This window comes from Halomonas sp. SIMBA_159 (assembly GCF_046536035.1).
GTDB lineage: Bacteria > Pseudomonadota > Gammaproteobacteria > Pseudomonadales > Halomonadaceae > Vreelandella > Vreelandella venusta_A.
In genome coordinates this window covers 112,221-227,563 of sequence record NZ_JAWJBT010000001.1, presented here as the reverse complement: position 1 = coordinate 227,563, position 115,343 = coordinate 112,221, and the positions used below count along the sequence as shown (strand labels likewise).

At 56.9% G+C, this 115,343-nt stretch carries 108 protein-coding genes, 1 tRNA gene and 1 pseudogene (2 of these 110 cut by a window edge); 52 read left to right on the top strand and 58 right to left on the bottom strand.

Annotated elements, in window-relative coordinates:
• Both R0J87_RS01100 and R0J87_RS01095 read right to left on the bottom strand, forming a co-directional pair.
• Nucleotides 1–404, bottom strand: partial view of a 3-hydroxyacyl-CoA dehydrogenase gene (locus tag R0J87_RS01100; RefSeq protein ID WP_498883754.1) — the 5' portion only. 1,126 nt of this gene lie to the left of the window's left edge; 404 of the gene's 1,530 nt are visible here — the first part of the coding sequence; it begins with the start codon at nt 402–404; the stop codon falls past the left edge of the window.
• A complete protein-coding gene (locus R0J87_RS01095) occupies nt 404–1,195 on the bottom strand; it encodes an enoyl-CoA hydratase (RefSeq protein WP_498883752.1) in 792 nt (263 codons plus the stop codon). Before R0J87_RS01095 ends, R0J87_RS01100 begins: the two co-directional genes overlap by 1 nt.
• Before the next feature lie 276 nt (nt 1,196–1,471).
• Here R0J87_RS01095 and R0J87_RS01090 point away from each other — a divergent pair, with 276 nt between their 5' ends.
• Together R0J87_RS01090 and R0J87_RS01085 are read left to right on the top strand one after the other, a co-directional pair.
• Nucleotides 1,472–2,293, top strand: coding sequence for an IclR family transcriptional regulator (locus R0J87_RS01090; RefSeq protein ID WP_197746068.1), 822 nt, complete (start codon nt 1,472–1,474; stop codon nt 2,291–2,293).
• A 48-nt stretch (nt 2,294–2,341) separates the two neighbouring features.
• A complete protein-coding gene (locus R0J87_RS01085) occupies nt 2,342–3,493 on the top strand; it encodes an acyl-CoA dehydrogenase family protein (protein WP_137094765.1) in 1,152 nt (383 codons plus the stop codon).
• Nucleotides 3,494–3,607: 114 nt separating this feature from the next.
• Here R0J87_RS01085 and R0J87_RS01080 read toward each other — a convergent pair whose 3' ends face one another.
• From R0J87_RS01080 to R0J87_RS01055, 6 genes are all read right to left on the bottom strand, one after another.
• A complete protein-coding gene (locus R0J87_RS01080) occupies nt 3,608–5,056 on the bottom strand; it encodes a hypothetical protein (protein ID WP_498883796.1) in 1,449 nt (482 codons plus the stop codon).
• 84 nt (nt 5,057–5,140) lie between these two features.
• Nucleotides 5,141–6,649, bottom strand: coding sequence for a tripartite tricarboxylate transporter permease (locus R0J87_RS01075; protein WP_137094767.1), 1,509 nt, complete (start codon nt 6,647–6,649; stop codon nt 5,141–5,143).
• Nucleotides 6,650–6,681: 32 nt separating this feature from the next.
• The gene (locus R0J87_RS01070; protein ID WP_054641539.1) at nt 6,682–7,182 is read right to left on the bottom strand and encodes a tripartite tricarboxylate transporter TctB family protein; all 501 of its coding nucleotides are present in this window, start codon (nt 7,180–7,182) and stop codon (nt 6,682–6,684) included.
• Between the two features lie 95 nt (nt 7,183–7,277).
• Nucleotides 7,278–8,264 carry a Bug family tripartite tricarboxylate transporter substrate binding protein gene (locus R0J87_RS01065; RefSeq protein WP_498883750.1) on the bottom strand — a complete coding sequence of 329 codons (987 nt, stop codon included), beginning with the start codon at nt 8,262–8,264 and terminating at the stop codon, nt 7,278–7,280.
• Nucleotides 8,265–8,494: 230 nt separating this feature from the next.
• Complete coding sequence (locus R0J87_RS01060; protein WP_498883748.1) at nt 8,495–9,523, bottom strand: cyclase family protein; 1,029 nt, start codon at nt 9,521–9,523, stop codon at nt 8,495–8,497.
• The gene (locus R0J87_RS01055) at nt 9,520–10,425 is read right to left on the bottom strand and encodes a 3-hydroxyacyl-CoA dehydrogenase NAD-binding domain-containing protein (RefSeq protein WP_498883746.1); all 906 of its coding nucleotides are present in this window, start codon (nt 10,423–10,425) and stop codon (nt 9,520–9,522) included. The genes R0J87_RS01060 and R0J87_RS01055 overlap by 4 nt, the downstream gene beginning before the upstream one ends.
• Nucleotides 10,426–10,595: 170 nt before the next feature.
• Here R0J87_RS01055 and R0J87_RS01050 point away from each other — a divergent pair, with 170 nt between their 5' ends.
• From R0J87_RS01050 to R0J87_RS01020, 7 genes are all read left to right on the top strand, one after another.
• Entirely contained in the window at nt 10,596–11,930 is a 1,335-nt protein-coding gene (locus R0J87_RS01050; protein ID WP_074211358.1) for a short-chain fatty acid transporter, read from the top strand.
• Nucleotides 11,931–11,956: 26 nt separating this feature from the next.
• On the top strand, nt 11,957–12,253 hold the full coding sequence (locus tag R0J87_RS01045) for a YciI family protein (protein WP_137094773.1): 297 nt from the start codon (nt 11,957–11,959) through the stop codon (nt 12,251–12,253).
• 42 nt (nt 12,254–12,295) lie between these two features.
• Nucleotides 12,296–12,586 carry a muconolactone Delta-isomerase gene (gene catC / locus R0J87_RS01040; RefSeq protein WP_054641542.1) on the top strand — a complete coding sequence of 97 codons (291 nt, stop codon included), beginning with the start codon at nt 12,296–12,298 and terminating at the stop codon, nt 12,584–12,586.
• Between the two features lie 90 nt (nt 12,587–12,676).
• Nucleotides 12,677–13,420 carry an SDR family NAD(P)-dependent oxidoreductase gene (locus R0J87_RS01035; protein WP_054641543.1) on the top strand — a complete coding sequence of 248 codons (744 nt, stop codon included), beginning with the start codon at nt 12,677–12,679 and terminating at the stop codon, nt 13,418–13,420.
• 893 nt (nt 13,421–14,313) lie between these two features.
• Nucleotides 14,314–14,703, top strand: a complete 390-nt coding sequence (locus R0J87_RS01030) for a hypothetical protein (RefSeq protein ID WP_498883744.1) — start codon at nt 14,314–14,316, stop codon at nt 14,701–14,703.
• Between the two features lie 77 nt (nt 14,704–14,780).
• Nucleotides 14,781–17,117: a hypothetical protein gene (locus R0J87_RS01025; RefSeq protein ID WP_498883743.1), complete on the top strand. Its 2,337-nt coding sequence runs from the start codon at nt 14,781–14,783 to the stop codon at nt 17,115–17,117.
• The gene (locus R0J87_RS01020; RefSeq protein ID WP_498883742.1) at nt 17,114–20,422 is read left to right on the top strand and encodes a site-specific integrase; all 3,309 of its coding nucleotides are present in this window, start codon (nt 17,114–17,116) and stop codon (nt 20,420–20,422) included. Before R0J87_RS01025 ends, R0J87_RS01020 begins: the two co-directional genes overlap by 4 nt.
• 93 nt (nt 20,423–20,515) lie before the next feature.
• Here the strand turns inward: R0J87_RS01020 and R0J87_RS01015 are convergent, their stop codons facing one another.
• From R0J87_RS01015 to R0J87_RS01000, 4 genes are read right to left on the bottom strand one after another with little or no spacing between them, the layout of a single operon-like run.
• A complete protein-coding gene (locus tag R0J87_RS01015; protein WP_498883740.1) occupies nt 20,516–20,800 on the bottom strand; it encodes a hypothetical protein in 285 nt (94 codons plus the stop codon).
• Nucleotides 20,791–21,111 carry a hypothetical protein gene (locus R0J87_RS01010; RefSeq protein WP_498883739.1) on the bottom strand — a complete coding sequence of 107 codons (321 nt, stop codon included), beginning with the start codon at nt 21,109–21,111 and terminating at the stop codon, nt 20,791–20,793. The genes R0J87_RS01015 and R0J87_RS01010 overlap by 10 nt, the downstream gene beginning before the upstream one ends.
• Before the next feature lie 9 nt (nt 21,112–21,120).
• Entirely contained in the window at nt 21,121–22,284 is a 1,164-nt protein-coding gene (locus R0J87_RS01005; protein ID WP_498883738.1) for an Arm DNA-binding domain-containing protein, read from the bottom strand.
• Nucleotides 22,277–22,513 (bottom strand): hypothetical protein, encoded by a 237-nt coding sequence (locus R0J87_RS01000; RefSeq protein ID WP_301583889.1) that lies wholly within the window; start codon nt 22,511–22,513, stop codon nt 22,277–22,279. Before R0J87_RS01000 ends, R0J87_RS01005 begins: the two co-directional genes overlap by 8 nt.
• 147 nt (nt 22,514–22,660) lie before the next feature.
• On the opposite strand from R0J87_RS01000, the gene R0J87_RS00995 reads away from it, so the two are divergent.
• The 3 genes from R0J87_RS00995 to R0J87_RS00985 all read left to right on the top strand — a co-directional run bounded on the left by R0J87_RS00995 (nt 22,661) and on the right by R0J87_RS00985 (nt 25,179).
• Complete coding sequence (locus R0J87_RS00995) at nt 22,661–22,873, top strand: helix-turn-helix domain-containing protein (protein ID WP_273423762.1); 213 nt, start codon at nt 22,661–22,663, stop codon at nt 22,871–22,873.
• Between the two features lie 119 nt (nt 22,874–22,992).
• Nucleotides 22,993–23,319, top strand: a complete 327-nt coding sequence (locus R0J87_RS00990; protein WP_483053103.1) for a hypothetical protein — start codon at nt 22,993–22,995, stop codon at nt 23,317–23,319.
• A gap of 147 nt (nt 23,320–23,466) precedes the next feature.
• On the top strand, nt 23,467–25,179 hold the full coding sequence (locus R0J87_RS00985) for a class I SAM-dependent methyltransferase (protein WP_498883737.1): 1,713 nt from the start codon (nt 23,467–23,469) through the stop codon (nt 25,177–25,179).
• 159 nt (nt 25,180–25,338) lie between these two features.
• Here R0J87_RS00985 and R0J87_RS00980 read toward each other — a convergent pair.
• Nucleotides 25,339–25,415, bottom strand: a tRNA-Arg gene (locus R0J87_RS00980).
• A gap of 155 nt (nt 25,416–25,570) precedes the next feature.
• Here R0J87_RS00980 and R0J87_RS00975 point away from each other — a divergent pair.
• The 3 genes from R0J87_RS00975 to R0J87_RS00965 are packed head-to-tail and all read left to right on the top strand — an operon-like array spanning nt 25,571 to nt 28,349.
• Nucleotides 25,571–26,569, top strand: a complete 999-nt coding sequence (locus R0J87_RS00975) for a TRAP transporter substrate-binding protein (RefSeq protein WP_498883735.1) — start codon at nt 25,571–25,573, stop codon at nt 26,567–26,569.
• Complete coding sequence (locus tag R0J87_RS00970; protein WP_498883733.1) at nt 26,569–27,093, top strand: TRAP transporter small permease; 525 nt, start codon at nt 26,569–26,571, stop codon at nt 27,091–27,093. Before R0J87_RS00975 ends, R0J87_RS00970 begins: the two co-directional genes overlap by 1 nt.
• On the top strand, nt 27,090–28,349 hold the full coding sequence (locus R0J87_RS00965; protein ID WP_253018488.1) for a TRAP transporter large permease: 1,260 nt from the start codon (nt 27,090–27,092) through the stop codon (nt 28,347–28,349). Before R0J87_RS00970 ends, R0J87_RS00965 begins: the two co-directional genes overlap by 4 nt.
• Here R0J87_RS00965 and R0J87_RS00960 read toward each other — a convergent pair.
• The 7 genes from R0J87_RS00960 to R0J87_RS00930 form a co-directional block, all read right to left on the bottom strand.
• Nucleotides 28,316–28,759: a carboxymuconolactone decarboxylase family protein gene (locus R0J87_RS00960; RefSeq protein ID WP_498883731.1), complete on the bottom strand. Its 444-nt coding sequence runs from the start codon at nt 28,757–28,759 to the stop codon at nt 28,316–28,318. The genes R0J87_RS00965 and R0J87_RS00960 overlap by 34 nt on opposite strands.
• A gap of 3 nt (nt 28,760–28,762) precedes the next feature.
• Nucleotides 28,763–29,716, bottom strand: a complete 954-nt coding sequence (locus R0J87_RS00955; RefSeq protein WP_498883729.1) for a D-2-hydroxyacid dehydrogenase family protein — start codon at nt 29,714–29,716, stop codon at nt 28,763–28,765.
• Nucleotides 29,716–31,671 (bottom strand): TRAP transporter permease, encoded by a 1,956-nt coding sequence (locus tag R0J87_RS00950; protein WP_498883727.1) that lies wholly within the window; start codon nt 31,669–31,671, stop codon nt 29,716–29,718. Before R0J87_RS00950 ends, R0J87_RS00955 begins: the two co-directional genes overlap by 1 nt.
• A 99-nt stretch (nt 31,672–31,770) precedes the next feature.
• Nucleotides 31,771–32,748, bottom strand: a complete 978-nt coding sequence (locus tag R0J87_RS00945; protein ID WP_498883725.1) for a TAXI family TRAP transporter solute-binding subunit — start codon at nt 32,746–32,748, stop codon at nt 31,771–31,773.
• A gap of 201 nt (nt 32,749–32,949) precedes the next feature.
• The gene (locus R0J87_RS00940) at nt 32,950–33,858 is read right to left on the bottom strand and encodes a LysR family transcriptional regulator (RefSeq protein ID WP_498883724.1); all 909 of its coding nucleotides are present in this window, start codon (nt 33,856–33,858) and stop codon (nt 32,950–32,952) included.
• Nucleotides 33,855–34,577: a haloacid dehalogenase type II gene (locus R0J87_RS00935; RefSeq protein ID WP_498883722.1), complete on the bottom strand. Its 723-nt coding sequence runs from the start codon at nt 34,575–34,577 to the stop codon at nt 33,855–33,857. Before R0J87_RS00935 ends, R0J87_RS00940 begins: the two co-directional genes overlap by 4 nt.
• The gene (locus R0J87_RS00930; protein ID WP_498883720.1) at nt 34,574–35,485 is read right to left on the bottom strand and encodes a LysR family transcriptional regulator; all 912 of its coding nucleotides are present in this window, start codon (nt 35,483–35,485) and stop codon (nt 34,574–34,576) included. Before R0J87_RS00930 ends, R0J87_RS00935 begins: the two co-directional genes overlap by 4 nt.
• A gap of 150 nt (nt 35,486–35,635) precedes the next feature.
• Between R0J87_RS00930 and R0J87_RS00925 the strand changes: the two genes are divergently transcribed.
• From R0J87_RS00925 to R0J87_RS00915, 3 genes are read left to right on the top strand one after another with little or no spacing between them, the layout of a single operon-like run.
• Nucleotides 35,636–36,832, top strand: coding sequence for a CaiB/BaiF CoA transferase family protein (locus R0J87_RS00925; protein WP_498883718.1), 1,197 nt, complete (start codon nt 35,636–35,638; stop codon nt 36,830–36,832).
• A 12-nt stretch (nt 36,833–36,844) separates the two neighbouring features.
• Complete coding sequence (locus tag R0J87_RS00920; RefSeq protein WP_498883716.1) at nt 36,845–37,753, top strand: hydroxymethylglutaryl-CoA lyase; 909 nt, start codon at nt 36,845–36,847, stop codon at nt 37,751–37,753.
• Between the two features lie 57 nt (nt 37,754–37,810).
• Nucleotides 37,811–39,775 carry an aconitate hydratase gene (locus R0J87_RS00915; protein WP_498883714.1) on the top strand — a complete coding sequence of 655 codons (1,965 nt, stop codon included), beginning with the start codon at nt 37,811–37,813 and terminating at the stop codon, nt 39,773–39,775.
• Here R0J87_RS00915 and R0J87_RS00910 read toward each other — a convergent pair.
• From R0J87_RS00910 to R0J87_RS00875, 8 genes are all read right to left on the bottom strand, one after another.
• Nucleotides 39,772–41,550 carry a methyl-accepting chemotaxis protein gene (locus R0J87_RS00910; protein WP_498883713.1) on the bottom strand — a complete coding sequence of 593 codons (1,779 nt, stop codon included), beginning with the start codon at nt 41,548–41,550 and terminating at the stop codon, nt 39,772–39,774. The two genes, R0J87_RS00915 and R0J87_RS00910, sit on opposite strands and share 4 nt — an antisense overlap.
• A gap of 304 nt (nt 41,551–41,854) precedes the next feature.
• A complete protein-coding gene (ureG, locus tag R0J87_RS00905) occupies nt 41,855–42,487 on the bottom strand; it encodes an urease accessory protein UreG (RefSeq protein ID WP_404344127.1) in 633 nt (210 codons plus the stop codon).
• A gap of 26 nt (nt 42,488–42,513) precedes the next feature.
• Nucleotides 42,514–43,227, bottom strand: coding sequence for an urease accessory protein UreF (locus tag R0J87_RS00900; protein WP_498883794.1), 714 nt, complete (start codon nt 43,225–43,227; stop codon nt 42,514–42,516).
• The gene (gene ureE / locus R0J87_RS00895) at nt 43,217–43,750 is read right to left on the bottom strand and encodes an urease accessory protein UreE (RefSeq protein ID WP_498883712.1); all 534 of its coding nucleotides are present in this window, start codon (nt 43,748–43,750) and stop codon (nt 43,217–43,219) included. The genes R0J87_RS00900 and ureE overlap by 11 nt, the downstream gene beginning before the upstream one ends.
• Before the next feature lie 148 nt (nt 43,751–43,898).
• The gene (gene ureC / locus R0J87_RS00890) at nt 43,899–45,614 is read right to left on the bottom strand and encodes an urease subunit alpha (RefSeq protein ID WP_311064622.1); all 1,716 of its coding nucleotides are present in this window, start codon (nt 45,612–45,614) and stop codon (nt 43,899–43,901) included.
• A gap of 161 nt (nt 45,615–45,775) precedes the next feature.
• A complete protein-coding gene (locus R0J87_RS00885) occupies nt 45,776–46,084 on the bottom strand; it encodes an urease subunit beta (protein ID WP_096921858.1) in 309 nt (102 codons plus the stop codon).
• Nucleotides 46,085–46,122: 38 nt separating this feature from the next.
• The gene (gene ureA, locus R0J87_RS00880; RefSeq protein WP_016915359.1) at nt 46,123–46,425 is read right to left on the bottom strand and encodes an urease subunit gamma; all 303 of its coding nucleotides are present in this window, start codon (nt 46,423–46,425) and stop codon (nt 46,123–46,125) included.
• A 33-nt stretch (nt 46,426–46,458) separates the two neighbouring features.
• Complete coding sequence (locus R0J87_RS00875; RefSeq protein ID WP_498883709.1) at nt 46,459–47,343, bottom strand: urease accessory protein UreD; 885 nt, start codon at nt 47,341–47,343, stop codon at nt 46,459–46,461.
• Between the two features lie 318 nt (nt 47,344–47,661).
• Between R0J87_RS00875 and R0J87_RS00870 the strand changes: the two genes are divergently transcribed.
• Nucleotides 47,662–48,072, top strand: coding sequence for a DUF2946 family protein (locus R0J87_RS00870; protein ID WP_498883708.1), 411 nt, complete (start codon nt 47,662–47,664; stop codon nt 48,070–48,072).
• A gap of 144 nt (nt 48,073–48,216) precedes the next feature.
• Nucleotides 48,217–49,581 carry a PepSY-associated TM helix domain-containing protein gene (locus R0J87_RS00865; protein WP_498883706.1) on the top strand — a complete coding sequence of 455 codons (1,365 nt, stop codon included), beginning with the start codon at nt 48,217–48,219 and terminating at the stop codon, nt 49,579–49,581.
• Between the two features lie 30 nt (nt 49,582–49,611).
• Here the strand turns inward: R0J87_RS00865 and R0J87_RS00860 are convergent, their stop codons facing one another.
• The 11 genes from R0J87_RS00860 to R0J87_RS00810 all read right to left on the bottom strand — a co-directional run bounded on the left by R0J87_RS00860 (nt 49,612) and on the right by R0J87_RS00810 (nt 62,202).
• On the bottom strand, nt 49,612–50,142 hold the full coding sequence (locus R0J87_RS00860) for a copper chaperone PCu(A)C (RefSeq protein WP_498883704.1): 531 nt from the start codon (nt 50,140–50,142) through the stop codon (nt 49,612–49,614).
• 108 nt (nt 50,143–50,250) lie between these two features.
• Entirely contained in the window at nt 50,251–50,958 is a 708-nt protein-coding gene (gene urtE, locus R0J87_RS00855) for an urea ABC transporter ATP-binding subunit UrtE (protein WP_498883702.1), read from the bottom strand.
• Entirely contained in the window at nt 50,958–51,794 is an 837-nt protein-coding gene (gene urtD, locus R0J87_RS00850) for an urea ABC transporter ATP-binding protein UrtD (protein WP_159343467.1), read from the bottom strand. The genes urtE and urtD overlap by 1 nt, the downstream gene beginning before the upstream one ends.
• On the bottom strand, nt 51,791–52,936 hold the full coding sequence (gene urtC / locus R0J87_RS00845; protein WP_062359185.1) for an urea ABC transporter permease subunit UrtC: 1,146 nt from the start codon (nt 52,934–52,936) through the stop codon (nt 51,791–51,793). Before urtC ends, urtD begins: the two co-directional genes overlap by 4 nt.
• A 3-nt stretch (nt 52,937–52,939) precedes the next feature.
• A complete protein-coding gene (gene urtB / locus R0J87_RS00840; protein ID WP_498883699.1) occupies nt 52,940–54,550 on the bottom strand; it encodes an urea ABC transporter permease subunit UrtB in 1,611 nt (536 codons plus the stop codon).
• An 83-nt stretch (nt 54,551–54,633) separates the two neighbouring features.
• Entirely contained in the window at nt 54,634–55,986 is a 1,353-nt protein-coding gene (gene urtA / locus R0J87_RS00835; protein ID WP_498883697.1) for an urea ABC transporter substrate-binding protein, read from the bottom strand.
• A gap of 377 nt (nt 55,987–56,363) precedes the next feature.
• Complete coding sequence (locus tag R0J87_RS00830) at nt 56,364–57,863, bottom strand: tripartite tricarboxylate transporter permease (RefSeq protein WP_498883695.1); 1,500 nt, start codon at nt 57,861–57,863, stop codon at nt 56,364–56,366.
• Nucleotides 57,864–57,912: 49 nt separating this feature from the next.
• Nucleotides 57,913–58,395 (bottom strand): tripartite tricarboxylate transporter TctB family protein, encoded by a 483-nt coding sequence (locus R0J87_RS00825; RefSeq protein WP_498883693.1) that lies wholly within the window; start codon nt 58,393–58,395, stop codon nt 57,913–57,915.
• A 109-nt stretch (nt 58,396–58,504) separates the two neighbouring features.
• A complete protein-coding gene (locus tag R0J87_RS00820) occupies nt 58,505–59,497 on the bottom strand; it encodes a Bug family tripartite tricarboxylate transporter substrate binding protein (RefSeq protein WP_498883691.1) in 993 nt (330 codons plus the stop codon).
• Between the two features lie 247 nt (nt 59,498–59,744).
• Nucleotides 59,745–60,476 carry a response regulator gene (locus tag R0J87_RS00815; RefSeq protein ID WP_498883689.1) on the bottom strand — a complete coding sequence of 244 codons (732 nt, stop codon included), beginning with the start codon at nt 60,474–60,476 and terminating at the stop codon, nt 59,745–59,747.
• 31 nt (nt 60,477–60,507) lie between these two features.
• Nucleotides 60,508–62,202 (bottom strand): ATP-binding protein, encoded by a 1,695-nt coding sequence (locus tag R0J87_RS00810; protein ID WP_498883687.1) that lies wholly within the window; start codon nt 62,200–62,202, stop codon nt 60,508–60,510.
• 136 nt (nt 62,203–62,338) lie between these two features.
• On the opposite strand from R0J87_RS00810, the gene R0J87_RS00805 reads away from it, so the two are divergent.
• Nucleotides 62,339–63,076, top strand: coding sequence for a DUF481 domain-containing protein (locus tag R0J87_RS00805; RefSeq protein WP_498883792.1), 738 nt, complete (start codon nt 62,339–62,341; stop codon nt 63,074–63,076).
• A gap of 12 nt (nt 63,077–63,088) precedes the next feature.
• Here R0J87_RS00805 and R0J87_RS00800 read toward each other — a convergent pair whose 3' ends face one another.
• Genes R0J87_RS00800 through R0J87_RS00790 form a run of 3 tightly spaced genes read right to left on the bottom strand, consistent with a single transcriptional unit; the run spans nt 63,089 to nt 65,708 of the window.
• A complete protein-coding gene (locus R0J87_RS00800) occupies nt 63,089–63,859 on the bottom strand; it encodes an ABC transporter permease (protein WP_188639718.1) in 771 nt (256 codons plus the stop codon).
• Nucleotides 63,860–63,870: 11 nt separating this feature from the next.
• Complete coding sequence (locus R0J87_RS00795; protein ID WP_404344169.1) at nt 63,871–64,653, bottom strand: ABC transporter ATP-binding protein; 783 nt, start codon at nt 64,651–64,653, stop codon at nt 63,871–63,873.
• Nucleotides 64,653–65,708, bottom strand: a complete 1,056-nt coding sequence (locus R0J87_RS00790) for an ABC transporter substrate-binding protein (RefSeq protein ID WP_498883684.1) — start codon at nt 65,706–65,708, stop codon at nt 64,653–64,655. Before R0J87_RS00790 ends, R0J87_RS00795 begins: the two co-directional genes overlap by 1 nt.
• Nucleotides 65,709–66,109: 401 nt before the next feature.
• Here R0J87_RS00790 and R0J87_RS00785 point away from each other — a divergent pair, with 401 nt between their 5' ends.
• Nucleotides 66,110–67,663: a BCCT family transporter gene (locus R0J87_RS00785; RefSeq protein ID WP_404344173.1), complete on the top strand. Its 1,554-nt coding sequence runs from the start codon at nt 66,110–66,112 to the stop codon at nt 67,661–67,663.
• 20 nt (nt 67,664–67,683) lie between these two features.
• On the opposite strand, the gene R0J87_RS00780 is transcribed toward R0J87_RS00785, so the two are convergent.
• Nucleotides 67,684–68,505 carry a flagellin N-terminal helical domain-containing protein gene (locus R0J87_RS00780; protein WP_498883681.1) on the bottom strand — a complete coding sequence of 274 codons (822 nt, stop codon included), beginning with the start codon at nt 68,503–68,505 and terminating at the stop codon, nt 67,684–67,686.
• A gap of 125 nt (nt 68,506–68,630) precedes the next feature.
• A complete protein-coding gene (gene folK, locus R0J87_RS00775) occupies nt 68,631–69,077 on the bottom strand; it encodes a 2-amino-4-hydroxy-6-hydroxymethyldihydropteridine diphosphokinase (RefSeq protein ID WP_498883679.1) in 447 nt (148 codons plus the stop codon).
• Nucleotides 69,078–69,389: 312 nt separating this feature from the next.
• Here folK and R0J87_RS00770 point away from each other — a divergent pair, with 312 nt between their 5' ends.
• Nucleotides 69,390–70,148: an SDR family oxidoreductase gene (locus R0J87_RS00770; protein ID WP_498883677.1), complete on the top strand. Its 759-nt coding sequence runs from the start codon at nt 69,390–69,392 to the stop codon at nt 70,146–70,148.
• A gap of 55 nt (nt 70,149–70,203) precedes the next feature.
• Here R0J87_RS00770 and ybiO read toward each other — a convergent pair whose 3' ends face one another.
• The 5 genes from ybiO to trhO all read right to left on the bottom strand — a co-directional run bounded on the left by ybiO (nt 70,204) and on the right by trhO (nt 76,026).
• Nucleotides 70,204–72,567: a mechanosensitive channel protein gene (gene ybiO, locus R0J87_RS00765; RefSeq protein WP_498883675.1), complete on the bottom strand. Its 2,364-nt coding sequence runs from the start codon at nt 72,565–72,567 to the stop codon at nt 70,204–70,206.
• Between the two features lie 201 nt (nt 72,568–72,768).
• On the bottom strand, nt 72,769–73,200 hold the full coding sequence (locus R0J87_RS00760) for a YqaA family protein (protein WP_404464413.1): 432 nt from the start codon (nt 73,198–73,200) through the stop codon (nt 72,769–72,771).
• Between the two features lie 22 nt (nt 73,201–73,222).
• Nucleotides 73,223–74,047 carry an IclR family transcriptional regulator domain-containing protein gene (locus R0J87_RS00755; protein ID WP_404464415.1) on the bottom strand — a complete coding sequence of 275 codons (825 nt, stop codon included), beginning with the start codon at nt 74,045–74,047 and terminating at the stop codon, nt 73,223–73,225.
• Between the two features lie 112 nt (nt 74,048–74,159).
• A complete protein-coding gene (locus tag R0J87_RS00750; RefSeq protein ID WP_498883672.1) occupies nt 74,160–74,960 on the bottom strand; it encodes an enoyl-CoA hydratase in 801 nt (266 codons plus the stop codon).
• A gap of 106 nt (nt 74,961–75,066) precedes the next feature.
• Entirely contained in the window at nt 75,067–76,026 is a 960-nt protein-coding gene (gene trhO, locus R0J87_RS00745; RefSeq protein ID WP_498883670.1) for an oxygen-dependent tRNA uridine(34) hydroxylase TrhO, read from the bottom strand.
• Between the two features lie 225 nt (nt 76,027–76,251).
• Between trhO and R0J87_RS00740 the strand changes: the two genes are divergently transcribed.
• Nucleotides 76,252–76,941, top strand: a complete 690-nt coding sequence (locus R0J87_RS00740) for a pirin family protein (protein WP_498883668.1) — start codon at nt 76,252–76,254, stop codon at nt 76,939–76,941.
• Nucleotides 76,942–77,048: 107 nt separating this feature from the next.
• On the opposite strand, the gene serA is transcribed toward R0J87_RS00740, so the two are convergent.
• Nucleotides 77,049–78,293: a phosphoglycerate dehydrogenase gene (gene serA / locus R0J87_RS00735; protein ID WP_404344193.1), complete on the bottom strand. Its 1,245-nt coding sequence runs from the start codon at nt 78,291–78,293 to the stop codon at nt 77,049–77,051.
• A gap of 277 nt (nt 78,294–78,570) precedes the next feature.
• Between serA and R0J87_RS00730 the strand changes: the two genes are divergently transcribed.
• From R0J87_RS00730 to R0J87_RS00710, 5 genes are all read left to right on the top strand, one after another.
• On the top strand, nt 78,571–78,867 hold the full coding sequence (locus tag R0J87_RS00730) for an exodeoxyribonuclease VII small subunit (protein ID WP_498883665.1): 297 nt from the start codon (nt 78,571–78,573) through the stop codon (nt 78,865–78,867).
• A complete protein-coding gene (ispA, locus tag R0J87_RS00725) occupies nt 78,861–79,754 on the top strand; it encodes a (2E,6E)-farnesyl diphosphate synthase (protein WP_498883664.1) in 894 nt (297 codons plus the stop codon). Before R0J87_RS00730 ends, ispA begins: the two co-directional genes overlap by 7 nt.
• Nucleotides 79,755–79,756: 2 nt before the next feature.
• On the top strand, nt 79,757–81,682 hold the full coding sequence (gene dxs, locus R0J87_RS00720) for a 1-deoxy-D-xylulose-5-phosphate synthase (RefSeq protein ID WP_498883663.1): 1,926 nt from the start codon (nt 79,757–79,759) through the stop codon (nt 81,680–81,682).
• Between the two features lie 43 nt (nt 81,683–81,725).
• The gene (djlA, locus tag R0J87_RS00715) at nt 81,726–82,487 is read left to right on the top strand and encodes a co-chaperone DjlA (protein ID WP_498883662.1); all 762 of its coding nucleotides are present in this window, start codon (nt 81,726–81,728) and stop codon (nt 82,485–82,487) included.
• A 64-nt stretch (nt 82,488–82,551) separates the two neighbouring features.
• Nucleotides 82,552–83,175 (top strand): glutathione S-transferase family protein, encoded by a 624-nt coding sequence (locus tag R0J87_RS00710; protein WP_498883661.1) that lies wholly within the window; start codon nt 82,552–82,554, stop codon nt 83,173–83,175.
• Nucleotides 83,176–83,178: 3 nt separating this feature from the next.
• Here the strand turns inward: R0J87_RS00710 and ribA are convergent, their stop codons facing one another.
• Complete coding sequence (ribA, locus tag R0J87_RS00705) at nt 83,179–83,814, bottom strand: GTP cyclohydrolase II (RefSeq protein WP_159343495.1); 636 nt, start codon at nt 83,812–83,814, stop codon at nt 83,179–83,181.
• 221 nt (nt 83,815–84,035) lie between these two features.
• On the opposite strand from ribA, the gene hemE reads away from it, so the two are divergent.
• From hemE to R0J87_RS00665, 8 genes are all read left to right on the top strand, one after another.
• Nucleotides 84,036–85,151, top strand: a complete 1,116-nt coding sequence (hemE, locus tag R0J87_RS00700; protein ID WP_159343496.1) for a uroporphyrinogen decarboxylase — start codon at nt 84,036–84,038, stop codon at nt 85,149–85,151.
• Nucleotides 85,148–86,008: a polyamine aminopropyltransferase gene (gene speE, locus R0J87_RS00695; protein ID WP_498883659.1), complete on the top strand. Its 861-nt coding sequence runs from the start codon at nt 85,148–85,150 to the stop codon at nt 86,006–86,008. Before hemE ends, speE begins: the two co-directional genes overlap by 4 nt.
• Nucleotides 86,009–86,096: 88 nt before the next feature.
• A complete protein-coding gene (locus tag R0J87_RS00690; protein ID WP_498883657.1) occupies nt 86,097–87,122 on the top strand; it encodes an amino acid ABC transporter substrate-binding protein in 1,026 nt (341 codons plus the stop codon).
• Nucleotides 87,123–87,347: 225 nt separating this feature from the next.
• Nucleotides 87,348–88,373 carry an amino acid ABC transporter substrate-binding protein gene (locus R0J87_RS00685; protein ID WP_498883655.1) on the top strand — a complete coding sequence of 342 codons (1,026 nt, stop codon included), beginning with the start codon at nt 87,348–87,350 and terminating at the stop codon, nt 88,371–88,373.
• 84 nt (nt 88,374–88,457) lie between these two features.
• A complete protein-coding gene (locus R0J87_RS00680) occupies nt 88,458–89,648 on the top strand; it encodes an amino acid ABC transporter permease (RefSeq protein ID WP_498883653.1) in 1,191 nt (396 codons plus the stop codon).
• A gap of 21 nt (nt 89,649–89,669) precedes the next feature.
• A complete protein-coding gene (locus R0J87_RS00675) occupies nt 89,670–90,770 on the top strand; it encodes an amino acid ABC transporter permease (protein WP_498883651.1) in 1,101 nt (366 codons plus the stop codon).
• 86 nt (nt 90,771–90,856) lie between these two features.
• Entirely contained in the window at nt 90,857–91,585 is a 729-nt protein-coding gene (locus tag R0J87_RS00670) for an amino acid ABC transporter ATP-binding protein (protein WP_054640785.1), read from the top strand.
• Between the two features lie 108 nt (nt 91,586–91,693).
• Nucleotides 91,694–92,086 (top strand): RidA family protein, encoded by a 393-nt coding sequence (locus R0J87_RS00665; RefSeq protein ID WP_498883649.1) that lies wholly within the window; start codon nt 91,694–91,696, stop codon nt 92,084–92,086.
• On the opposite strand, the gene R0J87_RS00660 is transcribed toward R0J87_RS00665, so the two are convergent.
• Entirely contained in the window at nt 92,083–92,670 is a 588-nt protein-coding gene (locus R0J87_RS00660; protein ID WP_498883647.1) for a histidine phosphatase family protein, read from the bottom strand. The genes R0J87_RS00665 and R0J87_RS00660 overlap by 4 nt on opposite strands.
• Nucleotides 92,671–92,758: 88 nt before the next feature.
• Here R0J87_RS00660 and R0J87_RS00655 point away from each other — a divergent pair, with 88 nt between their 5' ends.
• The 3 genes from R0J87_RS00655 (at nt 92,759) to R0J87_RS00645 (ending at nt 97,412) form a co-directional block, all read left to right on the top strand.
• The gene (locus R0J87_RS00655) at nt 92,759–93,190 is read left to right on the top strand and encodes a host attachment protein (RefSeq protein WP_498883790.1); all 432 of its coding nucleotides are present in this window, start codon (nt 92,759–92,761) and stop codon (nt 93,188–93,190) included.
• 102 nt (nt 93,191–93,292) lie between these two features.
• Nucleotides 93,293–95,161: a methyl-accepting chemotaxis protein gene (locus tag R0J87_RS00650; protein WP_498883646.1), complete on the top strand. Its 1,869-nt coding sequence runs from the start codon at nt 93,293–93,295 to the stop codon at nt 95,159–95,161.
• Nucleotides 95,162–95,306: 145 nt separating this feature from the next.
• Nucleotides 95,307–97,412, top strand: a complete 2,106-nt coding sequence (locus R0J87_RS00645; protein WP_498883644.1) for a methyl-accepting chemotaxis protein — start codon at nt 95,307–95,309, stop codon at nt 97,410–97,412.
• A 3-nt stretch (nt 97,413–97,415) separates the two neighbouring features.
• Here the strand turns inward: R0J87_RS00645 and R0J87_RS00640 are convergent, their stop codons facing one another.
• On the bottom strand, nt 97,416–98,342 hold the full coding sequence (locus R0J87_RS00640; protein ID WP_058579768.1) for a LysR family transcriptional regulator: 927 nt from the start codon (nt 98,340–98,342) through the stop codon (nt 97,416–97,418).
• A gap of 193 nt (nt 98,343–98,535) precedes the next feature.
• Here R0J87_RS00640 and R0J87_RS00635 point away from each other — a divergent pair, with 193 nt between their 5' ends.
• Nucleotides 98,536–99,312, top strand: coding sequence for a ferredoxin--NADP reductase (locus R0J87_RS00635; RefSeq protein WP_399844467.1), 777 nt, complete (start codon nt 98,536–98,538; stop codon nt 99,310–99,312).
• A gap of 186 nt (nt 99,313–99,498) precedes the next feature.
• Here R0J87_RS00635 and glnK read toward each other — a convergent pair whose 3' ends face one another.
• From glnK to R0J87_RS00620, 3 genes are all read right to left on the bottom strand, one after another.
• Nucleotides 99,499–99,837, bottom strand: coding sequence for a P-II family nitrogen regulator (gene glnK / locus R0J87_RS00630; RefSeq protein ID WP_009098335.1), 339 nt, complete (start codon nt 99,835–99,837; stop codon nt 99,499–99,501).
• 263 nt (nt 99,838–100,100) lie between these two features.
• Nucleotides 100,101–101,348: an ammonium transporter gene (locus R0J87_RS00625; protein WP_253018566.1), complete on the bottom strand. Its 1,248-nt coding sequence runs from the start codon at nt 101,346–101,348 to the stop codon at nt 100,101–100,103.
• Nucleotides 101,349–101,408: 60 nt separating this feature from the next.
• Nucleotides 101,409–101,747, bottom strand: a complete 339-nt coding sequence (locus R0J87_RS00620) for a P-II family nitrogen regulator (RefSeq protein ID WP_058579766.1) — start codon at nt 101,745–101,747, stop codon at nt 101,409–101,411.
• A 370-nt stretch (nt 101,748–102,117) separates the two neighbouring features.
• Between R0J87_RS00620 and R0J87_RS00615 the strand changes: the two genes are divergently transcribed.
• The 6 genes and pseudogenes from R0J87_RS00615 (at nt 102,118) to R0J87_RS00590 (ending at nt 109,710) form a co-directional block, all read left to right on the top strand.
• Nucleotides 102,118–102,474, top strand: coding sequence for an accessory factor UbiK family protein (locus R0J87_RS00615; protein WP_188639685.1), 357 nt, complete (start codon nt 102,118–102,120; stop codon nt 102,472–102,474).
• A 269-nt stretch (nt 102,475–102,743) separates the two neighbouring features.
• Complete coding sequence (locus tag R0J87_RS00610; RefSeq protein WP_498883639.1) at nt 102,744–103,679, top strand: AraC family transcriptional regulator; 936 nt, start codon at nt 102,744–102,746, stop codon at nt 103,677–103,679.
• Between the two features lie 141 nt (nt 103,680–103,820).
• On the top strand, nt 103,821–105,917 hold the full coding sequence (locus R0J87_RS00605) for a TonB-dependent siderophore receptor (RefSeq protein ID WP_498883637.1): 2,097 nt from the start codon (nt 103,821–103,823) through the stop codon (nt 105,915–105,917).
• Nucleotides 105,918–106,024: 107 nt separating this feature from the next.
• On the top strand, nt 106,025–106,894 hold the full coding sequence (locus tag R0J87_RS00600; protein ID WP_498883636.1) for an ABC transporter substrate-binding protein: 870 nt from the start codon (nt 106,025–106,027) through the stop codon (nt 106,892–106,894).
• A 117-nt stretch (nt 106,895–107,011) separates the two neighbouring features.
• A pseudogene (locus R0J87_RS00595) lies at nt 107,012–107,860 on the top strand (YifB family Mg chelatase-like AAA ATPase); the annotation flags it as partial.
• Between the two features lie 80 nt (nt 107,861–107,940).
• Nucleotides 107,941–109,710 (top strand): hypothetical protein, encoded by a 1,770-nt coding sequence (locus tag R0J87_RS00590; RefSeq protein ID WP_022521296.1) that lies wholly within the window; start codon nt 107,941–107,943, stop codon nt 109,708–109,710.
• A 110-nt stretch (nt 109,711–109,820) separates the two neighbouring features.
• Here R0J87_RS00590 and R0J87_RS00585 read toward each other — a convergent pair whose 3' ends face one another.
• Entirely contained in the window at nt 109,821–110,741 is a 921-nt protein-coding gene (locus R0J87_RS00585; RefSeq protein ID WP_022521295.1) for a bile acid:sodium symporter family protein, read from the bottom strand.
• 204 nt (nt 110,742–110,945) lie between these two features.
• On the opposite strand from R0J87_RS00585, the gene R0J87_RS00580 reads away from it, so the two are divergent.
• From R0J87_RS00580 to R0J87_RS00565, 4 genes are all read left to right on the top strand, one after another.
• Nucleotides 110,946–111,860, top strand: coding sequence for a cation diffusion facilitator family transporter (locus R0J87_RS00580; RefSeq protein WP_022521294.1), 915 nt, complete (start codon nt 110,946–110,948; stop codon nt 111,858–111,860).
• A gap of 113 nt (nt 111,861–111,973) precedes the next feature.
• Nucleotides 111,974–112,651, top strand: a complete 678-nt coding sequence (locus tag R0J87_RS00575) for a DsbA family protein (RefSeq protein ID WP_022521292.1) — start codon at nt 111,974–111,976, stop codon at nt 112,649–112,651.
• Nucleotides 112,651–113,640, top strand: coding sequence for a M23 family metallopeptidase (locus R0J87_RS00570; protein WP_022521291.1), 990 nt, complete (start codon nt 112,651–112,653; stop codon nt 113,638–113,640). The genes R0J87_RS00575 and R0J87_RS00570 overlap by 1 nt, the downstream gene beginning before the upstream one ends.
• A 112-nt stretch (nt 113,641–113,752) precedes the next feature.
• A complete protein-coding gene (locus R0J87_RS00565; protein WP_498883633.1) occupies nt 113,753–114,535 on the top strand; it encodes a ZIP family metal transporter in 783 nt (260 codons plus the stop codon).
• 28 nt (nt 114,536–114,563) lie between these two features.
• On the opposite strand, the gene R0J87_RS00560 is transcribed toward R0J87_RS00565, so the two are convergent.
• Complete coding sequence (locus R0J87_RS00560; protein ID WP_022521290.1) at nt 114,564–115,022, bottom strand: MerR family transcriptional regulator; 459 nt, start codon at nt 115,020–115,022, stop codon at nt 114,564–114,566.
• 86 nt (nt 115,023–115,108) lie between these two features.
• Here R0J87_RS00560 and R0J87_RS00555 point away from each other — a divergent pair, with 86 nt between their 5' ends.
• A protein-coding gene (locus R0J87_RS00555; protein WP_054644987.1) for a heavy metal translocating P-type ATPase crosses the window boundary here: on the top strand, nt 115,109–115,343 show its beginning. The gene runs 1,952 nt beyond the window's last position; 235 of the gene's 2,187 nt are visible here — the first part of the coding sequence; it begins with the start codon at nt 115,109–115,111; the stop codon falls past the right edge of the window.

Below are 115,343 nucleotides of genomic sequence, written 5' to 3'. Positions count from 1 at the left end.
CGACAATTCAAGTCAGCGGCAATTGATGTGACCGAGAGTGAAGAAGTGTTAGTCGCCAGAATGCACTCTCGGTCAACAATTGCTTCCAGATCAGCGAATAGCGCTTGCTTGATTCCCAGATCCTCAACAATTGCCTCGATCACCACGTCGCAATCTGCCAAAGCCGGCAAAGATTCGACGACAGAAAGATGAGATAACGCTACCTCAGCCGATTGCCGAGTTATTTTGCCCTTCCTCACTAGTTTATCGAACGTTGCCTTTAGGCCATCACGAGCCTTGTGGGCTGCCCCTTGATTCTTGTCAAACAGAACAACATTCAGGCCAGACTGGGCAGCAATTTGGGCGATCCCCGCCCCCATCACGCCGGCTCCGACAATGCCTAGCCGGTTCACGTCTCTCGCCATTACGACGCTCCTCGATAGTTCGGTTTGCGCTTCTCGACAAAAGCAGCGGCCCCTTCCTTCTGGTCCGCCGTGTCAAAAAGCATCTGGAAAGCTTTCCGTTCAAGAACCAAGGCACTCTGCAAAGGCAAATCTTCGCCCGTGAGGACTGTGTCCTTAATGTGCTCTAGTGCCAGTGCTGGCAAACGAGCAATTTCTTTAGCCAGTGTCTTTGCGCGTTCCAACGTTTGATCGTCGGCCACCACCTCGCTTACCAAACCCATGCCAAACGCCTCGGGGGCCGGTACCATGCAGCCGGTCATCAGCATACGCATGGCCTTAAATTTGCCGACGGCTCGAACCAATCGTTGCGTCCCACCAGCGCCGGGCATCAAGCCAAGCTTAACCTCTGGCTGTCCAAATTGAGCCGACTCCCCAGCGACGATGATGTCGCAGTGCATGGCAAGCTCGCAGCCACCTCCTAGCGCGAAGCCGTTGACCGCCGCTATGACGGGCTTAGGGCAGTGCGCAATCGGCTCCCAAAAGCGCTCATTGTGTCGTAAATACATTTCGGTCGGAGAGGCAGTGGCAAACTCCTTCACGTCAGCACCGGCTACAAATACCTGCTCACCTCCCGTCAGCACGATGGCTCTAACTTCGTCATCTTGGCTTAAAGATAAAAACATCTCGGCAAGCTGACACCGAACAGCACCGTTGAGGGCATTCTTGGCATCTGGGCGATCGATTCGAACCACCGCCACTCCATCATCAAGCGAAGCAAGATAGACCTCGGCGGGCGACTGTTTGTCCGTCATATAAACCTCGTCATTATGTCCGCACTGCAGACATTTGTTTTGCTAATGAGGTTATTTTTACACAGCTCATCGAACAACTGTCAATTAGGCCAAAACATCCTTACTATAAAAATCTTATTAATCAAATATTTATACTGAAAAAGTTTTTTTATATCTTGCATAAGACATTAAAACCTAAAGTCCGCACTGCGGACTTTTAGTCTGCATACTTGACATATCTTCATCGGTAAACGCAAAATCGATTCAATAAGCAAGCCACGAGTGGAGCATAACTCGGTGAAGACAACAGACAGTCAGGGTGACTATCAGATCGTGGTGGACCCGATGAACACAGCAGGCGAGCAGGAGGAGGACCGGCAGTTTGTGACGGCGCTGGCCAGAGGGCTTGAGCTATTACGCTGCTTTACGCCCAGCGAAAGCGCCCTTAGCAATCTTGACCTAGCGAAGAAGTCGGGTTTGCCGCGCCCTACCGTCAGCAGGCTTACCCACACGCTAGCTCGACTGGGCTATCTGCGCCCTTTGCAACGTGGGAAATACCAGTTGGATGTGGGCGTCATGTCCTTTGGCTATTCGATGATATCCAACCTACCAGTTCGCGCGATTGCCCAACCCTTGATGGTAAACCTTGCTAACGAGGTGGGTGCAACGGTGGCTATGTCTGCACGTGACCGACTAGACATGGTTTATCTCGACGTGGTCCAGAGTGCTCTTCGCTCTACCATCCGTCGTCAGATCGGTACACGCCTGCCCATCCACCAGAGTTCGGCGGGGCGCGCATGTCTCGCTGCCATGCCCACTCAAGAGTCTGATGTGATGATGAATCACCTACGGGACTTGAACCCTACAGAGTGGCCAGCCATTCGAAGATCATTGGAGCGTGCTTTTCGAGACTACGCTGATCACGGGTACTGCCTATCGATTGGTGAATGGCAACGCAAGGTTAATGCCGTTGCGGTGCCCCTCCATCATCCTCAGCTTGGAGTTCTCGCGTTCAATTGTGGTGGCCCCGAATTTCAGATATCACGTGAAAAGCTGGAAGAGTCTATCGGGCCGCAGCTAGTGCAACTGGTCAACGATATAAAGACCCAAATCTCATAAGCCACACCACATTTTCCGACGTACAAATTCATATCAAGAGGCACGCACATGATTCGTGATCAGGAAACGATGCAGCTCCTGCTCGACTCCATCCGTAATTTTGTTCAAGAAGAGCTGATTCCACGTGAGGAAGAAGTCGCTGAAAGCGATGAAATCCCCGAGGACATCGTTTCACAAATGCGCGATATGGGGCTCTTCGGCCTCACCATCCCCGAGGAGTACGGTGGACTTGGGGTGACCATGGAAGAAGAAGTCAATATCGCGTTCGAGCTTGGACGGACATCTCCCGCCTTCCGCTCTTTCATTGGCACTAACAACGGTATTGGCTCAATCGGCATCCTGGTCGACGGCACCGATGAGCAGAAGGCCAACTACCTCCCCCAGCTAGCCAGCGGCGATATCATAAGTTCCTTCTGTCTAACCGAGCCTGACTCAGGTTCGGATGCGGCCTCACTGCGCACAACGGCGGTGAAGGATGGCGATGACTACTTGATCAACGGCACCAAGCGCTACATCACGAATGCACCACATGCTGGCATCTTCACCGTCATGGCACGTACGAATGTCGAGATCAAGGGTGCCAAGGGCATCAGTGCATTCATCGTAGAAGCCGATACCCCCGGCATTACTATCGGTAAGCGCGATAAGAAGATGGGCCAAAAAGGCGCTCATACTGCGGATGTTATCTTCGACAATGTGCGGGTACCGACCAACGCACTGATTGGTAAGCAAGAAGGAGTGGGGTTCAAGACCGCCATGAAGGTTCTGGACAAGGGTCGCCTGCACATTGCCGCCATTGCGGTCGGCGCCGCTGAGCGAATCCTAGAGGACTCTCTACGCTTCGCCATGGAACGCAAACAATTTGGCACCCCCATCGCCGAGTTCCAGCTGATCCAAGGCATGCTGGCCGATTCCAAAGCCGAGATTTATGCTGCCCGCTGCATGGTGCTCGATGCCGCTCGCCAGCGCGATGATGGCCACAACGTCAGTACCGAGGCCTCTTGCGCCAAGATGTTCGCAACGGAAATGTGTAGCCGTGTGGCCGACCGCGGTGTGCAGATTCATGGCGGCGCTGGCTATATCAGCGACTATGCCGTTGAGCGGTTTTACCGTGATGTGCGCCTGTTCCGGCTCTATGAGGGGACGACTCAAATTCAGCAGGTGATCATTTCGCGTAACATGATCCGCAACGCCCAATAATAAGCACACACAGCGCTCCCTACTCGTGCCAAGGTCCCTTGCCGATCCGCTAAGCTATTTGGCAAGGACTTGCGCACAAGCCGGAGCTTGAAACCAGCGAAGTACTTGACCCCCTCAGCTTGCTAATCGAAAGAGGACGGCGGCCATCATCAACGATGTCGCAAGAAATGCGCCATTCCAACGCAGGCCGATCTGTCCCGCCGTCATCCCTGTAAAACGTGACATGATCATCATCGCGGCCGTGAACGGCGACGACACCATCGTCAACGACCAGCCCGACAGCATCGCAGCCGCCAGCAGCGGCAACGACACGTTTTCCAGCCCCACTTGGGCCACCATACTGGTCAAGAAGGTCACACTGATAATCGGATTAACGCCGACCTGGGCAAGAATAACGATCAGCATGAGCACGACTGCCGGCAACCAGTTGCCAAGGGCAACAAGCAAGGAGGCCACCCCGCCCAGTTGGGCAGGATCAAGCAGCGCCACGCTGAGATAGCCGAGATAGGCCCCCGAGCCCAGCGCCACGACTTCATTACCAATGCCACCCAACACCTCAGGCAAGCGACGGGCTAGCATGACAGTAGCCGGCCCAACGCCCGCATAGCTAATGCCACGACACTGCCAAGCCAGCCAAATCCAGGCTCCCAAAGGGACACCAATCACAACCGCCTGAGGCAACCGTAGCGAAAGCACCGTTGCAAGCGCAAAAACCAGCATCACTAACGCAAGCAGCATCAAGCTAAAAGCTGCCAGCGGCATCAGTGAGGGCCGTGCGACTAGCGCTACCCGCGCTCTTGGGGGAGGCCCTGCAACGTGATCACAGGCCCAGCCCAACAGAAATAGAATGATGGCCGACAACAATACGTAGGGAAAGAGCTCACCCCAGGTCAGCGTTTCCATATTAGCCAAAACGACCGCGACACCGATACCTAGAGGAGAAACCAGCGGCGCCAGAGTGAAACCGCGCAAGGTTGCCAGAAGCATGCGTCGGCGACGCACCTCTTGCAGCCACACTCTCCCCTGAGCTGAGCCAAGAGTGTTGGACTTGTCGATCATCGACATGAACAAGTTCAACACACCGAAGTTGAGCACGATTCCGAAAAGGGTGGAGCCCAATGAAAGGATCGGATAACGCCAGGTGGGTGGCTGCAACAGCAGGCTATGACCGCAGCGACGGATGAGTTTTGAACGGTAAGCTGGCAGGCGAAGCACCGCAAGTGCCGTCATGAACGCCGCCAGGAATACAAAGCCACCTGCCGCCTCATGGAGCACAGCCCAAGGTGAAGGAAGCCTCCATAGAGCAAAGAACGAAGCTACGACACAGGCCAAAGCTAACATGCGCGCCATCAAGCTGAAACGCGGCCAGCCTAGCATTAGAAAGCCCGTCAACATAAGTTGAGCCAAGCTTTCGGCCCACGTTACACCACTCAATAAATGCACTACAGCCAGCACTGCCACACCAGCGAGCAAACGGCTAGACCAGACGTTTGCAACTGATTCATGTCTGCCGAGATGCATGGTTATCCCCACCTCCCTGATATAAATCGAGCCGACCCCCACCAAGAAGTCGGCTCGATTTACTTGAGCCTTAAGCCCACCCTGCGGGCTTAAGGAAAGTCGTCATTTATAGCAAGGCCCGCAGCGTCAAGTGCCCGCCTCTGACTCATTGGCACTTTGTTTCGCTTTGTGTCGTGAAGACATAAAGCGATAAATGGCCAGCAATATAGAGCCTACTGTTAGGGCAATGAAGAACCAGGTGATCGGGCCACGTACGAAAATCGACAGGTCGTTAGAACCGATCAGCAGTGATCGTCGCAAGTTGTCCTCGAACATCGGCCCCAAAATGAAACCAATTAGGAAAGGGGCAGCCGGAATGCCCGTACGATTAAACACATAGCCCATAAGCCCAAACGCCAACATTAACCAGACATCGAATGTGTCGTTATTGACCGCATAAGCACCGTATATGCAGAACATCAATACGATAGGAAACAGAATCGACTTGGGGATATCCGCGATCAGGGAGAAGTAGCGGATTGCTGCACTACCCACGAACAATAGGATCACTGAACTGAGCATGATACCTAGGAAGAGGGCATAGATAAGCGACAGATTTTCCTGGAACAGGAGTGGACCCGGGGTCAATCCATGTACCATGAAGGCGCCCAAGATAATGGCGGTGATCACATCACCAGGGATACCTAACGACAATAATGGGATCAGTGTGGCCCCTGCTACACCATTGTTACCCGCCTCAGAAGCAGCTACACCTTCTATCTCCCCTTTGCCAAAGCGTTCTGGGTGAGGCGAACGACGCTTGGCATCACTATAAGAAATAAAGGCAGCAGCAGTAGCACCGGTGCCCGGAATAGCACCAATAATCACACCGATCAAGCTGCCGCGCACGATGCTTTTAAGGCTGCGTTTAAGCTCAACGAAAGACACACCGGCACCGCTAGCCTTCGCCCGGATATGAGGCACCACCTTTTTACGATAAAACTCCATGATCTCTGGTATTGCAAAAAGGCCGATTAACAGAGGAATGAACGAAATGCTGTCCATCAAGTTGTAATTGCCAAAGGTCAGCCGCTGTGAACCAAACACAGAATCCAGCCCGACCAGTGAAAGCAAGATGCCTAGAAACGCCGCAATCAGACCCTTGATCATTGATCCACTGGCCAAGGATATAATGATGGTCAATGAAAAGCAGATCAGCCAGAAGAACTCCGGCGCGCCGAAATTAAGGGCGATTTTCGCCAAATAAGCGGCGAAAAAGATCAGTGCAATGTTAGATATAAAATCAGCGATTACCGATGAGTAGAGCGCCATCTTTAGCGCCTTCTTTGCCTCGCCCTGCTGAGCTAGCGGATAACCATCTAGTAATGTACAAGCCGACGCAGGCGATCCAGGTGTACGGATTAAGATCGCCGTAATAGAACCACCATACATACCGCCCTTGTAAATACCTACCAACAACAGTATGGCCGCAACCGGCTCCATTGAAAAAGTAAACGGTAGCGCCAACGCCACTGCCATCGTGGCAGTGAGGCCCGGGATGGAGCCAACGGTCACGCCAATAATCACACCTATAGCTATTGCCACGAAATTCTCTGTGGCCAGAAATAGCTGCAGTACTTCTGTAATATTATCCATAAGTCACCAGATCTTGAGAGATGGCCGCTGGGTCAGAACGGCAACATCGGCAGCGGTACGTTCATGACCTCGGTAAACAGTAGCGTGATGCCTACAGGGAAGACGATGGCTAGACCGTAGACCCATAAAGTACGCACTGGATGAGCAATGAACAGTATAAAGGTGGCGAGGATCCCGCTAATTATCGCTCCCAACATCTCGAACAAACCTGCGTAGACAACCAGGGCCACGACCATCAGGACAAAGCGTAACCACGCACCACGCTCGAAGCGGCGCCCACTATCCTCAGCATCATCAGCAACTAATACACCCTGGACGATCATTAGCAGAGAAAACACCAACAGCAGCCAGCCAACGATGGTCGGCAGCCAACGCGGTGACATCATCGGATTCTGCATGATAGGCGGCTGGCCAATGTAGTTGGGAATTAGGTAGAACAGTAGAAGCAGGGCAAAGCCCAGCAATATAACCCCAGCGACCACATCCCACGAATCTTTGATCAGCGTGCCACTAGTAGAGTGCGACTTCGTCATCGGGGGTTCCCTCTCGACGTAAAAAGCTCCGGAAGTAAACCAACTGAGGCGAGGGTGTAACCCTCGCCTCATCATGCAGTGTATTCAACAATGAATTATTCTTGGCGAATACCCGCTTCAGCCGCTACTTCATCCCAGCGGGCCACTTCCTCAGCGATGAACGCTTTGAACTCGTCACCAGCAACCGCGCCCGGCTCGGCGCCCAACTGATCAACGAAGCTAGTAAACTCTTCACGCTTCATTACTTCCTGCAGTGCTTCTTGCATGACCGTCATGGCTTCTTCTGGAAAGGACTCATGAGCAATCAGACCAAACCAAGCGGTAGTGGTGAACTGATCAAGGTTATATTCACCGATTTCTTCTAGGGTCGGCACGTCGGGCAAGTACTCGGAGCGCTCAGCGGAAGTAACCGCCAGCGCTTTCAGATCACCAGACTGAATATGCGAGAAAACAGTGGGCATGTTCTCGAAAGAGACGTCGACATCTCCGCCCAATAGCGCAGGTAGGGCTGCACCACTACCAGCGAAAGGCACTGCCGTCATATTGGTACCGGTCAGAGTCTTGAAAAGCTCACCTGACATATGTATAGAACTTCCCACACCACTGTGGCTAAAGGTCATATTCTGCTCTTTAGCTGCCTCGACAAACTCCAATACGTTGTTATAGGTGCTATCAGCCGGAACCACCATGACGTTGGGAATGTCGATCAAGTTCTGAATGAACACAAAATCTTCGACAGGATCATAGGTAAGATTGGGGTAAATGGCAGCACCGATGGCGTGACCTGGTGAAGCCATCATAATTGTATGGTCAACGTCTCGACCGCCGCGAGCCAAACGACCAGTAGCCACCGTAGAGCCGGCACCAGGTCGGTTCTCCACCACAACGTTTGCATTGAGTTCTTCCTGTAGCAGGTTAGCGACACGACGTGATAGCACATCGGTGGTACCACCCGGCGCATAAGGAACTATAAGACGCACGTCGTCAGTGGGCCAGTCTTGAGCCTGGGCAGTAGACACCGAAAGGGAAAGTGCAGCAACACCGCAGGTGGCTAATGCTAGGACATTGAGTAGCTTGTTCATAATTACCCCTGATCTAATAATTGTTTACTATGCGTACATTTATTCGCAATACGTTCACAGGTTACTTGGAAAGAGCGAAAGCCAGGTATCCAACTTTAGTTTTACATCGTAAATTTTTTATTTGGGCAATAACTAATACACTGGAGCTAGTTCGCTACACTCACTCTCTGGAAGAGAGTTTTTAAGCTAAAATTTTAATTAATTCATAAACGCTTTTTAGTGATTAGCGCCTATACAGTTGCCACTGGAGTAACCGGTGAGCCAATCGCACCTGGCAAGCGCAAAGGTGGAGCCGTCAGTAAGAAACGATTACGCCCTCGACTATGTAGCCAATCTGCCAAGTCTTTCAGGTACCAGAGTTCGGCCAGGGGCAAACCTAGCTTGAATAGGCAATGGAGATGCAGCGGAAGTTTAGAGCAACAGTCAGGTTCCAGTTCGCGATCAAGGTTCTCCACCGCGTAGTTATCAGCACAGATCGCCGCGATACCACTCGAGGTAATCCACTCAAGTAGCGCCGGATCACTGCCATCCAGTACTGCCCCAGTGTTTTTTAGAACGTCCGGCTGGGGAGTTCCCTTCATGTCTAGCAATGCTTCGGCAAACCCTGTGCGCAATACCAGCATATCACCTTGCTCCAACACTACGCTCTGCTGTTCCAGCGCCTCAAGCAGATCTCTGTACCCTATCAACGTTCTTCCCGAACCGAAGGCTCGCACCAGGTCCACTAAAACACCCCGGCCCTGCATGCCATGCGCGGCCAGTGTCTCAATGCCAAGGCGTCTAGCATAGGAATCGTGACGCTGGGAAGGCTCTGCGCTTAAATCCAGCACATCTTGCGCCGCCATGTAGCCATTGTAATAGCGCCGCTCAGGCGAGCCATCGTCATCACCATCAAAAAGAGCTCCCACATGGGCCAAGGAGTCCCACTGAGTGGAATACTGTAACGATAGCTGGACTTGGTCGTCACTGATGATGTCGTTCAGCTTGGGGTTATGAGTGGAGAGGGGAAAGTTGATGTACTGGTCTTCATCAAGCGCCGTCGGGGTCAATTTCGGTGGTGAACGGCGAGGATTGAGTACTTTCCCACCGGGGATATCCAAGGGCAGAGATAAGCAGAACGTTACGCCCTCCTGGACTTCCCGGACGCCTTTGAGGACCTGCTCTGTCCCGATCAAGTTGACACGCCCCAATTGATCATTGGGCCCGAAATCTCCCCAATTGCTGCCTTCGGGACGTTTCTTCCAGCGCGGCTGATTCATGGTTCATCTCCATGTGAGTCTTGTGCAGCGAGTTCAATGATGCGCTTCAGTTTGCTCCGCTCATGCGCCTGGTGACGCGCAAGCGACTCGTCGCTCCAGCGGTAAAATCCTCGCCCTACCTTGGCACCTAGACGCCCCTTGGCTACATACTCTTCAAGAAGCGCTGCAGGCTGCTGACTTGCATCGAGATCTGGATAGAGATATCGAGCAATATGCAGATGTGTGTCCAGCCCGTTGAGATCGCGCTGGCACAAGGGGCCATTCAAAGCCAGCCGCACACCGATGGAGTACTGCACGATGTCATCCAGCGCTTCAGCCTCTACCACGCCTTTCTCCAGCAGGGAGAGACATTCACGCATGACCGCATGCTGGATCCGATTGGCAACGAAACCGGGCACGCAAGTCTTCAACACCGCTGGCCGTTTTCCCAACTGCGTCAGCCAACCGCAAGCCTTTTCCACTGTCTCAGCCTCTGTGTGGCTACCGGGAACGACTTCCACAGTCGGCACAATGTCCGCGGGGTTAAAGAAGTGAGTCCCCACGAAGCGTTGCGGAACGCGCATGATACTGCCTATTTCGTCGATCGGTATCCCCGACGTATTAGTCATGATGATGGTGGCGTCATTCACGCTGGCCTCGATTTGCGCCACGACCTTCTGTTTGACCTCGACATTTTCGGTCACGCTCTCAATGACGAAATCGGGGACCTCCGTCATCTTCAAATCCGTAGCGAAGCAAGTCGTCGCCGCATGGGTTGCTAAACGCTGACGGCTGGTCTCCAACACTTGCGGATTGGTATCCACAACGGTGACCTTGACACCATTCACCGCCATCAACTTAGCCAGTGTGGTGCCCATGGTGCCAGCACCCACCACGACTGCTCGCAAAGCTTTTTCTTGCATCAGCTCTCTCCCCTAGCCTGGAATGGCGACTTATCTCAAACGGCATAGACAAATGTCGCATTGAATAAAATGATTCGCAGGTTAAATATAATCTCACATTACGAACTTGTGTTCGCTATACGCACACAATAAACCATGACCAACATACCTACAATAAGAGGCCGCTTTCTATGAATGCGCTGGCTAATTTCTTCACTAGGCTCGTTAACCGGTACATGCCTGACCCTCTGGTCATCGCTATCCTCCTGACCGTACTCACTATGCTCCTGGCAGTGCTAGTTCAAGGCACTAGCCCACTGAATGCGGTGCGTTACTGGGGCGATGGCTTCTGGGATCTGCTGGCCTTCAGCATGCAGATGACGGTCATCCTTCTGGCAGGCTATATCCTCGCCAAGACGCCTTTGGTGGATGGTGCTCTCAACCGCCTCGCCGCACGCGTCAAAACACCGTTCATGGCGATTGTCGTCGCCACCCTGGTGGGCGGCATTGGCAGCTGGCTGAATTGGGGGTTCGGCTTGGTAATAGGCGGTATCGTGGCTCAGAAGCTGGCACTCAACGTAAAAGGCTTACACTACCCCCTTGTGATCGCCGCGGCGTACTCGGGTTTCGCCCTTTATGGCATCGGCCTGTCAGGCAGTGTCCCGCTGCTAATCGCCACTGAGGGGCATTTTCTTCAAGATGCCATCGGCCTGATCCCATTAAGCGAAACGATTTTCTCGCCCATCCTCTTAATCACCAGTGCTCTGATTCTGCTCACCTTGCCTTTCTTCAATGCTTGGCTGCACCCCAAGCTGGACAAGGATATCGTTGAAATCGACCCCAGCACTGTCGCAAAGCCTACTGCAGCGCCCTTACCCGGCGACGTGAAAGTCACCATTGCAGAGCGCTTGAATCGTAGCCGGGTGGTAGGTATCGGCATTGGCTTGCTGGGCATGCTGTATATAGCGCTGTACACAGTCGACGGAGGCTCGCTGAACCTCAACACTGTCAACTTCGCCTTTCTGTTCCTGGGGATACTCCTTTTTGCATCACCAGCCAACTACTTGGCCGCACTGGCTGACGGGATCCGCATCGTCTCGGGTATTATCGTGCAGTACCCTTTCTACGCGGGGATCATGGGAATTCTGGTGAGCTCAGGCCTGGTGGTTTCGTTTGCGAATATCTTCGTTGATATCTCCAGTGCCCAAACTTTGCCTATTTGGTCATTCATCAGCGGTGCCATCATCAACCTGCTGGCACCATCCGGCGGCGGTCAATGGGCAGTCCAGGGGCCGGTCATGGTGCAAGCCGCCACTGAAATCGGCGCTTCCCAAGCGGCCACCGCGCTCGCCGTGCAGATTGGCGACCAGTGGAGCAACATGATCCAGCCGTTTTGGATCCTTCCGGTGCTGGCCATTTCCGGTTTGAAGTTGCGCGATGTGATGGGCTATATGGTGTTGATCCTGATCTACCTGGGAATCATCTACGGCAGCGCCATGCTTATTTGGGGCTACCTCAGCGCTTAAACACGTTTACTAACTGAGGTTTGCAAATGCCTTTTTTGATAGAGACCTTCGACAAGCCCGATCTCCAGACCTTGCGCCTGGAGGTACGTCAACAACATCTAGAATATCTGGATGCCAACGTGGATATTCTGCTGGCCTGCGGGGCCAAGCTCTCCGATGACGGTGAAACGGCATCAGGCGGCATCTACCTGCTCGACCTGGACAGTCGAGAGGAAGCTGAGCGTTTTATTGAGGGCGACCCATTCCACCAAGCGGCACTATTCGACGAGGTCAAGATCGTGCGTTGGCGGCAGGCCTACCTGAACCGAAAGAACACCCTTTAGGGCAGGCACAATCTTATCGCGACAATACAATGGAGAAATACGATGTTGTTTCATGTAGAAATGGTAGTAAAGCTCCCGCCCGACATGCCGGCCGATCAAGTGGCTGACATCAAAGCAAGAGAGAAAGCCTACTCACAAGAGCTACAACGACAGGGTAAATGGCGCCATCTATGGCGAGTCGCCGGCAGTTACGCCAACGTCAGCATCTTCGACGTCAATGACAACGACGAACTGCAAGAAGTCATCAGCGGCTTACCCTTGTTCCCCTACATGGATATCCAAGTAAAACCGCTATGCCGCCATCCCTCCTCAATACGTGAGGACAACACATAACTAAGCCCCATCGCCTCGCTGAACTGTCGGCGAGGCTGACTTTCCTACCAACTTCATACTCAATCACCGTGCCTATGCCGAGGAACTCTAATGAGTCAAGACGCCGCTCAAAGCCAAGCAAATCAAATCCACTGCGCTGTGGTGACTGGCGGGGCGAGAAACATCGGCCAGGCGATCGCCTTGCGTTTACAGAAAGATGGTTATCGCGTGGTTGTGGTGGATATCGTCGAACCCGAAGCCCAATCACTGCAAGCGGATTCCCACCAAGTCGACCTTTCTGATGCCGATGCGACTCGCCGTGTTATGTTGGATATTTCCGAGCGTTTTCAGGTGACACGACTGATCAACAATGTCGGCATTGTTGCCCCGGCACTGATTGAAGAAGCACAGCTTGAAGACTTCGACAAATTGATGCACCTGAATGTGCGTTCGGCACTGATCTGCACACAGTCGTTGTTGCCTAATATGAAGGCGAACGGCAAGGGGCGCATCGTTCTGAATACCAGCCGAGTGGTACTTGGAAAAGAGGCGCGCACCATCTATAGCGCCACTAAAGGAGCGCTACAATCTATGGCCAGAACATGGGCCCTAGAACTCGCTGAACACGGTATTACAGTTAATTGCGTTGCTCCTGGGCCTATTGCCACAAGCGCTTTCTGGCAAAACAATCCACCCGATTCTGAGCGTGCCCGACGCATAGTCGAAAATATTCCGTTAAAACGCATGGGCCAGCCTGAGGATGTAGCCCAGGCAGTAAGCTTCTTCTGCGACGAACATAGTGGATTTATCACTGGTCAGACGCTTTTCGTCTGTGGCGGTGTCACGGTGGGTTAAGTGTAAGGCGCCTGGACTCTGATCTATAGACACCCCTTCAGCTGTAATGTGATGTGCTACAGAGTGTTTAATCCCGGACTGTGCAAGCCCATACCAGATTGATGCGCCCTTAAATGGGGTATGCAAATGGAAAATGCGTCATAACAAGGCGCATGTTCGAATTTACAAGTGCGTTGCTTACACCTACCCCGCCTTTTTTGCACTATCGCGGTGCAAAAAAGGCGGGGTAGGTGCATCATCCAATCCAAACATGGAAATAGCCTCCCCTAGCTCATTGCCGATTTCGACAGTTTGCTGAACGAGTTGCGCCTTCTGTTGGGCGACACTGTCTATCTCAAATGCCGCGTTCCTCGCCTTATATGGCGACGTGGAGACATAGAGCCTCTCTTGCTTAGTTATGATTTTTCATTTCTTTAAACATTTCAAACGCTCTCAATGGAGTCTACACGGAGACGTTTAAATTGACGCCAACTATATAAAGAGGGGCCTAACAACATACTCCCGCAGACAACAACCCCTTCAATCAACTTACATAGCCAATTTACCCATGGAGTCTCTATCAACAAATAAGCAATTGAAGACAATTGCCCATGAAAACACATTAAACTTAATAAGCGAAGCTTCTCCATGGCACATTCACGCATAAATTTTTCATATACAAAGGGTTGCGCCGATTAAAAAACATGGTAATCATATAGTAAGGAAAGGCTAAAAGGGATGCCTTAAGAGAGTTAACGACGTTACACAACGTAAATAAACCAGGTGGCTTAATGCTCAAAGAGTGTGGTTCAAGGAGGGTCTCACTGTCGCGTGTCGAGGTAAGCCGATATTTATCGCCCCAGGTACGCCGCCTGCTGTTGGCTCGCCCCCCTTTTTTGGAGGAAATCCAGGACATGACTGATGAGGCGCTAAAGGCCTATCTCATGCAGCACCCGCCGGTGGTTTACGAAGCGAAGAGAAGCGCGCATGGCGATCCGCTATTTTGTCTTGCCAACCTGAACGCCCTGTATATAGCGAAAAACCGTTTTCGCGACAGTGAAAAGGTGCGCGTCACACTGGTAGAAGCACCGCCCAGTCAACAAACAAATGCGGTTGCTCTGTTTTTCGCGTTATCTGCGGAAGCGTGCCATGCACTCTCTCCCAATGAGGCAGGGCATTACGTAGCTGCTCTATGGAATGAGCTCATGTCTGATCAACCAGCATTATTAATGGATGTGTCCGAACGCTTCAGCAATAAGACCTCTTTCTGTGATGCTTTTGGCCTTAATCGACGGCTGTATTAGAGGCGACTACCTTCATGGATGAAACCACTAAGCATAAGGCACTTTTAGAAGAAGTCCTTCAGCCGCGTAACGACTATTTGGGGATAGAAGCGATAAAGCCACTGCTAGTCCAGACAATTGAACACTTAGCTAGCATTGGCGATGACGCTTGGGATCTATCAGCACTCTCCGCACTGGCAACCGCCATTAATAAAAACACGCTGAATTTAACTTCACAAACTGGGAGTGGTGAAAAAGGGATTCATAGCACAAACCCTATCCATGGCGCTTTGTTTAAGCTTGCTAGCTCAAAGTTAGCGACAGAAAAGCTGGTCGAACGACTCTCGCTACTCGCTCACATCATTAACGTGGCGTTTAAATGGCGCCTGGATATGCGAGCGGCCCAGAACAACCCAGCGTTTACGGAAGAGGACGAAAAGCGCCTCACACCGACTACCTACCGCCAAAATTTGGAGTCAGCTTGCAAGGTAGTAAGGCGCATTGAAGCAGATGGGATAAACCTCCTCACCCCTTTAGACCGGCCTACTATCAAAATCAGCATATGCTGCGATGCGTATCACGTGGACGAGTATAGCCAGCAAAAAGATAAATATATTAAGGAATTAGGCCGTTTTTTAGCCTATGGACTGAATAGGCGGCAGCCGCGACGCGGGTACCAAGAAAAAACAGAGCATAATGCACAAAAAAGACCCAGCGCTCAGCGTCAGCGGCTTTTCGATGATGACCCGGACGAACACTGGGAAGCAACAGCTGCTTCAGTCTTAACACTCGGCCCAGATATCAATGAAGACACCGAAAGTACGCTGCGTACCGCTGGTTTATCCATCACCGAAGAGCGCTCATCTACTGAGCTTATTCAAAGCAATAAGCCTGTTAAAACAGAAAAGGGCGACTCCTCTTTACAGGCGGTATTTCGTGCCCGCAGCCAGCAGGCCTTTCAAGATAAAGCGGCGCAGCTGCTGCCAGGGCGGTGGGAGCAGCTGAGTGCGTTTGATCTTTATCAGCTTATGCGGCGGTTGAATCAATTAGATGCAGGCCAGCGCCGCCGCATTGGGTGCGTCATCGGGTTACTGTTAGCCACCGGCCGCGGCCTAAATAGTGTGCTGGATGCGCAGGTGCTGCCTATGAAAAAGAAAGCACCTAGTACTCTCAATGAACACTCCATCATCGTTATGCATGGTGACAGCCCTGGGTGGCTATCCGGCATTTTGCGGCCCGAAAGCAGTCGTCAAATGACGGGGGAGTGGCCGAAGCATATGCGTACGACTCAGGCATCGTTGACACTGCCAGTCCCCGCATTCAGCTGGCAGCTGATAGAAGGACAAGCGTCACATATCGTGCGACGCGTCAGGAAGCGTGCACTCCCCCTCTTCAATAAATACGGCAGAACAGAACTGGAAAAGGATGTAAAAGAACTGCTTTCTACAATCAATCGAAAAACAGGCGCTCGGCTAACCGCGCACCGGTTAGGAGCGCACCTTTTTAATATGCTCAATACGGGCGATGCAGATTTAACAGCCGCGTGCCTAATCACGGGGCGTATGCCTTCATTCGGCCAGCAAACGTCTTTGTATTACTACGCGCCCAGCACAAGCTACATAGAGCAGCAGTATGGCGAGTCCATGCGCGAAATTGAGCGGCAATGCGCCACTCCTGAGCATAAATCCGATGGGATTAAGCCCGGCTGTGCAACGGCCAACCTCGCTCCATTTGGCAACCCTCAATATGTAGGCTCCAAGCTGGTACCTAAAACGACATACGTAAAAGAGCTCGTTGCCACCCTGCAGCAGCGAATCAAAGCCGCTAAGAAAAGCGTGCAACCATTAGATCTGTTCAGTATGCACAATGCCTACGTCGCGTATACCGTCGCTATGCTGATGTTTTCAACCGGCTATCGCAGCATTCGCGATCCATTGCCAGTCTGGGAAAACATTTCGCTATCTCGGCGCATGATTGTCATAGCGGATAAAACAGATGATGAGCAAAGCCATGCCCGCTTTTTACCGCTCACTTCGCTCATGGTTGAGCAATTAACGCACTACCAGCACCATCGCACCGGCCTTCTGGGCCGCTTGGAGGTTTACCTACAAAAAGCATGGGAGACGCCGTTTATGTTTTTGAGCCAATCCGGCACGCCACAGGAAGTCACTCCCTCTAGGCTAGAAGCGCATTTGGACTGGCGAGACTCACCCCCGCTCAATATCAACCGTCACTATTTACATACTCAGCTAAAAGAGAGCGGCTTATCGTCCGAAGTGGTTGATGCATTTATGGGGCATTGGGATGCGGGGCAGGCACCGTGGGACAACTACTCAACATTTTGCCCCCGTGAGTACTGCGCGCTGATTGCCCCTGCCATTGAGAAGCTAATGAAAGCGCAAGGCTGGAAAGCATTAAAAGGTAAGGCGTTATGAGCGATAGCGATCACGCCATCTGGTCAGGCTGGAAACTATCGCCCCCTAAAAAAAGCACCTCCGATGGGCAAGAGGAGCGTCGCTATCAGCGCGCTTGTGAGCGCTACCAGCGCTGGGAAGCCATTCTTGCATCATTAGAACAGCAGGTTCCCGGGATTATGTCTGGCCAGCGGGATATCGTGATGCCTGATGCGGTTATTGCTGCTGCGTTTGACGCTCTACACCAGCAAACGCCGCCCAGTACGCTGAAAATAACACACAATTTTTTGGTGAAAGGGCTGGAGCGAGGTAGCCAGCAGCTGAATTGGACAGTGGCCATCCCAAGCCCACTGGTTACGGTAGACCGCGAGCCACCCGCCGTCACTACCGAATCGTTTGCTGCGCTACATAGTTGGGATGAACTTGTTGAGGCCCACGACGCGTTTCCAAGCGCCGCAGGACCTAGCGGTTATGCTCTGCGTAAATGGCTGATAGGACGATGGTTGCTTCAGCTTATTCGCGAAGGGGCTGTGCTGCATAAACGCCATCTTGAGCAACTGCCCAACGCCTTTGAGAAGGGTGTCAACCTGTCTAACGGTGCGGTGTTTCTCACGTTGGAAGAAGGAGCGCCGCTGACTACTGTGGATGATGACGATCAAGCAGCCGATGACAACGCATCTGCCGATCAGTCTTCAGAGACGCCGTTTGAAAAAGAGCAACGCGTTTGCTATCGCCGTCTGTTTCTCAGCCCAACCAGTCAGTTGATGCTACTACGTGCCTACCAAGAGGCAGGCAACGCGTGGCCTCGTACCGCTGCTAAAAGTCGCCTTCCGGTCGCACAATGCCTAATGTTTTATCTCAAATATATTGATGACGGTGCGTCGCGAAAAAGCATCTCCGAGCTGCTTTCAATGGCTTATACCGCCTCTTCGTTTGATAAGCCTCCCCTGCTGAATCACTACGCCAGCAGAGCGAATGTTGCGCAATCGTTACGCCCTTCATCTTGGCAGCGACTGACTCAACGCCACGTATTAACTGGCACATTGATGGACTCCAGCGGCAACGATGTCTATGTGGAGTTTCAGGCACCCGCGCCGTCTCAAGCGCCGTCTTCGGATCAACTGAAGCAGTTTCGTCAGCTGCAGCGGTGTTTATCTAACTCATTAGGTGGCCGAGCCACCGAGCGTGAAGCAATCAGTAACATTGAAACATTTTTAAGCGCCTCCAACCGTAACGGTGCGATGGTGACACTGCTGGCAAGATGGTGCCTGAAGTTCTTGCAGAAAGGTGGCCGTGTAAAATCTCAGCTCGCCGTCAGTTCGGTAAAAAGATACCTATCCCCGATTGGTCGTCCGCTAGTGGCTCAAAGCTCAGCGTTAGATGATCTACAAACGGCCAGTGCTGATCAATGGGAGGCGCTATATGAGAATGTATTAAACAGTGTCAAACCCGATGTTGAGCGAGCGACGGTGCAGAATCGCCTGTGTGATTTTCACCATTTTTTAATGGATACCATTGCAGCGCCATCGATTGACCTGGAAGGCATGCCAGGCGCTAAAAAGCGTGTGGACGTTAATATTGTGACGCCTGCTGAATTTCGTCGCGCGCTCAACTTGATCGAGTCTTCCGAGCAGCCTGAGCGCTTTCGCACCATGCAAAAGCTCGCGCTCATCTTGGGTTATCGCTTAGGGTTACGGCGAAGCGAATGTGCCGGGCTACTTGTTCGAGATGTTGTTTATATAGAGGGTACCGCCACCTTTACCGGTGAGCTTATTATCCGCTCCAACACCTATCGACGAGGAAAAAGCTATGCAGCCACGCGGCGGTTGCCGCTGTGGTTATTAATGCCCGACGAGCAGGCGCAACTAATTGCATGGGCCAAGCGTCGCCAGGGGGAAACCACTACTCAACAAATACACAAGCAACTGCTGTTTTGCAGTAGCGGTAGTGGCTATTTGTTGCTCGATGACAAAGTGCTGTTTCAGCCAGTGCAAACCGCTTTAAGAACGGTCAGCGGTGATCCTAGCCTTCGTTACCACCACCTCAGGCACAGCTTCGTGACCTTTACGCTACTACGGTTGCTGGAGCGCTCACCTTGCGAACTGCTACCTACGGCCTGGCTGCTAGATGACCACGGAGACATCGCATTACCGAACACAAACGCTGATATTTCTGTGCTGGCCGGTTTAGCGCCTCAAGATCGCCCTTCCCGCAAACGGCTTTGGCAGCTTGCACTGTGGGCAGGGCATGCAAGCCCCGAGGAAACCCTCAGCACGTACTCACATTTGCTAGATTGGGTGCTTGGCGACACCACCTTTCGACACTATAACCCTATGCTCCGTCTCGAACAGCAACTGGCATTGCTGAGTTTTCAAACAAAGACGGCACTCACCAGCTGGCGAAACCGTCGCGATTTAATCGGTAAGTCACAAGCAAGTGAACTCTTAAGCCATTTGCAAACGGAGTGGCAGCCGTTTATTGCCGACGACTTGTTGAAAAATGCGTGGAGAACATACCAACCGCCCGCTGTTAATCCTCTCGACAACTCCCTAGAAAGCTCGTTTCACTGGCCCGAGGCAACGACGATTTATCAGTCTCTTCGCCTTATCGAACAACAAGAGGCGCGCGGGAAATCCTTAGATAAAGCACTCCAGCAGACCGCGAAAAGATTTGCCCTTGAGGAAGCACCACTACGCCAATGGGTAGCCAATGGCGAACGGCTAATGCAACGCAAAACGCGACGCACCAATCAGCAATTTAGCCGAGAAGCCAACCGACATGACCGGCAGCGGCGCGTCACATCAACACATGTCTATATGCCAGAGCTTTATCGCTGCATGGCACCGCCTGTTAAACCGCATGTGTTAAAAGAAACAGGCCAGTTTTTTCATCGCTTGCTGGATTGGCACCAAAAAGAGCCCAGCAAGGCTGAAGAGAGCCTAACCACCTTGCGAAACCATATACAGCGCAGTACGGGACATATCGTGCTCCCCGATGCAGACGCTATCAATCGCGTACGTGGGCTATTGCGCCCGCTGCGCTGCTTTCAACATACATATCTAGTTGTTGAAGTCACTGCTAATGCGAAGGCAAAGCGTGTTAAGCAGCACTGGTCAAACGCGACGAATATTCCTCACCCACGTATTGAGCTGATACCAACGCCCTCACCTTCGGGCCACACGCGCTACTGGTACGGAAACGCCCACCTCAAAATTACTCGGGATAGCTACAAAAAGGCTGAACAGCCTTTATGGGAGGCGGTACGCTTTGCAGCGTTTATGGCGATGCTGGTACTAGGGTTGTGTGGAGACGAGAACTCGGAATGAATAACATATCAGATGAAACTATCCCCACCGACTTCGCTAAAAGAGGGTGGGGATAAGTGAGTGAATGCATCGGAAGTTGGCGGTCAGCGTCTTCTAGCCGCCTACCGCCTCATAACGGGTGATGAAGCACAGCTTTTGGCTGGCGAAGTTAGCCCAACGCACTGTTACTTGAAGCCGCTGGCCCATTCTAGGCGCCCCTTCTTCGATTACATGACGGTCGGTCAGGAAAACGCGCAGGTTACCCTTAGCGGTAATTAAGTACAGCGACCAGACTTCGTGCTGCATCAACCACTCCGGCCCTTCAACGCCGGCGACATACACCTCCCCTTCAAACTGACGGTCTACCTTTTGAGTGGCCGTTTGCGATCTTACTGCCATGCTTGATCCTCCCATGCCCATAAGGTGCGCTCTAGCTCTGCAAGCAAACGTGGAATCGCTTGGCGATTGGCATCCAGCCCCAGCTGTTTAAGCGTGCGGCCTACCCAGGTTGTTAACGCATCTAGGTTAGTGCGCTCTTGCCCATCCCCCAGCCACATGACCAAAGCACAGCCAGGCGCTAAGCTGGTGGCGGCAGCGAGCGCTTCTGCCAAGCGGCGTTCAAGGCGTTGTTGAGATTGCAGTGCTGCCATCACGTGCAGGGTATCTTCGATGTTGTCACGGCGCTTCGTTGGCGTATCGATCGGTTTCATCGTTTTCTCCTAGGCACGTTTCTGGTTCAGCATGCGCTCAAACGCAGAGCCGTCTTGACGCGTTAAATTAGGCACAAAGCGTGAGTACACACGGAACAGCATTTCCGTGGTGGTATGGCCCATCTGGCGGGCAATCCATTCAGGACTCTCGCCTGCCGCCAGCCAAAGAGTGGCAGCAGTGTGGCGAGTTTGATAAGGACGGCGCTTACGCAGCCCTAGCTCCTCCAACAAGGGATACCACACCCGTTTCGTTACATTAACGTGAGATACAGCAGTGCCCTTACGAGTGGTAAATACCAGTCCTGTTTTACCCGTTACCTCAAACTGCGCCTTCAGCGCATCAAAGACGGGTTGTGACATGTCGATAGAGCGGAAGGAGCCATCGGTTTTCGTCGGCACTATCTGGCCACGCACCAGTGCTTGGTGGACTAAAATCTGGCGACGGCCAAAATCCACGTTCTCCCAAACCAGGCCGTCGATCTCGCCAGTACGCATACCGGTGAAGAAACGCACGGTGTAGTACTGACGAAAGTCTTCGCGCACGCGCTGGATGATCTGCTGCACTTCCTCAAGCGTAAACGGCTCCACATCCGTGCGTGGCACATTGAGCGATTTAATCCCGCGGTACGGTGAGCTAAACTCATAGCGGTCGGCGGCTTCATTCAACATCATGCGCAATGGCGTCATGATGTGGTTGATACGGCTAGCAGAGAGTTTCTTGCCGCTCCGGGTATTTACTTTGGCGAGTGACGCCCGGAACTCAAGAATTTCTGCACGAGTGATGCTGCCGACTTCCTTATGCCCTAACGCGGGCAAGATATGACGATCTAAACAGCCTTGCACCGTGACGATCTGAGACTCGCGCCATTCAATCTCTTTCTCTGCAAACCACGTTTCGGCGAACTGGCGTAGCAACGGCGTGGCGTGATAGCCGCCCACCGCCGTTAGCGCACGCTTGCTTAACGTCTTGGTACGCGGGCTATCTGGGAAGTAGCGACCATAATCAAACGAACCCAGCGTAATCTCCGCCTCAATCTTCTCCAGAATCCGCTCTAGCTTTTTGCGATTCGCCGTTGTGTTATCTAGTGTCGTTTGCTCACGGCAGCGTTTGCCTAAATAGCGAAAGTCGAAGAAGAGCTTATTCGTTTTCTCACGAACACGTACCTTACCCATAGCAAACACCTCCACCCGCCATTGGTACGCCAAGACTTTCTTCTTTCGAGTGCAGCTGCATATCGCGCTCAATGGGCTCCCAAAGATACAAAATCTTGCGGCCGCCAAATGGGCGAATGTAATGAATACCTTCCAGCAGCACGTCATCTTTTAAACGTTCACGGATGGTGCGTGCGTCATACTTGATGCGCTCCGCTAGCTCGGCTGTAGTGAGGTAACAATAGGACATTTTTGCTCTCCTTATGATATTGTCTTGAAGATCATTAAGCGCATCAAAAAGCCCTTATGACCTCCTGAAGAACATAATAGCCCATAAAAGACCTATTGCAACAATTTTTGACCTATAGGAGGTCAAATAAATTTATAGAGAGACATTATGATTAAGTGCCACCTATCTCGGATCATGGGAGAAAGAAAGTTGAAGATTGTCGATGTGGCACGTGAAACGGGCATTAATCGAGGAACGATTACGAGGCTCTATCACGAATCAGCCAGCCGCATCGAGCTTGAAGCGGTGGAAGCGCTATGCCGATACTTTGACTGTCAGGTTGGAGACTTATTTGAGTATCAACCCAGCGACAACGACTGAGCTTTTGGCACAACACCCCATCACTGGAGCGCTATCCGCCACTTGCCACGCCCTATACTGCACCAGTTGGTAAGGCGCTTCAGGCAAGTAGCAGCCAATCGCAGATAAGGGAGAACAAGATGAAAGTGACTGAAAAAGTAGAAGTCGATGCAGTGACTGACGTGCGCTGTGATGTCTGCCTGACCTCTACACAAACAGTAAACGGCGGTCTTGAATTTGCGACACTTCAAGCGCATTGGGGCTATGGATCTCAACATGATGGCGAACGCTACGAAGCCCATCTTTGTGAAGACTGCTTCTTCCGCACTTTGGCTTACTTCAAGCAGGAACGTCGTGTGCAAAACTTATTCAGTGAAGAGGGTGATGCTGGATTACAGACAGGCGATATTGGGCTGGTCGCTAAAGACGATTACTTCCGCGATAACGGTGGAAGCACGAGGCAATAAATACTCTGGTAGGCAGGTGAAGTACACGGAGGCACGTTGCAAGCAGCGTTATTCTTTCCCTTGATAGAGCTGAAGCCCTCTGCACACAACGCCGAACATGCACAAAGCTGATAAGGTCAGGGCATGGGCTAATTACCAAGGCTGGGCATGACAAACTCTCCAATAACCATACCGACGGCGCGCTTCTACAACGATAACGCTCAACAACTGTTTAACCAATATCAGTCGCTGAGTTTTGAGCGTGTACATGGTGAATGGCTGCATCATCTTCCTACTCAGCCCGGCTTAGCCCTAGACATTGGCGCGGGTAGCGGGCGCGATGCTAAGGCACTTGCAGAGCGCGGCTGGCAGGTGATGGCGATAGAGCCCGCAGAAAAGCTGAGAGCACTCGGAGAAACCTATACTCACGAAGGGGATGTCAGTTGGATTGACGATACCTTACCTGCTTTAAATCGCGTTCGTCAGCTTTCGCAGCGCTTTCAATTAATTCTGGTGTCAGCCGTTTGGATGCATTTATCCACTGATGAGCAGCAACGTTCGTTGCGGGTACTTAGCTCACTGCTCGCACCAGGCGGGCTTTTAGTTATTACGTATCGTGAAAGCTCAGATAGCGATAAGCGTCAGTTTTACTCTGTAAATACAGGTGTGTTGGACAGCTGGGCATTTGATTTAGCACTGCTGCCCGTGCAAGCAAGCCATAACAACGACCAGCTTGGTCGCCAGGGTATTGCCTGGCATCTGCGGGTGTTTAGACTGCCTGATGATGGCACAGGCGCTCTGCCTTCCCTTCGGCACATCATCGTTAATGACGATAAAGCGTCTTCTTACAAGCTTGGTTTGCTTCGCACGTTGACTCGCTTGGCCGATAGCGCACCCGGCATTGTGATGTCACGAACAGAAGAGTGGGTGACGATACCTTTAGGAGCGGTGGGCCTTTTTTGGATCAAACTATTTCGCCCACTGCTGATAGAACGCGATCTGCGACAAGCGCCAGGTAAAAAAGGCTATGGCTTTGCTAAAGATGATTTCTATCGTTTGAAGCAACTGTCGCCACATGATCTTCGTATTGGCTCAGCGTTTTATGACCCTCAATGTGCTGCCACAGTAATGCGTTCAATACGCGATGCCTGCCAGACCATTCTTAAGATGCCAGCCCACTTTACGACTTGGCCCGGCAGTTTACGCCCTATCTTTGACGGGAGTTATCAAGGGCGACGCATACGCGAACAGGCCGTTCGACTTGATAGCGCCACGCTGGCTTCTTTCGGAATATTTCGCGTTCCTACAACGCTATGGGACGCGATGAGCCGCTATGCCTGTTGGTTAGAGCCCGCTATCGTGCATGAGTGGGTTCAGTTAATGCAGCGATATGATGCCTCCTACGATACAGGTACTTTGCACCTCGCTTTACAGTGGCAGGAAAGTTGTCGAGACACACGGCAAGTGCGCCAGCTCGTTTCTCAACGTTTACAAAACCCTACCCCATTACCTTGTGTATGGTCACGTAGTGATCTGCACGGACAAAAGAATTACGCCATAGACCACTGCTTTCCTTGGTCTCGCTGGAACAACAACGATTTATGGAACCTACTGCCAACAACGGAAAAAGCCAATCAAGCGAAATCGGATCGACTGCCTGCTGCTGACGTAATGCAGAGAGCTAAACTGGATATCTTACACTGGTGGCAATGTCTCGATGACAACGCAACGATCTGCCAGCAGTTTCGTGATGAAGCAGCCGTTGCGCTACCGCTTGCGACACCCACGTCCCCTCTGGATGCAATTTTCAATAGCGCGTTATTACAACGACAACGGTTGAAGGCAAATCAGCAGTTAGCAGAATGGGTGGGCATTACCTAATTATGGGTGTGCCCAACGTTGTGCCTTTAAATAGCCGAACGTCATTCAGAAAATGTCAGCCGCAGCGATGGGAAAACAAAAAGTGGGCGCAACATGGGCACCATTTGGGCACACACAAAACAAAAGGGCTTACGCGTTAACGTAAGCCCTTGATATGTTTGGCGCGCCCGGTAGGAATTGAACCTACGACCTTCGGCTTCGGAGGCCGACACTCTATCCAACTGAGCTACGGGCGCTTTGGGTGCGTATCGTACCCGTGTGGGCGGGCTGTGTCTAGCGGCGGGGCGGTTTTAGGCCGCCTGGTGATTGACCGTTTTCCCTGCGGTGGTGCATGCTCTGGGGGCACTTTTGCACCTCTTAACCACCCTTGGTTCAATTGGGAACATAATAAATGAAAACATTTGCACGTAGTACGCTGGCACTGGGCATCTCACTGGCGCTGGTTAGCGCCGCGAACGCCAACGATTTTGCGGATATGGACCCGGTCACGCTGCGTTTAGCCCACGTGGTGAACGAGCAGGATGGCTTCCATATTGCGGCCACCAAGTTTGAAGAGCTGGTGGAAGAGCGCACTGATGGCAAGGTGAATATCGAGATCTTCCCCAACGCCTCGCTGGGCGATGAGCGCACGCTGCTGGAAGGCATGCAGATCGGCACTGTGGATATGGGCGTGATCACCAACGGGCCGGTGGCCAACTTTGTGGAAGAAATGGCGGTGTTTGAACTGCCGTTCCTGTTCCCCTCCCCGGAAGCTGCCTACGAAGTGCTAGATGGCCCCATCGGCCAGGAGCTTTTGGATAAGCTGGCGGACGTGAACCTGAAAGGCTTGGCTTACGCCGAGCGCGGTTTCCGTAACCTGACCAACAGCGAGCGGGCGGTGAACTCCCCAGAAGATCTGGATGGCCTGCGCATTCGCGTGATGGAAAACCCGGTGTACACCGATACCTTCCGCGAGCTGGGTGCCAACGCGATTCCGATGGCCTGGACCGAAGCGCTCACTGCTATGCAGCAGGGCACCATCGACGGCCAGGAAAACCCGGTGAACGTGATCCACTCGTTCAAACTGGATGAAACCCAGACCTACATGACGCTCTCTCGCCACACCTACGCGCCTGCGATTTTTGTGATGGGCATGCCCGCCTGGAACCAGCTCCCCGAAGCCGCCCAAGCGGTATTGGAAGAAGCCGCCCAGGAAGCTGCCGAGCATGAGCGCCAAGTGAACGCGGATATGGAAGCCGAGCAGCTGGCAGCACTGCGCGAAGCGGGCATGGAAATCAACGACACTCCGGACATGGAAGCCTTCCAAGCCGCCGTTGCGCCGGTGTACGAGAAGTACGGCGAGCAGTTCGGTGATTACCTGCCGCGTATCCAGGAGGCGCTGCAACAGTGATGTCGTTTGCACAGCCTCTTTTGACGCTGCTGCAACGCATTGAACGCGGGCTGGATGCCATCATCCAGCCCGTGGTGTTTGCGGGCATGGCGGCTTTAATTGGCGTAATCACGCTACAGATCGTCTCGCGGGTGCTGTTCAGCGCCGTGGGCTGGACCGAAGAGGTCGCGCGGTTTCTGCTGGTGTGGATCACCTTTTTAGCGGGCACGCTGGCGTTTCAACGTGGGCGGCATATCGCGGTTACCTTTGCGGTGGATGCCCTGCCACTGCCGCTGCGTAAGCTGGCCAGGCTTGCGGCGCTGGCGATTGTGGTGGCATTTATGATCACGCTGGTGGTGATTGGCTACCGCTATATGCAGGTGCAGAGCTTCCAGAAATCCGCCTCGCTGCGGCTCTCGATGACCTATGTGTACGCGGTGATGCCGCTCGCGGCGGGCATCATGGCGTGGTACGCCTTGGTAGATATGCTGGAAGTGCTGGTGAACGGTGAGCCCACCGCCGCCGCCCAGGAGGAGCCGCTATGACGCTGGTACTCTTTGGGCTGTTCTTCCTGTTTATGCTGCTGGGCGTGCCGATTGCCTTTGCGATTGGGGCCAGCTCGCTGTACGCGCTGTATCAATCCGGCGTGCCGTTGATGGTGGTCACCCAGCAGATGTTCCAGGGCATTAACTCGTTTGCTCTGGTGGCTATTCCGATGTTTATCCTGGCCGGGGATTTAATGGCCCAGGGTAAAGTCAGCGAGCGGCTGGTGAGCTTTGCCGATTCGCTGGTGGGCTTTATGCGCGGCGGGCTGTCGGTGGTTTCGGTGATGGCGGGCATGTTCTTTGCGGCCATTTCCGGCTCCGGCGCGGCTACTACCGCAGCGGTGGGTTCAAGCCTAGTGCCAGAGCTTAAGCGCAAAGGCTACGACCCCGCTTCGGCAGCCAGCCTGATTGCAGCCAGCGGCACCATTGGCGTGGTGATTCCCCCGTCGGTGCCGATGATTATCTATGCGGTTATTGCCCAGCAGTCGGTGTCTTCACTGTTCTTGAACGGCTTTTTGCCGGGGCTGGCGATGGGTATAGCGCTCATGGCCATTGCGATTACTCAGGCGTATAAACGCAAGTACCCGAAAGGTACGCCGCTCTCACTAGCCACCATTTGGCGCACGTTAAAAGCAGCCAGCTGGGGGCTGATGACGCCGGTGATTATTCTGGGGGGTATTTTCTCGGGGATTTTCACGCCGTCGGAAGCGGCCGTGGTGGCGGTGAACTACGCGCTATTGGTGTCGCTGTTTGTGTATCGGGATTTAACCCTGCCTCAGGTGTATAAGCTGTTAATTCGCTCAGCGATGACAACGGCGGTGATAATGCTGGTGATTGCCATGTCGGCGGTGCTGAGCTGGACGCTCTCTAGCTGGCAGGTGCCCGGCGCAATTGCCCAGGCGGTGCTGTCGCTCTCCACCAACCCTTACGTGATTATGCTGCTGGTGGTGGCGGTGATTCTGCTGACCGGGGTGTTTATCGAAACGGCCAGCGCTTTGATCATCCTGACCCCGGTACTGCTGCCGCTGGTACTGCAGCTGGGCATCGACCCGATCCACTTCGGGCTGATCATCGTGGTGGGGCTCTCTATTGGCATGATTACCCCACCCGTGGCGATCAACCTCTACGTGGCGTCGTCCGTTACCCAACTGCCGCTAGAGCGGATTACCCGCGCTATTATCCCCTACCTGCTAGGGCTGATTGGCGTGCTGCTGCTGGTGGTTTACGTGCCCATACTGCTGGGCTGGTCGGGCTGACGCGTCGCGTTAATCACCTCGCGGGCAGTGCGTAGCCCATCTATCGCGGCAGGGAAGCCGCAATAGGGCACGCACTGCAGCAGCACCTCGCGGATTTGCTCTTCGCTACAGCCGTTATTCAGCGCCCCACGCACGTGCACTTTGAGTTCGTGGGGCCTGTTGAGCGCCACCAGCATGGCAATGTTAATCAGGCTGCGGGTGTGCCGCTCAAGGCCAGGACGGTTCCAGATATCGTTCCAACACTGCTGCGTCACTAGCTCCTGCATCGGCCAGCCAAACTCATCGGCTTGGGCCAGCGCGGCGTCGACATACTCATCCCCTAACACTTCGCGACGGGTGGCTAACCCATCGGGGTTTAACGCCTGCCGTTTGCTCTCTAAAGAACGCTCTGCGTCACTGTTTGACGTCATGGCTTAGCCCTCCTCGGCCAAGTTGCGCCCTGGCGTGCCTGCATCAAACGCCAGCACGTTCTCAAACGCATCGCCAAAATAGAGCTCGTAGCTATCTTTCTCTACGTAGCCCAGGTGCGGCGTGGCCAAGAAGTTGGGCAGCGCCAGCAGCGTATGTTCAAGCACCGGCTCCTCATCAAACACATCGACTGCCGCCATGCCAGGCCGCCCGGCTTTTAGCGCGGCCTCTAACGCACCCTCCTCCACTAACGGCGCGCGGCTGGTATTCACCAGCACGGCCGTGGGCTTCATGCTGGCTAAATTCGCCGCTGTGACGATGCCGCGGGTTTCCGGGTTTAAGCGCAGGTGTAGGCTTAACACGTCGCTGCGTTTGAAAAACTCATCTTGCGAGGCCGCGACCTCAAGCCCTGCCGCTGCGGCTCGCTGGCGGGTGCCTTCGCGGCCCCATACCAGTACGTTCATTTCAAACGCTTGGCCGTAGCGGGCGACTAACTGGCCAATTTTGCCGTAGCCAAATACGCCTAGCGTGCGCCCTTTCAGGCCGGTACCCAGGGTGCGCTGCCAGCGGCCTGCTTTGAGGTTTTCCACCTCTTCAGGAATGCGCCGCATGGCCGAGAGCACCAGCCCCCAGGTGAGCTCCGCCGCCGCATAGGGCGAGCCGGTGCCTGCTAGCACCACCACGCCGTGCTCGCGGCAGGCGGCCATGTCCACATGCGCCGCTCCGCCGCCGGTTTGACTGATCAGCTTGAGCTTGGGCAGCCGCGCCAGCAGCGGCGCGGTGATCGGCGTGCGCTCACGAATCAGCACCAGCACGTCGGCATCTTTGAAGCGTTCAACCAGTTCGTCTTCATCGCTCACGGTGTCGGTGTAAATCGTGACCTGGTGCCCCGCCAGCTTGGCGAAGGCATCAAGTTCACGCACGCAGTCCTGGTAATCATCGGGGATGACAATGTGCATTAAAGCGACTCCTTGCTCGGTGAGCGCGCTAAAGGGCGGCCCCCTTTAGCAGCGTGGCTGAAAAATCGCTGCCAGGCGAAGATACCGACGATCACGGCAATGCCCACCACGTCCGTAATGGCTTGGCCATTAATCAGCATTAACGCGGCAAACAGCAGCAGGCCGCGCTCTACCCAGGAACAGGGGCGGGCAAAGTAGCCTATCGTAGAGGCCGCCAAGGCAATAATACCCAGCACGCCCGAGGCCACCGCCATGGCGATTTCCAACTTGGTGCCCTGCCCAAGCAGCGGCGGATGATAGACAAACATAAACGGAATCAGGAAGCCGCCCAAGGAAATTTTCGTCGCCGTCAGTGCGGTACGGAACCAGTGGGAGCCCGCAATCGCGCCGCCAATATAGGCCGCCAGAGCCACGGGAGGCGTTACCCCTGAAAGGATCGCAAAGTAGAGAATAAACAGGTGGGCAGAAAGGCTGGGCAAGCCCGCTTCAACAAACGCCGCCGCCACCACCGATGCCGCCAGCATGTACGCCGCTACAGTAGGTAATCCCATGCCGAGAATAATCGCCACCACCATCGCCAGCAGCAGTGTGACCATTACATCACCACCGCTCACCATCAGAATCAGCGAGGATACTTTTAGCCCCAACCCCGTGATGCTGATCACCGCCGCGATAATCGCCACGCTGCCGATAATCACCGCAATCATTGCAGCGGTCATTGCCCCTGCTTCCAGCGCTGCCGGTAGCGATTTCACCCGCTCCCAGAGCGTGCCTTGGCTGCGCGGCGACACCAAGTACAGCACCATCGCGGTAAAGTATGCCGCCACCGCCGCCGTAGTCGGCGTGTAGCGCAGCACCAGCATGGTAATCAGCACCACCAGCGGCAGCAGCAGGGTTTCGACATTGAATAACCCCTCACGCAGCGTTGGGCGCTGGTCTTTGGGTATCGGGTTTAACCCCAGGCGCTTGGCTTCAAAGTGAACGCTCATCCAAATGGCGAGGTAGAACAGCAGCGCAGGAATCAGCGCGGCGCTGATGATATCCAGATAGCTGGTAGAGATAACATCGGCCATCACGAACGCTGCGGCGCCCATAATCGGCGGCAGAATTTGCCCACCGGTTGAGGCAGAGGCCTCTGTAGCCGCGGCAAAGCGTGCGCTGTAGCCGTTTTTCTTCATCAACGGAATGGTAAAGACGCCCGTGGTAGCAACGTTGGCGGCGGTACTGCCGCTAATGCTGCCAAACATGGCGCTACACAGCGTGGCGGCTTTTGCAGGGCCGCCCGCCATACCGCCCGTGGCGGCCGTCGAGAGACGCATAAAGGTGTCGCCACCGCCAGTGGTCACCAGCAGCGCGCCAAACATAATAAACACCACAATCACGGTGGACGAGGTGCGCATTAAGCTGCCGAAAATACCGGTTGGGCCTAAATAGAAGGTGGCGACCAGATCATCCCAACGGAACCCACCGTGGCCCCATACGCCGGGCAGGTGTTGCCCAAAGGCTGCATAAGCCAGTGCAATCAGCACCAGAATAGGAAACGCTAAGCCAATCGCTCGGCGGCAGGCTTCCAGCAGCAGTAGAATCGCACTAACGCCCAGCACTAAATCCAAGGTAGTGGGCATTAAGTAGCCCAACTGATAAATAATGCGGTCGAAGTGATAAACGTAATAGGCGCTGATCACGACGCTTAATAGAATCGGGATGATATCGAACCACGGAATGCGCTGGGTATCCCGTACGCGGCAGTGGTAAGCAAGGAAAATCAATGGCAGTGCGAACAGCAAGTGCACCGCATTTTGTGTGTTTACTGGCCCAGTGACGGCGGTATAGAGGTGGAAAATGGCCATTACCACCGCCGCCGTGCGGGCCACCATAAACCAGAAGCCGGTAAGCTGCCGCTTGCCTGCATCCTCCTGGTATTTTTCAACAACTGACTCTTTTGCGGTTTCCATGGGGGAACTCCCGCACCGCCTATCAAGGGGAGGCTAGGCAGCGCGTCAGGCTAATAGCAAACTGCCCCGCCGAGCACATCGGAGGGGCGCACGGGCGGGTTACTGCGCTTCAGGCGGAATAATGTCGGCGGGGATCTCCAGCCCTAACTCCTGGTAGTAGCGCAGCGCGCCAGCATGCAGCGGGAAAGTAGCAGTATCGATCACGGTTTGAGGGTCGACACTGCCCGCAGGTTTGAAGGAGGCGGCCACTTGGTCGTGGTTTTCCCAATACGCTTTGGTGAGTTCATACACGGTGTCAGCGTCTAGGTCGGTGGTAGCCGCGATGCCCATGTAAATACCCAGCGACTGAGCTTCACTCATACCGGTGTAGGTATCGGCAGGAATAACGGTTGGCGAGAGAAACGGCAGCTCAGCAGTCACGCTCGCTACCTGCTCATCAGACAGCGACAGCAGCTGCAGCGGGCGCGAGGAGTGCACCTCGGTAAACAGCGGAATCGGCGGCACGCCGTTGTAGCTGAAGCCGACTAGGCGGCCATCGGTCACCCCTTCCGCCGCATCGTTCACACGCATGCGCTGGAAGTCGGGCTCAATGCCCAGAATGCCAAACACCTGCTCAGTGATGTACTCGCCGCCACCGCCGATGCTGCTGGGGTTGAAGCGCTCACCGTTTAGGTCTTCAAAGGTCTCAATATCGCTATCCTGGCGGACTGCCCAGTGCATGGTAGAAGGAGCAATCCAATACACCAGGCGCACATTGGGGTTGGGCATATCGGCAAAACGGCCTTCGCCGTTGTACTGCTCGTAGCCCACCAGCGCTTCGGTAAAGGCCAGGTCTAGCTCGCCGTTGGTGAGGCGAATGGCGTTTTCGCGGGTGCCGCCGGTTTCACGGACGGTAATCTCGTAGGGCGTATTGGCGCTGATGACCCGCGCGCCTTCAGAGATACCAAAAAACCAGCCTGTGCCTGTGGGCACCGAGCCCATGTTCAGCGCGGTTTGCGCCTGGGCAGTAGCAGCCGTCAGGGCGCTGACGGCCAGAATTGAAGCAGGAAGCAAGTGGCGTAGTGTTAATTTAGTCATTATTAGTCCTCAACGCGTCGGGAAGCATGTTGTGATGTTGTGTGCTGTGGGAGGCCCTAACTGCACCTCTCCCGATAACCGAATAAGCAAGGGGAGTCGCTTAGCGGTGCCTAAAGTGATAACGCCAAACCGGAGAGCTGTATATTGGTGATTGATGAACCTGCCTTCTCCAATCGCGAAAGCAGCGCCGGTTGCCCGTCGTTATTTCAATGAAGAAGCCTCGCTTGCGGCCTGAATAAAATGCTCCACTAAGACCCGCGTCGCCATGGAAAGCCGGTCTAAATCTTTGACATAAATGCTCAGTTTGCGCCGCGCCCAGTCGTCTTGAATCGACAGCACGTTCACATTGAGCCCATCCACGTACTGACGAATCGCCCCACGGGGTAGCACGCCCACGCCCAGCCCCGCCTGCACCATCAGGCACAGCGCATCGTAACTGGTCACCTGAATACGAATCCGCAGGGTTTTGTTGGCCATGCTGGCCGCCCGCATGATTTCTAAGTTAATCGCGCTGGCGGTGTGCAGCCCCACATGGGGATAGTCTAAGCACTCGCGGAAAAACACCTTCTCCCGTTGCGCCAGCGGGTGCTGCTTGGGCACTACCAGCACCAGGTCATCCACGTGATAGGGGAACTCGATCAGATCATAGCCGTGCAGCATCTGCGCGCACACGCCGATGTCGGCGTTATTGTTCATCACTTCACGAGTGATGATCGGGCTGACTTTCTCTTCAAGCTGCACGCCAATATCCGGGTGCTGCTCAAAAAAAGCGCGCATCTCCTGGGGCAGGTATTGGGTAATCGCCGACATATTGGCAAACACCCGCACAATGCCCCGCTGGCCGCTGGCGTAGTCGCGCATTTGCAGGTCGAGGTCTTCTAAATTGTGCAGCACACCCCGGGAGAGATTCAGCAGCGCACTCCCCGCAGGCGTCAGCTCAATGCCACGATTATTGCGCTTGAGCAGCGGCGTATTGAAGTATGCCTCCAGCTCGCTAAGGCGCTTACTCACGGCCGAGGTAGCTGTAAACGAGGCATCCGCCGCGCCGGTAATGGTGCCCAGCTCGGCCACTTTCACGAACAGCTTGAGAGAGGTCGGGTCGAGTTTCATGAGAGCTGCCGCGCCAAGTCGAGGAAGTCTTCTGCGACGAGGTCAAAACAGGGGTCGATGCTTAAATCTGGCGTGGCGTCTGGCCCAAACTCCAGCGGGCGCTTCACAAAGGCGGTGCGCATGCCTTCCCGGTGGGCCGCCTGAAGATCATCTTGATGGGCGGCCACCATCAGGATTTGCGACGGCTTTAGGCTGAGGAGATTGGCCGCCATGTGGTACACCTGCGGGTCGCGCTTGTAGTGCCCGGCAAGCTCTGAGGAGAGCACGCAGTCCCAGGGCAGCCCGGCATGGCGTGCCATGTTCACCAGCAGCGAGACGTTGCCGTTGGAGAGCGTTGCCAATATAAAGCGCTGTTTTAGCTGCAATAGGCCTTCCACGCTGTCTGACCAGGGCGTTAAGCGGTGCCATACGCAGTTCAGGTGCGCTTTTTCATCCTCGTCTAGCTGCTCGGCAATACCAAAAGCAATCAGCAGCCGGTCGAGGGTCATGCGGTGCAGGTCATCCAGCTTGGTCCAGGGCAGCTCCCCCTGGCGCACGCGGTTCATCGCCGGGGCATAGCCTGCCCGCCACTCGTCGGCAAACCTTGCCCAATCGACGCTCAGCCCTTTGGACTGGTTCAGCTGTTCGCCTTCGCGAATCACGCTGCTGCGCCAGTCTACTACCGTGCCAAACACATCAAAGGTGAGCGCTTTTATTTCGTGGGCGATGCCTGTTGTCATGGGGTCTCTCCTGTTGGGCCTGAGGGGGTTAGCAAGTGGTCGACCAAGTGGCGGGCGACCACGGGCAGGGCCGCGTAGTGGCGCATACCAATCACCAGTTCGCGGGTGGCCCACTCGTCAGCGAGCGGGATCATGCGTAGTTTGAGGTCGTTCAAGTCGCGGTACAGCGTGCGTTGAGGCAACACGCCGATGCCCATACCGAAATGAATCATGCGGCAAATAGCATCGAAGCTGCGCACTTGAATGCGCATGCGCAGGGTTCGGCCCGCCTGGCTTGCCTGCTCATGGAGCAGGGATTGCAGCGAGGCATCCTGCTGCAAGCCGACAAAGTCGTACTCGGCCGCCTGATGCAGATAGAGCTTGTCATGCACCGCCAGCGGATGATCTTGCGGCGTGACCAATACCAGCTGGTCGCGCCGGTAGGGGCGTACTTCTAAATCATCGGCGGCGACATGGCTGGCAAAGATGCCGATATCCGCCACGCCATCGCGCACGGCGGTAATCGCTTCGCTGCTGGTGCGCTCCTGCAAATCAATTTTGATTTGCGGGTACTCGACGGCAAAGGCGCTTAAATCCTGGGGCAAAAACGCAATAATGGCCGAGGTGTTGGAGTGAATGCGCACATGCCCGCGCACCCCTTCGCCATACTCGCTGAGCTCCGCCTGTAGCCGCGCCACGTCTTCCAGAATGCGCTTGGCATGGTGCAAAAAAGCGCGGCCCGCCGGGGTCAGCTCTACGCCGCGCGGCCGCCGATACAACAGCTCGGTACCCACCAGCGTTTCTAAATCGCTCACCCGCTTGCTTACCGCTGCCAGCGCCAAATGCTCACGCTCGGCCGCGGCGGTTAAACGCCCTTCGTCAGCAATCGCCACAAACAGTCTTAGCGTTACAAAATCAAATCGCAGCATCGTGGTACCCACATAGTGGTTAGGGTTCGCCACTGACGAACGCGTGGTTCCTGATTGCCTAATTGTGGTGGTGCGCTTGCTCACTGATGCTAAATGGCAAACAAAGCATCCCACCTGCTTGGATGATGGGCGTTACCAGGAGCATTTATTATGACCACCCGCCAGCTTCCCCTCGATGGACTTAAAGTCGTAGAGCTTGGCCAACTGATTGCCGGCCCGTTTGCCACCAAACTGCTGGGTGAGTTTGGTGCCGATGTGATCAAAATCGAGCCGCCCGGCACTGGCGACCCGCTTCGCAAGTGGCGCATTCTCGAAGAGGGCACCTCGCTGTGGTGGCATGTACAAAGTCGCACAAAACGCTCGGTGACGCTTGATCTTCGCAGCCAAGAGGGCCAAGACGTGGTGCGCCGCTTAGCCGCCGAAGCCGATGTGGTGGTCGAAAATTTCCGCCCTGGCACCCTGGAAAACTGGGGGCTGGGCTATGAGGCGCTGGCGGCGATTAACCCCAAGCTGATCATGGTGCACGTCTCAGGCTTTGGCCAAACCGGCCCCTATCGCAATAAACCTGGCTTTGGGGTGATTGGTGAAGCCATGGGCGGGCTGCGCTATTTGACCGGCCACGCGGGCGAGCCTTCGGTACGCGTGGGGGTCAGCATTGGCGATTCGCTCTCGGCGCTCTACGCGGTAATTGGCACGCTGCTGGCCCTACAAGAGCGCCAGCGCAGCGGTTTAGGGCAAGAGATCGATGTCGCCCTGTATGAATCCGTGTTCGCCATGATGGAGAGCCTGCTGCCAGAGTTTGATGCCACCGGCCACGTGCGCGAGCCCAGCGGCAGCGCCCTGCCCGGCATCACGCCCTCTAACGCTTACCGCACCCGCGAAGGCGAGTACGTGCTGATTGCCGGTAATGGCGACAGCATCTTCAAACGCCTGATGGGCGTGATTGGCCGAGAGGATTTAGCCAACCACCCCGCCATGGCCCACAACGATGGCCGCAGCCAACACGCCAATGAAATAGACGCTGCTATTGAGGCCTGGACCCAAACCCGCCACCGGGACGACATTCTTAGCGCTTTAGACGACGCCCGCGTACCGGCAGGCTACCCCTACACCGCCGCCGATATTGCCAACGACCCCCACTACCTCGCCCGCGAGATGATTCAAACCGTTACCCGCGCCGATGGCCGCCCGCTCAAAGTGCCGGGCGTGCTGCCTAAACTGAGAGCCACCCCCGGCAGGCTGGGGCAAGGCGGGCCACAGCTGGGCGCGCACACCGATGACGTGCTGGAGGAGCTGGGCATTGATGCCGCCACCCGCGACAAACTGCGTCAGGCAGGCATTATTTAAGTGGAGAACCCCATGACAACGTTACAAATCAACGAAGTAGCCCCCCGCGATGGCTTTCAGAGCGAAGAGCGCTTTATCCCCACCGAGCAGAAAATCGCGCTGATTGATGCGTTAACGACCACCGGCATTACCCGTATCGAAGCGACCTCGTTTGTCTCTCCCAAAGCCATTCCCAACCTGCGCGACGCCGCCGATGTGGTGAGTGCTATTCAGCGCCGCGAGGGTGTGGACGTCACGGTGCTGGTACCCAACCTAAAAGGTGCCGAGCGGGCGCTGGCCTGCGGCGTGGATGAGATCAATCTGGTGATGTCGGCCAGCAACGCCCACGGCCGCGCAAATCTGCGTATGACGCCGGAGGAGTCGCTGACACAGTTTGCCGCCATTATTCAGGCGGTGCGCGGTAGCGGTGTCTTCATCAATGCCTCGCTCTCCACCGCCTTTGGCTGCCCGTTTGAAGGGCAGGTGCCTGAAGCGCGCGTGTTCACCCTCATTGAGCAGCAGCTGGCACTGGGGGTAGAAGGCATCACGCTGTGCGATACCACCGGCGTGGCGAACCCCGCCCAGGTAGCGGCACTGTGCCGCCAAGTGCTGGAACGCTTTCCCGGCGTGCCGTTTACGCTGCATTTCCACAACACCCGTGGCATGGGCTTGGCAAATGCCCTAGCGGCGTGGCAAGCGGGCATTACTCGGTTTGATGCTTCGCTAGGTGGCTTAGGCGGCTGCCCGTTTGCCCCCGGTGCCACGGGCAATGTGTGCACCGAAGACTTAGTGCATATGTTCGAACAAATGGGCGTTGCCACCGGCGTGAACCTGCCCGCGCTGCTGGACATTTCCGCCACCCTGCCCGAGCTGATCGGCCACGACACGCCTGGGCAAGTGGTGAAAGCGGGCAGCGCGGACCGCTGTTACGCCCTTCCCTGAAAACGTGTTTCCCGCATCCCTGCGTAATTGATAACAACGATAATCTGGTGATTAACCATGTCTAACTCCTCCCCTGTTCCACCGTTAAACCTTGCCCAGCAGTTGATTCAGCGCCATTTAATCAGCGGCGAGCTCACCCCCGGCAATGAAATCGCTCTGCACATTAACCAAGCCCTGCTGCAAGACGTGTTAGGCACGCTGGTAATGTTAGAGCTAGAAGCCATGGGGCTTGACCGGGTACACACCGAGCCCAGCGTGCAGTACATCGACCACGGCCTGGTGCAGGCCGATAACCTAAATGCCGAAACCTACCTGTTTTTAAAGAGCGCCTGCGAGCGCTTTGGAGTGTGGTACTCCGGCCCCGGCAACGGCATTAGCCACCCGGTGCATATGGAAAATTTTGGCGTGCCCGGTGAATCCATTGTGGGTTGCGATAGCCACACCACGGCAGCAGGCGCACTCGGCATGCTGGCGATTGGCGCAGGCGGTATTGAAGTGGCCATGGCGATGGCGGGCGAGCCGCTGTACATCACCATGCCGAAAATCTGGGGCATTAAGCTTGAAGGCCAACTGCCCGATTGGGTCTCAGCCAAGGATATTGTGCTGGAGCTTTTGCGCCGCCACGGCGTGGCAGGCGGCAAAAACACCATGATTGAGTATTACGGGCCGGGGCTAAAGCACCTTTCCGCCATGGACCGCCACGTGCTCGCCAACATGGGCACTGAAATGGGGGCAACGGCCACGGTGTTCCCCAGTGATGATGAGACTCGGCGCTTTCTAGCCTCCCGAGGCCGGGAAGCCGACTGGGTCGCACTGGCCGCCGAGCCCGGCTGCCACTACGACCTGCACGAAACGCTTGATCTCAGCCAGCTGGAGCCCATGATTGCGCTGCCTTCCAGCCCAGACAACGTGGTCACCGTGCGGGAAGCAGCGGGCCAGCCGCTGCATCAGGCGTACATCGGCTCATCAGGCAACCCGGGCTTTCGTGATTTTGCCGTGGTGGCCGAAATCGTGCGCGGCAAGCAGGTGGCCGATGGGGTCTCGCTGGATATCAATCCCTCTTCCCGCCAAGTGCTGACCACGCTGATTGAGCAAGGCTATTTAGCCGACTTAGTCGCCAGCGGTGCCCGCTTGCACCAAGCAGGCTGCAATGGCTGTATTGGTATGGGCCAGGCCCCGGCGGTGGGGCTCAACAGCCTGCGCACCGTGCCGCGCAACTTCCCGGGCCGCTCCGGCACGCGGGAGGACAGCGTGTTTTTATGCAGCCCGGAAACCGCGGCGGCTTCAGCGCTGGCGGGGGTAATTACCGACCCACGCACTCTCGATATGCCCTACCCGCGCCCCCAGGAGCCCGCCAACATTGAAGTGAACCGCGCGCTGTTTAATGCGCCGCTGCCGCCCCATGAGGCAAAGCTAAAAGCGCTGCAAAAAACCGAGAACACCCCGGCCCTGCCAGAGCTTAGCCCTCTGCCTAACCGTTTGGACGTACCCGTGCTGCTGGTGGCGGGCGACAACATCTCCACCGACGACATTATGCCTGCCGGACAGCGGGTGCTGCCCTACTGGAGTAGCGTGTATGCCTCGGCACCGTTTACCTTTGAAGCGGTCGACCCGGATTATGCCGAGCGTGCAGAAAGCACCCGTACTCAGGGCGGGCACGTGATTATTGGCGGGGCCAACTACGGGCAAGGCTCCAGCCGAGAAAATGCCGCGCTGGTGCCGCGTTACTTAGGGCTACAGGTGGTGGTGGCGAAGAGTTTTGCGCGTATTCACTGGCAAAATTTGATCTGCTTTGGTGCGCTGCCACTAACCTTTACCCGCGAGGAAGATATCGCACAGCTAGCGCAAGGTGACCGCTTAGTGATCGAGGATCTCTACGCGCAGTTGGAAAGTGGGGCGACGCTCACCGGGCAGATCCCCGGTAAGGGCGAGATAACGCTGCATCATGGGTTCAGCTCCCGCCAGCGGGAGCTGATTACCCAAGGTGGTGTGATCAACCACCTACGCCAACGTCAGGCTTAAAACGCTTCCCAGTCGTCTTCGCTGCCTTTGGCGGGTGCCGGTTTAGAGGAGAGCGCTGGGCGCTTTAGCTCTTGGCTTGCACCCGCGCTGCTGGTGGGCAGCGCTTGGCGCGATGGGCTTTTTGATTGACGCGGAGCGGGCGCGCCTTCTCCCAGCACAAACGAGTTGATTAGTTCGTTCAGATGCTCGGCATGGCGGCGCATATCCGCCGCCGCGGTGGTGGACTCTTGCACCATGGCCGCGTTCTGCTGCGTCATGGTGTCCATTTCGGCCACGGCGGTATTGATCTGCCCGATACCGCTGCTCTGCTCTTTGGCCCCAGCGCTAATTTCTCCAATCACGTCGGTTACTTTCGAGACGCTTTCGACGATCTCACGCATGGTGGCTCCGGCGTTGCGCACCAGCTCCGTGCCGCTCTGGGTATGCTGCACCGAGGCATCAATCAGGCCACGGATCTCTTTAGAGGCGTTGCTGGAGCGGCTGGCCAGCGTGCGGACTTCTTCCGCCACCACCGCAAAGCCTCGGCCATGCTCACCCGCGCGAGCGGCTTCTACCGAGGCGTTCAAAGCCAAGATATTGGTCTGGAAGGCAATCGCATCAATCATGGTGATGATTTCACTGATGCGCGTGGCAGAGTCGTTGATATCGCGCATGGTGCGCTCAACCTGCTCCATCGACGCTTCACCCTGATGGGCCACTTCAGCGGTGGATTGCACTAACTTATTGGCCTGCTGGGCGTTATCCGCGCTGTGGCTCACGGTAGAGGTAATCTCTTCCATCGAGGCCGAGGTTTGCTGCAAATTCGCGGCTGCCTGCTCGGTGCGGGTCGCCAGCTCTTCGGAGCTGTGAGAGATTTCACCCGCCGAGTGATAAACACTTGCCGTGCTGCGGCGTACATCGAGCAGGGTATCCTGCATGCGGCCAACGAAGGCGTTGAACTGCACGGCTAGGTTGCCCACTTCATCGTTGCTTTCCACCGAGAGGCGGCGGGTTAAATCACCCCGGCCTTGGGCAATATCACCCATGGCATCGGCCGTGCGCCTGATCGGGCCAACAATGCGGCGCACCACTCCAACCGCGAATAGGGCCACCACTGCAAACAGCACAGCGCCTAGCAGTGCGGCAAAGATAATCGAGTCTCTTAGGTCCGCATTGGCCGCTGCTTCTAGCTCAGCTACTGCGGCGTCTACATCCGTGACGTAAACACCTGCCCCGAGCATCCAGCCCCATTTTTCGAGACGGTCAATGTAGGAGTGTTTCGGCTCCACATCGCTGGTACCGGGGTACTCCCAGGGGTATTCATAGAAACCACCGCCTGACTGGGCAATCTGTATCATATCGCGAACCAGGTAGTCGCCATTGGGGGTTTGCAGGTCAATTAAGTTGGTGCCCTGGCGATCAGGCGAAAACGGCAGCACGATATTGGTGCCGTCGTATTCATAAACAAAGACATAGTTATTGCCTTCAAAGCGCATGGCTCGAAGCATATCCGCTGCCTGCACTTTGGCGTCGGCGTCGTTAGCGCCTGCTTGATCATAAATAGGTGCAATCGCGGTCGTTGCCATCTGGACAATATCGCGCACAGAGTTACGCCGCTCTTCAATGAGCAAATCGCGCTGTTCGGCAATCGTTTGACGGGTATCCTGCGTGCGGCTGTAGGCATCAAACGCTACCAACGCGACGGTTACCAGCAACAGAGGAAGCAGCACTAATATCAGTACTTTCGTTTGAAGGCTGACGCTGCGTTTTTTCATCGTAGAGGGAGGGGTCGCCATTACGTATCTTCCGGTTGTGTCGTGGTCAGATGTTTGAATTTTTGTGCATTTGTTATCGGCTTACTATGTGCCAACTTTAACCACTTGCGCCGTTTTTCTTCTTTATAAGCAGCAAATTAAGACAAGAACGCAGCTTTCATAACATACGTTAAGGTTATCAGTCGCTTATCAGTCCACTGTAGCGGAGTGGTGGCCAAGGACGGCCCGTTTTGGCACGATGCTAGCCACGAAACAACGCTGCCCAGCTCCCTTAATCCAGGAGCTGGGCAGCTTTTTTTTCCTGCTCAGATAGAGCAGAACAACCTTACGCTAACGCCGCCTGCGGGCGACGCTCGTCCAGCATGCCTTTATCGAGAATAAAGCGGATGATCTCTTCAAGCCCCACGCCATCGTAGAGGTTGGTGAACACGAACGGGCGCTCGCCGCGCATCTTTTTCGAGTCGCGTTCCATCACCTCCAGTGAGGCGTGAACCTGCTCAGCAATATCGATTTTGTTGATAATCAGCAGGTCTGATTTGGTGATGCCGGGGCCGCCTTTGCGGGGTATTTTGTCGCCTGCCGACACGTCGATCACGTAGAGCGTCAGATCAGAAAGCTCGGGGCTAAACGTGGCGGAAAGGTTGTCACCGCCGGACTCAACCAACACTAGCTCAAGCTTGGGGTGACGGGCGTGTAGCTCATCAATCGCCGCTAGGTTCATCGAGGCATCTTCACGAATCGCCGTGTGCGGGCAGCCGCCGGTTTCAACACCCAAGATGCGATCCGCGGGCAGCGCATCGTGCTTAAGCAGGAAGTCGGCATCTTCGCGGGTATAGATATCGTTGGTGACCACGGCGATATCGTAGTAATCCCGCAGCGCGGTACAGAGCTGCTTGAGCAGGGCGGTTTTACCTGAACCGACCGGGCCACCCACGCCAACGCGTAAACAGTGAGTCATGGTTTTCTCCTAAATAACAACGCTCTTTAGCTTCTAAACAAGCGGGAATATTGGGTTTCGTGTAGGGCGCTGGCCAGCGCCACGCCGGGCAGCGCGGGGCCAAGTTCGTCATCTTCTAGCCGCTGGGCCTTCTCGACGGCATTCACCAGCTCGCCACGCAACTGCTCGATAATGCGCTGGGCAGCAGTGTGGCCCAGCGGCAGCGCCTTACAGGCCACCGCGAGCTGGTTTTCCAGCCACGCCCAGCCAAAGCCGAGCTGCGCTTGGCGCATGGGGATGCCGCGCTGGTAAGCCGCCCAGGCAAATAGGGTCACATAGCCTGCCTGCACCGGTAGCAAGGGCGTGAGTGAGTCTTCACTAGGCAGTCCTGCATTTTTTGGTAATAGGTCGAGACTGCCCAGTAGCCGCTTCAGCGATGCACCCAAGCGGCTGTCTTCAGCGGCCAATTCCGCGGTTTCACGGGTGGCGGCCAGCCAGTCGTCCCACTCTGCCACCGCAGCGCCATCCTGCTCCTCGAAAGCGCGATATAGTCGCTCGATCAGCGGCAGTTCACAGCAGCTTATGCCATCTTCCAGCACGCCGGATAGCCAATGAGACAGGCTTGGCTCATCACTCACCCAGCCCAACTCAAAAGCGCTCTCCAGCCCTTGGGAAAAGGCGAAGGCCCCAATGGGCAGTGCGGGGCTGACGAGCTGCATCAGCCCTAACAGGGCGAGGTCTGAGGGCTGCTCAGTGGGCATGGTGGTGCTCATGGTCGTGGTCGTGGGAATGAGCGTGCCCATGGCCGTGGCCGTGCGAATGGCTATGCGAATGCCCACCGCCCACTTGGTTGTAAGCGCCCGGCTCGGGGTCGAAGGTGGCGTTGTGGTGCTCAAGCGTAGCACCCAGCAGCTCGGCCAGCTCTTCGAGGACGTGGTCGGGTGGGAAGCGTACCCAGCCGCCTTTCGCATCTTCACCCAGCGCGAGCTGCACATGGCGGTTGCCGAGGTGGTACGCCAGCCGAGCCAGGGGTAAACCAGTACTCACTTGCGCGGTCACCACGGGTTCGATCGCGGCGCAAATGCGCACGATCTCGCCGTTTTCGGCTTTGAGACCTTCGCCATCGCGCAGCACGGGGCCGCGATCCAGAAACAGCCCCAGCGGCTGGCCGCTGTCGCTTTCGGCTTTTAAGCGGCCGCGAATGCGTAGTTCAAAGGGCAGTGTCAGTGTGTCGCTGGCGGCGCTTGCGTCTATCGGCCCTAAGCGCTCAATTAATTTCAGCATGCTCTCATCCTTTTTCGATCCATGAAGGCTGAGCCGGGGGTAGGCCGTAGAGAGGGTCTTTTGCCATGGATGGCAAAAGTAGCGTACAGGGACGTATTTACAGCGCCCTCTCGTAGGCCTACCCCCGGCGCCCCGGGCAACAACTCAATCAAAACAAGTGATACCGCTGCGCTAGCGGTAGCTCGGTTGCGGGCTCGCAGGTGAGCAGTTCGCCGTCGCAGCGCACTTCGTAGGTTTGCGGGTCGACGGTGAGTTCTGGGCAGGCATCGTTGAGCTTCATATCTTTTTTACGCACGCCGCGCACGTTCTTACAGGCGGAAAGCGTGCTTTGTAGTCCCAGTCGCTCTTTAATGCCTGCGTCTATTGCCGCTTGGCTGACAAAGTTGAGCCGCGTCTGGCTGGCGGCGCGGCCAAAGGTGCCGAACATGGGGCGGTAGTGCACCGGCTGCGGCGTGGGAATCGAGGCGTTGGGGTCGCCCATGGGCGCACCGGCAATCATGCCGCCTTTCAGAATCAGCGCGGGTTTGACGCCAAAGAAGGCGGGCTTCCACAGCACCAAATCCGCCAGCTTACCGACTTCAATCGAGCCGACTTCGTGGGCAATGCCGTGGGTAATGGCGGGGTTAATGGTGTATTTGGCGATATAGCGCTTGGCGCGCAGGTTATCGGCCCCTAACGCTTCATCTTCCGGCAACAGGCCGCGCTGCACTTTCATTTTGTGGGCGGTTTGCCAGGTGCGGCAGACAACTTCGCCCACGCGGCCCATGGCCTGGGAGTCGGAGGCGATCATCGAGATCACGCCCAGGTCGTGGAGGATATCCTCGGCGGCGATGGTTTCGCGGCGAATGCGTGAATCCGCAAACGCGACGTCTTCGGGAATATTGGGGTCCAGGTGGTGGCAAACCATGAGCATGTCGAGATGCTCGTCGATGGTGTTCACCGTGTAGGGCCGCGTGGGGTTGGTGGAAGACGGCAGCACGTACTCTTTGGAACAGGCGGTGAGGATATCTGGGGCGTGGCCACCGCCTGCGCCTTCGGTGTGGTAGGTGTGAATGCCGCGCTCTTTAAACGCCGCCAGGGTGTCTTCCACAAAGCCGGATTCGTTGAGCGTGTCGGTGTGGATGGCGATCTGCACATCGTACTTTTCCGCCACGCTCAGGCAGGTATCAATCGAAGCGGGGGTGGTGCCCCAGTCTTCATGCAGCTTGAGACCCATCGCGCCCGCTTCCAGCTGCGCTTCGAGCCCTTCCGGCAGGCTAGCGTTGCCTTTGCCGAGCAGGCCGATGTTCATGGGCAGGTCGTCCACTGCTTGAAGCATTTTGCCAATGTGCCAAGCGCCGGGGGTGCAGGTGGTGGCGTTGGAGCCGGTGGCAGGGCCAGTGCCGCCGCCCAGCATGGTGGTGACACCGCTCATTAGCGCTTCTTCCACCTGCTGGGGGCAGATAAAGTGGATATGGGCGTCGATGCCACCGGCGGTGAGGATTTTGCCTTCACCAGCAATCACTTCGGTGCCGGGGCCAATCACGATTTCCACATCGGGCTGGGTATCGGGGTTGCCTGCTTTACCAATGGCGGCGATGCGACCGTTTTGCAGCCCCACATCGGCTTTGACGATGCCCCACCAGTCTAAAATCAGCGCGTTGGTGATCACGGTATCCATCACCGAGGCATCCTGGCGCTGGCTTTGGCCCATGCCATCACGGATGACTTTGCCGCCGCCGAACTTCACTTCTTCACCGTAGTGGGTGGCGTCTTTTTCGACTTGAATCCACAGCTCGGTGTCGCCCAGGCGTACTCGGTCGCCGACCGTGGGGCCGTACATATCGGCGTAGGCTTGCCGACTGATTTTGTTTACCGGTTTCATATTTGCCTCTGCCTCAAGCGTTGAGTCCAGTGCCGGGCGGCCATCGTCTGTGTGACACGCTGTGAATACATCCCTGTAAGCTTGACTGCGCCATCCATGGCGCAGACAGTCACCCAGCCGATGCCCGCCCTACCGTCGGTTGTTCTTTATTAAGCCGTTGGCTAATCCAGCGCACCCATCACATCGCCCCGGAAGCCGTAGATTTCACGCTTGCCGACAAACGGAATCAGCGTGACTTCGCGGGTTTGGCCGGGTTCGAAGCGGATGGCGGTGCCGGCGGCGACGTCCAGGCGATAGCCACGGGTTTTATCCCGGTCAAACACCAGCGCAGGGTTGGCTTCAGCAAAGTGGTAGTGGGAGCCAAGCTGAATGGGCCGGTCGCCGGTGTTGGCCACCTCTACGGTGATACGCTCGCGACCCGCGCACAGCTCGATATCACCTTCTTGTAACTGATACTGTCCTGGAATCATTGGGCCGGACATCATGGCGCTCTCCTAGCGGGGGACGGTTAGTTGATCGGCGTGTGGACGGTGACCAGCTTGGTGCCATCGGGGAAGGTGGCTTCTACCTGCACTTCATCGACCATCTCCGCCACGCCTTCCATCACGTCGTCTCGGGTCAGGATCTCGCGACCATAGCTCATTAAATCCGCTACGCTGCGGCCATCCCGTGCGCCTTCCATAATCTCAAAGCTGATCAGCGCTACCGCTTCGGGGTAATTCAGTTTTAAACCACGCGCTTTGCGGCGTTCGGCAAGCTGGGCGGCGGTAAACAGCATCAGCTTGTCTTTGTCTCGTGGGGTCAGTTCCATGGAGTGTCTCCAGCGTTATCAGCGAGTTGCTAATTAAGTTAGCCAAATGCGCGGCGTGTGCGCTTCGCGCTCGATCCAGCGCGGCCGAAGCAGGTGCCAGGCCTGCTCACACAGCGCCCAGGCTTCGTTACGAGAAGTGCCTAGATAGCGCAGCAGCAGTACGCCGTGGCGCACGGTTACCGCCCAGCGGGGGTTATCCGGCAGTACTTCGCGCAGCGCTTCAATGGCCGCAGCGGCATCGTCAATGCCCACCGCCCAGAGCGTGGCCTGCACCGTTGCGCCGCCCTGCCCCCAGCGGCCCGCAAAGCGTGGATGCGCGGGGTCTAGCGGCTGGCGTTCAATCCACAGCGGTTTGCCATCTAGGGTTAAGCGAAAGTGCTGTTCAATACGCCCAGAGACATAGGGCAGGTCGCTTGCTGGGCGGCCGAGCGCCATTACTTCCCAGCCTAGGCAGCGGGCATTACCCTGCAGCGCGATATGGGTGCACTGAGTGCCCTTTGAGCCGTTAAACGCAATGGTTTCCTGGGGCAGCCACTCTAAGGTGCCGCCCTCTTCTACCGTCAGCTCGGTGTGCTGTGTCCAGGCCACGCCTTGGCTGTCGGCTTTGTAGAGCTTATTGGCAGCGGGCGTGGTGAGCAGCGCATGGGCATCGCGCTCGATATGAGCACGAATGGTCAGCGCATCACCGCTCACGAGCCCGCCGGGCGGGTGCAATACGTAAACGTGGCACGCTTCCTGGCTGCCTTCCGGGTAGAACGGACGCTGTACCCGTAACGGCCCTTGGTGGCGCGCCTGCACTAACCGGGTCACGCCATCGCGGTTGGCAAAGCGTAGGACCAGCGAGGCGGCCCAGCGGCGCTCGGCGTCAAAGCGGTGGCCGGAACCAGCAGCGGGTGGGGCGAGTTCGCTCAACATCATGGGGCGCTGTCGCTTCCTTGTGGATAAATCATTGCCTTACGAATGCAAAGAATGCGCCAAAATGGTGAAAGTGCGATTCAGGCAGCGCCAAAACGCTTTTATAGCCTGAAGCGGCTCTCTTTATGCTGTTCAATCAGGGTAAAAAGCACCATAAACGAGCAAAAACATATTCAAACGCACCAAATAAGTGCGACTGCAACCCCCCTCTTTCGCGGCAATACACCACAGCGTTAATCGCAGGCATCGGGTACTTTGCATCGGTATGACGCTGTAAACTGCTTAGCCGTCATTCAGGCAGCCCACAAAGCGTAGTTTGAGATGCGATCTTTCCGCTCAGCCAACTCTTTTTGGTATCGCACAGCGCTCTATTTAGCGTTCGTGGCGATCTACCTGCTCTTTGCTGGGCCGCTGTTCTCGCAATTGCAGTCTCAATGGCAGGCGCTGGATCACTCTTCAAAACATGCACACGGACATGATGCCGCGCCGCATGGCACATCGGCGGGTCCGTCATCTCATCACGATGACCCGCTGCATCACTGGCATCACCAGTGTGACTATTGCGGTATATGGCAAAAAACGCCTACCGCCCCTCACCATTTACCCGCCATTGGCAGTGTGGCCTTTATCACACGTACGCCGCTGCCAGCGGCCTTTGCCCAGCGCGCTGCTGCGGTACAAGTCTACCCCCACGCCTATCCTCGCGCTCCGCCCTCGTTAAAGGTCATTTAACTCAAAGGGTTTACCACTCCAACGGTTTACCTAACTGGCCAGCTAAGAACGGGCTTGGCGGGCAAATAAATATCGCGTCTTGAACGCCGTGTGAGCGCCGCCGCGTGCGGGTAACACGGTGCTTTGAGCGCTTGGAGCGTGTGCATGACGACAATGAGTTCCACACAGACAACGCGCAAAGCGTCGCTTGATCTGTATCGCGCTGTTTGGCGCTGGCATTTTTATGCAGGCCTGTTAGTTCTGCCTTTTTTAATCGCGCTCTCACTGACCGGGGCACTCTATTTATTTGATGACGAGCTGGATGCGCTCATTCATTCAGATCTCAAGCGCGTGCAAGTTCAGCAGACCACCCAGCCTGCCGCCTCACTCGTTAGCTCGGCACTGCGGGATTACCCCGGCACGGCGGTGACATACACCTCGCCCGCCACCCCCGAAAGCTCAGCGGAAGTGACCGTTAACTCACTAACCGGTGAACGGCTGGCCGTGTATGTAAACCCTTATACGGCTGAGGTGCTGGGCTCGTCGGATGACCGGGGTACGGTGATGTGGACCGTTCGTTACCTGCATAGCTTCAAGTTCTTCGGGCAAACCCCGCGCAAGCTGATTGAGATTGCCGCGGGCTGGTCGATTTTGTTGGTCGCCACCGGCATTTATCTCTGGTGGCCGCGCAACGGTAGCGGCGGCGTAGTGAACGTGCGCGGCAAACCCAAAAGCCGAGTGTTCTGGCGCGACCTGCACGCGGTGCTGGGTATTTTTATTGGTGGGTTCATTGTGTTTTTGGCCCTTACCGGTATGCCGTGGTCGGGCGTTTGGGGGGCACAGGTGAACGAATGGGCCAACGGCAATAACTTTGGCTACCCGGCTGGCGTTCGGGTGGAAGTGCCGATGTCCAACGCTTATTTAAGCGACCAGGGCAGCACCAGCTGGTCGCTGGAGCAGGCGCAAGTGCCAGAATCAATGCCACCTGCCGTGCCTGCCCCGCGCATTGGGTTGAACAACGCAGTGGCTCAGTTAGAAGCGCTGGGCCTACAGCAGGGCTACAGCGTCAATCTGCCAACCACGGCCGCCGGAGTGTATACCGGCTCGATTTATCCCGATGACTTAACCCAGCAGCGTGTGATTCACCTCGATCAATACAGCGGTGAGCCGCTGCTCGATATGAGCTACGCCGACTATGGCCCGCTAGGCCGCTGGCTGGAATTTGGGATTAACGTTCACTTGGGGCAGGAGTTTGGGCTCATCAACCAGCTCTTCCTGCTGGCAGTATGCATCGCCATCATCGTGATGTGCGTTTCCGCAGGCGTGATGTGGTGGAAGCGTCGCCCATCAGGTGCCATGGGCGTGCCGCCCTTGCCCACCGATAAACGCGTGTTTCGTGGGCTAATCGTTCTTCTTGTGATTGGCGGCGTGCTGTTCCCGCTCGTTGGGGCGTCTTTGATCGTGATGCTGATCATCGACTGGCTGATCGTGCGGCCACTTCAGGAACGCCACCCCGCTCGCCAAGGCTAACAGGGCGGTAGGCTGACGCGGCGGGCTGACTTAGTGCGCCGCGTGCCCATGATCATGGGCATCTTCATGGTGGCTACCTTCCGGAGAGGCACCCACTGGCAGCACCTGAAGCTCAATTTCCATCGGCTCGGCGTGCTGGAATTCCAACGTTACAGGGACGGGCTCACCCTCCACGATGGGTGAGCCCAGTTCCATAAACATCAAGTGCAAACCGCCCGGCGCCAGCGTCACGCTCTCGCCCGCCGGTAGCTCGATGCCACCGGGCAGGGGTGCCATGCGCATCACATCGCCATCCATCTCCATAATATGAATCTCGACACGCTCGGTGAGCGAGCTGGTCGCCCCCAGCAGCATGTCATCGCCATCGCCGTGATTGGTGAGGGTGACAAAGCCACCGCCCGCCCCGGCCCCCGGCGGCGTTGCACGGGTCCAGGGTTGCGCCACTTCAATAGAGGAGTGGCCTTCCATGGCATCCGAGTGGTCGCTGCCATGATGAGCCGCCATCAGCGGGGTGCTCATGAACAGCATTGCGGTTAACAGCGTAAAACGGCGCATCAACATAGTGTTCTCCGTGGGTCACATCGCCAAAACCTAGCGCTTAACGCGATATTACTCAGTGACAGCGGCAACCACCACCCGATACACGGCTACAAACCGGGTGTGGATAACTTAAACCGTTAAATGCTGCTTAATCAGCTCGTTAGAGAGTTCACTGATCTCGCCTTTGGCGACCGGACGTCCGCGATCCATAATCACGAAGCGGTCGGCGTATTTGCGAGCGAAGGGCAGCTTTTGCTCGACCAGCAGCACCGTTAAACCATCCTCTTTGATCAGTTGGCGAATCACCTGGCCGATTTGGGCGACGATATTGGGCTGAATGCCTTCTCCTGGCTCATCAAGAATCAGCAGCTTAGGCTCGATCACCAGTGCGCGGCCAATGGCGAGCTGCTGCTGTTGGCCGCCGGATAAATCGCCGCCCCGGCGGTGCTTCATCTCTTTGAGTACCGGAAACAGCTCGTAGATACGCTCCGGGATTTTTTTCAGCCCGTCGCCTCGGGCGGCCAGCCCGGTACGCAGGTTCTCCTCCACCGTTAGCAGCGGGAAGATCTGTCGCCCCTGGGGCACAAAGCCGATGCCCATGCGCGAGCGCGCTTCCACGGCTTTTTTGGTGAGTTCGATCTCACTGCCATCGCCCTGGTAGCGCAGCTGGCCGCTTTTCACCGCGACTTCTCCCATGATGGCTTTCATCAGCGAGGTTTTACCCACCCCGTTGCGGCCCATCACACAGGTGCACTGCCCGGCGGGCACGTCTAGGTCTAAGTCCCACAGCGTATGGCTCTCGCCGTAGAACTGGTTGAGTTTTTCAATCGCCAGCATCAAGCGCTCTCCTCTTCATCCGACCCTAGATACACTTCGACCACTTTGGGGTCGTTGGAGACCTGATCCATACTGCCTTCGGCCAGCACGCTGCCCTGGTGCAGCACGGTTACTTTGCGCGCAATCGAGCGTACAAAGCCCATGTCGTGCTCTACCACCACCACCGACTGCTTGCCAGCAAGCCCCGTGAGCAGCTCGGCGGTGCGCTCCATCTCCTGTTCGGTCATCCCGGCCACCGGTTCATCTACCAGTAGCAGGCGTGGGCGCTGCATCAGCAGCATACCAATCTCCAGCCACTGCTTTTGGCCGTGGGAGAGAATCCCGGCGGGCTGGAAGCGCAGCGCAGTCAGGCCGATGGTTTCCAGCACGTCGTCAATGCGGTCTTTAATCTCCCCGGTCATCCGGGCGGTTAGCGTGGGGAAGATGCGCTTGTCGGCGGCCATGGCTAGCTCCAGGTTCTCGAATACGCTGAGCGCTTCGAACACCGTGGGCTTCTGGAATTTGCGGCCAATGCCGAGGCTAGCGATTTCCGGCTCGTTCATCTGCAGCAGGTTATGGCGGCTGCCGAACCATACGCTGCCTTCGGTGGGGCGGGTTTTGCCGGTGATGATGTCCATCATGGTAGTTTTACCGGCCCCGTTAGGGCCGATAATGCAGCGCAGCTCGCCGTCGTCGATGGTCAGGTTCAGGTTATTGATCGCCTTGAAGCCATCAAAGCTGACGGTGACATCTTCCATATACAGAATCGGGCCGTGGCGCACGTCGACCGGCGAGGCCTCGGTGGCCATAAAATCAAACACCCGATCCCGCGCTTTTAGCGATTGTAATAGGCTCATGCGGCGGCCTCCTTGGGTGGGTGATCATCCTCTTTGCGGCGCTTTAGGTGGCCTAACAGCCCCGCTACACCTTTGGGTAGCAGCACCGTGACCAGCACGAATAGCGCGCCCAGAGCGAACAACCAGGCGTCGGGCATAATGCCGGTGAAGATGGTTTTGGCGTAGTTGACCAAAATCGCGCCGATCACCGCGCCGTACAGCGTGGCCCGGCCACCCAGCGCCACCCACAATACAATTTCAATCGAGAACAGCGGCGAGAATTCGCTGGGGTTGATAATGCCCACCTGCGGCACATAGAGCGCCCCAGCAAGGCCCGCCAGCATAGCCGAGACCACGAAGACAAACAGCTGGAAGCGCTCGACGCGATAGCCAATAAAGCGCGTGCGCGCTTCGGCATCGCGAGTTGCCACACATACCCGGCCCAGCTTGCTGGTTACGATTGCCCGGCAGAGGATATAGCCCAGCGCCAGCGCCACGCCGGTGGCGATAAACAGCCCCAAGCGCGTGGCATCGCTACGCAGGTTAAAGCCCAGCAGCTCGCGGAAGTCGGTCAGGCCGTTATTGCCGCCAAAACCCATCTCGTTGCGGAAGAAGGCCAGCATCAGGGCAAACGTTAGCGCCTGGGTGATGATCGAGAGATACACCCCCGTCACCCGTGAGCGGAAAGCCAAAAAGCCGAACACCAGCGCCAGCAGCCCCGGTGCCAGTAGCACCATGGCAAAGGCGAACCAGGCCATATCGAAACCGTGCCAATACCAGGGCAGGCTGTCCCAGTTGAGGAACACCATAAAGTCCGGCAGTACCGGGTGGCCGTAGGTGCCGCGGTCACCGATTTGGCGCATCAAGTACATGCCCATGGCGTAGCCGCCAATGGCAAAAAACGCCCCATGGCCCAGACTCAAGATGCCCAGGTAGCCCCATACTAAATCTACCGCGACGGCGAGCAGCGCGTAGCTCAGGTACTTGCCGAACAGGTTAACGGTGTAAGCGTTCACATGCAGCGGGTGCCCCTGGGGCACCGCCAGATGCAGCACGGTGACCAGCAGCAGCGCGGCAAACAGCACGCCGAGGAAGGTCTGAGTGGCCCGCTCACCGAACGGGCGCGTCAACCAAAACTGGCTGGATGTTGCTTGCGTCATCATGGGTTAGCCCTCCGCAGCCCGGCCCTTCTGCGGGAAGAGTCCACGCGGGCGTTTTTGAATAAACAGAATGATGAAGACCAGCACGATAATCTTGGCCAGCACCGCGCCCGCCCAGGGTTCCAGCACCTGGTTGATCACCCCCAGCGATAGCCCTGCCACCAGCGTGCCCCACAGGTTACCCACGCCGCCGAACACCACCACCATGAACGAGTCAATGATGTAGTTCTGGCCGAGGTTGGGGCCTACGTTGGTGAGCTGGGAGAGCGCCACGCCCGCCAAGCCCGCCACGCCGGAACCCAGCGCAAACGTCATGATATCCACACGGGTGGCGCGAATACCCATAGAGCGCGCCATGGCGCGGTTTTGGGTCACGGCACGCACTTCAAGCCCTAAGCGGGTGCGGCGCATAATCAGCATCAGCGCGGCAAACACCACCAGCGCAAAGCCAAGCACGTACATACGGTTGAGGGTCAGCGAGAGCGCGTCGTTGATGACCAGCGAGCCGCTCATCCACTCTGGCGTCACCACGGTGCGGTTGAGCGGTGAAATCACCGTACGCACCAGCTGCTGCAAAATCAGGCTGATACCGAAAGTGGCCAGCAGGGTTTCCAGCGGGCGGCCTTTGAGGAACTGAATCACGCCCCGCTCAATGGCAATGCCCACCAGCGCCGCCACCATAAAGCCTGCGGGGATCGACAGAATCAGCGCCAGCCCGGGCTGGCCCGGCAGCAGTTGCTGCATCATCCAGGTGGTGTAAGCGCCTAACATCATCAGCTCGCCATGGGCCATGTTGATCACGCCCATCACGCCAAAGGTAATCGCCAGGCCAATCGCTGCCAGCACCAGCACCGAGCCCAAGCTCAAGCCGAAGTAGAGCGTTTCCAGGCCCCGGTTAATCTTGAGCTGCTGTTCAATACCGGCCAGCGCCGCCGCTGCCGCATCGGCAACAATCGGGTCGCCGCTGTTCGCGGCACGGCCTAGCGCCACACGAGCACGCGGGTGAAGGCTGCCGGTGAGCGCCTCGACACCCGCCATCTCGCCCTGCTCGGCGCGATAAATCGCCACCGCCTGAGCCAAGCGCGTGCGAACGTACTCATCTTCCGCGTCGGCAATCACCGGCGTCAGCGTCTCGGCCAGCTCGCCGTCCACTTCGCCCAGCAAGCGGTCGGCGGAAGTGCGGCGGCGCTCTACGTTAGGCGAGTAGAGGTCCACCACGGCAATGGCGCTGCGCAGCTGGTTACGCAATGCGTTATTAATGCCCACACGCTCCAAGTCGCGGCGGGACATTTCGCCCAGCGGCTCGTTGGTCAGCGCATCCGCCACCGGCCAGTCACGGCCACGGTTCTCAAGCACCAGCACGAAGCGGCCATCGTCGGTGCGCTGAAGGCGGCCATCCAGCAGCGCCTGCAGCCAGTCGCGGGCGCGCTCATCATCGCTTTGCAAAATAGCGGTAATGGCTTCGCCTTTATCGCGGTAGGAGTCCACATCCAGCGCGGTCAACAGCGCGAGTGCGGCTTGGTCATCGGGGGTCGAGGAGCTGCTTTGTGCCTGCGCCGACACGGCGGTGCCGAGTAGCATCAAGCACAGCAGCCCCAAGGAAAGGAAACGCCTCATGGGGTTCTTCCTTTGGTGATCAAATGGGGGAGATAGCGTGCTCCCCTACTGCGCCATTGCGCTGGCGCAGTAGGGGACGAAAGTTACTCGGCGAGCGCTGCTTCGGCTTCTTCTGCTGCGGTGCTGCCACCACAGGAACCGTTCACAACGTTAAAGTTGCCGCACTCCATGGGCTTGCGCCAATCAGAGATCAGGTCACGGGAGCCCGGCAGGTAATCCGACCACGCATCACCGGCCACGGTAGAGGGCGTTTGCCAGACGATATCGAACTGGCCGTTATCCTGAACTTCACCAATCAGCACCGGCTTGGTGATGTGGTGGTTAGGCATCATCGCCGCGTAACCGCCGGAGAGGTTCGGTACGGTCACGCCGATAATCGCGTCTTTCACCGTATCCACATCGGTGGTGCCCGCTTTACGCACGGCTTCGGCCCACATATTGAAGCCGATGTAGTGCGCTTCCATGGGGTCGTTGGTCACCGACATCTCGTCACCGGTGTGCTCGATCCAGGCGTCGATAAAGTCGTAGTTGGCGTCGGTGTCAACGCTCATGAAGTAGTTCCAGGCGGCCAGGTGGCCCACCAGTGGTGCAGTGTCGATACCGGAAAGCTCCTGCTCACCCACCGAGAAGGCGATAACGGGGATATCCGCCGCATCAATGCCTTGGTTAGCCAGTTCGCGGTAGAACGGCACGTTGGCATCGCCGTTAATGGTGGAGATCACGGCGGTGGGTTTGCCCTCTTCGCCAAAGCGGCGGATTTCAGAAACGATGTTCTGCCAGTCCGAGTGACCAAACGGCGTGTAGTTGACCATGATGTCTTCTTCCGCCACGCCGTGCTCATCTTTCAGGAACGCTTCTAAGATGCGGTTGGTAGTACGCGGGTAGACGTAGTCGGTGCCGATCAGCGCGAAGCGCTCGATACCTACTTCGTTGATCAAATACTCAACGGCAGGAATGGCCTGCTGGTTGGGGGCGGCGCCGGTGTAGAAGACGTTTTCAGACGACTCTTCGCCCTCATACTGCACCGGGTAGAACAGTAAGCCGTTGAGCTCTTCTACCACCGGCAGCACTGCTTTACGGGAAACGGAGGTCCAGTTGCCGAAGATCACATCCACTTCTTCCTGGGCCAGCAGCTCGCGGGCGCGCTCGGCAAACAGCGGCCAGTTGGAAGCGGGGTCGACCACCACGGCTTCCAACTGACGACCCAGCAGGCCACCGGCTTCGTTCTGCTGCTCAATGAGCATTTCCACGGTGTCTTTCAGGGTCGATTCACTGATGGCCATGGTGCCAGAGAGCGAGTGCAAAATACCGACTTTGATCGGGTCATCTTCTTGGGCCACCGCTTGCGCGCTGGCGCCCATCACAGCGGCGGTGATCAGGGCAGTGGCGAAACGGCTAAGGGTACGTGGGTGTGTCTTGCGCTGCAGTGTGGTCACTTGAACCTCCTTGCGCCCCTTATGGTTGGGGCTCGTTATTGGGGTACCGCGACCAAGCGTTGTCGTTATTGAGGCGACGGGGCACTTGGTGCGTCCACTCGTGGGTCGCGAGTTACAACTCGTATTCACACGTCGTTATACACACTGCAAGGGGTGCGCCAATGTGGAACAAAGGCCACTATTAAAAATACAATCAATCACTTAGCTGTGTACAAAAAACACATCTCAGGCGACTTAGCACCAAGATAGCGCAACGCGGCGGCTCGCATGCACGATATTCATGCACCAACACGGCGCTTTGCACCACAGGCGGGGAGGCACCATAAAAAAAGCGCCCTAGCAGACGCTAGGGCGCTTTGGGGGTACCGCACTGAGCGTTAGTTAGCGGCAGTGGCCGCTTTATTACGACGCTTTTTGAGCAACGGCAGGCCCAGCGACAGCATCGCAATCACCAATAGCGACAGCGAAATCGGCTTATCGATAAAGGTGGTCCAGTCGCCACCGGAGATTTGCAGCGCCCGGCGCATAGACTCTTCCATGATATTACCGAGAATCAGCGCAAGGATCAGCGGTGCAGTGGGGAAGCCAAATAGACGCAACCCTAAGCCCAGCAGACCAAAGCCCAGCAGCAGCAGCAGGTCGAACACGCTGAAGCTCATGCCATATACACCGATCATGCAGAAGATCAGAATCATAGACAGCAGCAGCGGGCGCGGCAAGTCGAGGATTTTGGCAATCAGCGGGATCAGCGGCAGGTTCAGAACCAGCAGAAAGATATTGCCGATATACATACTGGCAATCACGCCCCAGAACACATCCGGGCGCTGCTCCAGCATCATCGGGCCAGGCGTTACACCCATTACCAGCAGCGCGCCCAGCAGAACCGCCGTGGTACCTGAACCCGGTACACCTAAGGTTAAAAGCGGTACGAACGAGCCCGTGCAAGCCGCGTTGTTAGCCGCCTCTGGCGCCGCAACGCCTTTGATGTTGCCTTGACCAAAGGTATCGCCATCTTTGGCCAGACGCTTTTCCATGCTGTAGCCCAAGAAGGAGCCAATGGTGGCGCCCGCGCCCGGCAGTACGCCGGTGAAGAAACCAAGCACAGAGCTACGGCTAATGGGGCCAGCAATTTGCTTCACTTCGCTACGGCTCAGTTTCAGTGAGCCAATCACGTTGCGCGGCACCTCTTTACCACCGCCGCCACGCAGCAGCATGTAGAACACTTCCGCCAAGGCGAAGATACCCAGCGCCACCACCAGGAAGTCGATACCGTCGAGCAGTTGAATCGAATCAAAGGTAAAGCGCTCGGTACCGGTTTGGGTGTCGATCCCCACAATCGAGATCATTACGCCAATAACGGCCGCAATCAGACCTTTCACCAGCGACTTATCCGACAGCGACACTACCGCCGTTAAGCCTAGCACCATCAGGGCGAAGTACTCTGCGGGGCCAAAGCTCACTGCCACCTTGGAGAGCAGCGGGGCCACCAGCATCAAAAAGACCACCGATACCGTACCGCCAATGAAGGAAGCATAAGCGGCAATGGCCAGCGCCTTACCCGCCATGCCCTGCTTGGCCATCGGGTAGCCATCGAAAGAGGTGGCTACCGTACCCGCTACACCCGGAGCGTTGAGCAGAATAGAAGAGGTCGAGCCGCCGAAAATAGCGCCGTAATAGACCCCTGCCATCAGAATCAAGCCGGAGGAGGGTTCCATGGCAAAGGTAATCGGGATCATCAGCGCAAGCGCGCTGATCGGCCCCAGGCCGGGCAGCATGCCGATAATAGTACCGGCAAATACACCGGCAAATACGTAAGCGATATTGATTGGCTCAAGCGCGATGCCAAAGCCGTACATGAGATTATTTAAGGCATCCATGGGAGTGTCTCTCGTTAAAACCCGCTACAGGTGCAACCGCATGCCGTGTTTAGAACGGCAGTACGCCCGTGGGTAGGTAAACATCCATTACCCGTGTCATGGTCAGGTAAAGGGCCAGCACCACACCCAGCGATGCCGCTAGGTTGACGCCATGGCGGCGATAGCCGTAATAGGCGGTTAAACCCACACTTAGCAGCGTGGAGGCCAGCACAAAACCCAGCGGCACCAGCAAGAACGCATAGGCGGCAATGGCCAACGCGGTCACGATGACACGCGCCCAGGGAGTGAACAGCAGCGGGCCGTTAGTCGCCTCATGATCAATTTCATCCGACCCAGCAATGGCGCTCGGCTTTTCAAAAAATAGCAGCGTGGCTAACAGCAGCAGGGAGACACCCAACACTTTAGGAAACAGGTCGGAGTCCACCGGACGCGGTAGAGGAAACGTAGGGATTTGCCAGGCCATGGCCAAATAAGCAGCCGCTACCAGCGCCAGCACGAGCGCTAGCCACTGGTTCACATTTAATCGAGTCATTGGGATTTCTCCGAAGGAGCCCACGCCTTGCGCACTGGCCCTCGCGGTAACAGACGAAGTCCCGGCGGCGGATGCGCCGCCGGGCTATCTCTAACGGGCGCTGACGGTATTAACGCATCAGGCCCAGGTCGGTCAGGACGCTGCTGAACTGCTCTTGCTGCTGATCCAGGAACGCGCCAAACTCTTCGCTATTCTGGTAGGCATCAATCCAGCCCAGCTGGTCGCTGGCTTCACGCCAGGCGTTTGTTTCCAGCATGTCGGCGAAGAGCTCTTCGTAGTAGGCCACCGCTTCTTCCGGCATTTCAGGTGCGCCCATCACGCCGCGCCAGATATCGAAGGTGTAGTCGAAACCTTGCTCTTGGTAGGTGGGCACATCCGCTAAACCGCCGCCCAGACGCTCTTCAGAAGAGACGCCCAGCGCGCGCAGCTGGCTGCCTTCGCCCAATTGGCCAACGGCTTCACCGGCACCGCCAATCACCGCTTCAATATGGCCGCCCATCAGGTTGGTCATGGCATCGCCACCACCGGAGAACGGAATATAGTTCACCGAAGAGGCCTCCATACCGGCTGCCGACGCAAGGCCTGCCACAGAGATATGGTCCATAGAGCCCGGTGCACTACCGCCACCCACGCTCAGGCCGGGGTTGGCTTTCAGCGCTGTAAACAGGTCTTCAAGGTCTTGGTACTCTGAATCTGCCGCGACCAGAATGATCGAGTAATCCGTATTGATACGGGCGATCGGCGTAAAGTCAGTGTGATCAAAACGCGAAGCGCCGGCCAGCGGCACCAGAATCATCGGTGGGCTAGTGGCGAACAGTTTATGCGGATTACCGTTGTCGCGAGCTACCTGAGCCCAAGCAACCGCACCGCCGCCGCCGGGTACGTTGATCGCTGCGAAGCTCTCATCGGCCAGGGATTCTTGCTGAATTACGCGGGACATGGTGCGTACCAGCGTATCCCAACCGCCGCCAGGGTTTGCGGGGGCGATGAACTCGATGGACTTGCTGGGCGTCCACTCTTGCGCTTGGGCAGAGGTCGTCATGGCGAGGGCAGCCATCGGCAGGGCAAGCACGGCGATGCGCTTCAAGGAAAGCGTAGTCATTGGCGTTCTCCACATTATTGTTCAGGCGTTATTGTTAATACGGTGTTTTGGTTGGCGCGGATTATTGTGTGCGCCGAATAATGAACCAAAAGCACGACTAACCAGCAGCGCTTGGCGCTCGGTGGTTAGCTTTGTGTGGTTACGCAGTGAACGTTAGAAGAGTGCCACCCCTACCGGCAAGCTTGTGACCATTAACAACAAACTGTTCTTTTTGTGCGTTTTGTTCATTTTGTTCACGGCTATTACATTACAGCGCTTCCAGCCACCCTTTCGCGGCTTCCAGCAGCCGATAGCGGCGCTCAGGGCGGCCCACATCGCCATAGCCTAGCTCTGCGCTCACCGCTTGTTCTGCCACGAGATATTCTAAATAACGCCGTGCGGTTGAACGGCTAGCGCCCATCGTACGCGCCACCTGCATGGCGGTGAGTGAATCAGGCTCTGTTGCCAAGGCATCCAGCACGCGGCGCAGCGTTAACCGGTCGATACCTTTTGGTAACGCTCGGTGCGTGGCGCGTGCAGGCTCACTGGGCGTCACGCGCGCCAGCACATGGTCCAGCTCGTCCTGGCTCATCTCAGCACGGTTGGCCAGCGCTTCGCGTTCGCGGCGAAAACGGGTCAGCATCTGGTTCATGCGCCCAGCTTCAATGGGTTTGATCAGGTAATCAAACACTCCGCCACGCAGCGCCTCGCTAATGGTTTCTACCTCTTTGGCGGCCGTCACCATCACAATATCCACATGCACATAGTCTCGGCGGATGGCCCAAAGCAGCTCTAGCCCTTCGACATCCGGCAGGTAGGCATCCAATAAAATCAATTGAATCTCTGCAGCATGCTGTGCCATCAGCGCTTTAGCTTCGCTGCCGTTACGCGCCATGCCCACCACGTAAAAGCCCTCGCTCTGCTCGATAAAGGCGCGGTGGATATCGGCGATGCGAAAATCGTCTTCGACGACCAAAATGCCGTATTGCGTCGCAGACATGCGGTGTCCTCTTATTGTCGTCATGATCTCGTTATGAGGTCAGGGGCTGCGTGGCAGGATCGGCGCATAGTGAGCGGTCCAGCACGGCAGTAAAGCACGCGCCCCCCAGCTCGCTCTCTTCGAGCGTTACCGCGCCCCCGTGCTGGCGGCACAGCCTATCCACCAGGGCGAGCCCAATCCCCCGATGCTTGCCGGTTTTGGTGGAAAACCCGTCGGCAAAAATCGACTCCGCGTGCTCGGCAGGCACCCCTGCACCGTTATCTTCTACTTCGATCAGCAGCTGCTCGCCCAGATCGGTGAAAAACAGCCGCACTGTTGGCTGGTCACCGTGGGGGCCGTTGAGCGCGGCGTGGCAGGCGTTATCCAGTAAGTTACCCACCACGCTCATCATCACTTCTTGGCCGGTGGGCGTTAGTGGGCAGGAGAGCGAGCTCTGCTCATCGATCTCCAGAGCAACGCCCAGCTCGCGGGCGCGGGTAAGTTTGCCTAGCAGCGTGCCGCTCAGTACCGCATCCGCCACGTGGCGCATCAAAAAGCTCATTTGCGCCTGGGCGCGCTCGGTTTCCTGATGAATCAGCGCCAGCGCTTCGTCGATGCGCTGGAGCTGCAACAGCCCGGAGATGGTGTAGAGCTTGTTGGAGAACTCGTGGGCCTGGGCGCGCAGCATATCCACATCGCGGCTGGCCTGGGTAAGCGCCTGGGAGAGGTCGATAATTTCCCGGCGGCTACGGAAGGTGGCCACGGCCCCTTCTATTTCGCCTTCATGCAGAATGGGCACGCGGTTGACCACCACTGGGTGGTCCCCCAGCCACATCTCCTGGTCAAACTCCTGCTCGCCGTGCTTCAAGACTTCCAACAGCCGCGAGTTGGGCACCACCTCACGGATCGGCTGCCCTAGCAGCACGTGCTCATCCGGCAGCTCTAAAAAGCGCCGCGCCTGCTGGTTCACCAGGGTGATATGACCATCTCGATTCACGGCGAGAATGCCTTCGTGAATCGACTGCAGGATGGCTTCTTTTTCCATCGCCAAGCGGGCAATTTCGTAAGGCTCTAAGCCTAGGATGATCTTTTTAAGGTGCTGCGATAGCCAGTAAGCCCCGGCAAATCCGAGCATGATCATCAACGCGACGAGCGCCCAGCCGAGGCTGGTGTAGCGGGCCACGTCCATATCGACGCGGTCGAGCATAAAGCCCACCGAAACCACCCCGATAATGTTGCCCTCTTCATCCCATATCGGCGTTTTGCCGCGCATGGCGGTGCCTAGCGTACCGGTGGCTTCGGAGACATACGACTGGCCATAGATCAGCGCCTGGTCATTATCGCCGCCCACCATGGGCTGGCCGATACGCTCTGGCACAGGGTGGGAATAGCGGATTGATTGGGCGTTGCCCACTACCACGTAGCGCGCACCGGTTTCTTGGCGCACGCGCTCGGCCAGGGGCTGAATAATGAAAGAGGGGTCAGGCGTAGCAAAGGCGTTTACAATCTGCGGCATACCGGCCACGGTTTTTGCCACAGCCAATGCCCGCTCACCCATTTGGTGAGTAATAATTTCAGCTTTGCGATGATTAAGATAAGTGCCCTGAGCCAGCAGCATGCCCGCTAGCAGCAACCCCACCAGCACCATAACCTGCAGGCGGAAACTGCGCTTATACCAGCGGCGCTTGGCGCGGGTACGGCGCCAGCGCTGTAATTCGGCCAGCGTTCTAGGGCGTGGGGCGGTCATAAGGGAACTCACAATGCGCGACAGCGTCATTATGGCACGCAGCGCCAAGCGGCGTTAGTCGTTGCGCTTTCGCCTCACTTTGCTTATAAGCAGCCACTTAATAAACCCAAGCTCAAGGAGGAGTTACGTGCGACATTTGCTACGCTCACTGGTATTCACTAGCGGCGCATTTTGGGTGACCGGCGTTGCGGCCTCGCCGTTCTATGCGCCGCCGCCTCCGAAAGCGGATACTCCCGAATTTAGCGGCGATGCGGAGCTTGGTTTTACCCATCTTTCTGGCAATACGGATAGCCAAACCCTGATCGGAAAAACCCGCTTAACCTGGCTAACGGGACATTTGACCCATTCGCTACGCGCTGAAGTGCGTAATGTCAGTAAGGATGGCGAAACCAGCGCCGAACAGTACTTATTGGCCGGGCGTGAGCGCTACGACTTTAGCGGCCCTCACTATCTGTTTGGCTTCGCCCGCTGGGAGAAGGACCGCTTTGCAGGGTACGACCAGCAGCTCTCGGTGATTGGCGGCTATGGGCGGCAGCTGCTGGAAAATAAACAGCATACGCTCTCATTAGAAGCGGGGCCGGGGTATCGCAATGACCGCCTGCGAGACGAAGACAATCAGCAGCTGCCCGTGGCCTACACCGCACTGGACTACCGCTACCGGTTTTCGGAGTACGCCGATATCGCCCAGGAGATGTCGGTGGAGTATACCGATGAGAATACCACCGCCCGCTCGCTGACGGCGCTGACCGCTCGGCTTAACGCCAAGCTGTCGCTGCGCCTATCTTATGAAGTGAAGCACAACTCCCAGCCCCCGGAAGACGCCAGCGAGCGCACCGACACCACCACCAGCGCCTCGCTGCTGTATAGCTGGTAAGCGCGGTGGCCGCTAGCGGTTCTGCCCCCGGTGGGCCCATCCGGTCATGCGTTTTTCTAGCAGTGCAAATAGCTCATACATCACCATGGCCATGGCACTGATCACCAGCAGCCCGGCGAACACGAGGCCCATGCGCATCTGTGAACCAGCGCTCATCATCAGGTAGCCAATGCCTTGGTTAGACGCCACGGTTTCCGACACCACCGTGCCCACAAACGCCAGGGTGATGGCAATTTTGAGCGAGGCAAAAAAGTACGGCAGCGAGCGCGGCAGGCCCACCTTGAGCAGCACATCGATACGCCGCGCACCCAACACACGCAGCACATCCTCCATTTCGGGCTCCAGCGTCGCTAGGCCCGTGGCCACATTCACCACGATGGGGAAAAAGCAGATCAAAAACGCGGTGAGGATGGCGGGCACTGAGCCAATCCCAAACCAGACCACCAGAATGGGCACAAAAGCGACTTTCGGGATGGCGTTAAACCCCACTAATAGCGGGTAGCAGGCGTTATAGAGAAAGCGCGACGAGCCGACGATAAAGCCCAGTACCAGCCCCACCACTACGCCCAAGCCAAAACCGATCAGCGTGGTCCAAAACGTTTGCCAGGAGTGCATGGCAATCGGCCCTGAATACGTCACCAGCGCTTGTAGGGTGTCTAACGCGCTTGGGAAGATAAAGCTGGGTACGTTGAAGAGCCTCACCGAGGCTTCCCACACGACCACCAGGACAGCCACGGCGATCCAGGGCGCTAGCCGTTCAATCAGCTTGCTGTTATGGGTCATATTCATGTCCGTTAGGTACTGCGCACTTCGCCAATCTGGGCGCGTAGTTCCTGCACCAGATCGATAAAAGGCTTCTCGTAGGTGGTTTCCAGCGCCCGAGGCCGGGGCAGCTCAATGGTGCGGCGCTCAATCACGCGACCAGGGCGGCGGCTCATCACGTAGACCGTATCGGCTAAGAACGCGGCTTCACGCAGGTCGTGAGTTACCAGCACCACGGTAAACCGCTGGGCTTCCCATAAATCCCGCAGCACACACCAAAGCTCTTCGCGGGTGAAAGCATCCAGCGCGCCAAAGGGCTCATCCAGCATTAGCAGGCGCGGCCGATGAATCAGCGCGCGACAAATCGAGGCTCGCTGCTGCATACCCCCCGAGAGCTGCCAGGGGTATTTATCTTCGTGCTCGGCCAAGCCCACCGTGGCAAGCAAATCCCGCGCCCAGCCCACAAACTCCTCCCGGCGCTGACGGAACTGCCGCCGGTAGGGCTCGACGATTTCCAGCGGCAGCAGCACGTTATCCAGGGTGGTGCGCCAGGGCAGCAGGTTGGCGTTCTGAAACGCCATGCCTGAGATTTTCAGCGGCCCGGTCACGGGTGCATCATCCACGCGCACGCTGCCCTGGGTGGGCGCGTGCAGCCCGGTGCATAGCTTCATAAAGGTGGATTTACCGCACCCGGAAGGCCCCACGAAGGCGACAAACTCGCCTTCGTGGATATCGAGATTAATATCCTCAATGGCGTTGCCGGTGCCGTCGTAGGCCAGGCTTACGTCATCAAAGCGGACAAACGCTGCCGACATTACTCGGCCTCCGGCAGCAGCATGCGCTCTTCTACCGGCGGTAGGTAGCGGGAATCAAACACTTGGTCGGGCGACGGCAGCGTGGGCAGGTCATAGGCATCCGCCACCAGTTGAATCGCCTGCATTAACCGCTCGTCATCCACGCCGCCCACGCCAAACTCGCGGGCATCGGGGGTATCCACCACGCTCTCCAGCGCCAGCTTCAAACGGCGGGTTTCCATCTCCACATCAATCAAGCCATCGCGGTTTTTCACGTACTCGATGGCGGCTTCCGGGTCGGCCAGCGTTTCACCCAGTGCGCGGTTAAAGGCGCGTAAAAATCCCTGAACCGCTTCTGGATTGGCTTCCGCGAAGGCTTCGCTGGCCAGAATTGCGTTGCCGTAGAGCGGCACGCCATAGTCCGGGAACGGCATAATGGTCAGATCATCTTCACTCATCCCGCGCTCTTCTAGGTTCAGCAGGCTGGTGAAGTAGAACCCGGTGATGGCATCCACGTCGCCACGGGTCAGCAGCGTCTCACGCAGCGTAGGGTCGACGTTCTGCCACTCAACCGCATCGGCTTCCAGGCCGTTGGCAGCGGCGAAGATGCCCCACGCGCGGTAGCCGGTATCAAAGGCAGGCGCGGCAATGGTTTTGCCCGCTAGGTCGGCGGGGCTTTCGATCCCGCTCTCCTTACGGGCAAATACCGCCGCAGGCGTGCCGTCATAGACGATATACACGCCCTGAATACCTGGACCTTCGGGGTTTTCCGCCAGGAATTCGACCAGCGCGTTCAGGTCGCCAAAGCCCATCTCATACGCCCCAGAGGCGACCCGGTTCACCGCCCCCGCCGAGCCGCTGCCGGAATCAATCTGCACCTCCAAGCCCTCTTCAGCGAAGTAGCCTTTCTCAGCCGCCATCAAAAATGGGGCGGCGGGGCCTTCGAACCGCCAGTCGAGCTGGAAACGGATGGGCGTCATGTCTGCCAGAGCGCTCGTCGGCAGTAGCGACAGCGCAACGCCACAGAGGGCGCTGGAGAGAAAGCAGGATTTGGCCAAGCTGGGGAGTTGTGTCATGGGTCAGAGCACCTTGTATACAATCGTTGCCTGACCGTTGCAGCAATACTGCCATTTTTTTATTTTTACTGTTTATTCATAGCGTTATAGAGCTTCCGACAGCTCAGACCGCCTACTGATCGCCCAAAATGGTGCAGCCACACTCAGATACGCACCAACTTCAAACATTTTCGCCCTAACCGTTAGACTTTGGTCTAACTCGGCGGTATACTATGCGCAGTTTCCTGTCCTCGCGCCATTCATTGAATGGCGCTTTTTTTTGTTCTGAAAATGAGCGCCACCACTCGCTTTCCAGCAGTAGCAACCAGAGGCGTTAAGTCTGCTCACGCTACGGTTTGTTAAGCTATTGGTTCTGCTCCCGCACTTTCCTGCACACTCCCATCCCAAAATAGGTGTTCAACATGAACCAACCTGCCCAACGCGCCGAGGGGCCTTCGCGGTTTTCCCTCGGTGACCCTATTGTGCTGGTGCTCAGCATCGGCTTCATCGTGGCATTTCTAGCGCTTTCGTTTTACGACATTGACCTAGTCGCCAATTCCATCAGCGCAGGCTTTGCTTGGACCGCGCTGGTGCTGGGCAGCTATTTCCAGCTGCTGCTTCTGCTAACGTTTTTTATCGCTATTGGCGTGGCGTTAACGCCTGCGGCAAAAGCTAAGATCGGCAATCTCGATGCACCAGAAATGAGCACGTTTAAGTGGCTCTCGATCATTCTATGTACGCTGTTAGCCGGTGGCGGGGTGTTTTTTGCCGCAGGCGAGCCGGTGTACCACTTTGTGGTCACTCCTCCCGCCTTTGATACCGAAGCGGGCACCGCTGAAGCGGTCTCCGGCGCGCTGGCGCAGTCGTTTATGCACTGGGGCTTTATGGCCTGGGCGGTACTAGGCTCACTCACCGCCGTGGTGCTGGCACACGCCCACTACGTGAAAGGCCAACCGCTGCAGCCGCGCACATTGCTCTACCCGATTTTTGGTGAACGCTTGATGCGTGGCCCGCTGGGCGGCTTAGTGGATGCCTGCTGCGTGATTGCCTTAGTGGCAGGCACGGTAGGCCCCATCGGCTTTTTGGCAACTCAGGTGAGCTTTGGCCTGCATGAGCTGTTTGGCCTGCCGGAAGGCTACACCGGGCAGCTGATGATTCTGGCCGTGCTGGGCACTATTTATGTGCTCTCTTCGATGAGCGGGGTGCATAAAGGCATCCAACTGCTGAGCCGCTTCAACGTACTGCTGGCGTTAGCGATCGGCGCCGTGATTATCGTGTTCGGCCCCACGCTGTTTTTGGTGAACACCTACGTTTCCAGCATGGGCGCGTATGTCAGCGAGTTTTTCACCATGGCCACGATGACCGCTGAAACCGCCCCGGCGTGGTGGATGCAGTGGTGGACGGTGTTCTTCTTTGCTTGGTTTATCGGCTATGCACCGCTGATGGCGATTTTCGTGGCGCGCATTTCACGGGGCCGCAGCATTCGTGAAATGATTCTGGCGGTTGCCGTACTCGCTCCGATTGCCACTACCGTATGGTTTACGCTACTGGGCGGCTCCGGCATTTACTATCAGTTGACCGGGGTAATTGACCTGACCGAAGCGCTCAATAACTTCCAGTTTGACGTGGCGACCCTCACGGTGGCTCAAGCGCTGCCCGGCGGCACCTGGATGGCACTGGCGATTCTGCTGCTGACCACGATTTTTGTGGCCACCACCGGCGACTCCATGAGCTACGCGATTGCCGTTGTCGGCGCAGGCCATGATGACCCTAGCCCTTACATGCGCGCTTTTTGGGGCATTGCGATGGCCCTGATGGCGGCCGTGCTGCTGTATATGGGCGCAGGTCAAATTGGCGCGCTGCAGCAGTTTATCGTGATCACCGCGATCCCGGTGTCGCTGATTCTGCTGCCCTCGCTGTGGAACGGCCCGCAGGCGGCTTACGCCATGGCGCGTGAACAAGGCATCATCGACTAACGGTGATGGGCGGCTTCTAACTACAGCCCTTCCAACAGCCGCAGAATCATCTGCGGCTGTTGGTTCACCCGGGTCAGCATCGCGATGCCCACCTGCTGAAGCAGTTGGGCGCGAATAAGGTTGGAGACTTCTTGCGCATAGTCGGCGTCTTGAATACGCGACTGGGCAGCAGAGGTGTTAATGATGTTGGTGTTAAGCCCGTCAATGACGCTCTCGAAGCGGTTCTGCACCGCCCCTAAATAGCTGCGCTGGCGGTCGACCTGCTTCATGGCTTCATCCACGACATCCATCGGCTTGGGCGTGGCCGAGCCATCATCTAATACGCTGAAGTTATCCAACCCCAGCGCCTGACGCCCAATCGCCGAAAAGCTCACGCCAATCACATCCCCGGCGTTGGCCCCTACCTGAATATTGAGCGTTTTATCGCTCTCGATCAGCTGAATGCCGTTAAAGTTGCTCTGCTCAGCGACGCGGTCAATCTCTTCCAACCGTTGGTCGATCTCTAACTGAATAGACGCCCGATCTTCTGAGGAATTGGTGCCGTTGAGCGCCTGAACGCTGAGTTCGCGGATACGCTGCAAACTATCGTTGATCAGGTCCAACGACCCTTCGGCGGTTTGCACCATAGAGATACCGTCGTTGGTATTGCGGATCGCCTGGTTCATACCGCGAATTTGTGCGCCCATGCGATTGGCAATCGCCTGGCCTGCCGGGTCATCCTTGGCGCTATTAATACGCAGCCCAGACGACAGACGCTCCATAGAGGTCTGCATCGCTTGCTGGCTACTGCGTAGATTATTCATCACCAGTAGCGACGTAATATTAGTCGCAAGGCTGAGCACGGGCGTGACCTCGGAAGTGAACGCAAACAGTGCGGGGCTAGCGTAAATATCGGCCTGCTTCCAGTAAACGTGAGCCTTTGCCTATCTTATATTTTCACCCTAGCCGCCAAGCTGTCACCCAGCGGCTAAGGCAGTGTGCTTGCACTAAGAGAGCGGCCGCTAACGGCTAAGACCTCATCCACCGGCCTGCGGACGTAATCATGCTGATAGTAGCCCTCATCAATCACCTCACCATCCCATGCGACGATGTCTAAATCCATGGTGCGTGGACCGGATTTGATCGGCCCGCGAACACGGCCAAGTCGGTGCTCCACCTCTTTTAGGTAGGCCTTAAAAGCGTCACGCTCCAGCGTCGTACGCACCAGCAGCGCGGCATTCAGAAAGTCGGGCTGGTGCTGAAAGCCTACCGGCGCGGTACGCACTGCCTCTGATCTGGCCAGCAGCCCACATTCACTGTTTAAGATCTCAAGCGCTCGGGCAAAGTGATGTTCTGGCTCGATGTTTGTGCCCAGCGAGATCACGCACTCGTGTTGGACCGGTGCTGGCGTTGCATGTGACGACATTGAAGGCATAGCGACATCCCAGAGTAAGAGACAAGCATTCTGATAACGTTTTCAATAACAGCCGTGACGTTCCGTGAGGGGCGCTGATCCGCTAAAGCCGTCAAAATGATGTTTGCTAAGGCCTCAGCTTGTGAAGAGCTCGGCTTGCGAAAAACACAGCCTGTGGAAACAAAAGCGGACCGCCCACGGACAGAGTAGCTCGCTGGCTATTTTGTTCAAGCTCTGTACAAGTTATTGACAAACGCTGCGCTCACGCAGAGAGTCTTGCTTATCGCGAAATAACCAAGCATCACCCCACCTACCGACTGCGAGGGAAACACCATGCCAACACCTGCTGCACTTGTAACGGGCGGCGCTACACGCCTGGGCCGCTACTTTGCTGAAGCACTCGCCGATAAAGGCTTTGATATTGCCCTGCATGTGAATAGCTCCCGAGGGGAAGCCGAGGAAGTGGCCGCGGTCATTCGCGCCAAGGGACGTGAGTGTGAAATTTTGCCCTGCAACTTTTTAGAGGATTCTCTGGAAACGTTAGTAACACGGGCTAAAACGCGCTTTCCTGGTTTGAACGTGCTGTTAAATAGCGCTTCTGCCTATGAGCCGGCCCCCATTGCGGGCACCGATATGTCCATGCTGGAAACCCAGTTTAGGGTCAATATGTTTACGCCGCTGCTGCTGACACGGCACTTTGCAGAAGCGGTGGAGAACGGTCAGGTCATTAATATCATTGATAACAAAGTGGCCTACCACCAGTACCCCTATGCGGCTTATTTGTTATCGAAAAAAAGCCTAGCGGAAATGACGCGTATGGCCGCGCTTGAATTTGCACCGCGCCTGCGGATTAACGGTATTGCGCCGGGTGTTGTGCTGCCTGCTTCACAGCGTACCAGCGACTATATTCAGTGGCGTATTGAGGGCATTCCGGTGGATCATCAGGGCAACCCTGCCCATCTTGTACAAGCTTTGCACTATTTGTTGGATAACGACTTTGTCGCAGGACAAATTCTGTTCGTGGACGGCGGTGAGTCGATCAACCTTGAGGGGCGTCACTCCGAAAACTACCCTGGTGAGCGACACAGCTAACCCAACGTAATGAGGCCGCCCGAAGGCGGCCTCATAGGTTCACTTAAGCGAACGCTTAGGTTTCATCCACATCATCATGATCTGGCTTGTGATGATCCGGTTCATGCTCCAGTGCGGATTCGCTACGCTCCGCAAGCGGCGCTGTCTCGGTACGCTTCCTTTCTGCTTTTGCTTCCAGAACGCGCACATTGGCAGGCGGCGTCTTGCCTCCTTTGGTTTCGCCAAAGTAGAGCGTGGTGTGCGGGAACGGAATCTCGATACCCGCTGCATCGAAGCGCAGCTTAACTAAGCGGTTGTAGGCACGGCCTACGGCCCACTGGTCGCCCGGCGTGGTTTTAATCACGACGCGAATATTCACCGAGCTATCCGCCAGCGCGGTCACACCCGCCACGGTTAAATCGGCCAACAGTTTCTGGCCATGCTCTTCGCTAGCTTTAAGGTCTTCAAAGGCGAGCTGTAGCTGTTCAATGGCTTCATCGATGCTCTCGTTGTAGCCAATGCCGTATTCGCCCACATGATTGCCGTACTCACGCATGTAGTTAGAAACGGTGTCGACGCTGGAAAACGGCACGATGTGGTACGTACCGGAAAGGTCACGAATCCCCACCGAGCGGATACTCAAACGCTCTGCCGTACCGGTCACGCCCCCAACGGTGACCACATCGCCGGTATTCATGGCGTTTTCTACCTGGATAAACACCCCGGTAATGACGTCCTGCACCAGCTTCTGGGCACCAAAACCAATCGCCAGACCCAGGACACCGGCACCGGCAATCAGCGGCCCGATATTGATGCCAATTTCCGACAGCAAGATCATGCCGGTGATAGTCACCATGGCAATGGCCAGCGCATTACGGAACAGGCTCAGCAGCGTTTTAGCGCGGGCAGAAGGCTCACCGTGGCCAGTTTCAGGGTTGAGCTTATGCTCAATCAGGCTCGCCAACCCCAGCCATACGCCCAATGACACAATCAGAATCACCGTTACGCTGATCAGGTTACCGACCAAGTTGGCACCGCGCTCGGAGGCATACCAGGCAGCCAAGTTAAAGGCACCCCAGGCATCTAACACCACCATAATCACCGCGACCACAATCACCGTTCGCAGTACGCGCAGCGCATTGGGCACGTAGCTATTCAGGCGCACTTCCAGCAGCGGCAGTTTACGACGCAGGTCGTCAGAAAGCTGGATACGGCGGCCAATGGTTTGGGTTAAGAAGGCCGAAAGCAGCAGGCCAATGACCACCGCCCCGAGGGTTTTCAAGGTGGCAAACAGTACAAACGGCAGCGCATCACCAGGGCGAGTAAGCGTCAGCACAAACACCATCAAGAAGTAGATCAGTGCAAACAGATGCCATGTCCGGGCAAACAGCTGCAGCGATACGCGACTGGCTGTCAGCGTCGAGCGTGAACTCATCAGTTGAAGGTTATCGCGCAGGCGCAGACGGTTTTTAAGCACCACGACCACGGCATACACAAACGCCAGCAGCATGATCAACGTACCTACCGCTTGGCCCAAGGTGGCAGCGATGTAGAAGTTAACCAGTGGCACAACGACCATCAGGCCGTAACCGACCATCCCAATCAGGCGTGCCAGCCAGCGGTTCCAGTAAGAAGCTTCTTTGGCCGAGATTGGCAGCAGGCGAAGACCTTCATAGCGTGAGGAAAACAGCATCCGCACACCGGCTTTCAACAGCTCAATGATCAGGAACGCGTTTAAAAACAGCGATGCCCGAGTCGATAATTCACCGGTTTCACCTACGGCAAAGGTGGCGACCAGGTTACCGCCCACGTACGCCAGCGCTACCAGCAGCACGTCTAACACGGCGGCCACGGCAACACACAGTACCAAGCGCAGCACCGGCGTTAGGCCGGTACCCTGCTGCGACCAGCCGCTGATCTTGGTAAACAGCGACTTCGCCAAGCGACGGAACACCATAAAGATCGCAAAGGTGGCGACAATCACGATGCCAAGATTAATAGCGGCACTGATAAACGCCGCCATATCAAAGCTGCTACCCGTGCCCTGGCCAGAGAACATATTGCCGACAATCGCCACGGCCTGCTCGATCTGGCCACCCACATCGCCAACGATGCGGCTGGTCAGTTCAGCCAATTGACGGGGGAGGGAGACATCCTCTGGGGCCACGTTACCACCGGCAGCGGCGGCCTCGGGTGAGAGTTCGGCGGCAACGCCAGCGGGCAGCTCTGAGGCTTGATTGCGCAACAGCTCAATCAGCTCCTGACGAGCCTGCTCATTCTCCAACAGATCAGCCAGCGCTGAGTAAGAGGGCTGCTCTACGGTAGCAGACGCTTCACTCTCCGCGCCTAATGTGGTTTGTGCCATGGCTGGCCCGGCCAGCATGGCAAACAGCGTCAGCATCCAGACGCCTAGCCAAGGTAGTAAACGTAGTGACGTCACACCATAACCTCCCTTTGGGTGAGTATTTGCCATCCTGCACGCATTAAAATTCAACGTATTAATGTTAAACACAGGATAGTGCATCCGCTAAAAATGCAAGCTTTGTATAACGATCTGGTAGAAAACCACTAGGGTAACATGCCTCAATGAAAGAGACGTTAACGCGCCTGCTTTTGGTGCGCCAATGAAAACAGCTGCCACTTATTGGCAGTAGGGCGCTAACCATTGCTGCGCCATCACGATGAGCAGCCCATAGCGCGCACCTTTGGCCAACACAATCCACAGTAGTGCACGCCACCAGGAAAGGCGCATGACGCCCGCCAGAACGGTCAGCGGGTCGCCAATCACGGGCACCCAGGAGAGTAGCAGGCTCGCTTCGCCAAAGCGGTGATACCAGCGCTCGGCACGGGCAAGCCCTTGGGGAGATGCAGGAAACCAACGGCGGTGTTGAAACTGCCTGGCGTAGCGGCCAAGAGCCACGTTAATCAAACTGCCCAGCGTGTTGCCAGCGGTGGCAACCAGCCACAGGCCAACGGCGGGTTCGCCCAAACACCAGAGCCGTGCCAACCACACTTCAGAGCCACCGGGCAACAGGGTGGCGCTGGCCAGCGCCACCCAGAACAGGCTAAACACGATACGTTACCTTAACGTGATGCTAGCGGGGCAGTTGCCCACCAAGCTGCTGGGTGATCTCATCGGCGATTTGGCGTACCAGCGCTCCTAAGGCGAGCAGACGCTCTTCGGGAATGCGCGCCATGGGGCCAGAGACGGAAATAGCAGCAAGCGGGGTGGCGTGCTCATCAAAAATGCAGGCGGCCACGCAGTGCAGGCCGATGGCGTGCTCTTCTCGGTCGCAGGCAAACCCTTGCGCGCGAATCGCGGCCATTTCCGCTTCCAACGTCTCCGGCTGATAAAGCGTGTTTTCAGTGACACGGGCAAGTTCGGTGCCATTTGTGAGTAGGGCGCTACGCTCGTCATCGTCCATATAGGCCAACAGCGCCTTACCAACGCCGGAGGCGTGAAGCGGCGCACGCGAGCCCAGCCGCGTAATCATACGCATCATCTGCGGGGATTCGTTTTGAGCCAGGAAGACCGCCGTGGCGCCATCGCGGATACCCAGGTTCGCCGTTTCGCCGGTTTCTGCGGTTAAGCGGCGCAAAAACGGACGGCTTTTGGCCACCACATCGCGAGCTTCTAAAAAACTGTTGCCAATACGGAAGGTTTTGACATCAATCCGCCATAGGCCCTGCTCGCTCTCTTGGGTCACAAAGCCCTGGCTTTGCAGTGCTTGTAGCAGGCGGTGAGTAGTGGAGGGAGCAAGGTCGGCCATCTCGGCAAGCTCCGAGAGCGCAAGCCCAAGGGGGCTGGCGGACAAATACTCAAGGAGCGTTAGGCCACGTACCAACGATTGGCTATGCCCACCGCTGGCTTTGGTGGCTCCCGCCGGACGTCCGACTGACCTGCGCTTGGCTTCACTCACCTGACGTTCTCCTGAAGGCGCTTAATGGCGTAAAAAACCAGCAGGATAACGCGCCGTAGGGGCCGCTGTCGCGTTTACGGAAACAAATTCCACCAATGGCTAGCGGTATGTGCTAGCGATGCTGCCAGTTCGGCGGGCGCTTCTCGATAAAGGCATCAATGCCCTCAGCCACGTCGTCGGCCAGCATATTGCAGGCCATGGTTTCTCCAGCAAAGGCGTAGGCCTCTTCCAGTGGCATCGCCAGTTGGCGGGCAAACATGGCTTTGCCGGTGCGCACGGCGACGGCGCTTTTGGCACAGATGCTTGATGTCAGCGCTGCCACGGCAGCATCAAGCTCGCCCTCTTCCGCTACGCGATTGATCAGCCCCCATTCAGCGGCTTGGGCCGCGCTGATAAATTCACCGGTCAACAGCATCTCCATGGCCCGCTTACGGGGAACGTTGCGCGAGAGCGCCACGGCAGGGGTCGAGCAAAACAGACCCACGTTAATACCGGAAACTGCAAAGCGGGCGCTGCTGGCGGCAACGGCAAGGTCGCAGCTTGCCACGAGCTGGCAGCCCGCAGCAGTGGCAATGCCCTGCACCTTGGCAATCACCGGCACGGGCAAGTGAACGATGCTTTGCATTACCTTGCCGCAGCGCTCAAACAGCGCTTGGTAATAGGCCTTATCCGGGTTCGCGCGCATCTGCTTTAAGTCATGGCCTGCGCAGAAGGCTTTACCGCTGGCCGCCAATACCACGCAGCGCACGTGCTCCTCTTGGGCAATGTCATCCAGCGCAGCTTGCAGCGCTTCCAGCATCGTTTCCGACAGCGCATTGAAACGCTCGGGCTGATTGAGGGTAAGCGTGACGACGCCCGCATGGGAGGTTCGCAGCAGGCAATCGCGAGAGTCAGTAACGGGGGAGGACGACATGGCTGGCTCCTGAGCAGTGGTTGCTACTCAGTCTAGTGCTTGCTTGGCACATTGAGCGCGCGCTAAGACCAAAGTGGCCTCCTGCAAAACAGGAGGCCACTGATGATCACGCTTTCTCGCGGGTGCCTTCGCGATGGTTGTAGCCCAACGGGTGGGGCTCGCCACGGGCTTTGGCCAGCTCAATCTGGCGCTGACGCTCGCGGGCGGCGGCGCGGGTTTTCTCGGGCAGCGAGTCGATACAGTGGGGGCAGCTAATGCCCGGCTCATAGGCCGACGACTGCATATCTTCCTGGGAGATTGGCATCCGGCAGGCGTGGCACTGCTCGTGCTCGCCTTCGGTGAGGTCGTGGCGCACGGTGACCCGGTTATCGAACACGAAGCACTCGCCGCGCCATAAAGACTTCTCTTCTGGCACTTTTTCCAGGTAGTTCAGCACGCCGCCTTTCAGGTGGTAGACCTCTTCAAAGCCCTCTTTCAGCATAAAGCTGGAGGCTTTTTCACAGCGGATACCGCCGGTGCAGAACATAGCGACCTTTTTGTGCTGCTCCGGGTTGTAGTGCTCACGCACATACTCTGGAAACTCGCGGAAGGTGGTGGTTTTCGGGTCCACCGCGCCTTCAAAGCTGCCAATCGCCACTTCATAGTCGTTGCGAGTATCGATCACCAGCACTTCGGGGTCGGAGATGACGTCGTTCCAATCTTCCGGATTCACGTAGGTGCCGACGGTGTCGTTGGGGTCGATGCCCGGCACGCCCAGCGTCACAATCTCTTTTTTCAGTTTGACCTTGGTGCGGTAGAACGGCGGCTCGTCGCAAAACGACTCTTTATGGTCGATATCACTTAAACGCGGGTCGGCGGTGAGCCATGCTAGCAGCGCGTCGATGCCTTCGCGGCTACCAGCCACCGTGCCGTTAATGCCCTCTTTGGCCAGCAGCAGCGTGCCTTTCACGTCGTTATCGACCATGGTTTGGCGCAGCGGCTCGCGCAGCGCTTCAAAGTCGTTCAGGGTGACAAATTTATACAGCGCTGCTACCACAACGGGCGCAGTGGGAGTGGGGGTCGTCATGGAGTGCTCCTGGTAGTCGCCCTCGCAAAGGGCGGACCGGGTCAATAAAGGCGCGCATGATACCAAAAAGCCCACCGTCGGTGCATCTTGGCGTTGTTGATCTTGGTCAACATCGGCGTTATTCATCGATTAATTCGACGAAACCATTGAGAAAGCTTCACCCCACGCCGCGCGCACTCGGTCGTATAGTAGGCAGCAACTTAACTCAGTGATGAGGTGCTGTTGATGAAGATTCGTCGTTCCAACGAGCGGGGCTACGCAGACCACGGCTGGCTGCGCTCTTACCACACGTTTTCGTTCGCCAATTACATGGATCCCAACCACATGGGCTTCCGCGCGCTGCGGGTAATCAACGAAGACCGCGTGGCCCCCGGCCACGGCTTTGGCGCCCATCCCCACCGGGACATGGAGATCATCTCCTACGTGCTGGAAGGCGAGATGGAGCACAAAGACAACATGGGCAATGGCGAAGTGATGCGCCCTGGCGATGTGCAGCGTATGTCCGCGGGTACGGGCGTGCTGCACAGCGAGTGCAACCACTCCAAAGAGAACGGCCTGCACTTTCTGCAAATCTGGGTCGAAACCGCCCAGCGCGGCATTCAGCCCAGCTACGAGCAGAAGCACTTCCCCACCGCCGAGCGGCAGGGACAGTGGCGCTTGGTGCTCTCCCCCGATGGCCGCGATGGCTCGGTCAGCGTCAACCAGGATATGAACCTGTATGCGAGCCTGCTGGGTGCAGGTGATCAGGTGACGGCTCCGCCTTCTCGCTATGCATGGCTGCATGTGGTGCAGGGGGCTGTCGAGGTCAACGGTGAGACGCTCGCCACTGGCGACGCCGCTGCGTTCACCCCCGATGAGCCGTTTGAACTGACGTGCACCGATGCCAGTGAAGTGCTGCTATTTGATCTTGCATAGCGCGCAGGCTTAGCTAATACGCAGCACTCATCAAAACGCAAAACGGCCCCGAGGGGCCGTTTTGGTGTCAGCAGTGCAACGCCGTCAGACTCGCTATTCTGCGCCGACTAGCTGTTCTGCGCCGAGTAGAGCGCGCGAATTTTCAGCGTGTGCTCTACCTGCTTTAACGCTTCCAGCGCCTGAGGGCCGTAGGCTTTATCCACATCAATCACCACGTAGCCAACCTTGTCGTTGGTTTGCAGATACTGGCCAGAGATGTTGATGCCATTTTCCGACAGCACGCGGTTGATCTGGGAAAGCACGCCGGGCACGTTGTTGTGGATGTGCAGCAAGCGGTGCTTGTCCGGGTGGGCAGGCAGCGCCACTTCTGGGAAGTTGACCGAGGTCACCGTGGTGCCGTTATCCGAGTAGGTCACCAGCTTCTCAGATACCTCAATACCGATGTTCTCCTGGGCTTCCAGAGTAGAACCACCGATATGCGGCGTCAGAATCACGTTGTGCAGGCCACGCAGCGGGCTTTGGAACTCTTCTTCGTTGCCTTTTGGCTCGACCGGGAAAACGTCGATGGCCGCGCCATTGAGTTTGCCTGCTTTGATTGCATCGGCCAGCGGCTCAATTTCTACCACGCTGCCACGGGCGGCGTTAATCAAAATAGCGCCATCCTTCATGGCGGCGATCTCTTTAGCGCCAATCATCCAGCGGGTAGAGGCAAGGTCCGGTACGTGCAGGCTGACCACATCTGAGCGGCTCAGCAGCTCTTCCAAACTGCCGACCTGGCTGGCGTTACCCATGCCCAGCTTGGTGATCACATCGTAGTAAATCACGTTGAAGCCGAGTGATTCCGCCAAGACAGAGAGCTGTGCGCCGATGCTGCCGTAGCCCACGATACCTAGCGTTTTACCGCGTGCTTCATGGGAATTCTTCGCCGACTTCAACCAGCCGCCCTGGTGGGCACGGGCATTTTTCTCAGGGATACCGCGCAGCAGCATAATGGCTTCTGCCAGCACCAGCTCCGCCACCGAACGGGTGTTGGAGTAAGGCGCATTGAAGACTGCGATACCACGCTTGAGCGCGGCCTCTAAGTCCACTTGGTTGGTACCGATACAGAAACAGCCAACGCTCACCAACTTTTCGGCCGCTTCGAACACGCGCTCAGTCAGCTGAGTACGGGAGCGAATGCCGATAAAGTGAACATCACGAATCTTTTCGATCAGCGCTTCTTCGTCTAACGACGTGGGCAGCTGCTCGATATTCTCGTAACCTGCGTTGTGAAAATTGTCCACCGCGCTTTGGTGGACGCCCTCGAGTAGCAGGATCTTAATCTTGCTCTTTTCCAGGGACGTTTTGGCCATGGCTGAATCAACCTCTATGGTCGGCGGCATGCGCCGTGTATCGGTTCACGGGAGGCCCGTATGGTAGCACAGCCGCTAGCGCTCTCGGCGTCTTGGTGTGATGAAAAGTGTGCGCTTTCAAGATGAACAGCGCGCAAGTCAAACAATCAACCCATAGCGAGGGCAGACGCCACCCCCTTGCCTCGGTGTATACTGTGCGTTTATTTAACAGCATCCGCAGCCACACTCGTCGCCCTTGCTGATACCAGGGCGCCCGGAAAACGGTAGGCATTGCCCAATGAGCGACACCACACCCCCACAAGATTTTGCCGCAACGGTTGCCCAGCTAGAGACCATTGTGGAACGCCTGGAGTCCGGCGAACTCTCATTGGAAGATGCGCTGACCGCTTTTGAGCAGGGCGTTCGACTGACCCGCGATGCCCAGCAGCGCCTCGACACGGCCGAGCTAAAAGTGCGGGCACTGAGCGAAGATACCGACGGAAAACTTGAGGTGGCTCCCTTTGTAACGGCACCGGATGCCAACGCCCCAGACAAGGATCCCGGCAACGACAGCGAGGAAACGCCGCCATGGTAACGGCCCAAGCATCCAGGCTGACCACGCTGCGCCAAGCCAGCAGCACTCGCGTTGACGCTACACTCGCTGCGCTATTCGATGCACGTCCAGCGGTGGATGAGCGCTTAGAGGCGGCCATGCGCCATGGCCTGCTGGTGGGCGGCAAGCGTCTACGCCCCTTGTTAGTGTACTTAGCGGGCCAAGCACTGGGGGCCAGTGAAGACGACCTGGATGCGCCAGCAGCGGCCATTGAGCTTATTCACGCCTACTCGCTCATTCATGACGACCTGCCCGCGATGGACGACGATGACCTGCGCCGCGGCCAGCCCACCGTGCATAAAGCCTTTGATGAGGCGACGGCTATTTTAGCGGGCGATGCCTTGCAAGCCTTGGCGTTTGAAGTGCTGGCCAGCCGCCCGCACCCACGTTTAGGCCATTTGGTCTCCACCCTGGCCGTGGCCTCTGGGCGGGACGGCATGGTGGCCGGCCAAGCGCTGGATTTAGCCGCCGTGGGCGGCCACCCGGACGCCGAGGCGATGGCGCATATGCACGCCCATAAAACCGGCGCGCTGATTGTCGCCGCCGTGCGCCTGGGCGGGCTGGTCGCGGTGGAAGAGAACGACCCGCGTCTTGCAGCGCTAATTCGCTACGCCCGCGCCATTGGTCTAGCCTTCCAGATTCATGACGACATCCTGGATGTGACGGGAGACACCGCCACGCTGGGCAAAATTTCTGGCGCTGATGCCGCCCGTGCCAAGCCCACCTACCCCAGTTTATTGGGGCTGGCGGGCGCTCAGCGTAAAGCGAACACGCTTATTGACGAGGCCATTGCCGCCCTCGCCCCGTTAGGCGAGCAGGCCGCACCCCTGGCCGATCTTGCCCACTATATGATCGAGCGCGACCACTAACGATGCCTATGAAGCTGTTCGACGAGATACCCCGCGAGCGCCCGGCGACGCCGCTACTAGACTCTTTTGATCACCCCGCCGCGCTGCGGGCGATGAACACCAGCCAGCTGGCCCAGTTGGCCGATGAACTGCGCGCTTACCTGCTTTATAGCGTGGGCGTCACCGGCGGCCACTTTGGCGCAGGTTTGGGCGTAGTTGAGCTCAGCGTTGCGCTGCACCACGCCTTTCACACCCCGAAAGATCGTTTGGTGTGGGACGTTGGTCATCAGGCCTATCCGCATAAAATTCTCACCGGCCGTCGCGATGCCATGCTCGGCATTCGCCAGCACGGCGGTTTGGCCGCGTTCCCGCGTCGGGCCGAATCTGAATATGACACCTTTGGTGTAGGCCACTCCAGCACCTCGATTTCTGCAGCGCTGGGCATGGCCCTGGCTGCCCAGGCGCAAAACGACCCGCGCAAGGTCTGCGCCATCATTGGCGACGGCGCGCTCACGGCGGGGATGGCGTTTGAAGCGCTGGCCCACGCAGGCCACGTCAACGCCAATATGCTGGTAGTGCTGAACGACAACGAGATGTCGATTTCTGAAAACGTCGGCGGGATTGCCACGTATTTAGCCCGGGTGCTCTCCAGCAAGCCCTACCTCAAAATGCGCGAAGAGGGTAAAAAAGTACTCTCCCACCTGCCCGGCGCCCTGGAGCTTGCCAAACGTACCGAAGAGCACATGAAGGGCATGGTCAGCCCCGCCACGCTGTTTGAAGAGATGGGCTTTCACTACGTTGGCCCCATCGACGGCCACGACTTAGAGGCGCTGACTCAAACGCTGCGTAACCTGCGCGACCAGAAAGGCCCGCAGTTCCTGCATATCAAAACGGTCAAAGGGAAAGGCTTCCTGCCCGCCGAGGCGGACCAGATTGGCTACCACGCGATTACTAAGCTGGAAAAAACCACCACGACCGTCAGCGCTCCGCTAGTGAAGCAAGCAGCGGCCCCCAAAAGCGCTGCGAAGAAAAAATACTGCAACGTGTTTGGCGACTGGCTATGCGATATGGCCGCCGCCGACTCACGCCTCATGGGCATTACCCCCGCCATGGGCGAAGGCTCGGATCTGATTCGCTTCTCGCAAACCTATCCTAAGCGCTACTTTGACGTGGCTATTGCTGAACAGCACGCGGTCACGCTGGCCGCTGGCATGGCCTGCGAAGGCATGAAACCGGTGGTGGCGATCTACTCCACCTTCCTGCAGCGCGGCTACGACCAACTGATTCACGACGTGGCGGTACAAGATCTAGACGTGACGTTTGCTATCGACCGGGCAGGCCTTGTGGGCGAAGACGGCCCCACCCACCACGGCAGTATGGATCTTTCGTTTTTACGCTGCGTGCCGGGCATGGTGATTCTAGCGCCTGCCGATGAAGCCGAGTGCCGCGCCATGCTCAGCGCCGCCTACCATCACCCTGGCCCGGCTGCCGTGCGCTACCCGCGTGGCACCGGCCCAGGCGCGGTGATTCCAGAGCATCTGGAGCCGCTGGCGATTGGGCAAGCCCAGGTGCGCCGCGAGAGCACCAGCGACGGTGTCCGCATTGCGCTGCTGGCGTTTGGCAGCGTGAATAGCGCCGCCGCCGAAGTGGCTGAGAAGCTCAACGCCACTCACATCAACATGCGTTCGGTGAAACCTTTAGATCGCGACGCCGTGCTTCACGCAGCGGACGAGCATGAACTACTGGTCACCCTGGAAGAGAACGTGATCGCGGGCGGTGCGGGTAGCGCGGTGAACGAGCTACTGAACGCCGAGGGTGTTCAAGTGGAAGTGCTGAACTTGGGCCTGCCGGACGCCTTTGTGGAACATGGCACCCCCGCCGAGCTATTGCGCGACTGCGGCCTGGACGCTGAAGGCATTGAACGCGCTATTCGCGCCCGGCTGCCATAACCTTCGCGTGTGACCCACGCGCTTTTAACCTATTGAGATGTTTATGTTATTTCTAATTATTGTGTTTGGTTTGATTGGCCTTGCCGTCGGTGGCCCCATTGGCTTACTCATAGGTGGCGGCCTTGGCTGGTGGCTGGGTCGGCGCATCAGCCGTCGCTTGAATGCTGCCCGCGTTCAAATTCAAGAAGGCTTTTTGGAATCAATCTTCTCGGTCATGGGCTGCCTCTGCCAGGCCGACGGCAAAGTCACCGATGGCGAGCTAAACGTCGCCGAAAAGCTCTTTGATCAAATGCGCCTGCAGGGCGAGCACCGCGCCAAGGCACGCGCCGCCTTTGACCGGGGCCGCGCGGCTGACTTCAACCTGGAAGCCGAACTGGCCAAGGTCAACCGCCTGACTCAACGCCAGCCGGTGCTGCGCCAAGTGTTTTTACAGGTTCAGTTGAGCGCGATTGCCGCCGATGGCGTCCTGCACCCCGCCGAGCATGAGATGATTTTGCGCGTTGCCCGCGGGGTTGGCTGTAGCGATGCCGAAGTGCAGCAAATCGAAGCAATGCTCCACGGCGCTGCCGCCAACTCCCAAGGTGCCAGCGAAGAAGCCTTAAAAGATGCTTACCGCGTTCTTGGGGTATCAGAAGACGCCAGCGACGCCGAGCTTAAGAAAGCCTACCGCCGCCTGATGAGCCAAAACCACCCGGATAAGTTAGCGGGTAAAGGCCTGCCGGAGAGCATGCGCGAAGTAGCCCAGGCGCGCACCAGTGAAATTGGTAATGCCTATGAGCGTATTCGCACCGCCCGCGGCCAGTAGCCCGTGACAGGGTTCCAGGGAGTGCTACAGTGAAAGCTTCAACGGTACTGCCTGGAGCCACCGAATGATCACGCTATACAGCTTTCCCAATTCCCGCTCTTTGCGGGCCGCCTGGACACTTGAAGAGCTAGGCTTGGAGTACCAGTGTCACCACGTAGCGCTAGATAAAGGTGAAGGGCAGAGCGCGGAGCACCTCGCCCGCCACCCGGATGGCAAAGTACCGGTGCTGGAAGATGGCGAGTTAACGCTGTTTGAATCCGCGCCTATCTGCCGCTATCTCGCCGAGCAGTATGGCGATGGGCAATTGCTGCCTCAAAGCGTTGCCGAGCGCGCTCAGGTCGACCAGTGGCTTAGCTTTATCGTCACCGAGATCGAGCAGCCGCTGTGGTTACAGGCCAAGCACAAATTCGCCCTGCCACAAGATAAGCGCGTGCCGTCGGTACTGCCCACTGCCGCTTGGGAGTTTCAACGGGCACTGCTCGCGTTAGAGCGCCGCTACCGCGGCCAAGAAACCTTGGTGGAGAATACCTTCACTCTTGCGGATCTTTTCCTGACCCATACGCTGACCTGGGCGGCCAGCATGAAACATCGCCTGCCGGAGCCGCTGGTGGCTTACCGCGCCCGTCACGCTAATCGCCCAGCGCTTGCCCGTGCCGCCGAAAAAGAGCAGGCAGCGGCTAACGGTTAAGCGCTACCCCTTACGCTCAATATCCACATCGCTGGCCTGGGTGAAATCATCCAGCGCCATCATGTGGCCGAGCTTGCCCGCTTTGGTGGAGAGGTACTGTTCGTTGTGGGGGTTTAAGCCAGTGGTAATGGGCAGCCGCTCGACGACGTTCACGCCGTCGCGGGTCAGCGCATCTACCTTGCGGGGGTTGTTGGTCATCAGCTTGAGCGCGGTAATGCCCAAGTGGTTGAGCATCGGCACGCAGAGGTCGTAGCGGCGCATGTCGGCACCGAAGCCGAGCTGCTCGTTGGCCTCTACAGTATCGGCCCCCTGGTCTTGCAGATGATAGGCGCGGATTTTATTGAGCAGGCCAATGCCCCGCCCTTCCTGGCGCAAGTAAAGCAGCACGCCGCGCCCCTCTTCGGCAATTCGCTTCAGCGCTTCTTGGAGCTGGTAGCCGCAGTCGCAGCGCATCGAGAATAGCGCATCGCCGGTTAAGCACTCAGAGTGCACGCGCCCTAACACCGGCTCGCCGCCGCTCACATCTCCCAACGTTAAGGCGATATGGTCTTTACCCGTGGCGTCGTCTTCGAAGCCATGCATGGTGAATGTGGCCCAGGGAGTGGGCAGCCGAGAGGCAGCAATGAAGCGAATGGTCACAGGTTTCCTCGCTGATTAACCAAACCAGTTAACCACACCAGTGTTGGCGAAGTGGGCAAATAGTTTACCAGGAAGCCGCGCAGGCCTCACGGTCTTAGCGGGGTGCGACGATTTTTGCCACGGTTTGCGCCGCCACCCCCGGCTATCTTCACGTACAATTCCTATCTTCAGGTACGATGACTCCCTTACAATGCGGGCAAATTTCTCAAGAGCAAGTGTTTATGACCACCACACCTTTGCAAAACGACCGTTTTCTTCGCGCGCTGGCTCGCCAGCCCGTTGACCGCACTCCGGTGTGGATGATGCGCCAAGCCGGCCGCTACCTGCCGGAGTACCGCGCCAGCCGCGCCGACGCAGGCAGCTTTATGGACCTGTGCCGCAATCATGACCTGGCTTGCGAAGTGACCCTGCAGCCGCTAGAGCGCTACCCGCTCGACGCCGCGATTCTGTTTTCGGATATTTTGACCATCCCCGATGCCATGGGGCTGGGCCTCTACTTCGAAACCGGAGAAGGCCCCAAATTCAGAAAAACCGTCCGCACCCCGGAAGAAGTCGCCGCGCTGACCGTGCCGAACGCCGAGCGCGACCTGGACTACGTGATGCGGGCGGTCTCCACTATTCGCCGCGAGCTGAACGGCCGCATGCCGCTGATCGGCTTCTCCGGCAGCCCCTGGACGCTGGCAACGTATATGGTCGAAGGCGGTTCCAGCAAAGACTTCCGCCACCTGAAAACCATGCTTTACGACACGCCGGACACCATGCACCAGCTGCTGGATACTCTCGCGCAGTCGGTCACCGACTACCTGAATGCGCAGATTCGCGCCGGTGCCCAGGCGGTACAGATTTTTGATACCTGGGGCGGCGCACTCTCTACGCCTGCTTATTTAGAGTTCTCGCTGCGCTATATGGAGCAGATCGTTTCCGGGCTGATCCGCGAACACGACGGACGCCGCGTGCCGGTGATTCTGTTCACCAAAAACGGCGGCCAGTGGCTTGAGCACATTGCTTGCGCCGGTGCCGACGCGCTGGGTATCGATTGGTCGACCGAGCTTTCTGATGCCCGCGCCCGCGTAGGCCATAAAGTCGCCCTGCAGGGTAACTTGGACCCCAACGTGCTGTTTGCTCGCCCTTCGGCCATTCGCGCCGAAGTGGCCCGCGTGTTGGAGAGCTACGGCCACGGCCCGGGCCACGTGTTCAATTTGGGGCACGGCATCAGCCAGTTCACCAATCCCGATCACGTCACCGCCTTTATGGAGGCGCTGCACGACTTAAGCCCGCAGTACCATCAGGGCATTCCGACCCAAACGAACGACCAGTGCCCAGGAGCCAAGCAATGAGCGACCTACGCGACGACCAGTGGTTTACCGAAGTCTTTGATAGCCACGGCAGCGCTTTCTCGCTGAAAATCACCGAAAAACTGCTGGATGTGCAGAGCCCCTACCAGCACCTGGAAGTGTACGCCACCGAAACCTACGGCAACCTGATGGTGCTGGATGGCTGCGTGATGCTGACCGATCGCGACAACTTCCTCTACCACGAGATGATTGCTCACCCGGCGCTGTTCACCCATCAAGACCCCAAGCGGGTGGTGATTATTGGCGGCGGCGACTGCGGTACGCTGAAAGAAGTGCTGCGCCATCCGGGCGTTGAAAAAGTCACTCAGATCGACATTGATGAAGAAGTCACCAAGGCCTCCGAGCGCTTTTTCCCGTCATTAGTAGAAGCCAACGGCGACCCCCGCGCCGAGCTGCTGTTTGCCGACGGCGTGAAATGGGTAGATGACGCTGCCGACGAGAGCATCGACGTGCTGATCATCGACTCCACCGACCCGGTAGGCCCTGCAGAAGGCCTGTTCAAAACCGACTTCTTGAAGCGCTGCCACCGCATTCTGAAAAGCGGCGGCGTGATGGTTCAGCAGAGCGAGTCACCGCTGTATCACAGCGGCTCGATTATCCGCGAGCTGCGTAACGACATGCGCGAAGCAGGCTTTGATAGCGTGGCCACCCTGCCCTTCCCCCAGCCGGTGTACCCTTCCGGCTGGTGGAGCGTGACGCTGGCTGGCAAAAGCACCAACGTCGAAAGCTTCCGCGAAGAGGCTGCCGCCAGCCACGAAATGCCGCTACAGTACTACACAGTAGATGCCCACCGCGGTGCCCTGGCGCTGCCGCCCTTTATGCGTAAAGCGTTCGCATAAGTTTGCGGTGACGTTATGCATCAGGCCGGGCTCTGCCCGGCCTTTTTTATGCGCAAGTGTTGCTGCGCTCGACGTTAAGGAATAACAAATGAACACCACGCGTTGGTTAGGATTGGGAATCACTCTATTAGCACCCGCTCTCTGGGTACCTGCCATGGCCATAGCCGATACCCTAGAGGCTGTTCAAGAGCGCGACAGCGTGCGCTGTGGCGTTAACGCGGCCCAGCCCGGCTTCTCATCGTTAGACGACAACGACCAGTACCGCGGCCTGGATACCGATGTGTGCCGTGCAGTGGCAGCCGCTGCGCTGGGCGATGCCAGCAAGGTCAATTTTGTGCCGTTAGATTCAGTGGAACGCTTTGCCGCGCTGCAGTCGGGTGAGGTGGACGTGCTCTCCCGCACCACCACTTGGACCTCTAGCCGCGATACCACGCTAGGGATGAACTTCACTGGCGTCAGCTATTACGACGGCCAAGCGTTTATGGTGGCCAGCGACCTCGGCGTGCAGAGCGCCAAAGAGCTGGATGGAGCGGCTGTTTGCACCCAGTCAGGCACCACCAGCGAGCTGAATCTTTCCGACTACTTCCGCATTAACAACATGACCTATGATGCGGTGGTGTTTGATTCACCTGAACAGTCGATTGCCGGGTTTGAAGCAGGCCGCTGCGATGTATTGAGCTCGGATGCCTCGCAGCTCTACGCCCAGCGCATTCAACTGGCCGACCCCAATATGGCCGTCGTGTTGCCGGAGATCATCTCCAAAGAGCCGCTAGGCCCCGCCGTGCGCCAAGGTGATGACCAGTGGTTCAACATCGTGAAGTGGTCGCTGTTTGCCATGCTGAACGCCGAAGAGCTGGGCGTTAGCCAAGCTAATGTGGATGAACGGCTAAACTCAGACAATCCAGATGTGATGCGTTTGCTCGGCCAAGATGGCGATTTTGGCGAAGCCATGGGCCTACAGTCGGACTGGGCTTACCAAATCGTCAAACAGGTGGGTAATTACGCGGATATTTATGACCGCAACGTGGGCACAGGCTCTGATTTTAAGATCGCACGAGGCTTAAATTCTCTTTGGAAAGATGGCGGTATTCAGTACGCGCCACCTATTCGCTAACCCGCTAACAAACTATGCGCCAACCAGCGCTAGCCGCTACGCACCAAAAAAGCGCAACGCGTAGCTGCTAGCGCACTTTTTTGCACCACGACCTTCGATAAATTCGCTGATTTTACGTTGAAAAGCGCTGAATTTGGCGACATATCTTTTTTGGCACCTTCCTTGCTAGCTTTTAGTGATGCATCACCATGCATAACGACATTAAATCGAGGAAGGGGAACAAACATGATGAATAAGAAACACCTGGTACTGCTGGCCTCCGCTGGTGCTATTACCCTCGCCGGTGTCGCCACCGCCCAAGCCGATACATTAGAAGATACCCGCGAGCGCGGTGCCATTCAGTGTGGCGTCAGCGACGGCTTGCCAGGTTTTTCCGCCCCGGACGATAGCGGCGAGTGGCAAGGCCTTGACGTTGACGTATGTCGCGCCGTAGCCGCTGCGGTACTGGGCGATGCAGATGCGGTTAACTACATCTCCTTGAACGCCGTTGAGCGCTTCACCGCACTGCAGTCGGGCGAAGTCGATGTCCTTTCTCGTAACACCACCTGGACCACCACCCGCGACACCACCCTGGGCCTGAACTTCACCGGCGTTAACTTTTACGACGGCCAAGGCTTCATGGTGTCTCGTGACCTCGGTATCACCAGCGCTGCTGAGCTGGACGGCGCCGCCATCTGTATCCAGTCCGGTACGACCACTGAGCTGAACCTGGCCGATTACTTCCGTGCTAACGGCATGGAATTCGATCCGATCGTTTTCGATACCTCTGAGCAGACCGTGGGTGGCTTCCAAGCTGGCCGTTGTGACGTTCTGACCTCTGACACCTCTCAGCTGGCCGCACTGCGCATTCAGCTCGATGATCCGTCTGCCGCCATGATTCTGCCCGACGTTATCTCTAAAGAGCCGCTGGGCCCGGTTGTACGCCAAGGCGACGATTTGTGGTTCAACATCGTGAAGTGGTCGCTGTTCGCCATGATCAACGGTGAAGAGTACGGCGTCACCAGCGAAAACGCTGAAGAAATGCTCAGCTCTGAGAACCCGGACGTTGCTCGCCTGCTTGGCCAAGATGGCAACTACGGTGAAGGCATGGGTCTTGAGGCCGACTGGGCTTACAACATCCTGAGCCAAGTAGGTAACTACGGTGAAAGCTTTGAGCGCAACGTAGGTATGGGTTCACCGCTGGAGATTGAGCGCGGTGTTAACGCCCTGTGGAACCAAGGCGGCTTCCAGTACGCACCGCCGATTCGCTAAGCGTCTCGCTTGACCCCGGCCCGCCACCCTTTTTGGTCATGGCGGGCCATTTGATTGACCTTCCGTATCGCGGAGACGCCACCCATGTCCGTAAGACCTAACGCTCGCCCCGTTGGCCAAAAGCCACCGTTTTGGCGAGACCGCGCCAAACGTGCGCTCATCTTCCAATGTCTGCTGATTGCCGCTGTCATCGCTTTCCTGTTCTATATCGTCGGCAACGTGCAAGACAACCTCTCCTCTCGGGGTATCACCACAGGTTTTGGTTTCCTGAGTAATACCGCCGGTTTTGGGATCGTGCAGAGTCTGATCGACTACTCCTCCCAAAGCACCTATGGCCGCACATTCTTCGTTGGCCTACTGAATACGCTTTTGGTGGGTGGATTAGGCGTTATCGCCGCCACCATCGTTGGCTTTATTGTCGGTATTTCGCGCTTATCGCCTAACTGGCTCATCGCCAAGTTAGCGGCAGCGTATATCGAGACGTTCCGGAATATCCCGCTGCTGCTGCAGATTTTCTTTTGGTATTTTGCCGTACTGCGCACCCTGCCCAGCGCCCGGGACAGCCTTGCCTTTGGTGAAGCCATTTTCCTGAACGTACGCGGGCTCTACTTTCCGCAGCCGTTGTTTGAGTCTGGTTTTGGCCTCATTCCTGTCACCTTCGTCGTCGCTATTGTTGCCAGCATTGCGCTGGTGATCTGGGCAAAACGTCGTCAGGAAGCCACCGGCAAACGCCTGCCCGCTTACTGGATCTCTTTTGTGCTGATTTTTGGCCTGCCGCTGCTGGTGATGTTTGCCACGGGCGTGCCGATTACTTGGGAAATGCCTGAACTACGCGGTTTTAACTTCCGCGGGGGCGTCACGGTGATCCCAGAGTTCTTGGCGCTATGGTTTGCGCTATCGATCTATACCGCCTCGTTTATTGCCGAAATTGTACGTTCAGGTATTCAAGCGATTTCCCATGGGCAAACCGAAGCTGCGCAAGCGCTCAGCCTGCCCCGCAACTTGGTACTTCGCTTAGTGGTGGTGCCCCAAGCACTGCGGGTGATTATTCCGCCTCTGACCAGCCAATACCTCAACTTGATTAAAAACTCATCGCTGGCAACCGCCATTGGTTACCCAGATCTCGTGTCGGTATTTGCAGGCACGACGCTGAACCAGACAGGTCAGGCTATTGAGGTCATTGCGATGACCATGGCCGTCTATCTGACCATCAGCCTGTTGGTATCCATGTTTATGAACTGGTTCAACGCCCGTGTGGCGCTGGTTGAACGCTAGGCCGATGGCGAGGAGTCACAGATGATTCATAACCAAACAATGATTGAGCAACGGCCAGCCCCGGGTAATTCAGTGGGTGCGGTGGCGTGGCTACGCGCCAATCTATTTAACGGACCCATTAACACCATCTTCACCTTAATCGGCCTATACGTGCTGTATTTGCTGGTGGTACCGACGGTGCAATGGGCATTTATTAACGCCGACTGGATCGGCACAACGCGTGACGACTGCTCCCGGGAAGGCGCTTGTTGGGTCTTCATCAACGCTCGCTTTAGCCAGTTTATTTACGGCCTGTACCCCAGCGAGGAGACCTGGCGCGCCAATATTGTGTTTGCCATGTTCTTTTCGCTGATTGCTTGGCTGGCGATACCGCGACTGCCTCTTAAGCGCTGGGTGGCTGTTTTTGCGCTGTTGGTCTTCCCGGTCATTTCGTTTGTACTGCTGCACGGCGGTTATTTCGGCCTACCCCAGGTGCCTACGCACCGCTGGGGCGGCCTGATGCTTACCCTGCTGCTAGCAACGGTTGGGATGGTGGGGGCTCTGCCGATCGGTATTGTGCTGGCCCTGGGGCGACGCTCTAACATGCCCATCGTCAAAAGCTTTTGCGTGGTGTTTATCGAGTTCTGGCGCGGCGTGCCGCTGATCACCGTGCTGTTTATGGCCTCGGTGATGCTGCCGCTGTTCCTGCCCTCCGATATGAGCGTTGACCGCTTGGTGCGCGCTTTGATCGGCTTAACGCTGTTCCAGAGCGCCTATATGGCGGAGGTCATTCGTGGCGGCTTGCAGGCGATTCCAAAAGGCCAGGAAGAGGCGGCTGCCGCGCTCGGCATGACGTATTGGAAACGCATGGGGCTGATTATCCTTCCCCAAGCGCTGAAGATGATGATTCCTGGCATCGTGAATACGTTTATCTCGCTGTTTAAAGACACCACCCTGGTCATGATTATCGGGCTCTTTGACCTTTTGGGGATCGTGCAAGCGGCACTGGCCGACTCACGCTGGCTAGGCTTCTCGTTGGAAGGCTACGTGTTTGCCGCCTTCATGTTCTGGATCTTCTGTTTCAGCATGTCGCGCTACAGCCAGTACCTAGAACGCAAGCTGCATACCGGCCACAAGCGCTAACGCCGCTTTCATTAACGATTTTTTAGCAGGATAGTGACATGACTCAAGCAGCCACCAACAACCCTGGTACCAGTACTTCTGACCTGATGGTTGAAATGCGCGGCGTGAACAAGTGGTACGGCGATTTCCACGTGCTGCGCGATATCTACCTGGAAGTAAAACGCGGCGAACGGATTGTTATTTGCGGGCCTTCAGGCTCCGGCAAATCCACCATGATCCGCTGCATTAATCACTTAGAAGAGCATCAGAAAGGCGAGATTGTGGTAGGCGGCGTACCGCTTACCCAAGACGTCAAACGCATTGAGCAGATTCGCCGCAGTGTGGGCATGGTGTTCCAGCACTTCAACCTGTTCCCTCACCTCACGGTGCTGGAGAACTGCTGTATCGCCCCGATGTGGGTGCAGAAAAAGCCCCGCAAAGAGGCCGAAGCCATGGCCATGCAGTACCTGGAGCGTGTGCGCATTGCTGAGCAGGCCAAAAAGTATCCCGGCCAGCTCTCTGGCGGCCAGCAGCAGCGCGTCGCCATTGCCCGCTCGCTGTGTATGCACCCGGACGTGATGCTATTTGACGAACCCACCTCTGCTCTTGACCCGGAAATGATCAAGGAAGTGCTGGACGTGATGGTGGAACTGGCCGAAGAAGGCATGACCATGCTCTGCGTCACCCACGAGATGGGCTTTGCCAAAACCGTGGCCGACCGCGTGATCTTTATGGACCAGGGGCAAATCATTGAAGAGAACGCGCCGGAGCCGTTCTTCAATAACCCGCAGTCTGAGCGCACCCAGCTCTTCTTGAGCCAGATTCTGGGGCATTAATTCAGCTTCCAGCGCCACATAGTGGTGAACGTGGGCCTCCAATGAGGCCCATTTTTATGTGGCCTCTACTCCACAACCACTCCACAACATCACAACCAGTGAGTCATCATGGAAAAGCTATTTATTGACCGCGCACCACAGCCCATTGCCCCGTTTTCACACGCCTGCCGCGTGGGCGATCTGGTCTTTATCACCGGCCAGATGCCCATCGTGCCGGAAACCAACGAGATGCTGCTAGGCACCTTCACCGAGCAAACCCACCGGGTAATGCAGAACCTGGCCATCGTGCTGGAAGAAGTCGGCAGTAGCTTTGAGTACGTAGTGCAGTCGCGGGTGTTCATCACCAATATGGGCCACTTCGATGAAGTGAATCAGGTCTACGCCAGCTACTTCCAACAACCGCTGCCCACCCGCACCTGCATCGGCGTGACCGGGCTTGCGGGCGGCGCGGATGTGGAAGTCGATATGATTGCCTGGATTCCTCCCAAAGAGAGCGCTTAACCGCCCACAAGCGTAATGCTGGCGGGCAGTAGCGCAGGCTGCTCCCGGTGTTGAGTCAGCGGCTTTCCCGCCAGCGCCGTGAGCAGAATTTGTAGGGGGTCGCCGTGGCTGACCACCAGCACCGTTTCACCCTCAAAGCGCTGCTCTAACGCATCCAGTGCAGCGCACATCCGTGCAGCTACCCGGCTGACCGGCTCTACCTGCCACTGGGTGTGTTCAGCGCTCTTGGCATCGAAGGCCCACACCTGCGGGTAGTGATTATCCGCCTGTCCATCCAGTTCGCCAAAGTGGCGCTCCCTTAAGCGCTCCTCTTTTTGCATGTCCAGAGCAAACGCCGTTGCTACCCTGGCGGCGGTTTGGGTGGTGCGCAAAAAGTCTGAATGTACCGCCCGCGTCGGCTCTGGCCAGCGCCACTGCGCCAGTAACTCCACTAACTGCTGCTCGCCCTGCTCTGAAAGCCCGTAATTCGTCAGACCCCGCTCAGGCGAGCTGATGATTTTTCCCTGTGCGTTGGCTTGGCTATGGCCGTGACGCATGAGGAGATAGCGGTTTCGCCAAGCATAGTTGGGTTGCAGTAAGTCCATTGTCATCTCTCAAAAAAACCGTGTTTGACCAAACATCGAACGATTGCCATGGTTAAGGGGTAACCAACGACATGGAGGACGTATGACAATGACCACCTATATCGTGGTAGCTGACGCCGCCCGCGCACGTATCTTCACCCGTGATGCGCTCAATCTCGCCGAGCAAGAGAGCTTGGTACACGCAGCCGGCAGGCTGCACGAGGGTGATTTGATAACCGACCGCAGCGGGGCCGATGTTCATGAGTCTACGTCAACATCGTCGCGCTCATCCGGTGAGGAAGGCACTGCCTCTCAGCATGAGAACGAGCTATTTGCCAAAGAGGTGGCCCAACGCCTCTACGCTGCCCGAGTAGATAACAGCCTGGAGAAGCTCATTTTAGTCGCGCCGCCTAAGTTTTTAGGGTTACTCAAAGAGAAGCTCGATAATCCCACACAAAAGCTGTTGATCCATACGCTCTCGAAAGACCTTAGCAAGGCCTCGATGGTCGATATCCAACACGCGGTCAGTGACCTGCGCTAGCACGGGCAGTTAGCACTTACTTACTATTTTCCTGATTTTTACTAAAGGCATAGACGCTCTCGCCGATACCCATCATGAACCCTGATGATCCCGAGAGCGACTATGTTTTCCTCCCTACGTTTACGTATCTTGCTAGCGGCCCTTATCGCTATTGTGTTGGCTTTAACGGTGAATGGCATTGCTAGTTACACGACTGTAAAGCATCACAATAGTGAGCAGGTGAACCGCAACCTAAGCGCTGTTGTGAATGGAAACACACAGGCCATCGATGAGTGGTTCAATGCGCGCTACACGATGTTAGCCAGTATGGAACACACTGCAGGTAGCGAGGAGCCGCTACAAGCCTTGCGTCAGTTAGCCGATTCCGGCGACTTTATGACCGCTTACATTGCTTACCCGTCTACATCAGAGGGAATTTTCTCAGACGGCTGGCAACCCCCTAGCGATTATGACCCACGCCAGCGTCCCTGGTATCAAGGCGCGGTTAATGCACAAGACACCATCATTACGGCCCCCTATGTGGATGCTCAAACGGGCGGTTTAATCGTTACCTTCGCCCGCCCCTTCTATCAAAACGGCGAACTAGCCGCTGTGGTTGGGGCCGATATTACGATTGCTGACGTTATCGATATTGTTGCCAGCATATCCCCCACACCGTCTAGCTTTGGCTTTCTAACCACCAACGATGGCACGCTGGTTGCCCATCCGGATGAGTCGCTGACGCTGGAGCCTTCAAGTGTATTAAGCGATGCGCTCACGCCTTCGGATCTCACTCGCATCGTGCAGGCAGACTCCCCACAGCCGCTAGCTCTGCAAGGCAGCAATAAACTGCTGATGGGCAGTGCTGTAGGCGGCAACAGCGGTTGGCAGTTGGTCGTCGCGTTAGACGAAGCAGAAGCCACCGCAGGCCTGCGCGCCATTGCCACCACCTCCATCGTGACCCTACTGATCGTCGCGGCCATCACCGCCGTGGTCTTTGGCATGTTGTTATCGCTGCTGCTGCGTCGCCTGCTGGGCGTACGCAACGCGATGGATAATATCGCCTCGGGCGAGGGTGATTTAACCCAGCGCTTGCCAGAAGAAGGCAACGACGAAGTGGCTCAAATTGCCAGCGCCTTCAATCGCTTCGTGGGCAAGATGGAAGAGGTATTGATCGACGTACGCACCAGCAGCGAATCGGTGCACCACGCCGCCAACGAGATTGCTATGGGTGGCCAGGACCTCTCCCGCCGTACCGATAACGCTGCGTCTAGCCTGCAGCAAACCTCGGCGTCGGTCGAAGAGATCACCAGCACCGTGCAGCACACCGCGTCCTCTGCTAAAGAGGCTAACAAGCTCTCCCATGCGGCTACCGAGGTCGCGAAAGAGGGTGGTCAGGTGGTGTCGAACGTGGTCACTACCATGGAAGAAATCTCCGACGCCTCCAACAAAATTGGCGAGATTGTCACGCTGATGAACAGCATCGCTTTTCAAACCAACCTGTTGGCGCTGAACGCCTCGGTAGAAGCAGCGCGGGCAGGCGAGCAAGGCCGAGGCTTTGCCGTTGTAGCGGATGAAGTGCGCAAACTGGCGGGCCGCAGCAGCGACGCGGCCAACGATATCCAGAAGCTGATTGAAGACTCGCAAACCAAGGTGAATAACGGCACCTTGTTGGTACGCAATGCGGGTAGCACGATGAGGGATATCGTTGACCACATCACCCGCGTAACCGACGTACTGGAAGAGATCAACGCTGCGACCAGCGAGCAAAGCGATGGCATCAAACAGGTCAATATTGCAGTGGCAGAACTGGACCGCATGACTCAAGAAAACGCCGCGATGGTCGAGGAGTCCACCACCGCCGCCGAGCAGTTGAAAGAGCAGGCGGATCACCTGACCGGGACAATCAGCAGCTTCAAACTCTCTAACGCGGCATCGCCCGCGCTGCAAGCGCCGCAGGATCGCTTACCGCGCACGTCAGAGACCTTCTAAACGTCTCGTCTGCCTCTCCTCCATGGCCGCCGCAGCGCCCGCGGTGGCGGCCATGTCATACGTTAGCCATGAATCTTTGCTCTACTGGCTAAAAGATGGCACTCGATACGCTCTTCCGCCTCTTGCTAAAACAGGACCACTTCTCATGCACTTTCGCTCCCTTCGCTCCCTCGTTTTGGCGTTGGCAGGCCCTTGCCTGCTCGCTGTGGTTGCCGCACTGGTGGTTTATAACCTAATCGCGGCCGCCCGCACCCAAGAAACCGTTGAACAGCACACCCAAACGCTCATGCAGAGCGCACTGGACGCGCGACTCAATGCCATTGCCGAGGCCGAAGGTGAACGGATTCAGCGCGAGCTGGACAAGGCCATGACGCTGGCCAGCCAGCTCGCCACCACTAACGCCCTCATGGGCGTGGAAGATGCCGAGGGCCAGCGCGCGCTCTACCTGAGCCGCCGTCAGCTCTCCAACTTGGTACGGCAAACGGTTGCCGATAACCCCGCGCTGCTGGATGCGTTCATCGGCTGGGAGCCCAATGCCTTTGGGGACGACGCCCGCTTTGCTGGCGACGAGCGCTACGGCCACGATGGCAGCGGCCGCTTCATGCCCTGGTGGTACCGCACCGGGGATGGCTCGCTCGAAGTTTTACCGCTGGGCGACACCATGGAGAGCGAAACCCGCCTGGCCAGCGGCGTGCGTGAGGGGGAGTACTACCTCTGCCCCCGCGAAACGCTTGCCCCCTGTGTGATCGACCCCGCCGCCTACGATTACGACGGCGAGACACAGCTGGTAACCTCGTTTAACGCACCGATTTTGGTGAATGGCGAATTTCGCGGCGTGGCCGGGGTCGACCTCTCGCTGAACTTCATTCAAACGCTGCTGCGCGACGCCAACGCCGCGCTGTATGACGGCGCAGGCAGGATGGCGCTGGTCGCTGGGCGCGGCGGCTTGGTGGCGGATACAAACGGCGAAGAGGCCTTGGGTCTGCCTGCCAGCAATGCGCTGAGCGATACGGCCCTGGCAGGCATTGCCGAAGCGACGACACAAGACAGCCTCTACAGCAGCATGGCCAACGGCATGTTTCAGCGCTACCAGCCGCTGACCATTGGCGATACGGAGCAGCCGTGGGTGCTGGTGCTACAGCTGCCCGAGTCCGTCGTGCTCGCCGAACTCAACGCGCTGCAGAACGTTTTGAGCGATCAGCGCCAGCAAAACACCCTGGGAATGACGCTGGTGGGGCTGCTGCTAGCAGCCATCGGCATCGCCGCTCTGTGGTGGATCGGTGGGCGTATTGCGCGTCCGCTCAAACGCTTAGCGAACAGAATGGAAGAGATCGCCTCTGGAAACGGCGATCTCACTCAGCGCCTGCCCGTGCATGGCCGCGATGAGAGCGCCGCCGTGGCCGCGCAGTTCAACGCCTTTGCCGAAAAAATTCAGGCCATTCTGCTGGACGTACGGCGCAGCAGTGAGGCCGTGAACCACGCGGCCAACGAGATCACCCAGGGCGGCCATGACCTGTCACGGCGTACCGAGCAAGCCGCTGCTAGCCTGCAAGAAACCTCGGCAGCGATGGAAGAGATCAGCAGCACCGTCAGCCACACCACCCACGCCTCCCAAGAGGCCAGCGGGCTGTCCAACACCGCCTCGCAGTTGGCTTCCCGTACCGACAAGGCGTTTGTTCAGGTGGTCTCGACCATGGATGACATCCGCGCGACCTCGGCAGAGATTCAGAGCATCGTCAGCGTGATCGACGGCATTGCCTTCCAAACCAACCTGCTGGCGCTCAACGCCTCAGTAGAAGCAGCGCGGGCTGGCGAGCACGGGCGCGGCTTTGCCGTGGTGGCCGATGAAGTGCGCAAGCTGGCCTCGCGCAGCAGCGACGCCGCCAAGGACATCCGCCAGCGCATCGATGCGTCTGCCGACAAGGTCGAAAGCGGCACGCAAATGGTACGCGACGCCGAAGCCGCCATGCACGAGCTGGCCGATAGCGTAACTCGCGTCACCCAAATGCTCGGCGATATCAGTACGGCAGCCGGTGAGCAGAACGACGGCATCAACCAAGTCAGCGTCGCGGTGACCGACCTGGATCAGATGACCCAGCAAAACGCCGCCCTGGTGCAAGAGTCCACCACCGCTGCAGAGCAGCTCAAAGACCAAGCGGACAGGCTGGCCGCGCTGGTGGGTGGCTTTACGCTAGAGGCGTCGCAGCATCAGGCTCAGGCGCTGCCAAGCCCTGAAAAGGCCAAGGTGTAACCGCTAGGGAATCGGTGGCAGCGGAATATCGTCACTGCGCTTGGCCCCGGCGGTCATTTCGCGGCAGAGCCTTAAAAACTCCCGAACGCCGGTGGTCAGGTACTTGTGGCGATGCCAGATAAAGGTGAACTGGCGCTTTAGATCCAACTCCGGCGTGGGCAGCGGCACCAAGCTGCCGCGCCGGAAGGCATCGCGCAGCGCCAGCCGCGAAACGCAGCCAATGCCCAAGCCCGACTCCACCGCGCGTTTAATGCCCTCGGTATGTTCCAGTTCCAATAGCGTATTGAACCGGCTGCGACGGTGGCGGGCGGCATGCTCCAGCGTCATACGCGTACCGGAGCCCTCCTCGCGCATGATCCAATCCTCCCGCAGCAGCTGATCCAGCTCCAAGTGCTCCCGCCCTGCCAGCGGGTGGCGCGGCGAGCAGAACACGCACAGCTCATCCTCGACCCAGGGCTGGCTGATGATCATATCGTCATCGCACTGCCCCTCAATCAGCCCTAAATCCAGCGAGTGCTGGCGCACGCCCTCGATGATATGCCGCGTATTGCGCACCGCCAGCCGCACTCGGCTGCCGGGATAGCGCTGCATAAAATCGCTGATCAGCAGCGTGGCGAGATAGTTACCGATGGTGAGCGTCGCGCCGACGTCTAACGCGCCCACGCCCTGTTGGCCCCGCAGTAGCTCCTCGACCTCCTCGGCACGGTCCAGCAGGGCCACCGCCTTGGGCAGTAGCTGGAAGCCGAGCGCGTTGAGCTTTAGCCGCTTACCAATGCGGTCAAGCAGTTGGCAGTCGAACTGGCGCTCCAGCTCGGCCAGTGCCGTGCTGGTGGCCGATTGCGACATGGCCAGCGCGCGCGCCGCCTGGGAAACGCTCTCATGCTGTGCAACGGCCACGAAGACTTCTAGCTGGCGCAGGGTGTAGTGCATGACCAAAACCTATCTGTCGAGTGATCGGCGAAAGGGCTATATCGATTTTAAAGATAAGCGTTATCAAGATAATTTGCTTAACAGATATACCACCCTTTATTTAGAATAAGCAGCAACCTATAGAGCTATTTTTTATTCTTTTTTGGAATATGGCGAGCAAGGCTTAGGCCGCGCTGCCCTTGGAGGAGTTAGCATGAGCAAGTTTGCCCTGGAAGAAGTGCTAAGCGTTCACCACTGGAACGATACCCTGTTCAGCTTCCGCACCACCCGCGAGCGCAGCCTGCGCTTCAAAACCGGCCAGTTTGTGATGATCGGCCTGGAAGTGGATGGCAAACCGCTGATGCGCGCTTACTCCATTGCTAGCCCCAACTACGAAGACCACCTTGAGTTCTTCAGCATCAAAGTGCCCGATGGCCCGCTGACCTCGCGCCTGCAGCATCTGAAAGTGGGCGACCAAATCATGGTCAGCCGCAAGCCGACCGGTACCCTGGTGTGCGACGATCTGCTGCCGGGCCGTAACCTTTACATGCTCTCTACCGGTACCGGCTTGGCGCCGTTTATGAGCCTGATTCAAGACCCGGAAGTCTACGAGCGCTTTGAGAAAGTGGTGCTGATTCACGGCGTGCGTGAAGTCTCTGAGCTGGCCTACGCCGACTTCATCACCAAAGAGCTGCCCGCCCACGAATACCTGGGCGAAGAAGTCGCCGAAAAACTGGTGTACTACCCCACCGTGACCCGTGAAGAGTTCCACACCATGGGCCGCCTGACTGACCACATTCGCAGCGGCAAGCTTTTTGAAGACACCGGCCTACCGCCGATTGACCCGCGCCAAGACCGCGCCATGATTTGCGGCAGCCCGGCGATGCTAGACGACACCAGCGCACTGCTAGACGAGCTGGGCCTGAATATCTCCCCGCGTATGGGCGAGCCGGGCGACTACGTCATCGAGCGTGCGTTCGTCGAGAAGTAAGTGCTGTTTGAATGGTGAATGGGTGAATGGGTGAATGGGTGAATGGGTGAATGGGTGAATAGAAAATCGTCGCCTGTTCACCATCGCCTTATGCACAAAGCCCCTGTGGATGCTATCCACAGGGGCTTTGTCTATTCAGCGCAACTCACTGTTCACGCCTTACCCTTCACTACTGACGCTTCACCATTAAACAGCGTCTTTACCGGTTTCGCCGGTACGGATACGGATGACCTGCTCAAGGGGCATCACAAAAATTTTACCGTCACCGATCTTACCAGTGTTGGCGACCTGGGTAATCGCGTCGATCACCTGCTCGGCCATATCATCGTCAACGGCGACTTCCAGCTTTACCTTGGGCAGGAAATCCACCACGTACTCTGCGCCACGGTAGAGTTCCGTGTGGCCTTTCTGACGGCCAAACCCTTTCACTTCCGTTACCGTAATGCCCTGCACGCCGATATCAGAGAGCGATTCGCGTACGTCATCAAGCTTGAACGGCTTGATAATGGCTGAGATCAATTTCATTGCGACATCCTCTAGCTTGGTGGCCCACTGTATCAAAACAGCGTTATTGAACGGTTGTCATAACCCATCAAGGTTGGCGGGGCGCTCGCATAGCCAAGCCCGTTACCCAGTCGGTTAAGCATACACCGCCCAGGGCGGAGAATAAAAAACCCGTACGTACCTAGCTCATAACCAGCGACGTGCCGCCGATGCGTAAACGACAAAAAGGCCTCCCACTCGGGGAGGCCACAAGGAGCACGCCAGCTCACATGATTAGCGCAAGCTTATTTCTTAACGCTAAACTCGGGGTAGGCTTCCAGACCGCACTCAGCGATATCGACGCCTTCATACTCTTCTTCTTCGCTAACGCGGATACCCATGACCGCTTTCAGCACCAGCCATACCACTAAGCTTGCGATGAAGACCCAGCCAAAGATGCCCACGATACCGATTAACTGTGCACCGAAAGAGGCGTCGCCGTTGGTGAGCGGCACTGCCAGCACACCCCAGATACCAACCACACCGTGTACAGAGATCGCACCGACCGGGTCATCCAGCTTCAGCTTGTCGAGGGTCACGATCGCACCCACCACAATCAGACCACCTACCGCACCAATCATGGCAGCGCCCAGCGCTGACGGAGAGAGCGGGTCAGCGGTAATGGCGACTAGGCCAGCCAGCGCACCGTTCAGTGCCATGGTGAGATCCGCTTTACGGAACCACAGCTTGGCTAGAACCAGCGCAGCAATCACGCCACCGGCAGCCGCTGCGTTAGTGTTCACGAACACTTGTGCAACGTTGTTGGCTGAACCGATATCGGACATTTTCAGCTCAGAGCCGCCGTTGAAGCCGAACCAGCCCATCCACAGGATGAAGGTACCCAGCGTTGCCAGCGGCATGTTGGCACCGGGAATCGCATGGATAGAACCATCTTTACCGTACTTGCCTTTACGCGGGCCCAGTACCAGCACACCTGCAAGCGCTGCAGCCGCACCGGCCATGTGCACAATGCCGGAACCTGCGTAGTCAGAGTAGCCCACTTCAGACAACCAGCCGCCGCCCCAGGTCCAGTAGCCGGACACCGGGTAGATGAATGCAGTCATCACCACGGCAAAGGCCAGGAATGCCCACAGCTTCATACGCTCAGCAACCGCACCCGAGACAATCGACATGGCGGTTGCAACAAACACCACCTGGAAGAAGAAGTCAGAGCGCATGGAGTAGTAAGGCGCATCGTCGCCACCGGCCAGCACTGCATCGGCGCTGTTTTCAGTGCCGATCAAGAAGCCCAGGTTCGGCAGGAAGCCGCCTGCACTGCTGGAGTACATAATGTAGTAGCCCACCAGCAGGTACATGGTGCACGCAATCGCGAACAGCGCGATGTTTTTCGTCAGGATTTCGGCGGTATTCTTGGAGCGAACCAAGCCAGCTTCCAGCATGGCGAAGCCAGCGGCCATCCACATGACCAGCACGCCGCAGATCAAGAAGTAGAACGTATCGAGCGCGTAGCTCAAATCAGCTAACTCATTCATCAGGTGTTCCCCGTTATACTAATCGAAGTTATACGTCATCAGCAGATCGATGGGCGGCGCTTAAACGGCGTCGGCACCGCGCTCACCGGTACGAATACGGATCACATCTTCCAACGGCGTCACAAACACTTTGCCGTCGCCGATTTTGCCGCTATTCGCTGCATTACAGATGGCGTCCAATACGCTCTCCAAGCGCGCATCGTCCACGGCGACTTCCACTTTCACCTTGGGCAGGAAGTCGACCACGTATTCCGCACCGCGGTAGAGTTCGGTATGCCCTTTTTGGCGGCCAAAGCCTTTCACTTCAGTGACCGTAATCCCTTGAACGCCGTTGTCGGCGAGTGCTTCACGAACGTCGTCAAGCTTGAATGGCTTGATGATAGCGGTGATGAGTTTCATCCCGGATCTCCCCTGCTGGATCAGTCCCACTCGGTGGATAGCGGCATGGCCGCCCGAATTTAGTGCTTGCCCTGCTAATGCGCATACCGTGCCACCCACTTTTTTATTTTTATATTTCAGCTACTTAACCTATTTATATAAGCAAATTACGGTAGCAATCCGCCGCTACCGATTAGCACCCGCCCGGGCTTTGCACCATTAATGAACATTAAAAAAAGCTAGCCGCTCCATTTCGATGCATTTGTCCGCCCCCATCTGCTTACCCTCCATTGCGCTTAATTAACAAACGGCACATGCGAATCCACGGCGGGTTGCGTATCCTTACTCTCAAGCAGTTCACATTTATGCGTGATCGTTTAAGGAGAGAGCCATGGCGCCCCAAGACCGCATTAGCCGCTTAGCCCAGCAGATCGGCGACCGTTTACAGAATGCGTCGCAAGCCCCGGAAGATATTCAGAAAGGTGTCCAGCAGGTGGTACGCGGCGCGTTTGACCGCCTGGAGCTGGTATCGCGGGAAGACTTTGATATTTTAATGGATGTGCTGCAACGCACCCGCTCGCGGGTAGAAGCGTTAGAGCGCCAAGTGGCCAGCCTGGAAGCGGCGGTAGAAGCCTCTAGCACCACCGCACCTACACCCGTCGAAGCCGAAGTGCCGCCCACCCCGGTACAACCTTCTAGCACCACTAAGCCAACACCCGGTAAGCCAGCCACTGGCGACACGGAGTAAGTACGCCGTTTTGCTCAGTATGGGGCAGGTTCGGCTGCCCCACTTCTTTCACTTTTCTTCGCTCTCTCTTCTTCGCGCCTTTTCCCTTTCGCCCTTTCCTTCTCCCCGCCCTCCTATCTAACCCAACACTCCATGCCAGTGAACAAGAATCACTATCATTGACAACCCTAGAGATAGTGCTATCGTGCGCTTATCTGCAGCCTCCCGCGTGCCGTTAAGCACCAATAAGGCGCAGGCACTACGCCTCCTCCACCATAGCGACTGCCCCCATGCCCCAGCAGGAACGCTTAGCAACGCCTGACATCACCCCCCTTTCATTGGCCCAGCTTGGCCAGCGCTTCGGCATTCACTACCACATTGAAGGCCCTATTTCACCGCACCAGCCGGTCGCCACGGGTCATGTTCATGACGTTAGCCTGCGTCAAGGGATGCATTTAACGCTCTCTGATCTGCAGGTAAAGCATGGCTATACCTCCACGTCTTACCAAAGCGTGCCATGGTTTTTGAGCGTGATCTTAGAAGGCTCGATTCATCTCCAAATGGGCAAGCAGCAGATACAGCTCTCTGCAGGGGATGGCGTATGCAGCCACTTCGATGCCCGACACCCACTCACGGTGCACCAGCCTGTTCAGACACGCCTTCGTACTGTGAATATTGCGGTTCTAACCCCTGCCCCCTTAGGGCTTCCCGCCCCGCCTGATGCAGCGTGTTTGCATTGCTGGAAACTGCCCAACGCTCTCTGCGAAACGCTTTGCACCATTAGTGAGCAACCGCCCTCGCTCTGGCGACAAGCGATGGTGTGGCAGGGATTAGCGCTCCAGCTGATTGGGCTAGGTATGCCCGAGCGACCGACAGCGCTGCCTGAGCACAAACATCTCTCTGCCCGTGATCGTCGCTGCTTAGCGGCGCTGCACGCACGCATTGCCCAACATCCCGCCGAGCCTTATAGCCTCGTTGCATTAGCCAAAGAGGCCGCCATGAGCCCCAGCAGCCTTAGACAGAAGTTTCGCACCCGCTACGGCTGCGCCCTGTTCGACTATATTCGCCAAGTGCGCCTGCAGCAGGGGTACGAGGCGCTGCTTCAAGGCCACAGCGTTCAACACGCCGCCCACCGCTGCGGTTACCGTCACGCTAGCAACTTCTCTAGCGCCTTTAAGCGCCACTTCGGCTTTTCCCCTCACGAACTCCATCAGACCAGCGTATAAGCCGCGCTTAAGTTCCCCAAACGCCCCACTTATGTCAGCACGCATAGCAGGCTTGGCACGGCGCATACCTTTTCGACGCCACAAAAAGTAATAATTCTCATTGCTTAATAAAACTGGTTCTACCTCCTCCCAGGATCACTTATGGCCTCCACCTATCATCCGTTGTTATTGGCCCCCTTAAGCAGTGCGCTGCTCATCGCGCTGGCAACGCCTGCTGCGGCCCAGCCGAGCACTGCCTTAGCCACCGTGACCGTGACTGCCCAGCAGGCGGCGACCAAAGTCGCCACGCCTTTTGTTGAAACCCCGCAGAGCGTTTCTACCATCACCGAGGCGCAGATGACGCAGCGCGGCGTCAACACGGTGCAGCGTGCCACCGACTACACCCCCGGCGTGTATAGCAACCAAGTAGGAGCTTCCAACCGCTTCGATTACTTGGTGTTGAGAGGCTTCTCCGATGGTAGCTTGAGCAACACCTTTTTAGATGGCTTGAAAGTGATGGGCGACGCTAACTCCCATAGCAGCATGCGCATCGACCCCTGGTTTTTAGACAGTATTGAAGTAGTGCGCGGCCCGGCATCCGTGCTCTATGGCCGCGCCTCGCCGGGCGGCGTGGTAACGCTCAACAGCAAACGCCCTGAGTTTGAGCCGAGCGGCGAGCTGCGTTTTAGGGTCGGTAATAACAATCAGCGCAGCGCAGCGTTCGATCTCACTGGCCCGCTGGGGGCAGAGCAGCGCGTGGCGTTTCGTCTCACCGGCATCGCCAGCGCCGCCGACACCCAGTTTGGCCCTGCCGAAGAGGAGCGCTACGCCATTGCGCCAAGGCTGACCTGGGACATCACCGATGCCACCAGCCTGACCGTAGAAGCCTACCTGCAGGACGAACCGGAAGGCGGCTACCACTCCGGCGTGCCCTTTGAAGGCGCTGTAATCGCTCGTAATGGCCGCAAAATCAGCAATAATTTCTTCGATGGCGAAGCCGACTACGACGCCTATGAGCGGACCCAGCGCATGCTCGGCTATACCTTGGAGCACCGCTTTAACGACCGCGTAACCGCCCGCCAACTGCTGCGCTATCTCAATTCAGATGTGACGCTAAATCAGGTGTACGGCTTTGGCTGGACGTCACCGACCTCAAACGAACTGGCCCGCTACTACTCCGGCAGCGAGGAGTCGCTTCAGGCTTTCACGGTGGATAACCAGTTAGAGGCCCGCCTGACCAGCGGTTTTATGGAGCACACGCTGCTGCTGGGAGCGGATTACCAGCAGCGTGAGAACGAGGTTGCCTGGCCTTCCGGCGCGTTTCCCTCTTTGGATGCTTTCAACCCGGTGTACGGCAGCGAACCGCTGGCGTTCTACGCGCCCATCCTGGAGAACCACGAGCTAGAGCAAACCGGGGTCTACCTTCAGGATCAAATCGCCGTGGATAACTGGCGCGTGACCCTGGGCGGACGCTTTGACTGGGTAAATATCGACAACACCAACCGCGACAGCGGTAATACCAGCGCGCTCAGCGACACCCAGTTTAGCGGCCGCGCCGGGGTGGTGTACCTGTTCGATAACGGCCTAGCGCCCTATGCCAGCTACTCGACGGCCTTTACTCCCACCAGCTTTGTGGACGCCAATGGCGACCTGCTAGCCCCCATGGAGGGCGAGCAGTGGGAAACCGGCGTGAAGTACCAGCCCAACGCACAGCAGCAGTACAGCGCGGCGCTGTTCCACATCAGCCAGGAGAACGTGGCCACCAAAGAGCAGCCTACCGACCCCTACCGCGCCGTAGGCGAGATTGAGTCGCAAGGCATTGAATTGGAAGCTCAAACCCAACTCAACGAGGCGCTCTCGCTACAGGCTGGCTACAGCTTTACCGACATTACTTACGCCAAGAGCGACGACGGCAACCAGGGCAATAACGCCATTTACTCCCCCCGCCATCAAGTACAGCTGTGGGGCCACTATGCGGTGCAAGAGGGTTGGCTGAGCGGTGTGGATATCGGCGTGGGCGTGCGCCACTATGCTGACATTGCCGCCGACCGCGCAAACACCGCCACAGTGCCGGACTACACCCTAGTTGACGCCACGCTGGGCTACGACTGGAGCCAAGCCGGCCTCAAAGGCGTCGAAACTCGCCTGAATGTACACAACGCCCTGAATAAAGAGTACGTGGCGTCGTGTAACTCTCTGGAGTACTGCTATTTCGGTGCCGAGCGCGGCGTCACCGCCAGCGTTCACTACCGTTTCTAAACAGTCCCCACACCCAGGCACGCCCCCTGCGCGTGCCTGGGTGTTTCTATTTGCAATTGATAAACAGAATCGTTTAAATAAAGCGCTTATTGCTAGGTACCGACCCCATGCGCCGCTTCCCCCAACTCTTTACCCTGGCTCGCCGCAGCCTGCTTGCGGCGGGCCTGCTGTTGTCTACCGCCAGCCACGCCCAGTTGGCCACCATCGACTGGACCATTGCCGAGACGCTGCTCGCGATTGACGCGCCGGTCAGCGGTATCGCGCAGCAACCTGCCTACCACGATTGGGTGGGCGAGCCGCGCATTCCCGAGCATGTGATGGATATTGGCATGCGCACCCAGCCCAACTTCGAGCTGCTGGCACAATCGCCCCCCGAGCAAACACTGCTCTCGCCCATGTTTACCGGGCTGATTCCCCGGTTGGAGAAAATCGCCCCGGTGGGCTCCTTCGCGCTCTACTCACCGGGCGCGGAGACATGGCAGGAGATGCAGAGCCTTACCCGCCAGTTGGGCGAACTCACCGACCGCAACGCCGAAGCCAACGCGCTGATCGAGAGCACACAACAGCTAATGGCCGAACTGCGCCACAAGCGCAGCGATACCACCCCACTGCTGATGGTGCAGTTCATGGATGCCCGCCATGTGCGGGTGTTTGGTGAGAACAGCCTCTACAACGCCGTGCTAGAGCAGCTTGAGCTGCCCAACGCCTGGGACCAGCCCACTAACGCCTGGGGGTTTTCACTGGCCGGTATTGAAGCGCTGGCACGCTACCCCGATGCCACGCTGGTCATCGTCGACCCACTCCCCGCCGGCGTCGAAGAGCAGTTGGAAGGGAGCGGCCTGTGGCAACACTTACCCAACGTGCAAAATGGCCGACTGCTGCGCCTGCCGCCAGTTTGGAGCTTTGGCGCTCTCCCCTCCGCCCAACGCTTTGCCCGCGAGCTAACCAGCGCGTTGAATGCCCATTATGCTGACTAGCCCGCCACCAGCCTGCCCACCTAAGTAGCGCCCAACACCTTAAATAAAGTAGGCTTAGCCAACGAGATAGCTCATTAAATTGAGCAATCAGATTGAGAGACGTTGCGAGGGAGCGCCATGACACTAGCGATTGTCGCCACGCGGGCAGGCGTGGGGTTGGAAGCACCGGCGGTACATGTAGAGGTTCACTTAGCTAACGGATTGCCGGGGTTAACCCTGGTAGGCTTGCCGGAAACCGCCGTAAAAGAGAGCCGCGAACGGGTGCGCAGCGCCTTGATCAACGCGGGTTTTGATTTCCCCAACACCAAGCGCATTACCCTCAACCTTGCCCCGGCGGATCTGCCCAAAGAGGGTGGCCGTTTTGATTTGCCGATTGCGCTGGGCATCCTCGCGGCTTCAGGCCAGATCCCGGTGGATGCGCTGGAAGGTATGGAGTGCGCGGGTGAACTGGCACTGGATGGCAAGCTGCGGGCGGTACCCGGCGTACTGCCATTTGCGCTGGCCACTCGTCGCGCCAACAAAGCGCTGATTGTGCCCCGCGCCTGCGCCGATGAAGCCGCTCTGGCAGGCGATTTACCGGTGCTGCCCGCCGACTCTCTCTGGCAAGTGGTGGCTCACTTGCTGGGCCAGGAGAAAATTCAGCCGCACCAGCTTTCAGCCTCTGTCAAATCTACCGCCCCAGTAGCCGACTTAGCCGACGTGCGCGGCCAGCATCAGGCCCGCCGAGCGCTGGAAGTCGCTGCCGCAGGAGGCCATAACCTATTGCTCGCAGGCCCACCCGGCACCGGTAAAACCATGCTGGCCAGCCGATTACCCGGCATTCTGCCGCCGCTGTCAGAGGATGATGCGCTACAGGTGGCGGCGGTGCGCTCGGTATGTGGCTTGGCGCTGGAAGCCGACTGGGGCCAGCGGCCCTTCCGCCAGCCCCACCACAGCGCTAGCGCCGCCGCGCTGGTCGGCGGCGGTTGTCATTTTCAACAATTGTTGCGACTAAACAATAATTGCTGCGACAATCTCTATGTTGAGTTTACATAGAGCACGCCCTTGTGACCGTTTCTCTCAAACAATCCAGAACCTTTAGCTTTCAAGATGGCACCCTTAAAGACGAAACTGAGCGCTTGGTCGTTTGGTGGTACGGGCCTATCTTCAAAAATATCCGCTCACAAAGCGTCCCTAAAATTTATGTATTTTTAAGACCTATTGATCAGGAGAACAAATTAGGAGACGTGATTAAGCGAACGACGGTCTTAACGCATGTCGGACTATTGAGAATCGGCTCCGTCTGGGAAAAGGGCGTGAGCAACTCCCGCATCGCATTTGAGGAGAAAACATTCCCTGTTTCGTTCTCTCCGGGCGGCTGGCGGATTGTCTCCTTAGACGACTTGCACAAAGCAGGGCGCAGCCTCTATACCTCCTTTCATGAGGCAAGCTATTTACCGCTGGACAGAAAACACAAATCGTACCTGATTGAATTTGACCTCCCAGATGGCAAACATCTGCTCATCCCTTGCACCGAATTTTTTGCACGCGTTTACGGTCGATCATCTGAAATCAAGCGTGTGCTCGCCACTTACTGTTGGGAGGAGGTCAAAGAACGGCTTTATCGACCGCTTAATGCGCCCCCATCGCCAGGTACCTGGCCTGTCAGATTTACATATCGTGTTCATAGGCACGATGCGATTTTGCTCGCGCACATGCTGTACGACCCCTATGCCGAACAAGCTGCCAGAGATATTTATGCGCAGACTGAAGCCAGCTTCCCCCAAGATAAGATGCTTTTAAAAGTCACTCCATGGTTTCAAGGCAGCGGGGAAATCTCTGTTTCTGGCGTTCCAATTGATGGTGGCAACACATTCCTAGGCTTGCAGATATTAGGCTGTACGCAGCCCGATGGTGCCACGATCCACCGCGAAAGAGAGAAATCAACGACAGTACCAGCCACCGATGGCGACGATGCCCCCTCTCAGTTCCCCTATCATCAGCTTCAAGACATCCCCGATGTCATTGACCTGACGGATGATGACGAGCCCGACCATGGTTCTTCCTGGCTAGACCTTACTGAGGACGAATTCGTTATTTTAGGTAAGCCTCGCGCCGTCTTGGATAAACGATATACCCGAAAAAGCGTGCCCGATACACGAGGCGTCCCCGTTCCGGGTGACGAAACCATTTTCTCCACTGGGGAGCCACATGGGTCAGGGAAGGGAGTGGGACAAGCGTCTATTCATGCTCCTATTACACTGGAATCACAGGGCTTTCTACGTGATATGTGGAATGCGCTTCTCTATTTACAATCGGCCTATCCCGCAACGATTCGTGGCGTTAGCTGGTTTACCTTTGAAGACGGATTCAGCACTTCTCCTGACCCTCGGTTAATCAGCCTCGAACCTTTCGAAATAGACGAGGAGGTGGAAACGTCAGTCGCTAATTGGGTTTACATTGATACTCAGACCAAGGTACCTCGCGGGGTGCTCGTCGTTCGGGTGCATGTGTTAGATCAAACGCTCTATCTCATGGAGATCCAACGACGCCCTCCAAAACCCAGAGCTGGCGGTAGCGAGGAGGCATCCAAGCCTCCTTCCTATAAAGGTTTAGTCTTCACGCTGAGCCACCAAGGCAGCTTCGAGCAGTGGTTACGCCAAGTGCTGTCTAACGTGCGGCACGTAGAAGGTGTTGTCCAAAAACTAGTTGGTCACTGCCCAGGATTCGCCGATACGTTCAAGCACCCTAAATCCAAAAAGGAACAGATACCCTGCGAAGCCTCTGTGTTAAATGCTTTTAGCAAGGTCAGTATTGGTCGCAGTGACTTAGCATAGGTACTATTTGCCACCTTTATGAGTAGCGGTGTCTGTTTTGTCGGTAAGAGCAACCTGTACACCCCGTGTGCAGGTTGCTCTTCTGACGAAGAGCCGATACGGCCATCCCTTCAGTGGCGGGCGAGGATCTTCGCTGCGATGGGCGAAGTGATCATTTGAATCACGGCAAAAAAAGCGGCTGGAATTGCGATCTCTGATGGCAAGCCAGAAGCAGCGACAAACGCTGCAGCGATGCTGAATTCCTTTTTACTGACCGTGAAAAGATAGGTAATCACCTCTTTGCGATCAGAGGTGAGTAACCGTGAGGACATACCTACCAGGTACCCAATCAAATTGAGGCACAGGGCCGCGCCCGCAATCACAAACGCATACCAGCCATAGCCATTGATCGTGGTGGCATTCGGCCCGACCACGGCGAGTAAGATCAGCAGATACAGAATCGACCCTATCCCTGCATACGCTGAATCATGCCGTGCAAAGAAAGCCGAGAACTTTGTACGCAAGCTGACCCCAATCACGGTAGGAAGAAGCACGATTAGTGTTAATTCAAGAATAATTGATCCAAGCGGTACGTCTAACTGAAGGCCGGTGAGCCATAAAAACAGGAAGGGAACAATAAACGGACATAACGCGGTGTTGACTGCGTTGAAAACAGCGGCAAGCGCCACATTGCCTTTCGCCATCAGTACCAAAAGAGGAGAGGACACATCTGTCGGCAGCGTGCCGAGCAAGGTTTGGCCAGCAGCCAGCGGGCCGCTTCCAAAAAATAGACGGCCCGTTAGCCACCCGGCAATCGACATAGGCCCATAGACCAGCCCCAATGCCAACAACTGCCGTGACGGCTTTCGGAACACGATGCGCACTGCATGCGCATCGAATGTGAGGCTGATAATCAACATCAGTAATGCCAGTAATGGCCCAATCGCGAACTTAAGCATTATTCCGGTGGCCGGAAAGAGTAAGCCTCCCCCCGCGACGACGATTACAAACCAGACAAGGTGCGCCTCGACAAAATAAATGAATCTACCCATGGTGGATTGGACGTTACCGGTTGAAGTGGATTGAGCCCCGCACCTAAAACATGATCACCTTCGGCCCAGCACACAAAGGCTCCTTGGTAGCTAGGGACGTGCTTCCCAATCCAGCGATGCAAATAGATAATGCTCAAGGGTTGAAGCTTTAGTTGCTAGAGGTTTTATAGTACCAAGAACAGATAATTCGAGAGAAGGTAACAGATGGGACATCATCATGATCATCCCCACATTGATCCTGCCTCTGGCGACCGGCGCGTCAGCATCTCCATTTGGGCCAATGGGCTCTTAACCATCGCTCAAATCGTCGGTGGCATTATGGCGGGGAGCCTATCGCTGATCGCTGATGCGTTACATAACTTTTCTGACATGGCAGCATTAGTCATTGCCTTTGCTGCTCGTAAAATCGCCAGACGGCCTGCCGATGCGCATATGACCTTTGGCTATGGCCGCATCGAGATAGTGGCAGCACTCATCAATTACACCACCCTCATTATTGTCGGTGTCTACCTGATTTACGAAGGCGCTATGCGGATGGTCGATCCCCCTGAGATAGAGGGATGGACGATCGTGATTATTGGTGGCGTCGCGCTCGTCGTCGATGCCCTTACCGCCATGCTCACGTGGTCAATGCAAAAAGAGAGTGTCAATATCCGCGCCCTTTTTCTGCATAACTTATCGGATGCGTTTGCCTCCATCGCCGTGATTATCGGTGGTTCGCTTATTTTACTGTACGACATGCGCTGGGTGGACCCCGCGATCACGATAGGGATTGCGCTATATATTCTTTACCTAGCCTTCTCTGAAATTGGCGGCCCTATCCGTACGCTAATGCTGGGATCTCCCCCGGACATTGACGGGCAGGCAGTCGTTGAGACCGTACGAGATATCGAGGGAGTCCAGGATATTCACCATGTGCATCTATGGCAGATGCAGGAAAACATGGCAGCCCTTGACTGCCACGTGGTTCTGACAGAAACCGGCTGGCAGCAGCTTGAATCCGTCAAAGCAGAGATCAAGGAGCAGCTTAAAATGCGCTTCAATATTGCTCATTCCAGCCTAGAGTTTGAGCATAGTGACCACGCGCATCAAAATGCCAATCTATATGGGCATGAGTGACAGACCGAGGCCGGCTCCCAGCTCAGGTAGATAGCGAGTAGCTTACTCCCATAGCGATTGGCTTATTTTTCAACCCTACTTTTCCACCCCATCGTTGAGACAGAGAGAGAAACATGTTCAAAAAAGCGTCTTTTATATTGGCCGGTACGTTAATGCTGACCGCTGCGATCGTCGCCGTATCGAAGCCTGCCCTCTTAGACATGCAAGCTCAGGCAGCAAAAGAGAGCGGTGTCCAGGCCGAGGACTCCTTGGTGCGTTCACACTCCCCCATCTTGGGACGAGAAGACGCGCCGGTGACGATTGTGGAATTCTTCGATCCGGCTTGCGAAGCCTGCCGTGCTTTCTATCCCCTGACAAAAAGTATTCTGGAAACCTACCCAGAAAAAGTGCGGCTCATCGTGCGCTACACTCCTTTCCACGGCGACGTATCGGACAAGGCCATTCGGGTATTAGAAGTTGCTCGTCGTCAGGGCGTCTTTGAACCGGTACTGGAGAGGCTGCTGGCTCGCCAGGATCAATGGGCTTCACATGGCAGTTTTGATGAATCCGCTATCCTCGATATCGCGAGCCAAGGAGGCCTTGATTTAGCGGCTGCCGAAGAGCAACTGACTTCTGCTGAGGTGCAGGCGGTGATTGACCAAGACATGGCGGATGTCAGAGCCAATCAGATTCGCCAAACACCTACCTTTTTTGTCAATGGCGAGCCTTTAGACCCCTTTGGTATGCAAGAGCTGATTGATGCCGTCGAGAGTGAAGTAGCGGAGATCTCTGGGGAAGAGGATGGCCAGTGATGCAGCGCTGGTGGTTACTAGGCTTGGTGGGCTTTTACCCCTTGCTAGCCGAAGCCAATTGGCAAACGCATCTGTCATTGCCTCCGTCTGAACTTAGCCCTGTCAAGTTACAGGCGGCTAGCGAGCAAGAAGGCACATTACCGCTCGATAGCGTTGATACCCTAACCTTTGGGCGTGATGTCGTCATTGATACCACCCTCTACGAGGCCTTGGCAGCAGAAGGTGTCCCAACGCGTTTCGCCACTAAACTGGAAACACTGCTCAGCGAGTTTATCGCAGCGCCGCTGGAGTTTTCTGGCAGTGAACGTATTCAATTAGTGTGGGAGGAAGATCGACGCCAGGACGGCGCCCGTGTTGGGCCACCACGCCTCAGTTATGCCGCTCTGCCTGATCAGGCAGAGCCCTTGGAGGTCATATGGCCGGTCACCCAAAAGGGGGACGTAGCTCTTTTCAAAAGCGACACCCTGCTAGGCACGTTGCGGTTGCCCGTGCTTAGTGCCCGCTTAACGTCTCGCTTTGGGAATCGGCGACATCCTGTGTATGGAGGGATGCGTCCTCATAATGGAATTGACTTGGCTGCGCCGACAGGAACGCCGGTCATTGCCACCGCACCTGGGCGCGTATTCTTTATGGGTCGCCAAGGGGGATATGGGCAGGTGATCGAGGTGGAGCACGACACAGGGGCCATTAGTCGCTACACACACCTTAGCCGATTCTCCCCACAGCTAGTGGTTGGGGATTTAGTCAATGCGGGAGAGTCGCTCGGAGAGGTAGGTTCCTCCGGGGTCGCCACGGGCCCCAACCTGCATTACGAAGTGAGAGTCAATAACCAGCCTGTTGATCCCCTTGGTCAAGGTCAACGCATCATGTTGGGTGAGCAGCCGACTCAAGGTGAATATCAAGCGTCACTTTACGAGGCAAGAGATCGCTTGGAACAAGCTATCGGCACGGCGTCCATTTATGACTTGATCTCGTTTAACGAGCCGTAACCACCCGTGCTTAGCAACGTTGCATGGATTGTTAGTAACGTGAACGTGTGCTTGCCTCGTTATGGAACCCTAGCGCTGTGATCACTCATCTAACACAAGACAGGTAATCGGTATGGAAGAGGTTTCTCTCGTCACAATGGGGGTATTGGGAAGCCTTGCCGCGGGCTTGATGACGGCTGTCGGGGCGCTTCCTATCTTGTTTACCAAAAGACCGAATCGTGGTGTTCGCGATTTAGCGTTGGGGTTCGCCGCTGGCGTCATGCTAGCGGCCTCTTTCTTCTCACTGATCATACCCTCCTTAGAAGCCTCGGAGCTGCGTTACGGAGGTAGCGTGGTACCTGCTGCCATTGCCTGTGCGGCCATCTTGCTAGGGATTGGAATGGTCGCACTACTGAACGAACTCTTACCTCATGAGCACTTCGAACAGGGGCGAGAAGGGCCAGAGGCTGCCTCACTACGTCGTATCTGGTTGTTTATTCTTGCCATTACGATACACAACCTGCCAGAGGGGCTGGCCGTTGGCGTGGCCTTCGGCGCAGGGGGAAGCGAAGGAGGCATTCCACTAGCGATTGGCATTGGACTTCAGAATGCCCCAGAAGGACTGGCCGTAGCAGTATCACTGCTAGGCGTGGGCTATTCACGTTGGCGGTCATGGACGATTGCCGCCCTTACGGGGCTTGTTGAGCCGTTAGGTGGCTTATTAGGCGCTGGAGTCATCAGCATGTCACAAGCGCTACTGCCCTGGGGGTTGGCCTTTGCAGCGGGGGCGATGTTGTATGTGATCAGTCATGAGATTATTCCCGAAACTCATCGAAGCGGGCACCAAAAAAAGGCCACGCTGGGCCTCTCCATCGGATTGGTACTCATGCTGTTTTTGGATGTTTCGCTGGGCTAACCATTGGGCGTGGGGCGTAGCGTTAGTGCTAACCCAAGTCGTGAGCCCCTCCGTGCGATTTTTCAGTGATACAGAGCTGATGATCACTGATGACCTCAATGATTCGGCAGCTTTCCACTTTACCACCGGCACACTGTGTGACCATCCGTTGAAGCTCCTCACGCAGTATGGACAGTCGTTGAAGGCGGGACTCCACTTTCTTTAGGTGATGCGTGGCGATGGCATCGACTTCTTGGCAAGGCATATCAGGTTGATCTGACATGGCCAAAAGCTCTCGCACTGACTCCACCGAAAAGCCAAAGTCACGGGCATGACGAATAAAGGTCAAGCGCCGCACAGCGTCGTCTCCATAGCGGCGCTGCCCCCCACCGGTTCGTGTCGCATCGCGCAACAGCCCAATACGCTCGTAATAGCGAACCGTTTCAGGTTTGCAATCGGCTCGTCGTGCTAACTCACCAATGCTGATACTTTGGCCGATCATCGACATGGTAAAACTCCTTACGCAGGGCTTGAAGCTGTAGTTGCTACAAGGTTTACACTTAAAAACCATAGCCCATTGGCAGGAGAGGCACCATGAAAACATCAACGCCGACAACAGCGCCTACCACCTTGACGCTGCGTGTTGAAGGCATGGACTGCGGCGGTTGTGAGCGCAAGGTTGTGTCGGCGCTAGAGCGACTGGAAGGCATTGAGGAAGTCACGGCAAGCTCGGTCACGGGATCAGTGAAGATTCACCACCACGATCACGGGGCCCCCTCGCGAAAGACCATTGAGGGCATCCTGAACGAACTAGGCTATCAAGTGGCTT

Coding starts and splice junctions, on each gene's coding strand:
- R0J87_RS01065 (WP_498883750.1), bottom strand. CDS start 8,264: ATGAACAAGCTACTCAATGTCCTAGCATTAGCCACCTGCGGTGTTGCT.
- R0J87_RS00635 (WP_399844467.1), top strand. CDS start 98,536: ATGAGCAAGTTTGCCCTGGAAGAAGTGCTAAGCGTTCACCACTGGAAC.
- R0J87_RS00785 (WP_404344173.1), top strand. CDS start 66,110: ATGAACCAACCTGCCCAACGCGCCGAGGGGCCTTCGCGGTTTTCCCTC.
- R0J87_RS00885 (WP_096921858.1), bottom strand. CDS start 46,084: ATGATTCCAGGACAGTATCAGTTACAAGAAGGTGATATCGAGCTGTGC.
- R0J87_RS00875 (WP_498883709.1), bottom strand. CDS start 47,343: ATGATGTTGAGCGAACTCGCCCCACCCGCTGCTGGTTCCGGCCACCGC.
- R0J87_RS00830 (WP_498883695.1), bottom strand. CDS start 57,863: ATGGATGCCTTAAATAATCTCATGTACGGCTTTGGCATCGCGCTTGAG.
- R0J87_RS00825 (WP_498883693.1), bottom strand. CDS start 58,395: ATGACTCGATTAAATGTGAACCAGTGGCTAGCGCTCGTGCTGGCGCTG.
- R0J87_RS00685 (WP_498883655.1), top strand. CDS start 87,348: ATGATGAATAAGAAACACCTGGTACTGCTGGCCTCCGCTGGTGCTATT.
- R0J87_RS00820 (WP_498883691.1), bottom strand. CDS start 59,497: ATGACTACGCTTTCCTTGAAGCGCATCGCCGTGCTTGCCCTGCCGATG.
- R0J87_RS00955 (WP_498883729.1), bottom strand. CDS start 29,716: ATGCACATTGTCATCCCCGATGATTACCAGGACTGCGTGCGTGAACTT.
- R0J87_RS00930 (WP_498883720.1), bottom strand. CDS start 35,485: ATGCTGCGATTTGATTTTGTAACGCTAAGACTGTTTGTGGCGATTGCT.
- serA (WP_404344193.1), bottom strand. CDS start 78,293: ATGGCCAAAACGTCCCTGGAAAAGAGCAAGATTAAGATCCTGCTACTC.
- R0J87_RS00795 (WP_404344169.1), bottom strand. CDS start 64,653: ATGTCGGCAGCGTTTGTCCGCTTTGATGACGTAAGCCTGGCCTACGAC.
- urtD (WP_159343467.1), bottom strand. CDS start 51,794: ATGAGCCTATTACAATCGCTAAAAGCGCGGGATCGGGTGTTTGATTTT.
- ureC (WP_311064622.1), bottom strand. CDS start 45,614: ATGAAACCGGTAAACAAAATCAGTCGGCAAGCCTACGCCGATATGTAC.
- urtE (WP_498883702.1), bottom strand. CDS start 50,958: ATGCTGGCGATTGAAAAACTCAACCAGTTCTACGGCGAGAGCCATACG.
- hemE (WP_159343496.1), top strand. CDS start 84,036: ATGACCACCACACCTTTGCAAAACGACCGTTTTCTTCGCGCGCTGGCT.
- R0J87_RS00670 (WP_054640785.1), top strand. CDS start 90,857: ATGGTTGAAATGCGCGGCGTGAACAAGTGGTACGGCGATTTCCACGTG.
- R0J87_RS00925 (WP_498883718.1), top strand. CDS start 35,636: ATGACCACCCGCCAGCTTCCCCTCGATGGACTTAAAGTCGTAGAGCTT.
- R0J87_RS01015 (WP_498883740.1), bottom strand. CDS start 20,800: ATGGCAGTAAGATCGCAAACGGCCACTCAAAAGGTAGACCGTCAGTTT.
- R0J87_RS00625 (WP_253018566.1), bottom strand. CDS start 101,348: ATGAATGAGTTAGCTGATTTGAGCTACGCGCTCGATACGTTCTACTTC.
- ispA (WP_498883664.1), top strand. CDS start 78,861: ATGGTAACGGCCCAAGCATCCAGGCTGACCACGCTGCGCCAAGCCAGC.
- R0J87_RS00680 (WP_498883653.1), top strand. CDS start 88,458: ATGTCCGTAAGACCTAACGCTCGCCCCGTTGGCCAAAAGCCACCGTTT.
- R0J87_RS00970 (WP_498883733.1), top strand. CDS start 26,569: ATGTCGTTTGCACAGCCTCTTTTGACGCTGCTGCAACGCATTGAACGC.
- speE (WP_498883659.1), top strand. CDS start 85,148: ATGAGCGACCTACGCGACGACCAGTGGTTTACCGAAGTCTTTGATAGC.
- R0J87_RS01095 (WP_498883752.1), bottom strand. CDS start 1,195: ATGACGGACAAACAGTCGCCCGCCGAGGTCTATCTTGCTTCGCTTGAT.
- folK (WP_498883679.1), bottom strand. CDS start 69,077: ATGCCTTCAATGTCGTCACATGCAACGCCAGCACCGGTCCAACACGAG.
- R0J87_RS00920 (WP_498883716.1), top strand. CDS start 36,845: ATGACAACGTTACAAATCAACGAAGTAGCCCCCCGCGATGGCTTTCAG.
- R0J87_RS00860 (WP_498883704.1), bottom strand. CDS start 50,142: ATGTTGATGCGCCGTTTTACGCTGTTAACCGCAATGCTGTTCATGAGC.
- R0J87_RS00815 (WP_498883689.1), bottom strand. CDS start 60,476: ATGTCTGCGACGCAATACGGCATTTTGGTCGTCGAAGACGATTTTCGC.
- R0J87_RS00650 (WP_498883646.1), top strand. CDS start 93,293: ATGTTTTCCTCCCTACGTTTACGTATCTTGCTAGCGGCCCTTATCGCT.
- R0J87_RS00990 (WP_483053103.1), top strand. CDS start 22,993: ATGAAAGTGACTGAAAAAGTAGAAGTCGATGCAGTGACTGACGTGCGC.
- R0J87_RS00660 (WP_498883647.1), bottom strand. CDS start 92,670: ATGGACTTACTGCAACCCAACTATGCTTGGCGAAACCGCTATCTCCTC.
- R0J87_RS00655 (WP_498883790.1), top strand. CDS start 92,759: ATGACCACCTATATCGTGGTAGCTGACGCCGCCCGCGCACGTATCTTC.
- R0J87_RS00730 (WP_498883665.1), top strand. CDS start 78,571: ATGAGCGACACCACACCCCCACAAGATTTTGCCGCAACGGTTGCCCAG.
- urtB (WP_498883699.1), bottom strand. CDS start 54,550: ATGAGGCGTTTCCTTTCCTTGGGGCTGCTGTGCTTGATGCTACTCGGC.
- R0J87_RS00690 (WP_498883657.1), top strand. CDS start 86,097: ATGAACACCACGCGTTGGTTAGGATTGGGAATCACTCTATTAGCACCC.
- ureE (WP_498883712.1), bottom strand. CDS start 43,750: ATGCTGAAATTAATTGAGCGCTTAGGGCCGATAGACGCAAGCGCCGCC.
- R0J87_RS00900 (WP_498883794.1), bottom strand. CDS start 43,227: ATGCCCACTGAGCAGCCCTCAGACCTCGCCCTGTTAGGGCTGATGCAG.
- R0J87_RS00710 (WP_498883661.1), top strand. CDS start 82,552: ATGATCACGCTATACAGCTTTCCCAATTCCCGCTCTTTGCGGGCCGCC.
- R0J87_RS00640 (WP_058579768.1), bottom strand. CDS start 98,342: ATGCACTACACCCTGCGCCAGCTAGAAGTCTTCGTGGCCGTTGCACAG.
- R0J87_RS00810 (WP_498883687.1), bottom strand. CDS start 62,202: ATGACCGCCCCACGCCCTAGAACGCTGGCCGAATTACAGCGCTGGCGC.
- glnK (WP_009098335.1), bottom strand. CDS start 99,837: ATGAAATTGATCTCAGCCATTATCAAGCCGTTCAAGCTTGATGACGTA.
- R0J87_RS00675 (WP_498883651.1), top strand. CDS start 89,670: ATGATTCATAACCAAACAATGATTGAGCAACGGCCAGCCCCGGGTAAT.
- R0J87_RS00940 (WP_498883724.1), bottom strand. CDS start 33,858: ATGAAACTCGACCCGACCTCTCTCAAGCTGTTCGTGAAAGTGGCCGAG.
- R0J87_RS00995 (WP_273423762.1), top strand. CDS start 22,661: ATGATTAAGTGCCACCTATCTCGGATCATGGGAGAAAGAAAGTTGAAG.
- R0J87_RS00740 (WP_498883668.1), top strand. CDS start 76,252: ATGAAGATTCGTCGTTCCAACGAGCGGGGCTACGCAGACCACGGCTGG.
- R0J87_RS01050 (WP_074211358.1), top strand. CDS start 10,596: ATGAATGCGCTGGCTAATTTCTTCACTAGGCTCGTTAACCGGTACATG.
- R0J87_RS00910 (WP_498883713.1), bottom strand. CDS start 41,550: ATGGCGACCCCTCCCTCTACGATGAAAAAACGCAGCGTCAGCCTTCAA.
- R0J87_RS01035 (WP_054641543.1), top strand. CDS start 12,677: ATGAGTCAAGACGCCGCTCAAAGCCAAGCAAATCAAATCCACTGCGCT.
- R0J87_RS00645 (WP_498883644.1), top strand. CDS start 95,307: ATGCACTTTCGCTCCCTTCGCTCCCTCGTTTTGGCGTTGGCAGGCCCT.
- R0J87_RS00615 (WP_188639685.1), top strand. CDS start 102,118: ATGGCGCCCCAAGACCGCATTAGCCGCTTAGCCCAGCAGATCGGCGAC.
- R0J87_RS00600 (WP_498883636.1), top strand. CDS start 106,025: ATGCGCCGCTTCCCCCAACTCTTTACCCTGGCTCGCCGCAGCCTGCTT.
- R0J87_RS01045 (WP_137094773.1), top strand. CDS start 11,957: ATGCCTTTTTTGATAGAGACCTTCGACAAGCCCGATCTCCAGACCTTG.
- R0J87_RS00985 (WP_498883737.1), top strand. CDS start 23,467: ATGACAAACTCTCCAATAACCATACCGACGGCGCGCTTCTACAACGAT.
- ureA (WP_016915359.1), bottom strand. CDS start 46,425: ATGGAACTGACCCCACGAGACAAAGACAAGCTGATGCTGTTTACCGCC.
- R0J87_RS01005 (WP_498883738.1), bottom strand. CDS start 22,284: ATGGGTAAGGTACGTGTTCGTGAGAAAACGAATAAGCTCTTCTTCGAC.
- R0J87_RS00605 (WP_498883637.1), top strand. CDS start 103,821: ATGGCCTCCACCTATCATCCGTTGTTATTGGCCCCCTTAAGCAGTGCG.
- R0J87_RS00975 (WP_498883735.1), top strand. CDS start 25,571: ATGAAAACATTTGCACGTAGTACGCTGGCACTGGGCATCTCACTGGCG.
- R0J87_RS01060 (WP_498883748.1), bottom strand. CDS start 9,523: ATGAATCAGCCGCGCTGGAAGAAACGTCCCGAAGGCAGCAATTGGGGA.
- R0J87_RS01055 (WP_498883746.1), bottom strand. CDS start 10,425: ATGCAAGAAAAAGCTTTGCGAGCAGTCGTGGTGGGTGCTGGCACCATG.
- R0J87_RS00935 (WP_498883722.1), bottom strand. CDS start 34,577: ATGACAACAGGCATCGCCCACGAAATAAAAGCGCTCACCTTTGATGTG.
- R0J87_RS01010 (WP_498883739.1), bottom strand. CDS start 21,111: ATGAAACCGATCGATACGCCAACGAAGCGCCGTGACAACATCGAAGAT.
- R0J87_RS00620 (WP_058579766.1), bottom strand. CDS start 101,747: ATGAAACTCATCACCGCTATCATCAAGCCATTCAAGCTTGACGACGTT.
- trhO (WP_498883670.1), bottom strand. CDS start 76,026: ATGACGACCCCCACTCCCACTGCGCCCGTTGTGGTAGCAGCGCTGTAT.
- ureG (WP_404344127.1), bottom strand. CDS start 42,487: ATGACTCACTGTTTACGCGTTGGCGTGGGTGGCCCGGTCGGTTCAGGT.
- R0J87_RS00570 (WP_022521291.1), top strand. CDS start 112,651: ATGCAGCGCTGGTGGTTACTAGGCTTGGTGGGCTTTTACCCCTTGCTA.
- dxs (WP_498883663.1), top strand. CDS start 79,757: ATGCCTATGAAGCTGTTCGACGAGATACCCCGCGAGCGCCCGGCGACG.
- R0J87_RS00865 (WP_498883706.1), top strand. CDS start 48,217: ATGACGACAATGAGTTCCACACAGACAACGCGCAAAGCGTCGCTTGAT.
- R0J87_RS00610 (WP_498883639.1), top strand. CDS start 102,744: ATGCCCCAGCAGGAACGCTTAGCAACGCCTGACATCACCCCCCTTTCA.
- R0J87_RS00580 (WP_022521294.1), top strand. CDS start 110,946: ATGGGACATCATCATGATCATCCCCACATTGATCCTGCCTCTGGCGAC.
- R0J87_RS00870 (WP_498883708.1), top strand. CDS start 47,662: ATGCGATCTTTCCGCTCAGCCAACTCTTTTTGGTATCGCACAGCGCTC.
- R0J87_RS01000 (WP_301583889.1), bottom strand. CDS start 22,513: ATGTCCTATTGTTACCTCACTACAGCCGAGCTAGCGGAGCGCATCAAG.
- R0J87_RS01030 (WP_498883744.1), top strand. CDS start 14,314: ATGACTGATGAGGCGCTAAAGGCCTATCTCATGCAGCACCCGCCGGTG.
- R0J87_RS00575 (WP_022521292.1), top strand. CDS start 111,974: ATGTTCAAAAAAGCGTCTTTTATATTGGCCGGTACGTTAATGCTGACC.
- catC (WP_054641542.1), top strand. CDS start 12,296: ATGTTGTTTCATGTAGAAATGGTAGTAAAGCTCCCGCCCGACATGCCG.
- R0J87_RS01070 (WP_054641539.1), bottom strand. CDS start 7,182: ATGACGAAGTCGCACTCTACTAGTGGCACGCTGATCAAAGATTCGTGG.
- R0J87_RS00960 (WP_498883731.1), bottom strand. CDS start 28,759: ATGACGTCAAACAGTGACGCAGAGCGTTCTTTAGAGAGCAAACGGCAG.
- R0J87_RS00665 (WP_498883649.1), top strand. CDS start 91,694: ATGGAAAAGCTATTTATTGACCGCGCACCACAGCCCATTGCCCCGTTT.
- djlA (WP_498883662.1), top strand. CDS start 81,726: ATGTTATTTCTAATTATTGTGTTTGGTTTGATTGGCCTTGCCGTCGGT.
- R0J87_RS01020 (WP_498883742.1), top strand. CDS start 17,114: ATGAGCGATAGCGATCACGCCATCTGGTCAGGCTGGAAACTATCGCCC.
- R0J87_RS00750 (WP_498883672.1), bottom strand. CDS start 74,960: ATGTCGTCCTCCCCCGTTACTGACTCTCGCGATTGCCTGCTGCGAACC.
- R0J87_RS00965 (WP_253018488.1), top strand. CDS start 27,090: ATGACGCTGGTACTCTTTGGGCTGTTCTTCCTGTTTATGCTGCTGGGC.
- R0J87_RS00915 (WP_498883714.1), top strand. CDS start 37,811: ATGTCTAACTCCTCCCCTGTTCCACCGTTAAACCTTGCCCAGCAGTTG.
- urtC (WP_062359185.1), bottom strand. CDS start 52,936: ATGATGACGCAAGCAACATCCAGCCAGTTTTGGTTGACGCGCCCGTTC.
- R0J87_RS00770 (WP_498883677.1), top strand. CDS start 69,390: ATGCCAACACCTGCTGCACTTGTAACGGGCGGCGCTACACGCCTGGGC.
- R0J87_RS01075 (WP_137094767.1), bottom strand. CDS start 6,649: ATGGATAATATTACAGAAGTACTGCAGCTATTTCTGGCCACAGAGAAT.
- R0J87_RS00585 (WP_022521295.1), bottom strand. CDS start 110,741: ATGGGTAGATTCATTTATTTTGTCGAGGCGCACCTTGTCTGGTTTGTA.
- R0J87_RS00560 (WP_022521290.1), bottom strand. CDS start 115,022: ATGTCGATGATCGGCCAAAGTATCAGCATTGGTGAGTTAGCACGACGA.
- R0J87_RS00565 (WP_498883633.1), top strand. CDS start 113,753: ATGGAAGAGGTTTCTCTCGTCACAATGGGGGTATTGGGAAGCCTTGCC.
- R0J87_RS00800 (WP_188639718.1), bottom strand. CDS start 63,859: ATGACCCATAACAGCAAGCTGATTGAACGGCTAGCGCCCTGGATCGCC.
- R0J87_RS00790 (WP_498883684.1), bottom strand. CDS start 65,708: ATGACACAACTCCCCAGCTTGGCCAAATCCTGCTTTCTCTCCAGCGCC.
- R0J87_RS00950 (WP_498883727.1), bottom strand. CDS start 31,671: ATGGAAACCGCAAAAGAGTCAGTTGTTGAAAAATACCAGGAGGATGCA.
- R0J87_RS00945 (WP_498883725.1), bottom strand. CDS start 32,748: ATGACTAAATTAACACTACGCCACTTGCTTCCTGCTTCAATTCTGGCC.
- R0J87_RS01085 (WP_137094765.1), top strand. CDS start 2,342: ATGATTCGTGATCAGGAAACGATGCAGCTCCTGCTCGACTCCATCCGT.